General features: G+C 36.9%; 109 protein-coding genes, 2 tRNA genes and 1 pseudogene (2 of these 112 running past the window's edge). 49 read left to right on the forward strand and 63 right to left on the reverse strand.

Features of this window, described 5'->3' with window-relative positions; translation table 11 throughout:
- From obgE to hpt, 3 genes are all read right to left on the reverse strand, one after another.
- Positions 1–801, reverse strand: partial view of a GTPase ObgE gene (gene obgE / locus IO90_RS12375; protein ID WP_034966961.1) — the 5' portion only. 183 nt of this gene lie to the left of the window's left edge; the window shows 801 of its 984 coding nt (coding positions 1–801); its start codon is at positions 799–801; the stop codon falls past the left edge of the window.
- A 74-nt stretch (positions 802–875) separates the two neighbouring features.
- Positions 876–1454, reverse strand: a complete 579-nt coding sequence (locus IO90_RS12380) for an adenylate kinase (RefSeq protein ID WP_034966964.1) — start codon at positions 1452–1454, stop codon at positions 876–878.
- A 127-nt stretch (positions 1455–1581) separates the two neighbouring features.
- Positions 1582–2136 carry a hypoxanthine phosphoribosyltransferase gene (gene hpt, locus IO90_RS12385; protein ID WP_034966967.1) on the reverse strand — a complete coding sequence of 185 codons (555 nt, stop codon included), beginning with the start codon at positions 2134–2136 and terminating at the stop codon, positions 1582–1584.
- Positions 2137–2274: 138 nt separating this feature from the next.
- On the opposite strand from hpt, the gene IO90_RS12390 reads away from it, so the two are divergent.
- The 5 genes from IO90_RS12390 (at position 2275) to murI (ending at position 7665) form a co-directional block, all read left to right on the forward strand.
- Positions 2275–3324, forward strand: coding sequence for a PASTA domain-containing protein (locus IO90_RS12390; RefSeq protein WP_034966969.1), 1050 nt, complete (start codon positions 2275–2277; stop codon positions 3322–3324).
- A gap of 46 nt (positions 3325–3370) precedes the next feature.
- A complete protein-coding gene (locus IO90_RS12395) occupies positions 3371–4438 on the forward strand; it encodes an RluA family pseudouridine synthase (protein ID WP_034966972.1) in 1068 nt (355 codons plus the stop codon).
- 56 nt (positions 4439–4494) lie between these two features.
- Positions 4495–5427 carry a PorP/SprF family type IX secretion system membrane protein gene (locus IO90_RS12400; RefSeq protein ID WP_228374682.1) on the forward strand — a complete coding sequence of 311 codons (933 nt, stop codon included), beginning with the start codon at positions 4495–4497 and terminating at the stop codon, positions 5425–5427.
- A gap of 86 nt (positions 5428–5513) precedes the next feature.
- A complete protein-coding gene (hemW, locus tag IO90_RS12405; protein WP_228374706.1) occupies positions 5514–6623 on the forward strand; it encodes a radical SAM family heme chaperone HemW in 1110 nt (369 codons plus the stop codon).
- A gap of 211 nt (positions 6624–6834) precedes the next feature.
- Entirely contained in the window at positions 6835–7665 is an 831-nt protein-coding gene (gene murI, locus IO90_RS12410; RefSeq protein ID WP_034969076.1) for a glutamate racemase, read from the forward strand.
- A gap of 106 nt (positions 7666–7771) precedes the next feature.
- Here the strand turns inward: murI and IO90_RS12415 are convergent, their stop codons facing one another.
- Entirely contained in the window at positions 7772–8668 is an 897-nt protein-coding gene (locus IO90_RS12415) for a LysR family transcriptional regulator (protein ID WP_034966977.1), read from the reverse strand.
- Between the two features lie 182 nt (positions 8669–8850).
- On the opposite strand from IO90_RS12415, the gene IO90_RS12420 reads away from it, so the two are divergent.
- Together IO90_RS12420 and IO90_RS12425 are read left to right on the forward strand one after the other, a co-directional pair.
- Positions 8851–9471, forward strand: coding sequence for an NAD(P)H-dependent oxidoreductase (locus tag IO90_RS12420; RefSeq protein WP_034966980.1), 621 nt, complete (start codon positions 8851–8853; stop codon positions 9469–9471).
- A gap of 17 nt (positions 9472–9488) precedes the next feature.
- A complete protein-coding gene (locus IO90_RS12425; protein ID WP_034966983.1) occupies positions 9489–9779 on the forward strand; it encodes a putative quinol monooxygenase in 291 nt (96 codons plus the stop codon).
- A 30-nt stretch (positions 9780–9809) separates the two neighbouring features.
- Here IO90_RS12425 and IO90_RS12430 read toward each other — a convergent pair whose 3' ends face one another.
- From IO90_RS12430 to IO90_RS12445, 4 genes are all read right to left on the reverse strand, one after another.
- On the reverse strand, positions 9810–11396 hold the full coding sequence (locus IO90_RS12430; RefSeq protein WP_034969080.1) for an ABC-F family ATP-binding cassette domain-containing protein: 1587 nt from the start codon (positions 11394–11396) through the stop codon (positions 9810–9812).
- Positions 11397–11518: 122 nt separating this feature from the next.
- Positions 11519–11932, reverse strand: coding sequence for a glucosaminidase domain-containing protein (locus IO90_RS12435; RefSeq protein ID WP_228374683.1), 414 nt, complete (start codon positions 11930–11932; stop codon positions 11519–11521).
- A 47-nt stretch (positions 11933–11979) separates the two neighbouring features.
- Positions 11980–12546: an RsmD family RNA methyltransferase gene (locus IO90_RS12440; RefSeq protein ID WP_034966988.1), complete on the reverse strand. Its 567-nt coding sequence runs from the start codon at positions 12544–12546 to the stop codon at positions 11980–11982.
- Positions 12547–12686: 140 nt separating this feature from the next.
- Positions 12687–13403 (reverse strand): DUF3822 family protein, encoded by a 717-nt coding sequence (locus IO90_RS12445; protein ID WP_034966991.1) that lies wholly within the window; start codon positions 13401–13403, stop codon positions 12687–12689.
- A gap of 442 nt (positions 13404–13845) precedes the next feature.
- Here IO90_RS12445 and IO90_RS12450 point away from each other — a divergent pair, with 442 nt between their 5' ends.
- The 7 genes from IO90_RS12450 (at position 13846) to IO90_RS12480 (ending at position 18842) form a co-directional block, all read left to right on the forward strand.
- The gene (locus IO90_RS12450; protein ID WP_034966993.1) at positions 13846–15015 is read left to right on the forward strand and encodes a thioredoxin family protein; all 1170 of its coding nucleotides are present in this window, start codon (positions 13846–13848) and stop codon (positions 15013–15015) included.
- A 2-nt stretch (positions 15016–15017) separates the two neighbouring features.
- Positions 15018–15638 carry a DUF3575 domain-containing protein gene (locus IO90_RS12455; protein ID WP_034966996.1) on the forward strand — a complete coding sequence of 207 codons (621 nt, stop codon included), beginning with the start codon at positions 15018–15020 and terminating at the stop codon, positions 15636–15638.
- A gap of 2 nt (positions 15639–15640) precedes the next feature.
- Complete coding sequence (locus tag IO90_RS12460) at positions 15641–15844, forward strand: hypothetical protein (protein WP_034966998.1); 204 nt, start codon at positions 15641–15643, stop codon at positions 15842–15844.
- Positions 15845–15857: 13 nt separating this feature from the next.
- Positions 15858–16622: a UDP-2,3-diacylglucosamine diphosphatase gene (locus IO90_RS12465; RefSeq protein ID WP_034967001.1), complete on the forward strand. Its 765-nt coding sequence runs from the start codon at positions 15858–15860 to the stop codon at positions 16620–16622.
- Between the two features lie 20 nt (positions 16623–16642).
- Positions 16643–17626 carry an acyltransferase gene (locus IO90_RS12470; protein ID WP_034967004.1) on the forward strand — a complete coding sequence of 328 codons (984 nt, stop codon included), beginning with the start codon at positions 16643–16645 and terminating at the stop codon, positions 17624–17626.
- A gap of 132 nt (positions 17627–17758) precedes the next feature.
- Positions 17759–18286: a DUF5715 family protein gene (locus IO90_RS12475; RefSeq protein WP_228374684.1), complete on the forward strand. Its 528-nt coding sequence runs from the start codon at positions 17759–17761 to the stop codon at positions 18284–18286.
- Between the two features lie 7 nt (positions 18287–18293).
- The gene (locus IO90_RS12480) at positions 18294–18842 is read left to right on the forward strand and encodes a hypothetical protein (RefSeq protein ID WP_228374685.1); all 549 of its coding nucleotides are present in this window, start codon (positions 18294–18296) and stop codon (positions 18840–18842) included.
- 52 nt (positions 18843–18894) lie between these two features.
- On the opposite strand, the gene aqpZ is transcribed toward IO90_RS12480, so the two are convergent.
- The gene (gene aqpZ / locus IO90_RS12485) at positions 18895–19608 is read right to left on the reverse strand and encodes an aquaporin Z (protein WP_034967011.1); all 714 of its coding nucleotides are present in this window, start codon (positions 19606–19608) and stop codon (positions 18895–18897) included.
- Positions 19609–19760: 152 nt separating this feature from the next.
- Here aqpZ and IO90_RS12490 point away from each other — a divergent pair, with 152 nt between their 5' ends.
- Complete coding sequence (locus IO90_RS12490; protein WP_034967015.1) at positions 19761–20753, forward strand: LLM class flavin-dependent oxidoreductase; 993 nt, start codon at positions 19761–19763, stop codon at positions 20751–20753.
- Between the two features lie 35 nt (positions 20754–20788).
- Here IO90_RS12490 and IO90_RS12495 read toward each other — a convergent pair whose 3' ends face one another.
- Positions 20789–22642 carry a CocE/NonD family hydrolase gene (locus IO90_RS12495; protein ID WP_034967017.1) on the reverse strand — a complete coding sequence of 618 codons (1854 nt, stop codon included), beginning with the start codon at positions 22640–22642 and terminating at the stop codon, positions 20789–20791.
- 98 nt (positions 22643–22740) lie between these two features.
- Between IO90_RS12495 and IO90_RS12500 the strand changes: the two genes are divergently transcribed.
- Together IO90_RS12500 and IO90_RS12505 are read left to right on the forward strand one after the other, a co-directional pair.
- A complete protein-coding gene (locus IO90_RS12500) occupies positions 22741–23097 on the forward strand; it encodes a type II toxin-antitoxin system RelE/ParE family toxin (protein WP_228374686.1) in 357 nt (118 codons plus the stop codon).
- Positions 23098–23101: 4 nt separating this feature from the next.
- Positions 23102–23386 carry an addiction module antidote protein gene (locus tag IO90_RS12505; RefSeq protein WP_034967020.1) on the forward strand — a complete coding sequence of 95 codons (285 nt, stop codon included), beginning with the start codon at positions 23102–23104 and terminating at the stop codon, positions 23384–23386.
- A gap of 123 nt (positions 23387–23509) precedes the next feature.
- Here IO90_RS12505 and IO90_RS12510 read toward each other — a convergent pair whose 3' ends face one another.
- The 17 genes from IO90_RS12510 to IO90_RS12590 all read right to left on the reverse strand — a co-directional run bounded on the left by IO90_RS12510 (position 23510) and on the right by IO90_RS12590 (position 39503).
- On the reverse strand, positions 23510–24892 hold the full coding sequence (locus tag IO90_RS12510; RefSeq protein ID WP_034967023.1) for an NADH-quinone oxidoreductase subunit N: 1383 nt from the start codon (positions 24890–24892) through the stop codon (positions 23510–23512).
- Positions 24893–24973: 81 nt separating this feature from the next.
- The gene (locus IO90_RS12515; protein ID WP_034967025.1) at positions 24974–26467 is read right to left on the reverse strand and encodes a NuoM family protein; all 1494 of its coding nucleotides are present in this window, start codon (positions 26465–26467) and stop codon (positions 24974–24976) included.
- Between the two features lie 7 nt (positions 26468–26474).
- The gene (nuoL, locus tag IO90_RS12520) at positions 26475–28388 is read right to left on the reverse strand and encodes an NADH-quinone oxidoreductase subunit L (RefSeq protein ID WP_034967028.1); all 1914 of its coding nucleotides are present in this window, start codon (positions 28386–28388) and stop codon (positions 26475–26477) included.
- Between the two features lie 8 nt (positions 28389–28396).
- Entirely contained in the window at positions 28397–28729 is a 333-nt protein-coding gene (gene nuoK, locus IO90_RS12525; protein ID WP_034969087.1) for an NADH-quinone oxidoreductase subunit NuoK, read from the reverse strand.
- A gap of 4 nt (positions 28730–28733) precedes the next feature.
- Entirely contained in the window at positions 28734–29231 is a 498-nt protein-coding gene (locus IO90_RS12530) for an NADH-quinone oxidoreductase subunit J (protein ID WP_034967029.1), read from the reverse strand.
- A complete protein-coding gene (locus tag IO90_RS12535; protein ID WP_034967031.1) occupies positions 29231–29788 on the reverse strand; it encodes a NuoI/complex I 23 kDa subunit family protein in 558 nt (185 codons plus the stop codon). Before IO90_RS12535 ends, IO90_RS12530 begins: the two co-directional genes overlap by 1 nt.
- A gap of 134 nt (positions 29789–29922) precedes the next feature.
- A complete protein-coding gene (gene nuoH, locus IO90_RS12540; RefSeq protein ID WP_034967034.1) occupies positions 29923–30987 on the reverse strand; it encodes an NADH-quinone oxidoreductase subunit NuoH in 1065 nt (354 codons plus the stop codon).
- Between the two features lie 41 nt (positions 30988–31028).
- Positions 31029–32057 carry a 2Fe-2S iron-sulfur cluster-binding protein gene (locus IO90_RS12545; protein ID WP_034967037.1) on the reverse strand — a complete coding sequence of 343 codons (1029 nt, stop codon included), beginning with the start codon at positions 32055–32057 and terminating at the stop codon, positions 31029–31031.
- Positions 32058–32153: 96 nt separating this feature from the next.
- Complete coding sequence (locus IO90_RS12550; RefSeq protein WP_051878636.1) at positions 32154–33026, reverse strand: hypothetical protein; 873 nt, start codon at positions 33024–33026, stop codon at positions 32154–32156.
- A gap of 99 nt (positions 33027–33125) precedes the next feature.
- Positions 33126–34478, reverse strand: a complete 1353-nt coding sequence (nuoF, locus tag IO90_RS12555) for an NADH-quinone oxidoreductase subunit NuoF (RefSeq protein WP_034967039.1) — start codon at positions 34476–34478, stop codon at positions 33126–33128.
- Between the two features lie 79 nt (positions 34479–34557).
- Positions 34558–35067: a complex I 24 kDa subunit family protein gene (gene nuoE / locus IO90_RS12560; RefSeq protein WP_034967041.1), complete on the reverse strand. Its 510-nt coding sequence runs from the start codon at positions 35065–35067 to the stop codon at positions 34558–34560.
- Between the two features lie 120 nt (positions 35068–35187).
- A complete protein-coding gene (locus IO90_RS12565) occupies positions 35188–36411 on the reverse strand; it encodes an NADH-quinone oxidoreductase subunit D (RefSeq protein WP_034967044.1) in 1224 nt (407 codons plus the stop codon).
- Between the two features lie 62 nt (positions 36412–36473).
- Positions 36474–36968, reverse strand: coding sequence for an NADH-quinone oxidoreductase subunit C (locus IO90_RS12570; protein ID WP_034967046.1), 495 nt, complete (start codon positions 36966–36968; stop codon positions 36474–36476).
- 5 nt (positions 36969–36973) lie between these two features.
- A complete protein-coding gene (locus IO90_RS12575) occupies positions 36974–37534 on the reverse strand; it encodes an NADH-quinone oxidoreductase subunit B (protein WP_034967049.1) in 561 nt (186 codons plus the stop codon).
- 68 nt (positions 37535–37602) lie between these two features.
- On the reverse strand, positions 37603–37974 hold the full coding sequence (locus tag IO90_RS12580; RefSeq protein WP_034967052.1) for an NADH-quinone oxidoreductase subunit A: 372 nt from the start codon (positions 37972–37974) through the stop codon (positions 37603–37605).
- A 120-nt stretch (positions 37975–38094) separates the two neighbouring features.
- Positions 38095–38280 (reverse strand): hypothetical protein, encoded by a 186-nt coding sequence (locus tag IO90_RS12585; RefSeq protein WP_034967054.1) that lies wholly within the window; start codon positions 38278–38280, stop codon positions 38095–38097.
- A gap of 92 nt (positions 38281–38372) precedes the next feature.
- Positions 38373–39503 (reverse strand): GNAT family N-acetyltransferase, encoded by a 1131-nt coding sequence (locus IO90_RS12590; RefSeq protein ID WP_034967057.1) that lies wholly within the window; start codon positions 39501–39503, stop codon positions 38373–38375.
- Between the two features lie 124 nt (positions 39504–39627).
- Here IO90_RS12590 and IO90_RS12595 point away from each other — a divergent pair, with 124 nt between their 5' ends.
- The 3 genes from IO90_RS12595 to IO90_RS12605 all read left to right on the forward strand — a co-directional run bounded on the left by IO90_RS12595 (position 39628) and on the right by IO90_RS12605 (position 41123).
- Positions 39628–40314, forward strand: a complete 687-nt coding sequence (locus tag IO90_RS12595; protein ID WP_034967059.1) for a zinc metallopeptidase — start codon at positions 39628–39630, stop codon at positions 40312–40314.
- Positions 40315–40447: 133 nt separating this feature from the next.
- Complete coding sequence (locus IO90_RS12600; protein ID WP_034967061.1) at positions 40448–40702, forward strand: DUF6364 family protein; 255 nt, start codon at positions 40448–40450, stop codon at positions 40700–40702.
- Positions 40692–41123: a type II toxin-antitoxin system VapC family toxin gene (locus IO90_RS12605; protein ID WP_034967065.1), complete on the forward strand. Its 432-nt coding sequence runs from the start codon at positions 40692–40694 to the stop codon at positions 41121–41123. The genes IO90_RS12600 and IO90_RS12605 overlap by 11 nt, the downstream gene beginning before the upstream one ends.
- Before the next feature lies 1 nt (position 41124).
- Here the strand turns inward: IO90_RS12605 and IO90_RS12610 are convergent, their stop codons facing one another.
- Positions 41125–41721 (reverse strand): IMPACT family protein, encoded by a 597-nt coding sequence (locus tag IO90_RS12610; protein ID WP_051878641.1) that lies wholly within the window; start codon positions 41719–41721, stop codon positions 41125–41127.
- A gap of 178 nt (positions 41722–41899) precedes the next feature.
- Between IO90_RS12610 and IO90_RS12615 the strand changes: the two genes are divergently transcribed.
- Both IO90_RS12615 and IO90_RS12620 read left to right on the forward strand, forming a co-directional pair.
- Positions 41900–42979 (forward strand): 3-oxoacyl-ACP synthase III family protein, encoded by a 1080-nt coding sequence (locus tag IO90_RS12615; RefSeq protein WP_034967071.1) that lies wholly within the window; start codon positions 41900–41902, stop codon positions 42977–42979.
- A 76-nt stretch (positions 42980–43055) separates the two neighbouring features.
- A complete protein-coding gene (locus IO90_RS12620) occupies positions 43056–44261 on the forward strand; it encodes a metallophosphoesterase (protein WP_034967074.1) in 1206 nt (401 codons plus the stop codon).
- Positions 44262–44339: 78 nt separating this feature from the next.
- Here IO90_RS12620 and IO90_RS12625 read toward each other — a convergent pair whose 3' ends face one another.
- Both IO90_RS12625 and IO90_RS12630 read right to left on the reverse strand, forming a co-directional pair.
- A complete protein-coding gene (locus tag IO90_RS12625) occupies positions 44340–45092 on the reverse strand; it encodes a polysaccharide deacetylase (RefSeq protein ID WP_034967078.1) in 753 nt (250 codons plus the stop codon).
- Positions 45093–45175: 83 nt separating this feature from the next.
- On the reverse strand, positions 45176–46141 hold the full coding sequence (locus IO90_RS12630; RefSeq protein WP_034967081.1) for an NAD-dependent epimerase/dehydratase family protein: 966 nt from the start codon (positions 46139–46141) through the stop codon (positions 45176–45178).
- 276 nt (positions 46142–46417) lie between these two features.
- On the opposite strand from IO90_RS12630, the gene IO90_RS12635 reads away from it, so the two are divergent.
- Positions 46418–47239 (forward strand): sulfurtransferase, encoded by an 822-nt coding sequence (locus IO90_RS12635; RefSeq protein ID WP_034967084.1) that lies wholly within the window; start codon positions 46418–46420, stop codon positions 47237–47239.
- Between the two features lie 284 nt (positions 47240–47523).
- Here the strand turns inward: IO90_RS12635 and IO90_RS12640 are convergent, their stop codons facing one another.
- A complete protein-coding gene (locus tag IO90_RS12640; RefSeq protein WP_410492589.1) occupies positions 47524–50766 on the reverse strand; it encodes a hypothetical protein in 3243 nt (1080 codons plus the stop codon).
- A gap of 165 nt (positions 50767–50931) precedes the next feature.
- On the opposite strand from IO90_RS12640, the gene IO90_RS18455 reads away from it, so the two are divergent.
- Positions 50932–51714 carry a T9SS type A sorting domain-containing protein gene (locus IO90_RS18455; RefSeq protein ID WP_051878646.1) on the forward strand — a complete coding sequence of 261 codons (783 nt, stop codon included), beginning with the start codon at positions 50932–50934 and terminating at the stop codon, positions 51712–51714.
- A gap of 262 nt (positions 51715–51976) precedes the next feature.
- Positions 51977–52750, forward strand: coding sequence for a T9SS type A sorting domain-containing protein (locus IO90_RS12650; protein WP_034967088.1), 774 nt, complete (start codon positions 51977–51979; stop codon positions 52748–52750).
- Between the two features lie 62 nt (positions 52751–52812).
- On the opposite strand, the gene IO90_RS18910 is transcribed toward IO90_RS12650, so the two are convergent.
- On the reverse strand, positions 52813–53511 hold the full coding sequence (locus IO90_RS18910) for a hypothetical protein (RefSeq protein WP_131450879.1): 699 nt from the start codon (positions 53509–53511) through the stop codon (positions 52813–52815).
- 744 nt (positions 53512–54255) lie between these two features.
- Complete coding sequence (locus tag IO90_RS12660; RefSeq protein WP_034967096.1) at positions 54256–57072, reverse strand: aminopeptidase N; 2817 nt, start codon at positions 57070–57072, stop codon at positions 54256–54258.
- Positions 57073–57381: 309 nt separating this feature from the next.
- On the opposite strand from IO90_RS12660, the gene IO90_RS12665 reads away from it, so the two are divergent.
- Positions 57382–57678, forward strand: coding sequence for a GIY-YIG nuclease family protein (locus tag IO90_RS12665; protein WP_034969105.1), 297 nt, complete (start codon positions 57382–57384; stop codon positions 57676–57678).
- 283 nt (positions 57679–57961) lie between these two features.
- Here IO90_RS12665 and pyrF read toward each other — a convergent pair whose 3' ends face one another.
- On the reverse strand, positions 57962–59320 hold the full coding sequence (pyrF, locus tag IO90_RS12670) for an orotidine-5'-phosphate decarboxylase (RefSeq protein WP_034967100.1): 1359 nt from the start codon (positions 59318–59320) through the stop codon (positions 57962–57964).
- Between the two features lie 191 nt (positions 59321–59511).
- Entirely contained in the window at positions 59512–60063 is a 552-nt protein-coding gene (locus IO90_RS12675) for a DNA-3-methyladenine glycosylase I (RefSeq protein WP_034967104.1), read from the reverse strand.
- Positions 60064–60172: 109 nt separating this feature from the next.
- Here IO90_RS12675 and IO90_RS12680 point away from each other — a divergent pair, with 109 nt between their 5' ends.
- Positions 60173–61708, forward strand: coding sequence for a serine hydrolase (locus tag IO90_RS12680; RefSeq protein ID WP_034967107.1), 1536 nt, complete (start codon positions 60173–60175; stop codon positions 61706–61708).
- A gap of 86 nt (positions 61709–61794) precedes the next feature.
- Positions 61795–62508 carry a phytanoyl-CoA dioxygenase family protein gene (locus IO90_RS12685; RefSeq protein ID WP_034967111.1) on the forward strand — a complete coding sequence of 238 codons (714 nt, stop codon included), beginning with the start codon at positions 61795–61797 and terminating at the stop codon, positions 62506–62508.
- A 55-nt stretch (positions 62509–62563) separates the two neighbouring features.
- Here the strand turns inward: IO90_RS12685 and IO90_RS12690 are convergent, their stop codons facing one another.
- Together IO90_RS12690 and IO90_RS12695 are read right to left on the reverse strand one after the other, a co-directional pair.
- Complete coding sequence (locus IO90_RS12690) at positions 62564–63835, reverse strand: aminotransferase class I/II-fold pyridoxal phosphate-dependent enzyme (RefSeq protein ID WP_034967114.1); 1272 nt, start codon at positions 63833–63835, stop codon at positions 62564–62566.
- 75 nt (positions 63836–63910) lie between these two features.
- The gene (locus tag IO90_RS12695) at positions 63911–64948 is read right to left on the reverse strand and encodes a PLP-dependent cysteine synthase family protein (protein WP_034967117.1); all 1038 of its coding nucleotides are present in this window, start codon (positions 64946–64948) and stop codon (positions 63911–63913) included.
- A gap of 217 nt (positions 64949–65165) precedes the next feature.
- On the opposite strand from IO90_RS12695, the gene IO90_RS12700 reads away from it, so the two are divergent.
- Positions 65166–68651, forward strand: a complete 3486-nt coding sequence (locus tag IO90_RS12700; protein WP_034969108.1) for a DUF2723 domain-containing protein — start codon at positions 65166–65168, stop codon at positions 68649–68651.
- Positions 68652–69307: 656 nt separating this feature from the next.
- The gene (locus IO90_RS12705) at positions 69308–69676 is read left to right on the forward strand and encodes a septal ring lytic transglycosylase RlpA family protein (protein WP_034967120.1); all 369 of its coding nucleotides are present in this window, start codon (positions 69308–69310) and stop codon (positions 69674–69676) included.
- A gap of 72 nt (positions 69677–69748) precedes the next feature.
- Here the strand turns inward: IO90_RS12705 and IO90_RS12710 are convergent, their stop codons facing one another.
- The 15 genes from IO90_RS12710 to fbp form a co-directional block, all read right to left on the reverse strand.
- Positions 69749–71869 (reverse strand): cation:proton antiporter, encoded by a 2121-nt coding sequence (locus IO90_RS12710; protein WP_034967123.1) that lies wholly within the window; start codon positions 71867–71869, stop codon positions 69749–69751.
- Positions 71870–71881: 12 nt separating this feature from the next.
- A complete protein-coding gene (locus IO90_RS12715) occupies positions 71882–72454 on the reverse strand; it encodes a hypothetical protein (protein ID WP_034967125.1) in 573 nt (190 codons plus the stop codon).
- Between the two features lie 276 nt (positions 72455–72730).
- Positions 72731–72967, reverse strand: coding sequence for a hypothetical protein (locus IO90_RS12720; RefSeq protein ID WP_034967128.1), 237 nt, complete (start codon positions 72965–72967; stop codon positions 72731–72733).
- Between the two features lie 20 nt (positions 72968–72987).
- The gene (locus IO90_RS12725; protein WP_051878653.1) at positions 72988–73593 is read right to left on the reverse strand and encodes a Pr6Pr family membrane protein; all 606 of its coding nucleotides are present in this window, start codon (positions 73591–73593) and stop codon (positions 72988–72990) included.
- A gap of 169 nt (positions 73594–73762) precedes the next feature.
- Entirely contained in the window at positions 73763–75826 is a 2064-nt protein-coding gene (locus IO90_RS12730) for a M48 family metallopeptidase (protein WP_034967131.1), read from the reverse strand.
- Positions 75827–76043: 217 nt separating this feature from the next.
- Entirely contained in the window at positions 76044–76580 is a 537-nt protein-coding gene (locus IO90_RS12735) for a hypothetical protein (protein WP_034967134.1), read from the reverse strand.
- A 71-nt stretch (positions 76581–76651) separates the two neighbouring features.
- A complete protein-coding gene (groL, locus tag IO90_RS12740) occupies positions 76652–78274 on the reverse strand; it encodes a chaperonin GroEL (RefSeq protein WP_034967137.1) in 1623 nt (540 codons plus the stop codon).
- 66 nt (positions 78275–78340) lie between these two features.
- On the reverse strand, positions 78341–78697 hold the full coding sequence (locus tag IO90_RS12745) for a four helix bundle protein (protein ID WP_034967140.1): 357 nt from the start codon (positions 78695–78697) through the stop codon (positions 78341–78343).
- Between the two features lie 45 nt (positions 78698–78742).
- Positions 78743–79024: a co-chaperone GroES gene (groES, locus tag IO90_RS12750; protein ID WP_034967144.1), complete on the reverse strand. Its 282-nt coding sequence runs from the start codon at positions 79022–79024 to the stop codon at positions 78743–78745.
- 163 nt (positions 79025–79187) lie between these two features.
- Positions 79188–79490 carry a hypothetical protein gene (locus tag IO90_RS19025; protein ID WP_034967147.1) on the reverse strand — a complete coding sequence of 101 codons (303 nt, stop codon included), beginning with the start codon at positions 79488–79490 and terminating at the stop codon, positions 79188–79190.
- Positions 79466–79696, reverse strand: coding sequence for a hypothetical protein (locus IO90_RS12760; RefSeq protein ID WP_034967150.1), 231 nt, complete (start codon positions 79694–79696; stop codon positions 79466–79468). Before IO90_RS12760 ends, IO90_RS19025 begins: the two co-directional genes overlap by 25 nt.
- Positions 79697–79780: 84 nt before the next feature.
- Entirely contained in the window at positions 79781–80494 is a 714-nt protein-coding gene (locus tag IO90_RS12765; protein WP_034967154.1) for a hypothetical protein, read from the reverse strand.
- Between the two features lie 54 nt (positions 80495–80548).
- Positions 80549–82927: a M1 family metallopeptidase gene (locus IO90_RS12770; protein ID WP_034967157.1), complete on the reverse strand. Its 2379-nt coding sequence runs from the start codon at positions 82925–82927 to the stop codon at positions 80549–80551.
- 89 nt (positions 82928–83016) lie between these two features.
- A complete protein-coding gene (locus IO90_RS12775) occupies positions 83017–84024 on the reverse strand; it encodes an o-succinylbenzoate synthase (protein WP_034967160.1) in 1008 nt (335 codons plus the stop codon).
- 62 nt (positions 84025–84086) lie between these two features.
- Positions 84087–85106 carry a class 1 fructose-bisphosphatase gene (gene fbp, locus IO90_RS12780; protein ID WP_034967163.1) on the reverse strand — a complete coding sequence of 340 codons (1020 nt, stop codon included), beginning with the start codon at positions 85104–85106 and terminating at the stop codon, positions 84087–84089.
- A gap of 240 nt (positions 85107–85346) precedes the next feature.
- Between fbp and IO90_RS12785 the strand changes: the two genes are divergently transcribed.
- The 6 genes from IO90_RS12785 to IO90_RS18785 all read left to right on the forward strand — a co-directional run bounded on the left by IO90_RS12785 (position 85347) and on the right by IO90_RS18785 (position 91101).
- A complete protein-coding gene (locus IO90_RS12785) occupies positions 85347–86585 on the forward strand; it encodes an aspartate kinase (protein ID WP_034967168.1) in 1239 nt (412 codons plus the stop codon).
- Positions 86586–86592: 7 nt separating this feature from the next.
- Positions 86593–88437 (forward strand): lysophospholipid acyltransferase family protein, encoded by a 1845-nt coding sequence (locus IO90_RS12790; RefSeq protein ID WP_034967172.1) that lies wholly within the window; start codon positions 86593–86595, stop codon positions 88435–88437.
- A gap of 94 nt (positions 88438–88531) precedes the next feature.
- A tRNA-Phe gene (locus IO90_RS12795) sits at positions 88532–88604 on the forward strand.
- A gap of 68 nt (positions 88605–88672) precedes the next feature.
- A tRNA-Phe gene (locus tag IO90_RS12800) sits at positions 88673–88745 on the forward strand.
- An 82-nt stretch (positions 88746–88827) separates the two neighbouring features.
- The gene (locus tag IO90_RS12805) at positions 88828–89634 is read left to right on the forward strand and encodes a helix-turn-helix domain-containing protein (RefSeq protein ID WP_034967176.1); all 807 of its coding nucleotides are present in this window, start codon (positions 88828–88830) and stop codon (positions 89632–89634) included.
- A 66-nt stretch (positions 89635–89700) separates the two neighbouring features.
- A complete protein-coding gene (locus tag IO90_RS18785) occupies positions 89701–91101 on the forward strand; it encodes a S41 family peptidase (RefSeq protein ID WP_051878656.1) in 1401 nt (466 codons plus the stop codon).
- A gap of 50 nt (positions 91102–91151) precedes the next feature.
- Here the strand turns inward: IO90_RS18785 and coaD (IO90_RS12815) are convergent.
- Positions 91152–91537 (reverse strand): annotated as a pseudogene (gene coaD / locus IO90_RS12815) (pantetheine-phosphate adenylyltransferase); the annotation flags it as partial.
- A gap of 258 nt (positions 91538–91795) precedes the next feature.
- Here coaD (IO90_RS12815) and IO90_RS12820 point away from each other — a divergent pair.
- Both IO90_RS12820 and IO90_RS12825 read left to right on the forward strand, forming a co-directional pair.
- Complete coding sequence (locus IO90_RS12820) at positions 91796–94003, forward strand: DUF11 domain-containing protein (protein ID WP_034967180.1); 2208 nt, start codon at positions 91796–91798, stop codon at positions 94001–94003.
- 97 nt (positions 94004–94100) lie between these two features.
- The gene (locus tag IO90_RS12825) at positions 94101–94565 is read left to right on the forward strand and encodes a hypothetical protein (protein WP_228374687.1); all 465 of its coding nucleotides are present in this window, start codon (positions 94101–94103) and stop codon (positions 94563–94565) included.
- A 93-nt stretch (positions 94566–94658) separates the two neighbouring features.
- Here the strand turns inward: IO90_RS12825 and coaD (IO90_RS12830) are convergent, their stop codons facing one another.
- From coaD (IO90_RS12830) to IO90_RS12840, 3 genes are all read right to left on the reverse strand, one after another.
- Entirely contained in the window at positions 94659–95132 is a 474-nt protein-coding gene (gene coaD, locus IO90_RS12830; RefSeq protein WP_034967188.1) for a pantetheine-phosphate adenylyltransferase, read from the reverse strand.
- Between the two features lie 55 nt (positions 95133–95187).
- Positions 95188–96171, reverse strand: coding sequence for a D-alanine--D-alanine ligase (locus IO90_RS12835; RefSeq protein ID WP_034967192.1), 984 nt, complete (start codon positions 96169–96171; stop codon positions 95188–95190).
- Between the two features lie 248 nt (positions 96172–96419).
- Positions 96420–96785 (reverse strand): diacylglycerol kinase, encoded by a 366-nt coding sequence (locus tag IO90_RS12840; protein WP_034967196.1) that lies wholly within the window; start codon positions 96783–96785, stop codon positions 96420–96422.
- A 115-nt stretch (positions 96786–96900) separates the two neighbouring features.
- Here IO90_RS12840 and dnaN point away from each other — a divergent pair, with 115 nt between their 5' ends.
- From dnaN to IO90_RS12870, 6 genes are all read left to right on the forward strand, one after another.
- Positions 96901–98031 (forward strand): DNA polymerase III subunit beta, encoded by a 1131-nt coding sequence (dnaN, locus tag IO90_RS12845; RefSeq protein WP_034967199.1) that lies wholly within the window; start codon positions 96901–96903, stop codon positions 98029–98031.
- A gap of 124 nt (positions 98032–98155) precedes the next feature.
- Positions 98156–98389: a hypothetical protein gene (locus IO90_RS12850; RefSeq protein WP_034967203.1), complete on the forward strand. Its 234-nt coding sequence runs from the start codon at positions 98156–98158 to the stop codon at positions 98387–98389.
- Positions 98386–98658 carry a Txe/YoeB family addiction module toxin gene (locus IO90_RS12855; RefSeq protein WP_034967207.1) on the forward strand — a complete coding sequence of 91 codons (273 nt, stop codon included), beginning with the start codon at positions 98386–98388 and terminating at the stop codon, positions 98656–98658. The genes IO90_RS12850 and IO90_RS12855 overlap by 4 nt, the downstream gene beginning before the upstream one ends.
- A gap of 110 nt (positions 98659–98768) precedes the next feature.
- Complete coding sequence (pheT, locus tag IO90_RS12860) at positions 98769–101165, forward strand: phenylalanine--tRNA ligase subunit beta (RefSeq protein ID WP_034967210.1); 2397 nt, start codon at positions 98769–98771, stop codon at positions 101163–101165.
- A 296-nt stretch (positions 101166–101461) separates the two neighbouring features.
- A complete protein-coding gene (gene hemN, locus IO90_RS12865; protein WP_034967213.1) occupies positions 101462–102820 on the forward strand; it encodes an oxygen-independent coproporphyrinogen III oxidase in 1359 nt (452 codons plus the stop codon).
- Positions 102821–102905: 85 nt separating this feature from the next.
- Positions 102906–103751: an alpha/beta hydrolase family protein gene (locus tag IO90_RS12870; RefSeq protein WP_034967218.1), complete on the forward strand. Its 846-nt coding sequence runs from the start codon at positions 102906–102908 to the stop codon at positions 103749–103751.
- A gap of 25 nt (positions 103752–103776) precedes the next feature.
- Here IO90_RS12870 and IO90_RS12875 read toward each other — a convergent pair whose 3' ends face one another.
- Entirely contained in the window at positions 103777–104241 is a 465-nt protein-coding gene (locus tag IO90_RS12875) for a hypothetical protein (protein WP_034967220.1), read from the reverse strand.
- Positions 104242–104330: 89 nt separating this feature from the next.
- Here IO90_RS12875 and IO90_RS12880 point away from each other — a divergent pair, with 89 nt between their 5' ends.
- Together IO90_RS12880 and IO90_RS12885 are read left to right on the forward strand one after the other, a co-directional pair.
- Positions 104331–104774, forward strand: coding sequence for a 6-pyruvoyl trahydropterin synthase family protein (locus IO90_RS12880; RefSeq protein WP_034967223.1), 444 nt, complete (start codon positions 104331–104333; stop codon positions 104772–104774).
- A gap of 92 nt (positions 104775–104866) precedes the next feature.
- On the forward strand, positions 104867–105505 hold the full coding sequence (locus IO90_RS12885) for an outer membrane beta-barrel protein (protein WP_034967225.1): 639 nt from the start codon (positions 104867–104869) through the stop codon (positions 105503–105505).
- Between the two features lie 50 nt (positions 105506–105555).
- Here the strand turns inward: IO90_RS12885 and IO90_RS12890 are convergent, their stop codons facing one another.
- Positions 105556–106752, reverse strand: a complete 1197-nt coding sequence (locus IO90_RS12890) for an exo-beta-N-acetylmuramidase NamZ domain-containing protein (protein WP_034967228.1) — start codon at positions 106750–106752, stop codon at positions 105556–105558.
- Between the two features lie 4 nt (positions 106753–106756).
- On the opposite strand from IO90_RS12890, the gene IO90_RS12895 reads away from it, so the two are divergent.
- The gene (locus tag IO90_RS12895) at positions 106757–107986 is read left to right on the forward strand and encodes an ABC transporter permease (protein ID WP_034969116.1); all 1230 of its coding nucleotides are present in this window, start codon (positions 106757–106759) and stop codon (positions 107984–107986) included.
- A gap of 147 nt (positions 107987–108133) precedes the next feature.
- Positions 108134–109117, forward strand: coding sequence for a PLP-dependent cysteine synthase family protein (locus IO90_RS12900; RefSeq protein ID WP_034967231.1), 984 nt, complete (start codon positions 108134–108136; stop codon positions 109115–109117).
- 506 nt (positions 109118–109623) lie between these two features.
- On the opposite strand, the gene IO90_RS12905 is transcribed toward IO90_RS12900, so the two are convergent.
- The 5 genes from IO90_RS12905 to IO90_RS12925 form a co-directional block, all read right to left on the reverse strand.
- The gene (locus IO90_RS12905; protein ID WP_034967234.1) at positions 109624–109872 is read right to left on the reverse strand and encodes a hypothetical protein; all 249 of its coding nucleotides are present in this window, start codon (positions 109870–109872) and stop codon (positions 109624–109626) included.
- Complete coding sequence (locus IO90_RS19255) at positions 109869–110192, reverse strand: DUF2752 domain-containing protein (protein ID WP_034967237.1); 324 nt, start codon at positions 110190–110192, stop codon at positions 109869–109871. The genes IO90_RS12905 and IO90_RS19255 overlap by 4 nt, the downstream gene beginning before the upstream one ends.
- A 50-nt stretch (positions 110193–110242) precedes the next feature.
- Positions 110243–110908 carry a hypothetical protein gene (locus IO90_RS12915; RefSeq protein ID WP_131450881.1) on the reverse strand — a complete coding sequence of 222 codons (666 nt, stop codon included), beginning with the start codon at positions 110906–110908 and terminating at the stop codon, positions 110243–110245.
- 28 nt (positions 110909–110936) lie between these two features.
- Positions 110937–111779, reverse strand: coding sequence for an isoaspartyl peptidase/L-asparaginase (locus IO90_RS12920; protein WP_034967244.1), 843 nt, complete (start codon positions 111777–111779; stop codon positions 110937–110939).
- A 164-nt stretch (positions 111780–111943) separates the two neighbouring features.
- Positions 111944–112852 carry a cyanophycinase gene (locus tag IO90_RS12925; protein ID WP_034967248.1) on the reverse strand — a complete coding sequence of 303 codons (909 nt, stop codon included), beginning with the start codon at positions 112850–112852 and terminating at the stop codon, positions 111944–111946.
- A 353-nt stretch (positions 112853–113205) separates the two neighbouring features.
- On the opposite strand from IO90_RS12925, the gene cphA reads away from it, so the two are divergent.
- Positions 113206–115343, forward strand: partial view of a cyanophycin synthetase gene (gene cphA, locus IO90_RS12930; protein WP_034967252.1) — the 5' portion only. It continues 490 nt past the right edge of the window; 2138 of the gene's 2628 nt are visible here — the first part of the coding sequence; its start codon is at positions 113206–113208; its stop codon lies beyond the right edge, outside the window.

Here is a 115343-nt window from a genome sequence, read left to right on the forward strand (position 1 = left end):
ATTGTATTCCTTCAGCTCATTTTCCAAAATTTTAAATTCCTGGAAATGATCTTCAGAATCAGCCGGAATTAAGAATAATAGAATCGAGTTTCTTTCGATGTGTCTCAAGAATCTATGTCCAAGACCTTTTCCTTCCGCCGCACCTTCTATAATTCCTGGAATATCGGCCATTACGAACGATTTGTAATTTCTCCATTCCACAATTCCAAGATTTGGTTTCAAAGTGGTGAAGGCATAATCCGCAATCTTCGGTCTGGCTGCAGAAACGGATGAAAGAAGCGTGGATTTTCCAGCATTTGGGAATCCAACTAATCCAACGTCAGCAAGCAATTTCAATTCGAAAGTCACAAAACCTTCCTGTCCATCCATTCCTGGTTGTGCAAATCTTGGTGTTTGGTTGGTCGAGGATTTGAAATGCTCATTTCCTTTTCCACCTTTTCCACCCTCCATCAAGATGATTTCTTGTCCGTCTTCTAGGATTTCGCCTACTATTTCACCTTCTTCATTTCTAGCAATCGTTCCCATTGGCACATCGATGTAAACATCTTCACCGTAAGCACCTGTTAATTGGTTTTTCTGACCGTTGTGACCGCGTTCTGCTTTGATGTGACGTGTGTATCTCAATGGCAAAAGCGTCCATTCGTGAGCGTTTCCTCTCATGATCACGTGACCACCACGTCCGCCGTCGCCACCATCCGGGCCACCTTTAGGAATATATTTTTCTCTACGAAGGTGAGCCGATCCAGCACCGCCGTGACCGCTTTTACAGTGGATTTTTACGTAATCTACGAAATTTGACATAATATTTTTATTAATGGAAGATGGAAGTCCGAAGATGGGAAAACTTTCCCGCTTCCGACTTCCATCTTCCGGCTTTATTTAATTTTTTCTACTTCAGCAAAAAGTTTTTCAGAGATTTCGGAGATATCGCCAACACCGATCACTTCTGCATATTTGCCTTGTTTTTTGTATAATTCTGCAACTTCTGCAGTTTTTGTATAATATTCTGTGATCCTATCTCGGATGATGTCCTCATTGGAATCGTCTGTTCTACCGCTGGTTTCTCCTCTTTTCAGAAGTCTTTCTACCAAAACCGCATCATCTACAATTAGTGAAAGACAAATGCTGATCTCGGAATTCAATTCCTCTTTCACAATAGTTTCCAAAGCTTCTGTCTGAACTGCAGTTCTAGGGAATCCGTCAAAAATAAATCCATTGGTTTCTGTCGGTTTTCTCAACTCATCAATTAACATATCAATTGTGACTTGATCGGGAACCAATTGTCCTTTATCGATGTATGATTTTGCTAATTTTCCGAGCTCTGTATCATTTTTCATGTTAAATCGAAAAAGATCTCCTGTAGAAATTTGTTTCAGATTGAATTTCTCGATTAGGTGCTGAGCCTGGGTTCCTTTTCCACTTCCTGGAGGGCCAAAGAGAACAATGTTTATCATAATGTTGATGGGCTTTTAGCAAATTGCTTTTGGCTTTTTGCTTTTGAGCAATTTTAGTTAATATTTACTTTTTATTTAGATATAATTTCAAAAGCCAATAGCCAGAAGCTAAAAGCTAGTAGCATTTTTAATGATTGATTCTACCTTCTTCCAATTGATACAGGTCTGGTAGGTTTCTTCCTAATTCATCATAATCCAATCCGTAGCCTAATACAAATTTGTTTGGAATTTCTTTGGCCACATAGTCTACGATGAAATCTTTTTTAAAGACATCAGGTTTTAAAAGAAGAGAAGCCACTTTCAAAGACTTAGGACGTTGTGTGTTTTTGAAATATTCGAAGAGATTTTCCAACGTGTTTCCTGTATCCACAATGTCTTCCATTAGAATGATGTGACGATCCATAACATCTTTTGTCAATTCCATTTTTTTGTAAACAATTCCTGTAGATTGCGTCCCAGAGTAAGAACTTACTTGTAAAAAAGCAATTTCACATTTACCAGGATAATATTTTAAAAAATCAGAGAAAAACATGATGACACCATTCAGAACACCAATGAAAATTGGGGTTTCATCTTTGTAATCTTCGTAAACTTTCTCTGCTAGATCTTTAATAATTGCCTGAATTTCATCGTGTTTCAGGTATGGTACGAAACTTTTGTCGTGAACTTGTATAGACTCCATATGTATTTCAAAGTGCAAAAATAAGATTTTTAAACCAAACAGCCCATTTTCTTTTTTTAGTAGTTTTTGAAGATGATAGAAAAGAGTAATACAATTTAATTATCTATATTTGCGTTACGTTTCTGAAAAAGAATAATTATGTTCAAATCGCTTTTCCACTGGAAAGTATTACTTAATATCGTATTGGCAATGGCGTTTTTCGCCGGTTTGGTTTGGCTTACATTCCGTTGGCTGGAGTTTCATACCAACCATGGAGAGGAAGTTCCTGTTCCCAATGTTGTCAATATGACCATTCATCAAGCTATCAAAGTTTTAGACGATTCTGGTTTGGAATATGAAGTTGACAGTTTCAAATATGACCCGAAATTCCGTCCATTTCAAGTTTTGGCCGTTTTTCCAGCGCCAGGCGCTAATGTGAAAAATGGTAGAGTAATTAACGTTAAAGTGAATCCAAGAACTTGGGCAAAAGTTGGAATCCCGGATATTATTGATCGATACAAAGGATTGGCTTTTAATCAGTTAAATCTTGTAGGTCTTAAAGTTGGTGATACGCTTTATGAGCCTAGTATTCAGAGAGATGCAGTTCTTAGGATTTTATATAATGGAACAAGTGTAAAACCTGGAACACAGATTCCTAGGTTTTCTTCTGTAGATCTGGTAATTGGATCTGGACCTATGAGAAATGTTACTATTCCTAATTTAGTTGGAAGAACAGTCCAAGAAGCTCGAAAAATTATCGCTCAAGCTCTGTTTGAAGTTGGAATCGTGGATCACGAAGACGGTGGAAAAGATGAGTCTGATATTATTTATTATCAAGATCCAGAATTTGGTTCATTGAGGGATCAAGGAATGCAAATCGATCTCTGGGCAAGTAAGAAAACGCCAGCCGAATTACAAAACAAAATTAGACAGCTGGATGATATGTACCGTCCGAAAATTGATACGACATTAGCACCAATTCAGTACAATGAAGTTCCAACACCAACGATTGAACAGAGACCAGTGGTTCCAAAACCACCAGTTTCTGCAAGTACATCAACATCAGGAACTACAGCAACCACACCTAAGCCAAAACCAACAAGCACTCAGCCATCGAATACTTCGACGCCTGTGAAACAAAGTACAACTACGCCACCATCTACGAAACCTGTAGAAAAGCCCAAGCCGAAAAAAGTGGTAATTGAATAAAACAAAAGGCTTCGACATCTGTTGAAGCCTTTTTTAGAATTAAAATATGCTGGACGAGACCGAAGATTTCCTAGAAGACGAATTAATAAATCAAGATATTTCTGCTGATGACGAAAACAGCGGATTGTTTGAGCACGTCAATATTACCGTTGATAAAAAGCAGGAACCACTTAGAATTGATAAATTTTTATTGATCTTCCGCCAGAATTCTTCCCGAAACAAAATTTCTCAAACTTGTAAAGCGGGAAATGTCATCGTCAACGGAAAACCTGTAAAACAGAATTATAGAGTGAAACCTGGCGATGAGGTAAGTGTTCTTCTTGCACATCCGCCGAGAGAAAATACCATCATTCCACAAGATATTCCTATTAATATCGTGTATGAAGACAGCGATTTGATTATCGTTGACAAAGATCCGGGAATGGTAGTGCATCCGGGATTTGGGAATTGGGACGGAACCTTGGTAAATGCTTTGGCTTTTCATTTTGCTAAAGACCCAAATTACAATTCCGATCTGGATAGAGTAGGATTGGTTCATCGGATTGATAAAGATACGTCGGGACTTTTGGTCATCGCCAAAACCGAATATGCATTAAGCTTTTTGGCAAAGCAATTCTTTGATCGTACAACAAAACGTCTTTATTGGGCATTTGTTTGGGGAAATGTAAAAGATGATACAGGTACTGTAACTGGCCACATCGGTAGACATCCAAAAAACCGAATGCAAATGTACACTTACGAGGATGGAAGCCACGGAAAACATGCGGTGACACATTACAAAGTGTTGGAACGTTTCCGATATATGACTTGGATCGAATGTAAATTGGAAACAGGTAGAACGCATCAGATTCGTGCGCATTTGAAACATATCGGACATACTTTGTTCAATGATGCGAGATATGAGGGAAATATTATAATGAGAGGCGTCAACTTGCCGAAGTACAAGCAATTCGTTCAGAATGTTTTTGAAGTGTTGCCAAGACACGCATTGCACGCGCACACCTTAGGATTTATCCACCCGACAACGAAAGAAGAAATGTATTTTGAAAGTCCAATGCCAAAAGATATGCAGGAAGCATCAGAGCGTTGGAGAAAATATCTTGATAATAACTAAGAGTTTTATACATTTGCATTGTGAAGAGAAACTATATTTTCTATAAAACATTATTAGTGCTGATTGCAGTTTTTTCGATGGAGCTAAAAGCTCAGGAAACTTTGCCTTTTTATCAGCAATATCTTGTTGACGGCGATTTTTTATTCAATCCTGCATTGTTGGGAAAGACAGATGATGTCGTTTTGAACCTCAATTATCAAAAGCAATTCTCACAACTCAGCGAATCTCCAAACGTTCAATCCATCGGTTTGCACGCCAACGTTTTTGATAGAGTTGGAGCCGGAGTTTCATTTTTCAGAGATCAGAACGGGCCTATTTCCTCAAATGGAGTGATGTTGGGCGCTTCATATTTCATCCCTTTGAGTGATGAAGAAGATCGTCAGGATCAATTCTCTTTCGGGGTTGGGACCAATCTTTATAATATGAATATCGACTATACCAAGATCAACGCACAACAGCAAGGTGATCAGGTTTTAGGCGAGAATACAAACGATATTTTCATCGCTTACGCCAATTTGGGAACTGCGGTGAAGTTCAAACATTTCTTTGCTGGTTTATCTGTAATGGATATTCCGATCAGCAACGATCTTCCAATTGTCAATGGAATAGAGCCTTCTCCGACAAAATTTTATCTGAACGCAGGCTACGATTGGCATTTTACAGATGGGATTTTTCTGACGCCATCATTGATGATGAATCTTAATACCAATTCTTCAAGAATATTTGATTATAATTTAATGGCAACAGCTTTCGGCGAGAAAAGTAATATCTCAGCTGGAATCAGTTTCCGAAGTGCTAAAAGCGCTGTCGGAAGCCAGAATCTTGGGATGTCGCCAATCATCAAAGGTCGAGTAGGAAACTTCACATTTGGTGGAGTTTACAACTTTGGCGTTTCAGAGTTGACGGAAAATTTTGGTAATAGTTTTATGTTGACCATCGGTTTCAACATCGAGAATTTCATCAATGCGCGAGGTTACCGATACAGATAATTTATGGCTGATAATTGATAATTTATAAATGATTATCATTCATCAATTTTCTTTTATCATTTATAATTATTTTGATTTACCTTCATATTCCTTTCTGCAAGCAAAAATGCAGTTACTGTAATTTTCATTTTTCGACTTCGTTTAGTTTGAAAGATGAAATGCTTTTGGCCATCAAAAAAGAAATTGGACTAAGACATCAAGAGCTCGAAAATAAAACCATCAAATCACTTTATTTCGGTGGAGGAACGCCTTCAGTTCTGAATGTTGACGAAATCAAATCTCTGATTGACGAATTTCAAAAATATTTCAGTTTTGATGAGAATATTGAAATCACTTTGGAATCCAATCCAGACGACCTCAATAAGAATTTCCTGAAAGAATTATCCCAAACAGAAATTAATCGATTATCGATTGGAACTCAAAGTTTTTTCGATGAAGATTTGAAGTTGATGAATCGTGCTCACAACGCTTCCGAAGCAGAAAGTTCCATCAAGCGCGCTCAAGATTGTGGATTAGAAAACATCAGCATCGACTTGATTTATGGTTCGCCAACTTCAAACCTCGAAATCTGGAAAGACAATCTCAACAAAACCATCGAGTTACAAGTTCCACACGTTTCTTCTTACGCATTAACTGTCGAACCAAAAACAGCTTTGGAAAAATGGATTGAAAATGGAAAAGTCAGTTCGCCTGAGGAATCCGAACAAAATCAGGAATTCTATTATATGTCTGATTTTCTGAAAGATAGTGGCTTTGATCATTACGAAATTTCGAATTTCGGAAAGCCTGGATTTCATTCCAAACATAATTCTGCTTATTGGAAATCTGAGCCTTATTTAGGAATTGGTCCATCAGCACATTCTTACAACGGAAATCTCGAAAGAAGCTGGAATATAGCCAACAATCTACTTTATATCAAGAATATCAATCAAAATATCATCCCAAAAGAAACCGAAATTCTATCCGAGAAAGACCGTTTCAACGAGATGATGATGATTGGTTTAAGGACAATTTGGGGCGTAGATTTAAATAAAATCAATCAAAATTTTTCCTCAGAAATAATCGATTATCTTCACAAAGAAATCAATCCAAAATTAGAATCAGGAATTCTGAAAATTGAAGATAATCATCTTTTAATTCCCGAAAAACACTGGTTTTTGGCAGATGGAATTGCGAGCGATTTGTTTATGGTTTAAATTTATTTTCAAGTCAAAACATCATTTTGTCATTCCGTAGGAATCTAAACTTTGAGATTCTTTTAAAATGACAAAAATTTCTAATAAAATTCCTATTTTTGTCAAGCTAAATCTTTGCTAAGTTTTACGCCTTTGTGAACTTAAAATATTTTCAATAAAGGTCAATAAAAACTTTGTGAACGTTGTGTTCAAATTTCATACATTAAAACTCTTGAAAAAGAAAAAAGCCGACTACACCCATCTTTCAGCCAATCAGCCCATCGGAATTTTTGATTCCGGCGTTGGTGGTTTGACGGTTGCAAAGGAAATCAAGCGACTGTTGCCAAACGAAGATTTAATTTATTTTGGCGACACAAAACATCTTCCTTACGGCGAGAAATCCCGTGAGGCGATTGTCGGATATTCAACCAAAATCACGCAGTTTCTATTGGAGAAGAACTGCAAAGCCATCGTCATTGCGTGTAATTCTGCGACAGCAAATGCTTTGAAAGAAGTTCAGGATTTGGTGGAGGAGAAAGTTCCGGTGATTGATGTGATTAATCCTGTGGCAGAAAAAGTGTCGTACGAGATTCACAACAACGTTGGCGTCATTGCAACCAAAGCAACGGTGAATTCAGGACTTTACAAAAAATCAATCCGCAAACATAACAAGTTCATCAAAGTTGATGAGTTGGCAACGCCACTTCTCGTTCCTGCGATTGAAGAAGGTTTTAAAAATCATCCAATTACACATTCGATTATTTATAATTATTTGAGTAATAGTAAATTAAAAAATATTGAAACTTTGATTCTCGGCTGTACTCATTATCCACTTTTGATAGACGAAATCAAACAATACTACGGAAACCGCGTTCGCGTCATCGATTCGCCAAATATCGTCGCAAACCAATTGAAGATGATTTTGGACAAGCATAATCTTCTCAACGAAGAAAATCACAAGCCAACGTATCAATTTTTCTTATCCGATATTACCAAAAATTTCGAAAAAATATCAAAAAAATTCTTCGGAAAATCGATTGATTTGGAACATATTGTTCTGTAATAGTATATATAAATAATCCTTCGACTCCGCTCAGGATGACACCGCAAATCATAATTGTTTGACATTGTCAGGCTGAGCGGAGTCGAAGCCTTTTGTGGTTTGAAAATTAAAAATTCTCATTTCGGAATATCTCTTTGATTCTATCAATCTCATTTTGAACGTTGTTTTTCACGCGCTCGCCAAAATAGAGTGTGTTTTCAATTTTATTATTTCCTTCCCACGCAATTTCGATTCCGCCACTGGCAATCTCTTTTTTACAGAGAAAATCGGGAACGATTGAGAATCCAGAATTCCCACTTAAACAGCGGACAATCGAACATATATTCGGAACGATGTAATTTGGTTTGAAGTCGGGATGACGATTAAAATTGGCTTTCCAAAAGTTGTTCAAATGTTCCATATCCGCCGCGGTGCTGTACCAGATTTGATGTTTCAACCAAGCTTCTGCTTCTTCGATTTTATTTTTCTCAATCAGATTTTTGAATTCTGAATTATCGGTTCCGGTTCCATTAATCAAAACAATTTTTTCTTTCGAGAATGAATCGAAATTCAAGTTTTTCAAATTAGCTTTTCGTGGCGTAATTATCAAATCCAACAAGCCATTGTCCAAATCCGAAAACATCTGTTCATATAAACCAAAACGAATAATCACGTTAAAATCAAAGTTAGGAATATGCTTTTCCAAAGTGAATTGAAAGGTCTCAAAACACATTCCGATGCTTACGGTTGAACGTTCCGTTTTTGTCGTTTTATGGAAAGTTTGTTCAGCAGTTTCCAGTTTCAAAAGTGGTTCCAGCGTGAAGTTGTAAAGGATTTTCGCTTTCTCTGTCGGAATCAATTTTTTTGAAATTCTTTCGAACAACGTATAACCAACGTAAGCTTCCAGTGAACCGATGTGCAGACTTACGCCTGGCTGTGAAATGTACAATTCCTTCGCCGCTTTCGTGAAAGATTGGGTTTCGTAAACACTTTTAAAAGTTCTGAGCCATTCTAGATTTATCATTGTGAATACTTTATGTTATTTTAATTAAGAGCTTGACACGTGATTTTAAGCCAACTGCCAACAGCTAATCGCTAAAAGCAATTTATCATCATAATTATAATGCAAATGTATGATTTAAATTATTTTTATAATTCATTTTTCTATCGGAAATTTGCACTATCAATAATTTAAATAATCAATTAATGAAAAATATATTTGTAATCAACGGCGGACAAACCTTTGCGCATTCTGGCGGAAGCTTCAACAAAACCATTACCAACTGGACAAAAGAAGTTCTTGAAAACAAGAATTTTGAAATCAGAATTACAAACGTCAATGATGATTTCGACGCAACTCAAGAAGCCGAGAATTTCAAATGGGCTGATATTGTTGTTTATCATTTTCCGGTTTGGTGGTTTCAGGTTCCGAATCGTTTGAAATTTTATATCGACGAAGTTTTTACGGCTGGTCACAACAACGGCATTTACAAAAGCGACGGCCGTTCCAGAGTGAATCCCGCCATCAATTACGGAACTGGCGGATTGATGCACGGCAAACATTATTTCGTCACCACAAGCTGGAATGCACCAGAAACGGCTTTCACTTTGGAAGGCGAATTTTTCAACCAACATTCGGTGGATGAAGGCATTTTATTCGGTTTTCACAAAATGAATGCGTTCACCGGAATGAAGCATTTGGGAAGTTTCCATTTCCACGATATGGAAAAATCGGCGACTCAGGAACGAATTGATAATTACGAAGTTGAGTACAAGAATTATCTCAAAAATACTTTGGAAACTGAGAATCTAAAAGTGTTGAATTAAATTAAATATAATCAAAAATGTCAATCTACTTAACAGCGATTTTAAAATCGAAAACAGATAAAATTCAGGAATTAAAATCGATTTTGGATAATATGGTTTTGAATACCAGACAAGAAGAAGCGTGCGAAAAGTACGAATTACAGCAAGGTTTGGAAGACGAAGCGGTTTTCATATTTCACGAGATTTGGAAAAGCAAAGAAGGTTTGGATGCGCACAACCAACAATCTTACATCAAAGAATTTGTAGAAAAAGCGCCTGAATTATTAGAAGAACCTGCGGAGATTTATCTTGCAAAATTAGTTTATTGAAAAACGCCTCGAGTAATTTCGAGGCGTTTTTTATAGATTGATAATTTTATCAATATTAACATCTTCCAAAAACTGATTATCGTGAGAAACTACAATCAAAGTTCCTTGGTAATCGTTGATTGCTGATGTCAGAATCTCGATATTCTGAATATCCAGATTGTTCGTCGGCTCATCCAAAATTATCATATCTGGAGAAAGATTTTGAATGGAAAGACAGCAGAGTAGAAGCTTCAGTTTTTCGCCACCGCTGAGGAATTCACACTTTTTGTCCCAATCATTTTTGAAAAAAAGAAAACGAGCTAAAATTGTTTTGACCTCGTGTTCTTCAAGGTTTCTTAAGTTAAATTTCTGCGCTTGCTCCTCCGCCGAAAGTTCATTTTCAATCAAAGAATATTCCTGGTCGATGTAAACAGTTTTCTTTTCGGCTAAATAAAGATTTCCAAAAGTTGGCTTTATTTCGCCCAAAATCATCTTTATCAAAGTCGTTTTTCCGGAACCATTGTCGCCTTTTATCGCAATTCTTTCTCCGCTAATGATTTGAAAATCAAGATTGTTTTTCCAAAGATTTTCTTTCTGATAAGTGAAATTAATTTCCTCTGCTTCCGCCATAATTTTTCCGTTGTGAAGCTGAGAATTATCAAAGTTAATTTTCATTTTATCAATGCCAGAAAGGTTTCCCTTAAGGTCGTGAAGGTTTCCCCTAATGTTTTCGATTTTATCTTGATGAATCGATTTCAACTTTGAAGTGCTGTTTTCAGCTTTGTTGCGAAGCGTGTTCATCATAATTCTGGAAACGCCGGATTTTTCCTGTTTTCCTTTTCCGCGAGCGTCCAGTTTGTTTTGTCTTTCAATTGTTTCGCGCTCTTTTTCTTTGGCTTTTTTCAGTTCTTTTTCTCGATTTTGAATGTTTTGCTCGAGTGCGTTTATTTCGATTTTTTTCTGTTCAGAATAGAAATCATAATTGCCACCATAAACCGAAATTCCATTTTTCGTAAGTTCACAAGTTTTGTCCAAAAGATTGAGCAAAACTCTGTCGTGGCTCACAATCAGCAGACTTTTTGAAGTTAATTGGATGACACCGTAAAGTAGTTTTCTGTTCATAAAATCCAGATGATTCGTGGGTTCATCCATCAAAATCAAATCTGGCTGATGAATCATCATTCCGGCGAGAAACAATTTGGTTTTTTGTCCGCCACTTAGGCTTTCCAATTTCAGATTTAAATCAAAATCGGGAAGATTCCAATATTCAAAAGCTTCTTTGATTCTTTCCTCAATGGTCCAATCGTCGCCCAGAATTTCCATATTTTCTTCGGTGACAGAACCTTCCAAAATTTCCTTTAAAGCCTTTAGTTTTTTATCGATTCCCAAAGTTTCCGAAATACTCAAATGATTGAACTGACCGGAGATTTGAGGAACGTAATAAACATTGGAATCCGATTTTACGAATCCAGTTTTCTGTTGTAATTGTCCGGCAATTATTTTAAGCAAAGTCGATTTTCCGGAACCGTTATTTCCGATTAAAGCTAATTTTTCCTGTGAATGAAGTGTGAGATTGATGTTCGAAAAAAGAACATCTTTGTTGGGATGTTGATAGGATAAATCCTGTAAGATAAACATAATTTCTTTTTTAGAATTGAACAATAGCAGACAAGGTTGCCTGCGGAAGATTGTCTGAAAAGAAATTAAATTTTACATTTTAATCTTGAGAATAATTATTTGTGCAAAGTTAGAAATTATTTTTAAAGTCCGAATTTCTTAATCACCGTGTTGATTTTCTGCTTCCATTCCGCTGGTTTTCCTGCGTATCCGGCAGAAGCAATCGCATTCAGCCATTCAGAATAATCCAGATTTCCTTTCATTTTTTGATAGTACTTTTTTCGGGAAATCATCTCGCAAAACGCACGGAAAGATTCCTTGGAACTTTCAAAACTTTTGAATTTGGAACCGTTGACCGTATTTTTCCCGACCATCCCAAAATGATTGTTCAAAGTCTGAGCGTGTCTGCTGTTTCCACCACCAGTTTCGACGTAAGCGATAGAAAGAATAATGGCCGACGGAATCCCAAATTCCTTGGAAAGCTCCGTCGCAAGCGGTTTGTGTTGGTTGATGTAAGAATTCTGTGCAGAGATTTTTAAGCTGAAAAATAAAATCATTAAGCTCAAAAATTTGATATTGAAATTCCTCATATTCACTTCAAATTTTATTCAGAAACTGGTTGAGCCTCGAAGAAAGAGAAGTTGATATTCCCATATTTTCTGCTGTCTTTCAAGTTCGGATGCGGATATTTTTGTCTGCTTTGATGTTCCAAAATGAAAAGTCCGTTTGGTTTCAACAACTCATTAGACAAGATCAAATCAATCAGTTCATTATATTTTTTTTCGTCTGTTTCGAAAGGCGCATCAGCGAAGATGATATCGTATTTTTTCTCGTGATTTTTCTTTCTTTTCAACCAATCGAAAACGTCAAAACGTTGCGTATTCACTTGCAATCCCATTCCCAATTCCTGCGCGGTAGAATTGATGAAACCGGCGTGTTTAGGATTCAATTCGATGGAAGTGATATCTTGGCAATCTCTGGAAGCAAATTCCAAAGTGATGGAACCAATTCCCGCAAAAAGGTCCAAAACGGAGCAGAATTCCAAGTCAAAACGATGCTCCAAAATGCTGAACAGCGCTTCCTTTGCAAAGTCTGTGGTTGGTCTTACTTCAAAGTTTTTTGGAGCCGAGATTTTCTTCGCTTTCCATTTTCCGGATATGATTCGATACATAATTGATAGTTGATAAATGATATTCTCTAATTTCTTAGAGTTGAAATTATTTTCTCGCTGATTTCACAGATTCAACAGATTTTTTCATTAAATCTGCAAAATTTGCATTGTCTGCGAGAGATTTAAACAATAAAAAGTCTTTAACTCAAAACGAAATTTTTCTTGTGTAGGTTATCGAAAACTATTTTCAGATTCGGAACAAATTTCTGCATTTCAGAGATAAAGGTTTCATTTTCCGTGGTTTCTCCGTAGATGTAGAAGTAAGTTTCCGTAATTCCAAAATCAATTTTACTCAAAGTAAACATTATAAAATATAGAAAATCAACCTCCGAAGTTGCATCCAGATTATTATAAAGCACCACTTTTTTATTCTCGATGGCAAAAAATTCCGCCTGCTGATGATACAGATTCACGTGAATTTCCTTTCGATTTTTCACGTTCAAAGAATTCAGAAATTTCTCACCAGAAAAATTAAAATGAACCGGAACTTCCAACGCCTTGATTTTCTGATAATAATCCTTCGGAAAACTATAATAAAACTGAACGCCAAATTTCTTGTTAACAGACAACATCAGTTCCTCAGAATCCTTTTTCACGTCCGCATTGTAAGCAATCAGGTCATAGCCCAAATCGTGCTGGTCAAAACCTTCTTCCACCACAGAAAAATGGTTGATGGCCGAGACCACAGAGATTTCAGAAAACTTTTCCGAAGCCAAAACTTCATCCAGTTTTTCCGTCACCAGATTGGCCGGCGTTTCCTCATCCTTCAGCCAGATTTTCTCTTCCAAAACCTTTTTGGATTTAGAAATCTGCCATTGCAAGCCATCTTTCGTAAAAAGCAAGGATAATTTCCTCATATTTTAAAGTCAATAAAATTAATTTTTTGGGCAGCTATTTGACTTGATGTCGAAAGCTATTTACCAATAATTTTTGTGGCAGCTTTTCCGCCTTCCACTCCCAATCTGTCACTCTGAGATTCTCGAAGAGTCCGTTCAAGTCGGGCTGCGCTTCGCAAAGTTGAAGCTTTTCACATAACTTCCACTTTTGTCATTCCGTAGGAAACCTAACGACGTGGTTCGACGTAGTCAATCTAAATTGTTGAGATTCCTACGGAATGACAAACTAAGTGTTTTAAAACAAATATTTGTAAGTCTATTATCTATACGTCTATCATCTTAATCTTTCTCAAAGTCTCCCTTGTGATTTGCAAAGTTAAAAAATTAAAATTTTAGGATTTCAAACTCTGTCCATTCTTACAGAATTGGTTATCTTCGCAAGATAATTCGATTTATTCTCAGAATGCAAAAAATATCATTTTTCTTTTTAATATTTGCTTTTCAGCTTGGATTCTCGCAACAAAATATCAAGTTCGAAGATTCCGATTTCGCAACTCTTCTTGCAAAAGCCAAAACCGAAAAAAAACTAATCTTTCTTGATGCTTATGCGGCTTGGTGCGGGCCGTGTAAACTGATGGAGCGCAACGTTTTCACAGATGCAAAGGTAGCAGATTATTACAACAAAAATTTCATCAACGCCCATTTTGACATGGAGAAAGGAGAGGGTAAAGAGCTTGCGGCAAAATATGGTATTAGGAGTTATCCAACTTTATTATTCCTGAACGGAGAAGGCGAAGTTGTGGGCAAAGAATTGGGTTATTTGAATACGGCTGATTTCTATGCCTTAGGCACAAAAAATAACAAACCAGAATTGGTAAACAGCAATTTGAAAGATGAATTTTTGAAAGGAAAATTGGACCAGCCAGCTTTGTTAAATTTCGTAAGCCTGTATTCAGGGAAAGATCCAATATTGGCAAAACAAGCTTCTGAAAAATATTTTGCAAACAAAAAAGACAAAGCTTTCACAGGCGAAGAAATCAATGCACTTTTGAACTTTACACAATCTGTAGATGATGCCAACTACAAAATATTCCAACAAAATAAGTCAGCAATAGTGGAATTATTAACTGAGAAGAATTATACTCAGTTTGATAATTATTTAAGATTGATGAAAATTGTGACATCCGCAACCAACGATAAAACCAAAACAATCGACGATGCGAAAGTACTGAAAGAAGGAGAGGGACTGCTATCAAAGGATGAACTTGAGAAAAGTCTGAATATTTATAAGCTCAACTACTACATCGCTCACGAGAATTATCCTGCTTACGAGAAAACTGCTTTGGAATATTACAAAAATCCAGACGAGTTCAATGGTTCAGAATTATTGGCTTCAGCAAGTGTTTTTGTAGAGAATGTGGCAAATCCTACATCTCTTCAAACCGCTGCAAGATGGGCAGAAAAAGTAGTGATGTCTCAGGAAAATTATGATTCGACCAGTATTTTGGCTAAGTTGTATGACAAATTGGGGAAGAGAGATGAAGCAAAAATGTTCGCAGGAATGGCCGCAAACTTTGCAAAAGAAGAAAACAAAGATGCCACTAAGATGAACGAAATCCTGAACAAAAAGTAAGTATGAGAAATTTAATATCATTAAGTTTCCTCTGCTTATCCATCTTTTGTTTTTCACAAAAAAATGAAACTTACATCAAAGCCAACGCTTTATTCCTTCCAGTGGGAATGTTGAATGTTGGTGTGGAGCAGGGTTTTACAGATCACATCACTGGTCAGGCGGATGTTTTTATTTCACCTTGGAAATCTTTTGCAGGAAAACATGCACAGGTTTATATGCTAGGATTTAACGCTAGATATTATTTTAGTGAAGCGTTCAGAAAATTTTATGTTGGTGTAGATGTTTCTGGTGCTGGTTTCAATATCCAAAAATATGGTTACTGGAATGATAATTATTACGTTCACAAAAACGGGGAAGCCACACCATATATCAATTCAAACCTATATCAAAAGGGATATTCTTTGATTTTGGGCGCAATGGCTGGATATCAATTCAAATGTACTGACAGATTGAATTTGGATTTTTACATTGGATTTGGAACAATGCAGAGTTTTTACAAAGGCTATGATAAGCTAAGTGGCGATCGTTACGATGCAGGAAGCGATTCGATGGGTAGAGAATTGAATAGAAGTGGAGAGTGGTTACCTTACAAAGGTGGGCTCATGTTATCATATAAACTTTAATTATGAATTTGAAGAATCCAAAATATATTCTGATTGGAATTATCACATTCGCTATCATTTTTCTGATGAATTATGTCGGAAATGATGCTCCGGACAAACTATCTCGAGCTTTGCTAACCGCTTCTGCTGCGGTGATAGGTCTTGGCGTTGGCATGTGGATTTATCACAAAAGAGGTCGAAACAACGAACGCGACAATTTTGATTAATTGAAAATCTATTATGAAGATTAATCTCGATCCAAATAAAAAAATATACTTCGCTTCCGATCAGCACTTTGGAGCTCCAAATTTGAAAGAAAGCAGAATCCGTGAAGAGAAATTTATCCGTTGGCTGGATTCCATCAAGTCAGACGCACAAGTTCTCTTTTTGATGGGTGATCTTTTCGATTTTTGGCACGAATGGAAATACGTAGTTCCGAAAGGTTACATCCGAGTTTTGGGGAAAATTGCAGAACTGAAAGATTCCGGAATTGATATCTATTTTTTTGTGGGCAATCACGATCTTTGGATGAAAGATTACTTCCAAGAAGAACTCGGAATTCCCGTCTATTTTGAGAAAAGATATTATGAAATTTCGCATAAAAAATTTCTTTTAGCTCACGGAGATGGTCTCGGACCAGGTGATAAAGGTTTCAAAAGGATGAAGAAAGTTTTTACAAATCCGCTTGCACAATGGGCTTTCAGATGGTTGCATCCTGACATTGCAATGAGAATTGCGAACTACATGTCTCAAAAAAATAAAATGATTTCGGGAGATGAAGACAAAGAATTTCTAGGTGAAGACAGAGAATTCCTAATTCTCTATTCCAAAGAAAAACTCAAGACAGAAAAGATAGATTATTTCGTTTTTGGACACCGTCATTTGCCTCTTATTTTTGACTTGGGAAATATGTCAAATTACATCAATCTTGGTGACTGGATTGTTTATTTCACCTACGGTGTTTTTGATGGAGAAAAGTTTGAGGTAAAGACTTTCGAAGGTTAGTTTCAAAATTGATTTGAATAATGAAGCAGAATATTTTTACCATAAAAACAGAATCCGATTTCCAGACCGCGTGTTTGGAAACTTTTCGTTATCAATATGAAAATGTAGAAATCTACAGAAAGTTTGTCGATTATTTGAATATTGATTTATCATTAATAAAACAAATTAATGACATTCCTTTTCTACCAATCGAGATGTTCAAAAATCATTTGGTTTTGGACAAAAATGCTGGAGCTGAACATTATTTTCAAAGTTCTGGAACTACGCAAATGAATCGTTCCAAACATTATATCGCCGATTTTTCCTTGTACGAGAAAAGTATCTATGAAAGTTTTGAAGAATTCATTGGAAAGCCAGATGATTATATTTTCCTTGGTTTACTTCCCAATTATTCCGAAAATCCACATTCGTCTTTGATTTATATGATTGATTTTCTGATGAAAAAATCAGGTAAACCAGAAAATGGCTATTTCCTTTACAACCATCAGGAACTGTTTGATCTACTTCAAAATTTGACGGATAAAAAAGTCATTCTCTTCGGCGTGTCTTTTGCCCTCCTAGATTTTCTTGACTTCTGCGAGTCCAACTCTCAAACTCTCCAATTCTCAGACTCTCTAACTATTATAGAAACTGGCGGAATGAAAGGCAGAAAAGAAGAAATGACCAAAGATGAATTGTTGAAAATCTTCAAAGAGGGTTTTAAAACAGATAAAATCTACTCGGAATATTCGATGACAGAATTGCTTTCCCAAGCTTATTCTTTGGGCGAAAATATTTATAAAAGTCCCAATTGGATGCGAATTCTTATCAGAAATACAGAAGATCCTTTTTCTTACGTTGAAGATGGAAAAACAGGCGCCATCAATATCATTGATTTAGCAAATAGACATTCTTGTGCTTTCATTGCAACGCAGGATTTGGGACGAAGCGAAAATAATTCTTTTCAAGTTTTAGGAAGGATTGATCACTCTGATATTCGTGGTTGTAGTCTATTGGTTTCTTAAATCTTATTAAATAATAATTAATTATATTTGAAAAAACACAAATTTATTCTTTCAATATTTTAATTCATGAAATTTTTAGTTTTAAGTTTTCTGCTGTGTTTTTCGTTCTTCAAATCTCAGAAATGTTATGATTTGAAAACAGTTTTAAAAGTAGAACCAACCGCTCTTTACAGACCTCATTTGTTAGCATCTCAGAATTTTGGGGTTGATATTTTGGAAAATGAAAAAACAGTTGATAAATATATCGCGAGAGGAAAATTTCAGAAAGTCAAAAAAAAATCACGAGGTTACAGATTGCAGACCTTGCAACACAGCCGACCATACTTAGTGAAAAAGGCCAGAACATTATTAGAAAAGATGGCGGCCAAATTTGCAACAGACACCAAAAGTTTCTTCGTTGTTTCGTCCGTGACCAGAACTTTGGAAGACCAATGCAGATTGAGAAAAGTCAATTCCAATGCATCACTAGGGATTAGTTCTCACAATTACGGTGCGGCTTTCGATATTTCGTATGTTCGTTTTGACCACGTGTTGAAAGTCAATACAAAACTTGAAAAAGCATTGGAAAAAGTTTTGGACTATTATAAAAATCAAGGAAAAATATTCTATATCAAAGAAAAGCAACAAAGCTGTTATCACGTAACGGTTCGTAATTTTTAAGTTGGAAATGATGTTGAAAATCGAAGAACTTGTTCACACATTTATTTATAAGAATTGTGATTTTGATAAAGAAATTATCCTCACCAATTTTTTCCATTCCGACTGGGAAGCCGATATTTTATCAATTAATAATGAAGGTATCAGCCACGAGATCGAAATTAAATTATCAAAGTCAGATTTCAAAAATGATTTCAAGAAAAAATATACCAATCAAAAAACAGGAGAGAAATTTCTGAAACACGATAAGATCAGTTGTGGCGATTACATCTGCAATTCGTTCAGTTTTCTTTTGCCGATGGGAATGATAGATCATGGTGAAATCCCAGCTCACTGTGGCATCATCGAGTTTTATCACGATGAGGATAATTGGGAAACCACTTTCTATATAATCCGTGAACCTAAAATTATTCACCAAGATTCTTACTGGAAACTTTGCGACAAAGATCAATTTATGAGAAATATGGCTCGAAGTCTTCTCTTCAAAAAATTTGAACTAAAAGGAAAACGAGAAGAACTCATCTTCAAAAATCCCTTTGATATCAAAGCCAAAAAATAAATCCTGCCAATGATCTTGACAGGATTTTTGATTTTTATTAATGAAATTTAATTTAAGCGATTTCTTTTTTCTCGATCAACAAGTTATAAACGAATGATGCAAATACGCCACCTAAAACTGGAGCAACAATGAAAAGCCAAATTTGAGAAAGTGCTGCGCCTTGTGCAAAAATTGCAGGACCGATACTTCTCGCAGGATTCACAGAAACACCTGTGATTTTGATCCCTACAATATGAATCAGAACCAACGAAAGTCCAATTGCCAAACCAGCAAATCCACCGTGAATGTTCTTCGTAGAAGTTGATCCAAGAATTACCAGCAAAAAGATGAATGTAAAAACAAACTCAGCTACAAAAGCCGCCAAAGTGTTGTATTCAGCAAGATAACCAGTTCCCCAGCCATTGGATCCCAAGGCCCAAGGTCCCAATTCGCCACCAGGATGATTCGTGAAAATAATGTACAGAATTCCAGCGCCGATGATTGCACCAACAATCTGAGCAACGATATAGTAAGCTGCTTCTGTCATTTTCATTCTACCAGCTGCAACCATTGCGATGGAAATTGCAGGATTGATGTGACAGCCGGAAATATGCCCGATTGCATAAGCCATTGCGACCACACTAAGACCGAAAGCAAAAGAAATTCCTAAAAGTCCAACGCCGGTTGTGCCATCTGCACCAGCAATTACGGCGCTTCCGCAGCCCATTAATACGAGAACCATTGTGCCAATCATTTCAGCAACAAATTTTGAAGTTGTAGATACCATTTGTATGTTTTTTGTTTATTTATTGTCACAAATGTAATAATTTTTTCATTCAATTGTTAAATATTTCTTAAATACGGACAAAATTTCTCATTAGTAATATGAATTTAGGATGGTTTATTTTTTGAATTAAACAGTTGTATAACTTTCATATTATGGCAATCAAATATTCAATTCTAGACCTTGCGACTATTGTCAAAGGCGACGATATAAATAAAACATTTCAAAAATCTGTTCTATCTGCGCAACACGCTGAGAAACTTGGTTTCACGAGATATTGGTTTTCCGAGCATCATAATTTTCCCAATGTGGCCAGCGCGGCAACTTCAGTTTTAATCGGTCATGTTGCAGGACAAACAAAAACCTTGCGAATTGGTTCTGGCGGAATTATGTTGCCGAATCATTCCACTTTGTCAGTCGCCGAACAGTTTGGGACTTTGGACGGACTGTATCCAGGTAGAATAGATCTTGGCTTGGGAAGAGCACCGGGAACCGATGGATTGACGGCAAGTGCTTTGCGAGGGAATAATTTCAATCCCAATTATAATTTTGAATTCCACATCAAAGAACTTCAAAAATATATGTCTAAGGAAAATGCAGATGCGAAGGTTAGAGCGATTCCTGGTGAAGGTGCGGATGTTCCGTTTTACATCTTGGGAAGTTCAACCGATTCTGCTTTTTTGGCGGCAAAATTGGGATTACCTTATGCTTTTGCAGCGCATTTTGCGCCATCTCAGTTGGAAGTCGCTTTGGAAATTTACAGAGAACATTTCCAGCCGTCCGAGTTTTTGGATGAGCCTTATGTGATGATTTGTATCAATATTATTGCAGCAGATTCTGTGGATGAGGCACATTATTTATCGACTTCCCATTTTCAGGTTTTTGTTAATATCTTGACAGATCAGAGACAACCACTTTTACCACCAGACGAAACCGATCTTGCCAATATGGGAGATGACGTCGCCCTGCATCTCAACAGAATGGCAGCGAAAACTTTTGTTGGTGATAAAGAAACATTGAAAGAAAAACTGTCGAAGTTTGTGAAAGATTATAAACCAAATGAAATCATAGCTTCAGGAAATATTTATGATTTCGAAAAGAAACAAAGATCGTACGAGATTGCATCAGAGGTCATCAAATCATTATAATTGAAAAAGCACAAACCTAAGTTTGTGCTTTTTTTCTATTTTAAAATATCAAACTCTATCGTGCTACCACTAGATATTTTGATTTCAGCCTTTTGATAATCATCTTTTGTAGCCAAACGTGGATTGTCCAAAAACTTTTGCGGATTGATCGCCATCAGCGGAAACCAAGTACTCTGAACTTGAATCTGAATCTTATGCCCTTTCTTGAACGTATGGAAAACGTCTTGCAATTTCACATTGACAGCTGTTTCCTTATTCGGTTGCAACGCTTCAGGTTTTTCAAAACTATTGCGGAATCTTGCAGGCATTATTTCGCTTCTTACCATTTGGTGGTAGTTGGCGAAGATGACGCCCGGTTTGTCTGGATTTGCTTTTTCGTCTGAAGGATAAACATCGATTAATTTAACGATGAAATCTGCATCTGTTGATGATGTGATCACTTTCAACTTAGTCAAAATTTCTCCGGCCAAAGTCAAATCGTTTTCCAGAATATCGGTGGTGAAAGTCACAACATCCGGTCGGTAACTTGCAAAACGTTGATCTTCGCTCATATAATTTTTCGGTGTGAAACCATTCATATCTTTCAGATTCTCACTGCTCAAAACAGGTTTGTTCGGATCTGATAAGTAGGTCGACATCAGATTTGGATTGGAGCCCTTTTCTGATAAATTCCCAGAAGCATTTAAATAGAAAGATTTCTTCTCAGCTTGCTTTGGTGGCCAGTTTTCGAATTGTTTCCATTCTTTTTTGCCAGTGTCGAACATATAAGCTTCCGGAAGTTTTGCGGAAGTTTTAGAATTTTCTTTTAAATAATGATGGAAGAAAGGTTGTTCTATATTTTTTTGATAAAATGTTGCGATGCTGTCACCAAAATAAATATCGTTGTGAAAATGTTTTCCTGTGTCGTAATTCCAAGCGCCGTGGGAAAAAGGTCCCATCACGATTGTGTTTTTCGCTTTTGGATTGTTTTTCTCAATTGTTTTATAAATATTTAGTGGACCTGCCAAATCTTCGGAGTCAAACCAACCGCCGACCGTCATTACAGCGTGATTGATATTTTTGAGATGAGGTAACAGATTTCGTTTTTTCCAATAGTCATCGTAGTTTGGATGCGCCATTACTTCCTGCATGAAGAAGTTATCTTTGTAATATTTGTCCACGCCTTCTTTCAAAGTTCCCATATTTTGATAAAATAAATAACCATCTTCGGAAGTTGGCTTTATCATTTTGTCAGCGAACCAAGATTCGTTTTCAGCTTTGGTTTTTTGAACGCCGAAGACTGGAAAAGTTTTGAAGTAGCCCATCAAAAAAGCACCGTTGTGAAGAAAATCATCAAACCAAAAATCTGAGATTGGTGCTTGTGGAGAAGAGGCTACCAAAGCTGGATGATTTGCTAAAGTTCCAACTGCGGTGTAAAATCCAGGATATGAAGTTCCGTATTGACCTACTTTTCCGTTGTTGTTTTGGATATTTTTCACCAACCAATCCACGGTGTCGTAAGTGTCTGTACTTTCGTCCACATCTTTTTTGGTTTTGTGGTCCACTTGTGGCGTCATATTCGTGAAAGTGCCTTCGCTCATATATCTTCCGCGAACGTCTTGGAAAACGAAGATGTATTTTTCATTCTCAATGAACTTGTTTGGACTGAGTTTTTTTCTGAAATTGGTTTCGCCGTAAGGTGCGATGCTGTAACACGTTCTGTTCATAATGAACGGATATTTGTTGCTTTTGGAAATGTCTTTTGGCGTGTAGATGATGGTAAATAGTTTTGTGCCGTCACGCATCGGGATGTAAACTTCTTTTTTGGTGAAGTTCTCTTGGACAGAAGTTGCTTGCGAAAATCCGAATGTGGATGTGATAACAACGAGCAGAAAAAGTAATTTGTTCATTGACATAAAAATTTGAATAAAGTTAAGTTTTTTGGTGGATTTAAGAATTACTAATTAGACAATTGTTTATAGTCATAATTCCGAATCTAAAAACAAATTTGAATTATTGGAATGTTTTTGTAATTTTGTATCCGAATGAATACAAATATGAAGAAATGTTCTTTATTGAAAAAACAATAGAATTTGATAAGTGGTTTCGGAAACTAAAGGATTTGAAAGCTAAAGCTAAAATTTTAGTACGGCTTCAAAGATTAGAGAATGAAGAACACTTTGGTGATTGTAAACCTATTGGAAATGGAATTAGTGAATTAAAAATAAACTACGCAAAAGGATACAGAATTTATTTCAAGGAAATTGATGGGAAGATTATTATCCTTCTCATTGGAGGAGATAAGTCTACACAAAAAGAAGATATTTTGAAAGCCAAAGACATTTGGGACAAATTAAAAAAATAAAAAAATGGAAACATCAAAATTTGATATAGCAGATTATTTGGACAGCAACGAAATGATTGCCGAATATTTGAATGCAATTTTAGAAGAAGGAAATGATACCGAAATTGTGACCGCAATTGGACACATTGCTAAAGCTATCGGTATGACAAAGATAGCTGAGGAAACCGGAATGAGCAGACCCAGTTTGTACAAAGCATTATCCGATGGAGCCAAACCTCAATTTTCTACAATAATGAAAGTTTTAAAGGCTGTTGGTGGACAAATTAGAATAGATCCGATAAATGCTTAGAATAGGAATGTGATCTGCAAATGTTAACAATTTTTAGTTGGTGTATTTAAATTAATTTTTTTTGAGAATAAAAAAACCTGACTCTATGTGAATCAGGTTTATAATTTATATTATTTGAATTTTTTACAATCCGAATATTTTTGCGAACAAATCTGGTACAATTCCCATCGAGACCAACGCCAAAATAATGACTACAGAAACGATGTTGTAAGTGATGCTCGCTTTTTCTGTCGTGTTGAAGTTGTCTTCTTTGTAGAAGAACATTGCGATAATCAATCTTAAATAATAAGCGATACTCAACGCAGAACCTAAAACGGCAATCAAAACCAAGAACTCATAATGTCCGCCAATCGCTTGGTTGAAAATCCCTAATTTTCCGATGAAACCTGCTGTCAGTGGAATCCCTGCCATTGATAACATAGAAACTGTAGAAACGACTGCTAAAACTGGCTCTTTTTTCCCCAATCCGTTGAAGGCTGTGAATGAAGTTTCTTTTTTGATTTTCTCCACCCAGATCAAACTGATGAAAACACCTACTGTTGCTAATGAATAAGCAAATAGATAGTATCCTAAAATATATGTTGAGAAATTGTTGATCCCGAAGAATATTAGAGCGATGTAACCTGCGTGCGAAACGGAAGAGTAGGCGAGCATTCTCTTTGCGTTGGTCTGTACCAATCCCATTACGTTTGCCAAAAGCAAAGTAAGGATGATGAAAACGCCAAGAATGTTGATCCAATCTCCAGCAATTCCGTTGAATGCTATGGTCATTAATTTGAATAGTGCAAAGAATCCAGCAATTTTCACCACTGATGCCATAAAAGCGGTAATCAGTGAAGGTGAACCTTGGTAAACATCGGGGCTCCACATATGGAACGGTGCCAATGAAACTTTGAATGCCAATGCACACAACATCAAGATTGCTCCCATTATCAACATCAGATTCTTTGGATTGTTGATGGCGAAATCGTGGATTGTGTAAAGATCAAAACTTCCTGCGCTTCCATAAACCAAAGCAACTCCGAACAACAAGAAACCTGTTGCAAATGCGCCCATCAGGAAATATTTCATCGAAGCTTCTGTAGAACGTAGATCAGTTTTGTTAGCGCCAGCCATTACGTACAATGGAATGGATAGAATCTCTATTCCTAAGAATAATGTAACCAAGTTTTGGAATCCGAATAATACAACGCCTCCGCAAAGTGCGAACAACATCAAAGCGTACAACTCTGACTGATGGCTTCTGTGATTGCTGAATGCAAATCCTCCTAAAAAAAACAAAAGTGAAGTTGCTACAATAGAAATTTTTGTGAACAATTGAGCATTGTCTCCGTATTCATACATCGATCTGTACTGCGCAAAAAATTCACATTCTGGAAGGAAACTGACATATAAACCAACGATCAATCCTGCGATCCCGATGTATCTTGCGTATTTTCCTTTCTCGAAAACACCCGAGAATAATACAAGAATTGCCGTAAGGAATAAAACTATTAAAACACCCATAATATAGATTTGAGAAGCGAGATATGAGAGATGAGATTTTTAATTTCTCAATTCTTTGTCTGCTAATTTTTAATTTTTAAATTAATTGATCATTGATGAATAAATGAAACTCACAGAGCTCGTTACCATTTCTATCACTGGTTGAGGATAAACCCCCAAAACAATTACAAAAACTGATAAACTTGCCAAAACTGTGAACTCTACATTGCTTACATCTTTCGTAGTAGCCAAAACTGAATCGTCACCTTTTCCGAACATTGCTTTTCCGTAGAATCTCAACATATATGCGGCGCAAAGAATGATCGTCAATCCAGCTAAAACTGCCATCAAATGATTGTAGGTATATACTGATTTCAACAAGATAAATTCTCCGATGAAACCATTTGTCAATGGAACTCCGGTTGCACCAAGTAAGATGATCATAAACAAGATGGCAAACTTAGGAGCGACTTTTGCCAAACCTCCCATTTTTCTGATGTCTCTCGTTTTGAATCTTTTATAAAGAATATCTGCACAGTAGAACAATCCTACAACGTTGATCCCGTGAGCAAAACTCTGGATCATCGCGCCTTGTCCACCTTCGAAAGTCAATCCTGTTCTCATTGTTACGACTGCTGAGGCAAAAATACCTGCGACAATCAATCCAACGTGAGAAAGAGAAGAGAAAGCGATCAATCGTTTGCTGTCTGTAGAGATCATTGCGATTAAAGCACCGTAGATAATTCCGATTACTGAAAGTATGATCACGATCTCGCCGGAAATTCCGCCGATTGCTAATGGTGTGATGGGTAATAGATATCTTAAGACACCATAAACCGCCATCTTCAGCATAATTCCTGATAGCAACATCGATCCTTGAGTAGGAGAGTAGGTGTACGTGTCAGGTTGCCAAGTGTGGAAAGGAAAGACTGGCAACTTCACTGCAAAAGCAAAGAAGATGAACCAGAAAATTACTGTTTGTTCGTTGATATTAAGAGAAGCATTGTAAAGATCTGTCAAAGCAAAAGATGCCGCATTGTTGTAAACGTAGATCAATCCGATCAACATAAACAAAGATCCTACGAAGGTGTACACAAAGAATTTTGTCGTGAATTTGATTCTCTTGTCCTCTTGTCCCCAGATTCCGGCAATCAACCAAATTGGGATCAAAGTTACTTCCCAGAAGATGTAGAATAACAATCCGTCCAAAGAAGTGAAAACACCCAACAATCCGAATTGCATCAATAATATCAATGCATAGAAAGAATTTGGATAGCCTTTCGATTCATTGTAAGAAGACAAAACGATCAATGGAACCAAGATGTTCGTCAATAAAACCATCAGCATACTCATTCCATCGATCCCGAAATTCAAACTACTTTTGATGTAGCTTGACCAAGGATAAGTGATCTCGTATTGTAATGGTGCATCAACAGTTGGATTGAAATCGAAACTTCCCAACATATAAAATGCTAAAAACATCTGTGCAAGGGCAAAGGCCAATGCGATATATTTACTGGAAGCATTTTTCCAGAAAAAGAGTAAACCCGAACCTACAAGAGGTAACAGTAATAATGTTAATAGTAAATAAGACATTATCTATTTATTTCAATAAAAAGTTAACAATTAATACGATACCTACAGCCAACGACATAATCAGCACATAGTTTTCTACATTTCCGTTCTGAAGGCGTTTTGCCGCTCTTCCAGAATCTGCCGCGCCAAGTCCTATGAAATTCACGATAGGATCCAGAACTGCTTTGTCAAACATCGCTGCTGCTTTACCAGCTTCCTCGAAAGGTCTTACGATGCAGGCGTTGTAGATCTCATCCACGAATAATTTTCTCGCCGATAATTTTTCCCAACCTGTGTATTGATTTTCTGGAAGCGCTCTTTTTTGTTTTTTCACGTAAGTGTTTTTAACAAAGAACCAAACGGTGAAGAACATGATGATCGTTGCTCCCAAAAGAATCATCTCTGTATTGAAATCAACTCCGGAAAGTGTATTTTCCATTTGGTTGAAGCTTTCCTGTGTCAAGACAGGCTTCAGCCATTCCATTAATTTAGCATAATTTCCGTGACCGATGAAGTGAGGAAGATTAATAAAACCTCCAACTACTGAAAGGACAGCCAAAACAATCAATGGTAAAGTCATATTTGCAGGACTCTCGTGCAAATGGTGTTTCTGATCTTCTGTACCTCTGAACTCGCCGTGGAAAGTCAAGTAATACAATCTGAACATATAAGTTGCAGTGACGGCCGCCAAGATGAATAACATCACCCAATAAATTGGATTTTTAGCGTAAGCTGCCACCAAGATTTCGTCTTTTGAAATCATCCCTGACAATAATGGGAATCCTGAGATGGCCAAAGTTCCTATCAAGAAAGTGATGTGCGTAATCGGAACGTACTTTTTTAATCCGCCCATAAAACGCATGTCCTGCTCGTTGCTCATTGCGTGGATTACGGAACCAGCTCCTAAGAACATCAAAGCTTTGAAGAAAGCATGTGTCATCACGTGGAACATTGCTGTCGTATATGCGCCTAATCCTAAAGCGATGAACATAAATCCAAGTTGTGAAACTGTAGAATATGCCAATACTTTTTTGATGTCGTTTTGACGAAGTGCATAGAAACCGGCTAAAGCGGCAGTCAAGAATCCGATGAATAAAATCCCGTCTTGAACAGTTGGAGCTAAAGTGAAGAGGAAATTACTTCTTACTACCAAATAAATACCAGCCGTTACCATTGTTGCGGCGTGGATCAGTGCAGAAACTGGCGTTGGTCCTGCCATTGCGTCTGGCAACCAAGTGTACAAAGGAACCTGAGCGGATTTTCCTGTCGCCCCGATAAATAAACTCGCCGTGATAAAGATGATTACTGTTCCGTCCAATTCAAAACTTGAAGCATTTTGAGCTACCGAAACATAATCGATTGCGTTCACATTTGCTGCAATGGCAAAGATTCCGATCAACAATCCAAGGTCACCGATACGGTTCATAATGAAAGCTTTTCTTGCTGCTTTTCCATATTCCTCGTTTGTGTACCAGAATCCGATCAATAAGTAAGAACAAAGTCCAACACCTTCCCAACCGATAAATAAGATCAGATAATTGCTACCTAAAACCAAAAGCAACATCGAGAAAATGAAGAGATTCAGATAAGTGAAAAACTTATAAAATCCTTTGTCGTGGCTCATGTAGCCAATAGAGTAGAGGTGAATCAATGAACCGATTCCTGTGATGATCATTACCATCATTAATGACAATTGATCGACTTGGAATCCGAAATTAACCTGGATCCCACCAATTGTGAACCATTCGAATGCTTTCACAATAACAGGCGCGCTGTCACTCTTGAATCCGAAAAATATACTTGCTGTGATAACAAACGAAGCGAAAACTACCAATGTTGCCAATCCTCCAACAATCATCTTCGGAAGGTTTTTCCCGAAAAGTCCGTTGATGAGAAATCCAATTAAAGGTAAAAGTACGATCGCGTAAACTAAATTTTCCATTCCTTTTATTATCCTCTTAATTTATTAAAAATACTTACGTCCACAGATTTGGTATTTCTGTACATCATTGCGATAATGGCTAATCCTACAGCTACTTCTGCTGCGGCAACTACCATTATGAAAAATACCAAAAGCTGACCGTTGCCATCACCATTGTAAGCAGAAAATGCTGCCAATAAAAGATTCACGGAATTAAGCATCAATTCTACACATCCTAATATCACGATGGCATTTTTACGAATCAAAACTCCTAAAACTCCAAGACAAAACAGAAGCGTACACAGAATAATGAAATATTCCAAAGGTACTTGCTGTATAAATGTATTTACGTCTCCTCCCATAATCTTATAAATCTTTTTTACCAATTAGAACAGCACCTACAATCCCTGCTAAAATCAGGATAGAAGCCAATTCGAATGGCAATACATATTCGTTAAACAATAATCTTCCAAGATTTTTTGTCAATCCTACAGAATAATCGATGTTGCCTTCTGCTACTGTTCTTCCGCTAAGGCCTTTGTAAGCTCCCAACATCCCAACAAACAAAATACAAACTGAGAAAATCCCGATGAACTTCGGAAGGTTCTGCTTTTTGCTTTCGTCTTCTGCATTCAGATTTAACATCATTAATATATAAAGGAACAAAACCATAATTGCTCCTGTGTAAACAATGATTTGAACTATACCTAAGAATTGCGCGTTAAGAAGAATGTACATTCCCGCAATGGAGAACATCGTCACGATCAAAGAAAGGATCGCATACATCGGATTTTTTGCAAAAACGAAGTAAACTGCGCTTGCAATCGCTAAAAATGCTACGAAAAAAAATAAAAACTGATCCATTATTTTACTGCATTTTTTTGTTTCTCAGATTGTCTCGGCGTGATGTCAATCCTTGCATTAATTTTCTCTACCAATTTATCTTTTCCGTAGATGAAAGAATTTCTGTTCATTTCAACATCAACCAACCTGTCTGTTAAGTAGATCGCAGATTTAGGACAAGCCTCTTCACACATACCGCAGAAGATGCATCTCAACATATTGATTTCGTAGATCTCTGCATATTTTTCCTCGCGGTACAGATCTTTCTCTTCTTTTTTTCTTTCGCCGGCTGTCATTGTAATGGCTTCTGCAGGGCAAGCCACGGCACAAAGTCCACAAGCTGTACATCTTTCTCTACCTTCCTCATCACGTTTCAAAACGTGTAGCCCACGCCAAACTTGAGCGCGCGGTTTTTGAACCTCAGGATAAGAATAAACATTTGGAGCACCTTTTACAACGGTTCTCACAGCGTGTTTAAAAGTAATCCCCATCCCTTTGATAATCGCAGGCAAGTAGATCTTTTCGGCCAAGGTCATTTCTTTGTTCGAAACAACTTTTGATCTGTTAGTAAGTTTCATTATTTTTTATATTAAATGTTAGAAGATGGAAGCTTATTGAATGGAAGTTAATTCCTTCGTCGCTTTTCACATCAGCTCATTTTCAAATTTTCTATATTTTAACATCAGTCTCCCGACTTCTGACTTCCCACCTATTAATTTCCAAATGCTAAAATCACAGCACCTGTTACAATTAGATTTACCAAAGCCAATGGAATCAAAGTTTTCCATCCAAGGTGCATCAATTGGTCATATCTAAATCTCGGAAGTGTCCATCTGATCCACATAAAGATCAAGATTCCAACTACTGTCTTTGTTAAGAATGCTACGATGCTTAAGATTCCAGCCGCATTTTCTCCCCAATTCTGAGTTACCCAATCGATTCCAGGATAGTTGTAGCCTCCGAAGAAAAGAACTACGATGAATGCATTAGAAATGAACATATTCACATATTCCCCAAACATATACAATCCTAATTTCATTGATGAATATTCGGTAGAATATCCTGTAACCAATTCGGATTCACATTCTGGTAGATCGAACGGGTGACGGTTGGTCTCTGCCAAAGCTGCAACAAAGAATATTAAGAAAGCCAAAGGTTGATAAAGAATATTCCAGTTGATCCCAGAAATAGCAGGAATGAATCCCCAGATTTTCCCAGTTGCCTGTACTTCAGAGATCATTTTAAGGTCAAGACTTCCTGTCATCATAATGATTGACAACAAAGACAATCCCATTGCCAACTCGTAAGAGATCATTTGAGAAGAAGCTCTGATGGCGCCAAGCAATGAATATTTATTATTCGAAGCCCAACCTCCGATCATGATTCCGTAAACACCGATGGAAGCCATTCCGATGATGAACAACACGCCAACGTCGATATTTGCAACTTGCAGATCAAAAGAATTTCCGCCAATGTTTAATGTTTTTCCCCAAGGAATCACTGCGCCAGTGATCAATGAAATGAACATGACCAAAGAAGGTCCTAATATAAAAAGGAATTTCTCCGCGTGTTGTGGCGTAAAATCCTCTTTGAAGAAAAATTTACCACCATCTGCCAACGGTTGCAACAATCCGAAAGGTCCCGATCTGTTTGGTCCGATCCTGTCCTGCATAATAGCGGCCACTTTTCTTTCTGCCCAAGTAGAGTAGGCTGCGATTGTAAGCGCAAGAAGGAATAGAGCAAGTACCAATATGATTTTAAAAGTCAGTAATTCCATATCAATTTATTTGAGTTTTGATTTTTGAGATGTTCTCAAAATCAAATCGTCTCATTATCTAATTTTTCAATTTCTTTTTCGTCTGAAACACCAATTTCTTTGGCTTCAAAATTTTCTAAAACATTGTAGCTGTCTGTTTTTTTCTCATAATGATTTAGAGAGATCACAGAATGTCTGTCGATGTGTCTTGGTCCTTCGATGTTCCAAAGTGCAGTGTCTTTTTTGTGGAAACGACACTCGTCACAGATCCATTCTTCAACTTCGCCGTATTGGTCTTTTCTAGCCGTTACTCTCACCACTTCATCACCCTTCATCCAAACGACCGCTTTTCCGCTACATTTTGTACAAGAACAAGTTGCGTTGTAAGGTTTTGTGAACCAAACTCTGCTGGTGAATCTTGCCGTTCTGTCTGTCAATGCCCCAACTGGACAAACATCGATCACGTTTCCGATGAAATCGTTATCCAAAGCTTTGTTCAACATTGTAGAGATCTCTGCGTGGTCTCCTCTGTAAAGGATTCCGTGCTCTCTTTTCTCCGTCAACTGATTCGCTGCCAATACGCATCTTGCGCAAAGGATGCAACGGTTCATATTCAATTTGATGTTTGGACCGATGTCGTCTGCATCATAGGTATTTCTTTCGAACTCAGTTCTGGTTTCGAGATTTCCGTGCTCGTAGCCAAGATCCTGAAGATGACATTCTCCCGCCTGATCACAAACCGGGCAATCCAAAGGGTGATTGACCAAAAGGAATTCGGTCACCGCCTTTCTACCTTCCTGTGCTTTTTCAGAACTGAGGTTTTTCACTTCCATTCCGTCCATCACGCCAGTCCTACAGCTTGCAACCAATTTAGGCATTGGTCTCGGGTCTGCTTCGGAACCTTTGGAAACTTCTACCAAACACGTTCTGCATCGGCCTCCGCTGGTTTCCAGTTTGCTATAATAACACATAGCTGGCGGCACAGATTTTCCTCCGATTTGTCTTGCAGCTTCCAAAATAGAAGTGCCAGGCAAAACTTCAGTCGTTTGTCCGTCTATGGTAACTTTAAATTTTTTGACTTCTTCGCTCATATTTCAAGGTTTTAGATTTTCGGATTTTAGATTAAATCTTTGTCCTAGATCTTTTGTCAATTCTATTTATATTTAAAATATAACTTGATGTATATTTTAGTTCTTTAATTTTCTATTAAAAACGTATCCGATTCCAAAATTAACTTGGTAGAATACGAAGTCCTGACTCGCTTTATCAGGTTTATTGTTAAGCGTAGTTTTGATATCCGGCATATTGATGTAACCAAATTTTCCTTCTACTCTTGCCATCCAATGATTCCAGAAAACAAGATTGATGTTGGCTCTTGCGTCCAATCCAAATCCAGCCACGTGAAATCTGTCACTTCTTTCATTTCCAAAAAGTTTCACATTGCTTTTTGGAAAAAGAACACCTGCGCCAGCTCCGTAAGCCCAATGGATATCAAAGTTCTTTCTTGATAATATATTTTTATATTTCTCAATTCCTGCGTTCACGTAGTTTAGTCCGTCCGTGTGCTCAAAGGTAAGAAACTCAGCGCTACTTAAATCTACTTGGCCATTCTGAACCATTGCTGCATAAGTCGGGTCTGAGATGTTTCCATTGAACTTTGCCGTTTGATCTTGATCCATCACATATTTCATATGATCTGTTCCAACGACCAAAGCCAAATCATCTTTGAAAAAATATCCAAATCTGAAATTGAACTGAGGCTTGGAAATCTGTCCTGGATTGATGTAATCCCAAGTCAATTCCGAAGGTCTGTCGTGTGCTTTTACATTTTGAAGCGTAAAATCATAGCCATTCCCCTTGAATCGAATATCAGAATCACTGAATCCCGCTCTGTTCCATCCCCAAAAGCCGAACATTGTTCCTTTAGTGAATGTTGATTTATTAATTGGAAGCAAGTCAACAGAACCACTTTCAATCAAAGAATCTTTTTTTATTTTCTGTCCTACTACAAGATTTAATCCTATGATAGTTACAAAAAATGCATTTAATATCTTCTTCATTATTCTATTTGGATACCGATATCCATTTTTTATGAACGCTTCTCTCGTGCTTTGCACTATAAAAAATCTATTTTTTGAAAGTTTGTTCTTTGTGTTTTTTTATTTGGATACTGCTGGAATCGGGTCTGCATAATTTGCAATTCCATAATTTTGGGTTTGGCTCAACTCTGGGTTGTTCACGTGCCATTCAAACTCATCTCTGAAGTGTCTGATAGCAGCAGCAACCGGCCAGGCAGCAGCATCTCCCAAAGGACAAATGGTATTACCTTCAATTTTTCTCTGGATATCCCAAAGCAAATCGATGTCTTCCATTTTGCCTTCCCCTTTTTCTATTTTTTTCAAGATTTTGTACATCCAGCCCGTTCCTTCACGACAAGGTGTACATTGTCCACAACTCTCGTGGTTGTAGAATCTTGCTAATGTCATTGTATGATTTACCACACATTGGTCTTCATCCAAAACTATAAATCCACCTGAACCCATCATTGTTCCGGTAGCAAAACCACCATCAGCAAGGGATTCATAATTCATATATCTTGGTTCACCATTGATGGTTTTCAGTAATAAGTTTGCAGGAACGATTGGAACAGAACTTCCACCAGGAATACAAGCTTTCAGCTTTTTACCGTTCGGGATGCCACCACAATATTCATCAGAATAAATAAATTCCTCAACCGTAATGGTCATATCAATTTCGTAAACGCCTGGTTTGTTGATGTTTCCACAAGCTGAAATCAATTTGGTTCCAGTTGATTTTCCAACACCGATTTTAGCATATTCAGCGCCAGAAATTTCGATAATAGGAACAACAGCGGCGATAGATTCTACGTTATTTACAACCGTTGGTCTTTCCCAAAGTCCTTTTACCGCTGGGAAAGGTGGTTTTAGTCTTGGGTTTCCTCTTTTGCCTTCAAGAGATTCTAGCAAAGCAGTTTCTTCGCCACAGATGTAGGCACCGCCACCTCTCTGAACATAAATTTCGCAATCGAAACCACTTCCCAAGATATTCTTCCCAAGAAAACCTGCTGCTTTCGCTTCTTCGATTGCCTCTTCCAAAATATCCGGAATCCAAGAATATTCTCCTCTGATGTAGATGTATGAAACATTGGAACCTAAAACAAAAGATGAAATCAACATTCCTTCAATTAGTAAATGAGGAAGAAACTCCATCAAATATCGGTCTTTGAAAGTTCCCGGTTCAGACTCATCGGCATTTACGACCAAGTGTCTTGGAACGCCTTCTGGTTTTGCAAGGAAACTCCATTTAAGTCCTGTTGGGAAACCAGCGCCACCACGACCACGAAGTCCGGAGATTTTCACTTCCTCCAGGATTTCCTCAGGTTTCATTTTAAAGGCTTTTTCTGCCGACTCGTAACCACCGTGTTTGCGGTAAGTTTCGTAGTAGCGAATGCCTTCTATATGTGCGTTTTTAAGTAAAAGTTTTTTACTCATTGTTATATGCTTTTAGCGAATGGCTTTTAGCTTTTGGCTATTTGCTGTACGCCTTTTTTAATTAATTTAAAATTTATTCTTAACCTAAATCGATTGCGCCTTGTCTGCAAAGGTCAATGATTTCGTCAACTTTTTCGATGGTCAAATGCTCGTGGTAGAATTTTCCCAACTGCATCATCGGTGCATATCCGCAAGCGCCAAGACATTCTCCAGGTTTCAAAGTGAAAAGTCCGTCTGCTGTGGTTTCGCCGTCTTTGATATTCAATTTTGTTCTGATGTGGTCGAGAATGTTATCACTTCCATTCAGCATGCAAGGTCCGGTTCTGCAGACTTCCAAAACATATTTCCCCACCGGCTTCATATTGAACATAGTATAGAAAGTAGCAACTTCATATACTTCAATCGGCGTGATGCTCAATAATTCTGCAACATAATCCATCACTGGAACAGCCAGCCAACCATCAAATTCTTTCTGTGCAATGTGCAAGACAGGAATCAACGCAGATTTTTGTCTGCCTTCCGGATATCTCGCTATAATTTTATGAACCTGCGCTAAGCTTTCAGGTTTAAAAGCAATTGTTTCGCTCATCTTATTTAAGATTAAAGAATCAAGAACAAAGAGTCAAGACTCGTAATTCTATATTCTAAATTCAATTTTTATTTTGATATGAAAGTCTTTACTCTTTCATCTTTTTTCTTGTTGTCTTTGTTATGCGTCTAATTCTCCCGCAATGATATTCATACTACACATCGTTACAATCGCATCAGATATTACTGCGCCCGTAATCATTTCCGGATAGGCTTGATAATAAATGAAACAAGGTCTTCTGAAGTGAAGTCTGTAAGGCGTTCTTCCGCCATCGCTCACAAGATAGAATCCTAATTCTCCGTTTCCACCTTCTACAGCGTGGTAAACTTCGCCTTTAGGAACATCTGTTTCTCCCATTACGATTTTGAAATGGTAAATCAAGGCTTCCATTTTGTTGTAAACATCTGCCTTTTCGGGAAGATAGAAATCCGGAACATCCGCGTGGAATGGTCCTTCTGGAAGGTTGTCGTAAGCTTGGTTGATGATTTTCAAAGATTCCCAAATCTCCTGCTGACGAACCATAAAACGGTCGTAAGTATCGCCCGCAGTTCCAACCGGAATGATGAAATCGAAGTCCTCGTAAGAAGAATAAGGCTGAGCAACTCTCACGTCATAATCAACGCCGGTCGCACGTAGGTTCGGACCTGTGAAACCGTAGCTCAAAGCTCTCTCTGCTGAGATTGCGCCTGCGCCGATGGTTCTGTCCATAAAGATTCGGTTTCTTTCTAACAATTGTCCAAATTCTGCGAATCTTGCTGGGAAAGTTTTCAGGAAGTCTTTCAACAACTCGTGGAACTTTGGTGTGAAGTCTCTTTCGAAACCGCCAATTCTTCCCATATTGGTCGTCATCCTTGCACCGCAAATCTGCTCGTACATATCATAAATACGTTCTCTTTCGATGAACATATAAGTCAATCCTGTGATTGCGCCGGCATCCATTCCTGTTACACCGTTGCATATCAAATGGTCACCAATTCTCGCCAACTCCATCAAAATCACACGCATATAATCGACACGTTTTGGAACTTTGATTCCAAGTAATTTCTCAACTGTCATATGCCAACCCAAATTGTTGATGGGTGCAGAACAGTAGTTCATTCTATCAGTAAGCGTCGTGATTTGTGCAAAGTTTCTTCTCTCAGAGATTTTTTCAAATGCTCTGTGGATATAACCTACAGTTTGCTCAGCGTGAAGAATCCTTTCTCCGTCCATCGTAAGAACGTTCTGGAAAATTCCGTGAGTTGCAGGGTGCGTAGGTCCAAGATTCAGGGTGTATAGTTGCCCGTCGATTTGTTCCTTGCTGTCGTATTGGTTAAGTATATTAGATAATGAGTTATCTTTCATAATATTTGCTTTTAGCTATTTGCTTCTGGCTATTGGCTAAGTGCCATTAGCCATATGCTATACTATCTTCCGAACATACTATCGTTCTTGTCTGTTCTGGTTCCATCTTCCAAGCGATATTCTTTCAGCATTGGATGATAACCAAGGTCTTCCATATTAAGGATTGGTCTCAAATCTGGGTGACCTTTGAATTTGATTCCGTAGAAATCAAAAGTTTCTCTTTCCATCCAGTTGGCGCCGGCATATAATTCTGTCAAAGAATCAACTTCAACGTTTTCTCTCGTCATAAAAACTTTCATACGAATTCTGAAATTGGTCATCATATTATGCAAATGATAAATAACGCCGATTTCCTTTTCAGGTGTTTCAGGATAATGAATCCCACAAACGTCCGTCAAAAAATTAATTTCTAAAGTTGAATCTTTCAAATAATGAATCACCTTTTTGATATCGTCTTTCTTGATTTCAACCGTCAGCATTCCGTAAGGTTCTGAACTTGAAATCACAGACTCAGGAAATTCTCTCGTGATAGCTTCTAATACAAATTCGTTCGTCATCTTCCTTAGTTACTAATATTGTAAGAATCCAATAAATGCTGATATTCCGGCATATCTCTTCTTCTGATGCTTTCGCTTTCTGCCAAAGCCTGCACCTGCATTACACCTTCGATGATTTGTTCCGGTCTTGGCGGACATCCTGGGACATAAACGTCAACAGGAATGATTTTGTCAATCCCTTGAAGAACCGAATAAGTATCAAAAATACCACCGCTGGAAGCACAAGCACCAACAGCAACCACCCATTTTGGCTCAGCCATTTGGGTGTAAACTTCTTTCAAAACGGGACCTAATTTCTTAGCAATCGTTCCGCAAACCATCAACATATCTGCCTGTCTTGGAGAGAAAGAGTTTCTTTCCATCCCAAATCTTGACGCATCAAATGTTGGATTCAATGTCGCCATAAATTCGATTCCACAACAAGACGTCGCGAAAGGTAGAGGCCAAAGTGAAAACTTTCTTGCCATCCCAATCACACTGCTCAAGTTGGTTGCGAAAAATCCTTCTCCTTCAAATCCTGGAGGAGCGGGCGCATCTGTTTTTATTACTGGTTTATTATCTGACATTTTTTCTAGATTTTAAATTTTAGATTTTAATTGATTCAATTTTAAATCCAAAACGTAATTAATTTAATTTATTTGTCCCAATCTAATGCGCCTCTTTTCCAAACGTAGAAAAAAGCAACAAAGAAAATAGCAACAAACGTAAGTACGGCAACAAAGCCTTCCATTCCAAACTCTCTAAAGTTGACTGCGTACGGGTAGAAGAATACAATCTCGATATCGAACAATACGAACAAAACTGCAGTCAGGAAATATTTGATGGAGAATGGTGTTCTAGCGTTACCTTCACTAGGAATACCACATTCCCAAGCTTGGTTTTTTACAGAATTCCCTTTCTTCTGTTTAGGACCCAAATAATGAGCTCCCAACAAAGAAATAAGTACGAATCCAAGACCGACTCCAGCCTGGATAAGTATCGGAATATAATTTTCGGGTAAATTCATAAGATATAAATTAAACAGTGCAAAAATACTAAATAAAGATTTAATATATTAAATTATCGGCCTTAGCTGGACAAGAGAAAAGTCTGTTTTAGTAAATTTAGAACAGTTATAAATAAGGGCTTATTTGTCTTTCTTTCCAATCCGCTTCAGTACAAGATAAGCAATATAAGCGATGTAAAGAAACAACACGCTGGCAAACAATATGTTGATGATGGCGTCCATTCTTTCATCTTTCACAGGTTTGTAGAAGTTGTAAGCGACAAACAAAATGATGAGACCAGCGTAAACGTATAATTGCTTTTTCAATTCAGTTTTGATTTTAAAGATTTAAAAATATGATTCAGGATTTGTATTTTGTTAAACGATTGTTTGATAAATCATTTATCAACTATCACTTATCATTTATTTAGTTGTAGTGAATAAGTTCGTCTGCTTTTGTGATGCACCGGATGATAATCTTGCCAAAGAACCTGTACGCTCTTGTTTTCCTCCAATTCTGGATTGGTCTCGAGATATTTGATGCCTTTGTTTTTGAGGTTCATTTGAATCGCTTTAAAAATCATTGACGTCACGCCTCTTCTTTGATATTCTGGATGGATTCCAATCAAATAGAAATTCGCGCGCTCATTCTTCTTTCCAGCCTGTAAAAAGTGCCACCAGCCGAATGGGAAAAGTTTTCCGTTTGATTTCTGCAAAGCCTTGGAATAAGAAGGCATCGTAATCGCAAACGCCACCAACTGATTGTTCTCGTCAGCCACGCAGGTGATATAATCTTTGTCTATAAAGCCGAAATATTTCTCTTTGTAAGTCTTGATTTGCTCGTCAGAAATGGGAGTGTAAGTGGAAAGGTGCTTGTAAGTCTCATCCAACAATTTGAACATCGACTCTACGTAAGGCAAAATCTCTTTTTTATGTTTGAATTTTAAAGTCCTCAGCTTATATTTCTGAGCAATCAATGAACTGAATTTCTCCACCTTTTCAGGCAAAATTTCCGGGAATTGCAATTCAAATTCTACCCATTCTTTTTCTTTTACCAAACCAAGATTCTCCAGATGTTTTGGGTAATAATCGTTGTTGTAAAGTCCAATCATCGTTGCCAATTTATCAAACCCGAAAGTCAACATTCCAGCCTTGTCCAAGTTCGTAAATCCCATCGGACCTTCGATTTTATCGATTTGATTTTCCTTAGCATAATTGATGGCGATATCAATCAAAGCTTTGGAAACTTCTGCATCATCAACAAAATCCAACCAGCCAAATCTCACCTTTTTGATGCCAAGTTCTTTCTCTTCTTTTCTATTAATCAAAACAGCAATTCTACCAACGATCTTATCATTTTCTAAAGCTAAAAATTGTTTCGCTTCCGAATAGTTGAGTGCTGGATTTTCTTTCGGATTCCAGATGTTTTTTTCTTCATTAATGAGAGGCGGAACGTAATTTGGGTTGTCTTGGTACAGATTCATCGGGAATTTGATAAAGTCCATCAATTCTTTTTCCGTCGTAACTTGTTTTATATCGATATTTCCCATATTCTTGTTTTATAGATAAGACAAAGATAGTTTTTAAGGCAAAAAAAGCAAATCTTTGGCATCATTTTTACAGCAAAAGATGTGATTTATTCAATTTAAAATTCAAATATATTTTCATAATAAAATGAGTGGTTACTATTTAATTATTGGGATTTCGATGTTGTTCAGCTGGATTGTCTCTTCCAGATTGAAATCCAAATTCGAACATTACTCCAAAGTTCATCTTAGAAATGGGCTTTCTGGGAAAGAGATTGCAGAAAAAATGTTGAGAGATAATGGGATTAATGACGTTCAGGTTGTATCTGTTCCAGGACAATTGACCGATCATTACAATCCTGAGACTAAGACTGTCAATCTGTCAGAAGCGGTTTACATGCAAAGAAATGCGGCGGCGGCGGCGGTTGCAGCTCACGAGTGTGGACACGCGGTTCAACATGCGGTTGGCTATTCAATGTTGCAATTGAGATCCAAAATGGTCCCTATTGTCAACATCAGTTCCAACCTTCTTCAATTTGTATTGATGGGTGGGATTGTTGTAATGGCGATGAGTGGAAGCAAAACGATTCTTGCGGTTGGCGTTGTGTTATTTGCAATTACAACATTATTCGCATTTATCACATTGCCAGTTGAATATGACGCGAGCAATCGCGCTTTGAAATGGTTAGAGAGCACAGGAACTGTTTCTCGCGAAGAATATACGGGCGCAGAAGATTCCTTGAAATGGGCAGCAAGAACTTATGTCGTTGCGGCTTTAGGTTCTCTCGCTCAGCTGATGTATTTTGCGTCGCTACTAATGGGCAGTCGAAGGTAAAAGTTATATAAAATTAAATTCCAAAAGCATCTCTGACAATTCTTCTGAGATGCTTTTTTATTTTAAATTAGAAAAAAAACACACGTGTTGCATAGTCTAAACAAAACACGTATTTTTGTTAAAATGAATTGAAATGAATACCAAACTAACCTTGACAATTGAAAAAGAAGTAATAGAAATTGCAAAGGAATATGCAAAGGAAAAAGGACAAAGCTTATCTGAGATGGTTGAGAATTATTTTAAATTCGTAACTGTCAACCGAAAAAAGATGAAAGAAAAACAACTTTCGCCAAAGGTTAGAAAACTAAGAGGAATTATCAAAACGGACGATGCTTTTGACTACAAACAAATTTTAACCGAAGAACTTTCAAAGAAGTATGGCGTATAAGCTTTTTATAGATTCTGATGTGGTGATAGACTTTTTCACGGATAGAGAACCTCATGCAAATCCTGCCAGTGAAATTTTTGAACTCAGCGAACAAGGAAGTGTGGAACTTTATCTTTCTGCTTTGAGTATCAATAATATTTACTACATAGTAAGAAAATTTTTAGGACACAAGAAAACATTGGAAATTGTTGAAACCTTGGTAGAAATGACCGAGGTAATAGGAACTTCTAAAGCAGAAATATTACAAGCTTTGAAAAATGATTTTTCTGATTTTGAAGATTCTGTACAATATTCTTCCGCATTGACCATTACAGGTTTAGACGCAATTATAACAAGGAACGTCAAAGATTATAGGAATTCTTCTATTGCTGTCATGACTCCTTTGAATTTTCTGAAAATGATAGAAAAGAATGGCAATTAAATCATATAAAATTAAATTCCAAAAGCATCTCGGACAATTCTTCGGAGATGCTTTCTTTTTTTGAGGTTTTGATGTTTGCGATGATGGTGCAAATATCTTCTGCCTCGAAGGAAAGAATCTTTCCATCATATTTATTTAGTAAAGTGAAAATCAGATTTTGTTGGGAGAATTTAAACTTTAGTTCGATTTTAGATTCAAGTTCTTTGGTGATGATTTCTGCTTGCTCCAAAGTATATTTTGCAGATTCCTTGTAAGCTTTAACCAATCCGCCAACGCCCAATTTGGTTCCGCCATAATATCTGATGACAACCACTAGGACATTTGTGATTTGATGGGCTAGAAGCTGATTGTAAATCGGTAAACCTGCACTTCCGGAAGGTTCTCCGTCATCATTCGCGCGATAATTTTCTCCATTGATTCCTAATCGATAAGCATAGCAATGATGCGTGGCTTTTGGATGGATTGATTTTAACTCGTTTAAAGAATCCTTGATTTCAGATTCAGAATTGACGGGATATGCGAAACCGATGAACTTGCTTCCTTTTTCTTTTAGAAGAATTTCTTCAATTTTCTTGTTGATGGTTTGGAATTCAAACATTCTCCAAAAATAGAAATTTCCGTTAAAAAAATTAAAATTTGTCAGTCAGAAAGCAAGTATATTTGCTTATAATTCAGATTAACAATCGATTAATTATAAGAGTCTTAAAAAATCACAAAATAAAAATTCCAACTATTAAATTTTATGTAATTTTGCATACTAAATTTTATTCAAATCAATGCCTAATACATTAATCATTGGATCCGGATGTTACATTCCGGAAAACGTAATAGAGGGTTCCCATTTCAAGGATTCTGTTTTCTATGATGATAATAATCAACTGATTGAGAAGCCGACAGACGAGATTATTCAGAAGTTTGTGGATATTACAGAGATAGAAAGAAGAAGATATTTGAGTCCGGAAGATTTCAACTCAGATCTTGGGCTTAGAGCGTCTTTGGAGGCTATTGAGGATGCTGGCATTGACAAAGAAGAGATAGATTACATTATCTATGCGACCAATTTTGGTGAAGTGGATGTGGATGGGATTCCTAATTTTATGCCTTCTCTATCAGCGAGATTGAAAAATAAATTGGATATCAAAAACAGATCTTGCGTCAATTATGATATGATCTTCGGCTGTCCAGGTTGGGTAGAATCATTGATTCTTGCAGACACATTGATCAAATCCAAAAAAGCGACGACCATTTTGGTTGTTGGTGGCGAAACGCTAAGCCGTGTAACCGATGAATTTGACAGAAATAAAATGATTTTTGCAGATGGCGCAGGAGCTGTCGTAGTAAAAGCAACAGAAGATTCAACAGTTGGGGTTTTGGCTGACAGCACGCTTTGCGATAATGGCGAAGAATTGAATTATCTTGCTAATGGACCAAGTTTGAACCTTGAATCCAAAGAAGCAAGACAATACATCCAAATGAAAGGCCGTAAGATTTACGAATATGCCTTGAAAAATGTTCCGGATGCCATCAAAGCAACGATTGAAAAGGCTGGGCTAGATATTTCCGACATCAGCAAGATATTGATCCACCAAGCCAATGCAAAAATGGATTATGCGATGATCGACAGACTTTTCAAATTGTATGGTCAAAAAGATTACGACCACGCGATTTCTCCGATGACGATTCAGGAATTTGGAAATTCTTCTGTTGCAACGGTTCCGACTTTGTTTGATTTGATCAGAAAAGGGAAAATGGAAGGTCAGGAGTTTACGCCAGGTTCCCACATTCTTTTCACGTCTGTTGGCGCAGGAATGAATATCAACTGTGTGATCTACAAATTCCCAGAAGGGAAAATTTAAAGTAAAACAAGATTTTAAACGTCAATAACACAAAAGGAATGAATGATTTGTTCCTTTTGTTTTTTTTTATGAAAGTATGCAGAAAAATATTTTAATTCTCTTAGTGGTGTTTTTGGTTTTGGAAGTTTATGTCTATCAGGCTTTTAAAACTTTGTACTCCAATCAAAATGCGAAATTTGTCTATTGGATTCCAACGGTTCTGATCTACGGATTTCTAATCTATTCCGTAGTGACTTTTAACCGAGCTTCCCACGAATATCTCAGATTTCAAATCGTGTTTTCAACTGTTTTGATTTTTGTGTTGCCAAAGATCTTGGTTGCCATTTTCCTTTTGGTTGAAGATGTTTTTAGATTGCTTAATTTCGGTTATAATTACGTAGCTACAGAAAACCACAACTATCCATCAAGACGCAAATTTGTGAGCTTGGTTGGGTTGGGTTCGGCGGCATTGTTATCTGGGATCGTGGTAGATGGGATTATCTTTGGGAAATACCGTCACAGAGCGAGAATTGTCAGATTAAAATTAAAAAATCTACCAGCAAGTTTCAAAGGTTACAAGATTGTTCAGATTTCCGACGTTCACAGCGGGAGTTTCCAAAATCCAAAGAAATTACAACACGCTATTGATTTGATTAATGAGCAAAATGCTGATTTGGTGCTTTTTACAGGCGATATGGTAAATAATTATGCCGACGAGTTTGTCCCATTTATCGATTTGTTTTCACAAATAAAAAGCCGTGATGGGAAATTTTCTGTCTTAGGAAATCACGATTACGGTGATTACGGCGATTGGAAAACCAAAGAAGAAAAAGCGCTAAACATTCCACAATTAATTGAATATCAAAAGAAAGCAGGCTTCGAAATGCTAAGGAATGAAAATCGGATCATTGAGAAAAATGGAGAAAAGCTTTATATCCTTGGCGTAGAAAACTGGGGAATTGCACCGTTTCCACAATTCGGCGACTTGGACAAAGCTAGTCGAGATGTGCCTGCAGATGCCGTTAAAATCCTGATGTCACACGATCCTTCACACTTTGATGCCGTAGTTCAAAAACATCCAAAAAACATCCAACTTACGCTTTCTGGCCACACGCACGGAATGCAGTTTGGTATCGACCTTAAGAATTACCGTTGGTCACCTGTAAAATTCAAGTATAAAAAATGGGCAGATTTGTATCAGGTAGAAGACAAATATCTCTATGTCAATCGTGGTTTCGGAGTGATTGGCTATCCTGGAAGAGTAGGCGTTTTTCCTGAGATTACCGTTTTCGAATTGAGTTAAGAGTAAGATATCTAAAAATGAAAACCAATAGTGCAAACTATTGGTTTTTTTGTTGTTAAATCGAGTTGTTAGTACTTTTTAAAACAGGTAATCTTTCATTCTCGAAACCGCGATTTCCTGCTCATCAATAAACTGAAATAGGTTTTCTAATCGATCTTCAAAACGTCTACCAAGATTCATCTTTTTATAAAAAGGCAAATAGAATGGGAGGTTTTCTTTCTCATAAATCTGCCAGGCGTTGGCGTAGATCATCACGTATTCTTCTCGTTTCAGACTTTCCAAAAGCATATTCTCATAGTACTTCATCGGCGTCATTTGAAGAACGTAATCATTGAACGGAAGTTGTGAATAGGGCGACTGACTTTCGGGTACAATCGTCAACTCGTTTTCAGTATAGATTTCTGTCTTTTCAGTCAGTTTTCGCCACAGGAAATTGATGGTGGATTCTTCGATATTGGAGACGTAGATGAACTCCATTTTCTTGATGTCGGAGTAGGGGAGACGATGCGATTTTTGTCTCATTCCACGGATTGGTTTCTCTAAAGTTTCTTCAAGATTTTGCTTTGTTTTTACAATCGTTTCCATGTCAGAATTGACATTGTAAAGCGCAATTTCGTGACCAGAAAGTGAGATGGTTTTTAGCAATTTATGTACGCGATTTGCAATGGAAACTTCCACGAAAAACGTTGCTAAAAATCCGTGCAATTCCAAAAGTAGCAAGATGATTTTAGTATTTTTTTCAATAGACAATATCAATTCATTATCAGAATAATTATTTTTGATTTTGTCATTATTTTCTGGAATCGATATGTTGAATGTTAATAAAATCACTTAAAGTTAATTTTAGATTTTTATTTTAAATATGTAAAAATCAGATGTTAAAAACTATTTGATTTAAATTTTTACTTTTAGATTTAATTTTTTCCTAGTTTCTTCTTAAGATTATTTATCATATCTATCGACATTGATGAAATATCAAATTTATAATCCAATCCCCAATCGCTTTTTGCATACGAATCATCAATGCTGGCTGGCCAAGAATCTGCAATCTCCTGACGGAAATCTGGCTCGTATTTTATCTCGAAATTTGGAATCGTTTTTTTGATTTCATCTGCCAATTCTTTCGGCGTAAATCTCATCCCGCCTAGGTTGTAAGAATAGCGAATTTTCACCTGCTCTTTGGGCGCTGTCATCAGCTTGATTGTCGCATCAATTGCATCATCCATATACAGCATTGGCATCGCCGTATCTTCCTTGATGAAACTGGTATATTTTCCATTTTCCACAGCCTCGTAAAAAATCTCAACGGCGTAATCTGTGGTGCCTCCACCTGCCGGCGCTTTCCAAGAAATCAGACCAGGATAGCGGATACTTCTAATGTCAACACCATACTTTTCGAAGTAATATTCGCACCATTTTTCGCCAGCCATTTTGGAAATTCCGTAAACAGTAGTCGGATTGAGAACCACTTCTTGTCCCACATTTTCTTTCGGAATTCCTTTTCCAAACACAGCGATAGAACTTGGCCAGAATATCTTTTTAAGCGTTCCTGCCTTTGCCAATTCGCAAAGATGGATCAATGGGTCAAGATTCAGTTTCCAAGCGAAGAGAGGCTGTTTTTCCGACGTTCCAGAAAGTAATGACGCTAGATGATAAACTGTAGTGATGTTGTGTTCCTTAATCACGTCTGTAACTGCTTGAAAATTAGTCACATCAAGTCTTTCATAATAGCCAGCTTCCGTGATGCCTTCTTTCCATTTGTCGAGTCCGGAGGCGATGACGTTTTCTTTGCCGTAGATTTCCGACAATCTTACCGTCAGTTCCGTTCCGATTTGTCCGAGTGCGCCCGTGATTAGGATTTTTTCTTTAGGTGTTTCCATTTTTATTTTTATTGATTCGCAAATCTAATTAATTTAAATATTTGGTTAAAATTTTTTCAACAGCAAAAGATTTTTAATAATGATAGAATAGAATTTGAACCACATAGACACATAGGTTTTTATTAAAATCAGGTCGAATAGATTTCAATTCTTTCTATTTTACTTTTTAACCAAAATAAAAAGAATGTTTCTCTGTGTCTATTTGGTTTTTTTAATATTTTTAGATTGTTTTAATGCTTTACAATTTCAGTTCCAAATATCATTAATGAAATCTTTATGAAAACAAATCCAATTATCAATATCGATGAGCTTCTTCAAATTTCAAACCACCCACAACTCCGAATTTTCGATGTGAGAACTGGTCCAAATGCAAAAGAGGATTATCAGAAAAAACATTTGAAGCACGCCATTTTTGTGGATTTGAATACTGATTTAGCAGAAATTGAAGACCCGAAAATCGGCGGACGACATCCACTTCCCGCGTTTTCAAATTTCATTAAAACCTTAGGAAAGTTTGGGATTGATAAAGATTCAGAAGTTGTGATTTACGATGATAAGAACGGAGCAAATGCCGGCGCGAGATTTTGGTGGATGCTGAAAGCAGTTGGTCATAAGAATGTGCGGGTCTTGAATGGAGGCTTACAATTTGCTGAAAATCAGAATTATCCATTGAGTTCGGGAAATGAAAATTATCCCGGAACAGACTATGTTTCTGATTTTAATGATTGGCAATTACCGCAAGTTTGGATTGATGATGTAAAAACCGCAACCGAAAATTCAGATAATTTGATTGTCGATGTTCGTGAAGCTCAACGTTATCAAGGGATTACAGAACCAATTGATTTGGTAGCTGGACATATTCCAAACGCTGAGAATTTTCCTTTTTCAGAAAACTTGGATGAAAACGGATTGTTCAAATCGCCTGAAATTCTGAAAGAAAAATATACCGAGTTTTTCAAAAACAAAGATTCAAAGGAAATCATTTTCCATTGTGGAAGTGGCGTGACGGCTTGTCATTCTTTGTTAGCTTTGGATTATGCTGGCTTCGAAATTCCCAATTTGTATGTTGGAAGTTGGAGCGAGTGGAGCAGGAATTGAGTGGGAGAGTTTGAGAAAGTAATGTTTTTTTGATTTCAGATTGGAGAGTTTTGAAGTTTTAAATTGACGTAGTTTTGATATTCTAGCTCCATAGAAGCAAAATGTTTGTTGGTGCTTGTCAGAATGATAATTTATAGTGTCGCTCCTACGGAGCTTTAAAAGAATGGAGCTTTTTTTTCTACAAACATCTCGCTCTTACAGAGCTATAACGCTTCCCATCCACCAACATATTCACTCTCCAATCCTCCCACTCCCAAACCCTCAAAATCTCCAATCCTCCCACTCTAAAAACTCGCCCGAATCTGCATACTTCCAATATGAATCGTTCTTTCACCGGAATTTCTGCCTTCGTAATTCACATTGAGTTGAATGAAAGAGTTGATGGATTGCTGGATGAACAAGGACCAGACTTGGTTTTTCCCAACCTTCAAACCTTCCAGCATTTGATTTCCGACGATGCTGAAGTTATTTCCGGTAAAGTCATTATTAATGAAAGAGAAATTCGCTCGCACAGACGTTTTTACTTTTTCCCATTGAAGCGTTCCGGAGATTTCGTAAGTTTTCAAAAGTTCCTCGCCATCCGTTCTTTTCTTTTGACGAAGTGCGCTGAAAAGTTCTGTTTGCAAAGTTTCAGTAAGTTTGTAAGTCGCTTTTGGTTTCGTTTCCCAGTTTTGAAGGAGGTAATTTCTAGAGTCGTAAACCTGCGAACTGTTCGAAATGTTATGGTAAGAGTTTTCCCAATCGGTACGGAACGTTTTCGTGAAAGAATAACCGATATTCAAATAATGCGAGTTCTGGCTGTGCGCTTCATTGCTGAAATTGGCGTTGATGAGATTGTCATTGTCTGTGTATCGATAACTTCCGTTCCAACCGGATTTTGCGCTGGAATTGAACAAAGCCGAAGCTAAAATATTCTGCGTTCTCAGTAATTGGTCCGCTTGTTTTTCGAATGGATTCCAAACGAGAACCTGGTCATTTTTAAGATAAGAATTCTGCGAAAGCAATGATAGATTGAAATTCCAACGTTTCAAAAACTCATTTTGAGAACTGATGATGACGGACGGATTCACGAACAAAGCCAATTGCAATTTGTTTTTGTTGGAAGCGAGATAATTCACGCTATTCGTGTAAACCCTGATGTATTGGGCTAAATCTGCATATTCTGCAATTTCAAACTCATCAATTTGCTGAACGCCGTCGTTGTTGTAATCCGTCCATTTGTAAACGCCTTGTCCATCAGTAACTTTGATGTATTGAAATTCCCGTTGTGCTTCCTGTCCATTTCCAAGTTCGTAGAAAAACTGCAACCTCATTCCGTTTTTGAAAAGCTGTTGATTGTACAGAATATTTCCTACCACAAAGTCCTGATTCTGGTCATTTGCCAAACTTTGATTCTCATAAAAGAACTTTCTATAATGAACTAATGTCGATAATTGCGTGGTTTCGGTTTTGATGATTTGGCTTTCCGCCATTATCCCGAGAATGTTGTTCATCTTCTGCAAACGGTTGTCCTGCACGGAATCGTTGCTTCTGTAGTAGAGTTTTGTCAATAGTTTCGTTCTCGTAGAATCGGCGATTTTTTTCTGAACGAATAATTCCTTCCAACTGAAACTCGTCACATCCAGATTTTGTGTCAAGTTGTACTTTTTCTCGTTGTGTTCCATCGAGCCACCCAACATCCAACTTCCTTTTTTGCCAGCCAATTCCGTAGAAACTGCACCACGGATGAAGGTTGTGTTGAGGTCAGTCGATTTGGTGTCAAGGTAGGAAACCGACGCTAGGTTTTCGAACTTTCCGATTTTCAAAAGTGCATCGAGGTCGTTTTTGATTCCTTTGTAAGTATCGCTTTCTTCGAGGTAATTCAGTTTGTAATTGATTTTCGACGTTTTATTGAAATCATTAAGGAAAGAGAATATGAAACGGTTTTGTGTGATTTGGTTAAACTCATTGGTCAAATTGAAATCCCGCCAAAAATCGACATTGTTTATACGGTCCAGAATATGAAAGTTCTTTTGGATGACTTGATATTCTAGCATCGGTGTTCCAGTCCAAGTGTTTTTTCGGAAGGTCTTGTTGGCATAAATCCTTGTCGCATAACCAATATTTTGCTCGTTATCTCTTGACGAAAACATATTGAGGTCATAATTGCTCAGAGAAACATCAGTTCCAATCACGCCTTCATTCAAGGCATATTCCACATTGGCAGAATAAACTTGGGATTTTTCCGGCGCCGGCAATTTCCGAACGGCCAAATAATCGCCCAATCCAGTTCCGACGTATTGAAAAACCCGACCGTTGTTGGTGCTTTGTTGCAATTGATAATCGCCTTTTCCACTTCCAAAATAGGTGAAAGCGACTTGGTAAAGCGTTTGCGTTTGGTCTGTAGAAAATTCGTAATAGAAAGAACTGCCTGAGAAAATTCTTTTATACAGGATTTTATTGACATCATATTCCGTTTCCACGCCGGATTGAGAGTACATCAAATTCGGGTCGTTTCCTGCATTCACCAATTGTTGCTGGTCTTCTTCGCTTAGGTTGAGGGAAAGTGGCGCATTCTTATTGTCATTTTCCATAAACCAACTGAAACTTGCTCTTAGTTTTTCACGTTGATGCTTGATGTTTCCGGTGACGAGAAATCTGGTGTAATTTCGATTGGTGTAATTGTAGGAAACGTTGATGAAATTCTGTTTGTAAATCGGACGGAAACTCGTGAATGTGATTTCGCCGGTGTTATAATTAATAATGTAATCCTGATTTTCGCCACGCTTCATCAATATCCCATCAATGAAAACCTGTTCCGAACCTGAGATAATTGTAATGAAAAGTTCGCCGTTTTTCCCCGTCAATCGATAAGGACCTTGATTTCCCTCAATCCCTTGAAAACGCATTCGGAAGAATTCGCTTCTGGCAACACCACCGGAAACATCTACCGAAGTTTTGTTTCCATTTTTCTCCCAATTCGTGAGAAATTGCAAACCCATGCTTCTTCTTTGATAACGTCCGAAATAGGTGGTTTCATCGTTCAAATCCAAATGTCCGGCTCTTATGATGCTGTGATTTTTGATATTAAGCTGAAGGTAGATTTTGTCAAATTCCTGCAAAGTCTGCGTGTAACCATCCGCCTGAACGGGAAGATTGTGATCAGAAATCGAAGCCAAAATAGAAACATCAGGACTCAGCTTTCCTGAGATTTGCATATCCATCGAACTCTGAACCGACGATCCTTGGTTGTTCCCAAAAGTAATTCCTCGGATGATGGAGCCTTTTGAATTGAGTTCTCCGAGGATTCTTTTTTTGTCATTTTTTACGAGCACTTCTTCGTCATAAATGATTTTATTTTGTTTTTTGATGAAGTCGAGCGTGTCTTTGGTGAAAAAATCGCGATTGATTTTTGAGATGAGAATGCTGTCTTTTTTAAGGGAATCTTGCGGAATATTTGGGTTTTTCCAACTGAATATCTGTGCATTAACCGAGATTAAGGCACAAAAAGTCAGTATTAACGATAAAATTTTGTTTATCTTTGGCACCCTTTGTTATGATGTTGTAAAAGTACTAATAATAGGCTTTGGAACGAATTAACAATTATTTAAAACGGGAAAGGGCCTCTGAAAATTGTAGCCCAAGATAAAATTTTATATTTGCGACAGACAAAACGAAAACAAAAAACAATAACAATTTTAAATTTTTATATTATGAAAAAATTCTATTCTTTATTAGCAGTTGTAGCTTTGACTGCAACCTTAAATGCACAAGCTTATAGCACGGGATTCGAATCAACCGACGGATTTGTTGCAGGTAATGTTTATAACAATACAGATGTTGCTTTTTCTGGTGCAACTGGAAAACAGTGGGGTACTTTTTTTGGAACGCCTTCTACGACATCAGCTTTGACAGGAAATCAGTCTATGCAAATGAGATGGTATACATCTTCTGCTACAAGTAGAGCATATACTTATACTAACTTCAATTCAACTGGTATTTCTACTGTAACATTTAATGCAGCTAATACTAATGGGATCAATGTAATTGTATCTTATTCTACAGATGGTGGGACAACTTGGGTTAATCCACAGACATTTGTTTTAACAACTTCAAGCACTGGATATACTTATAGCATACCGACTTCAGAAACTGGTACTTCTTTCAGATTCAAATTTGAATTAACTTATGCAACTGCTCCTACAGCAACTTCAAGATTATATCTTGACGACGTTAAATTTAATGTTCCTACAATGGCAGTTGTAGATGCTACAAAAGGAAAAGCTAACTTGGTGAAAAATACAATCGTTTCAAACGAATTGATCTTTGGTGCTTCTGCAAAAGTATCTGTTGTAAATATGAATGGTCAAGTAGTAAAAACTGCTGAGGTTTCTGAAAACTCAAGATTGGATGTTTCTAATTTGGTGAAAGGAACTTACGTAGTAACAGCTGTTGTAAACGGACAAACTGTTTCTCAGAAAATTATCAAAAAATAATTATTTGGTAACTAAAATATTTAATAGCGCATTCTTTAAAAGGAGTGCGTTATTTTTTTTTATAATTAAAACAGGCTTAACATATAAGAGTATAAATATCTATACTTTTGTGCGGAGAAAAAAGAGATGAATGTTCTGGATAAATACAGTAAATAATCTACAGAATGTTAAAAAATAAATAATATTTTGGCGTATGCATTTTTTGATTAACTTAGCATCCCTTTATAAAATATAAAAAAGAAACAATTTAAACTTTAATAAAATGAAAAAAATCTTTACAATTTTAAGCATTACAGCTATCGGACTAATGTCTGCACAAAACACAATTCCAAACAGTAGTTTCGAAACTTGGACAGACGGAAAACCAGATGGTTGGTTTATCCCAACTGGAGCAAATATGGTACAATCATCAACTGCTAAAAGTGGTTCTTTCTCTGCAGGTTTTCCTTCTCCAGCAACAGGAAACAGAACAATGAGCCCAACTGCTGATACACCAGTGGTAGCAGGGACAACTTATGTTTTTTCAGGATGGTATTTGGATAACACTCCTACAGCTAGATTTAGATATTGGAACCAATTTAGAACAGCTTCAGGTGATACAGGAGCAAATAATATGCAAGGAGCTGACTATTCTACAGATTCTCCAGAATGGAAATTCTTCTCAGCAGAAGCTCAGCCAACTGCAGGTGCTACTTTAGCTAGACCAGGCGTGAGAGTATACCCAGAAAATAATACAGGAGATGGTGTGATCTTATTTGATGATATCGCTTTCTACGTGAAAGGATCTATGGCGGTTTCTGATGTTGCAGGTTTTGACAAAGCAGTTCAGTTCAATACAATCGTGAAAGATCAAATTACTTTCAAACTTCCTGCTAAATCTACAGTAAACATCTATTCAGTAGAAGGAAAATTAGTATCTTCAAACAGAGTTGATAACGGTGGATCTGTAAACACTCAATCTTTGGTTAAAGGTGCTTACATCGTAACTGTTGATAACGGTGCTGACAAAATCTCTAGAAAAGTGATCAAAAACTAATATAAGTTTTTCTTAAAAATAAAAGGCTCCCTAATTTTAGGGAGCCTTTTTTGTTTGGCAATTTAGTGGGTTTCCAACTTATAAACAAATAAATAATATCCAGAATATAGTGGATAGATTTTAGTTGGGCTTTTCAGATCCATACATTCGTGCACAAGTTTCTCTGTGCCAACTCTTGGTCTGAATTCTTTACGAGAGGAGGATCCTAATGTTATGTAGTTGATTCTTTTTCTTACCAAGTAATCTTTGTATTTTTCACAATCTCTATTTTTTGCCGCCAAAAGAAGGGTGGCATCATTCAAACCTAATCCATCATAGCAAACAGCATTTGTAAAATAAGCGGTGTAACCTGCGTCAAAAACCAAAATACGATCCTTGGCTGTCGTGTATTCTGCTATCTTTCCGTAACTGTTTTTAAAACCCTGATTGTCATCAATTATACCTAATGTATGTTCATGAAAATTAAAACTCAAATCACACATTCTCAACATAGATAGTACCATCAGAATCCTCATTATCAATGCTTTTTCTATTACAATGAAGAAAAAATAAATAGTCAATGGGAATAGATATCTGATGTAAATTCCGGAAGAATAACTGTTGATGTTGAAGGTGTAGTAGAATATTAAGAAAACCAGTGGCGATAATTGTAAGTATTTTTTATTTCTAAAAAATTGATAGATGATGGGTGAAAAAACAACAATATAGCCTACGAAAACCTTGACTCCAGCCAATGTATAACTGCTTAAGCTAGACTTCAACAATAAAGGTAATGGAAGATAAAAGTCAAAAAACACCAAATAATACACCGCAAATATTAAAAATCCGGATAGAGAAATCCCCGCTTTCAGAAAAAAATCTCTAGAAAAAAACTTTGAACTTAATATCCAAAATATATTAAAAATAGCAAATTCTGGTCTTACCAAAACAAGCAATATGGCATAATAGTTTTTAGGGTTTTTCCAATTGGAGAAAAAAAGATATAATAAGACAGTTGCCAAAATAGTTTCTAACCCGTGACTTGCGTTCAAAGCAAGCCAATACGTGAAAAAACAAATCATTGAGAGGTAGAAAATACTCCCAATTATATCTTTCTTATTTACAAAAAATGTCGATTTGATGAAACGATATAAAAGCAAGCAACCAAGAATTGCATTTATAAAATAAAAGGAGATTTCTGGCTTGATACCTATGAATTGAAATAATGCTAAAATCCACATCCAGAGTAAGCTGGTTTGACCATTGCCTTGAAATTCTGAGTCTAAATTGTACCAAGGTTTGAAATATGTTGCGAAGTTTTTTGCATAGTTAAAAGTGATATAAGAATCGTCTAGAATTAAGCCTTGAGACGTATAAAGTAAACATATAAAAAAACAGCAAAATAGTACTGTGAAAAAATAGTTGTTAAATTTCATAGGCACAAATTAATTATTAAAATGTTTAGATAAAAGTTAATTGAGATTTTTTAAAGAATAAATGAAATTCTCGGAATAAATAATAGATTCCTAAAAAACACCACGTCTCAGATTATTGATCAATGCCCCAAGATTAAGAACTAAGGTGTAACGGATTCTATAACCGTAATCCTTGAATCCAGGTTCGAAGCCTAAACTGGATGCAATAGGGAAGTACACCTCCAAGAAATCCGGAATCACTTTCACCTTCACACCAGAATCCCAAATGAATTTTGCAGAATGGTTTTTGTTTTTGTAAACGCCGGCATCAGCATAAAGATTGAACCACTTCCAAAGATGAGAATCCACATTGAAACTGGTGATAAACTGATTGACAGATGTGTTGAAATAAGATTTGAAACCACCTTCAGCCAATATAAACTGTTGAGAAAGAATCCCCGAAGTTGCACTTTGCCCCAACAATCCGTAAGAAAATGAATAGTTGGAAACTCTGGAAATTCCGTAATTGAACAATGCATTTTTAGTTTCATTTTTTACAAAATATCCAGCAAACCAACGAAAACTAATCTTCTTGTCTTTCGCAAACTCCCAACGGTAGAATGCTTCCGCAGAAATCTTCTGAAAATCCTCCATCCATTGTACGTTTCCACTGATATATTGCTCGTGGATCATACGATTGTCGGAGTAGGCGTAACCAAGATTCCAAAGATTATATTTTGAATAGTCGTTATTCGCGATCATCAACGGTGAGAGGTCTCTCTCGTAATAATTGTAGCCCAGATACAATGTTCTTCCAATCGCACTTCTCGGGTTTTTATTAAAGTTTAATGATGTTGATGCTCCAAATTTCTTGTATGCCAAATCATTATCATAATGAAAGTACGATCCCGAAACACCAAAATTCCAACTTCTAAAGAAACTGTCGGGAGGCAAAATAGAGTAGCCTAATCCAGCCGAACCTGTCAGTTTTCCTGTTCCAGAACTGTAATATGGTGTTGCAGAATAATTAAATTTCTGATCAAAAATTCCCTGATTTTTGAAATTCATCCCGAATAGAACCTTGTCATAAGCGTTAAAAGTCAATCTCGGCGTGATGAAAATCTCATTGTATTCCGGATTCTGAATGTCTTTGATCAACTTGAATCTGATCTTTTTCATATTAGAAAAAATCCCCTTTGTATAAAGATAATTGTCTCTAAAATTGGCTTCAGGAAATATGTAATCGTCATTCAGGACAATTTTGTTAGTTTGATTTTCCGGAACAGAAATCGTGTCATTTTTCTGCAAATTTCCATCTTTCCAAAAGGTGGTTTTTTCCCCCGATTTCTTTTCAGTTTCGATTTTTAAAGGAATGATCTCCGAATTGTTTTTATGGATTTTAACAAAATAATCATTGTCTGCTTCATCAAAACTTTTCAGATTAAAGTTGAGACGGTGCTTTTCTGCCATCATTTTTTTCAGGAAAGCAGATTTTCCATTAGAATGATTTTCAAGATTACTTAAGAAATCATCGCCTACAACTTCACTTTGGTAATGCTCAGAAAAGTATTGTTTTAAAAAATAATCAAAAGATTCATTGCCTTGATATTCAGAGAGGTAATTTAGTAAACTTCCTGTTTCGAACTGGCTGATCGCAGTCGTATTGAAATTGCTTAATTCGTAAAAAGGCGTATCTATTTTCTGATCCAGATTCTGAGTGTAAATATAATGATACGCCAATCCGTAGCGTTCATTCAATTTCAACTTCGAAGCGTGGAATATTTTCAACGGTTTGATTCCAAAAATATTGGCATTGTCCGCCAGATTTCCAATCAATTTATGATTTGGATAATTTTGCTTCAAATATTGAATTTCGAGATAAGACTTCAAACCGTTTTTGAGCCAGTGGTCTTTGGTTTTATTACTGATGAAATATTCGTCCATCACTTTTTTGGAAATGGTGCTGAAGTAATCAAGATCTGTCTTCTCATAATCCGTGAACATCTGGAATTTGAATTTCCAAAACTTGATGTCATCAATCCCAATAAACTCTTCCTTCTTCATAAATTTATCAGTAATGAAAAGCTTTTCAGGAAGATTTCCAGTTCTTGATTTTATGAATTTTAGATGATTCGTCAGAACTGAACTTAATATTTGTCGTTGATATTCATTAGTTTGATAACCCAGATCCACTTTTACATTTTGCCCATCAACAGTGAGAGAAAACTCAGGATAGATTTCTTTCGAGATTTGAAACTCAGGATCATTGATCGATTTTCCTTCAAACTCAAAATCATTATTTTGAATCAGATTAGAATAGATTTTCCAGTTTTTGGGAATTTCAAAATTCACTCTCCAAAATGAGCCAGCATTTGCGGTTTCTTCCGTATCGCGATAGAAAGAATTGCTCTGGCTTTCATCTTCGAAAGTCTCTGGAACGAGGAAAAAATATTTAAGCAAAATATGATTCACATTGATTCCATAACCGGTAAAACGTGCATCTGGAAGTTTGATCTTATACTTTAAATTAATGGTAACACTTTCGCCCGGCTTCAAAGCTTCAGAAAGTGGAACGAAAATCTTTTCCTGTTTCGTGTTAAGGATTTCGGATGTTGTATTGTTATAAGAATACTGAAGACTTTCCAATTTTCCCAGTTGCTCGTCTTTAGCAAAATACAAATCATTCTTCCGGTCTTCAATTTTCCTTTTGAGAAGTGGCGTTTTCCTTTTCTGATAAGCCGAAACCCAATTCAAAAGTTTGATCTGATTAAGGGATTTCCGATGCGGATTGTGATACACCAAAGTCTGCTCCACAGAAATGGATTTTTGGTCATCATTTAGTTTCACATTCAACCGAATACTGTCTTGCTGAGCAACCGCCCAGAAATTAAAGGAAAACGAAACCAAGACACAAAAAAGACGCTTCATCAGGAACAATCAGTACTTATCAAAACTACTAATTTTTTCTGATGAAGTGTGGGTTATGTTTGTTAAAGTTTTTGCTGAAGCCCAACGTTGCCAGTCTGAGGCTCTAGAAGGCATGTAAAAACTTAAAGCAAAGCTTTTCCTTATAAATTTTGAAGTAAGAATGTTTTTGCAAATATCCAATCCTACAATTGTCAGTCTGAAGCTCTCGAAAACCGTCACGGATTGTCAGTCTGAGGCTCTCGAAGACCAATAAAAAATTCAAAAGCTCCGCTTTTTCCAATTTTAATTAACTTTGATTAAAACACAATGATGATAAGATACTACGTTTACATCTTGCTTTGCACAGATAATACCTATTACACAGGAGTGACAAATGATTTAGAAACACGTTTTCTTTATCACCAAAATGGACAAAACCCGAATTCTTACACTTATACAAGACGACCTGTCGAAATAGTTTATTATACAGAATTCAATGATGTGAATCAGGCGATAGCTTTTGAGAAACAAGTGAAAGGCTGGAGCAGAGCGAAAAAGGAAGCAATCATAAATGATGAATGGGAGAAATTACCTAATCTCGCAAAGAGAAAATTTCCGAATCGGTAACTTTATATGGAAAAGATCTGAAGATTTTTGAAGTATTATTGGTCTTCGAGAGCCTCAGACTGACAATGCTTATAGTTCGGCGACAGGCTGACATTAAAATTAGTTTCGAAATAAAATATCCGTTTTGTTAGATTTAAATGGAAAAAATCTGAAGATTTTTGAGTTTTTTTATTGGTTTTCCCTTCGACAAGCTCAGGGATAAACTACACCTCAGACTGACAGAAATTAAAAACCCTTTCAGAGTTTTGAACTCTGAAAAGGTTATAATAATATTTATATTTTTTTACAGCGTTTCCAAATACGCCTTCCAACCTTCAGTTTTATAACGCAAAGCTTCCTGTTCTGGTTCTTCGGATCTGTAAATGCCACGTCCAACGATGATGAAATCGGTTCCGTAATTTTTGATCACGTGTTCAGGCGAATTATACTGTTGACCTTTGTCGTCGCCAGTTTCACCAAGATTGACGCCAGGTGTAAACAATAAAAGTTGGTCAGATATTTCGTTTTGAGCGACGCAACCGATAATGCTTGGATGAGTTTCAATTACTTTAAGCGCTTCTTCGCGGTAATGAGAATCGGTCAAAGTTCCTTTGGAAGACATTCCTAAGATTGCTACGACGCCAACATTAATAAAGCAGTCCAAACTCTTGCTTCCGCCGATAACATGAGAAGTTACGAGGTCTGCCCAATTGGAGATCTTGTAGGTTCCGTAAGAAAATTGAAGTTCCTGCGTGTTGCCGATGTCAGCAAACTTGCGGTCTTCCATCAAGAGGAAGTTGTGTTTAGTTGCCAGATCTTTCAATGGAAGAATCGTTTCGTCGGCATCAAAATCATTCAGAATATCGATGTGCGTTTTCAAGGCCACAATGTGAGGGCCAACAAAATCAGCAAATTCCAGCAATTCCTTGGTCGTGATAAAATCTGCAGACGCAATGAGATTTGACCTTTTTTCAATGGCAATTTCGAGGATTTTCTTGGCGAAAGAATGTTCTGCGGATTCCAATTTTTGCTCGTAAGACAGACGTTTTTTCTCTTCGAAAACAACCTGATTTCCACTCACAAAATCCTGGATTCTAGCCACTTCATGTTCATCAATGTAATTCACTTCTCTCAAGATTTCCACAACTTCAGAAATGTTGAACAACGAATGAACTTTGTAACCTTTGGCTTCCAATTTTTCTTTTCCGCCTTGTTGTCTGTCCAAAACCACAACGATGTCGGAAACTTTGATGCCTTCATTTTCTACTTCATCAATCGTTTCAACCAAAGATTTTCCGGAAGTAATTACATCTTCTACCAATAAGCAGTTTTGTCCTTTCTCATAAATGCCTTCAATCAGTTTTTTGGTGCCATAGGCTTTAGCTTCTTTTCTTTTGATAATCAATGGAAGATAGCTTTCCAAAGACATCGCGGTTGCCATCGGAAGTGCCGCATATGGAACACCACAAATGATATCGAAATTATCCAAAGGAAGCATTTCCAAAAGATAATTGGCCAATTTTTTCAAGATCTTTGGGTCAGAAGCGAGCGGACGAAGATCCACGTAAAACGGACTTTCAATCCCGCTTTTCAGGGTGAAACGCCCAAATTTGATGATCCCAAGTTTGTAACACTCGAGGAAGAATTCTTTTTTACTTTCCATTTACTTTTCTTAGATTTCTACAAATTTAAGGCGAATTTTTCAGACTGAAAAAATGAGAAATAAGAAAGTCTTCGAGAGCCTCAGACTGACAATGCTGAAAAAGTCCTCGACTCCGCTCAGACTGACAATCCATTCCTATGCGATTATCATTAGGGATGTCACACTGAGCGGAGTCGAAGTGTCTTTAATTGTTAAATTTCCTTCCACTTCGGATTCGCAGCAAAAATCTTTTCATTGATTTTACAACTTTCAGAATGTGCACCTTTTAGAAACCCAATGCTCATCAGGAATTCTCCAACAATTTCTCCACCTGTAAACTTGAAAGTTTTCTTGAACAATTTCACCCATTCTTCCTTGGTTTTCGGATGGTGATGTTCCAGCCATTTTTCGAAAGATCCAAATTCCTTTTTCAGGTCCAAAATGGTTTTCGCATTTTCAATCGCAGCGTTTACTTTTAATTTATTTCGGATGATTCCAGGGTCGGACAACAATCTTTCGCGGTCTTTTTCCGTGTAAGCCGCAATTTTTTCGATACTGAAATTGCTGTAAGCTTTTCGGAAAGAATCTTCCTTTTTCAAAATCGTTTCCCAGCTCAAACCCGCTTGGTTGATTTCCATGATCAATCTTCCGAAAAGCTCATTATCATTATGAATCGGAAAACCGTAGTGGTTGTCGTGGTAATTTTTGTGCAATGCTTTTCTTTCTTCAGCTTGCATTGTTTCTATGGCGGCGCAGTATGACATAAATTTCTTGTATTAGTTTTATTTAATTTTATAATGTAAAGATAATTAACCATAGACAATTAATGATTAGAATCTACAATTTCTTATCTTCGTCCAAAGCTTTTTTAAAATGTACAAATCACTATTTTCTTCCCTTTTCCTTTTCTCTTTCGTCTTGTTCAATGCACAGATCGAGGAGAAAAAACTCGACGAACTGATTCAAAACTCTCTTAAAACATTTGATGTTCCTGGAATGTCGGTTGGGATTGTGAAAGATGGAAAAGTGATTTATGCCAAAGGTTTCGGTGTTCGTTCGCTTAAAAATAATCAGCCAATGGATGAGAATACTTTGGTTGGAATTGCTTCTAATAGCAAAGGTTTCACTTGCACCGCTTTGGCGATTCTGGCTGATGAAGGCAAGATCAACTGGGACGATAAAGTCAGCAAATATATTCCGGAGTTTCAAATGGCGGATCCTTACGTTTCTCAAAATGTGACCATCAAAGATCTGGTGACGCACAGAGCTGGATTAGGTTTAGGGCAAGGCGATCTGATGTTTTTTCCGGAAGGCGGCAATTTGACCGTGAATGACATCGTCCATAATGTTCGATATTTGAAACCTGAAAATCCGTTCAGAACGACTTTGGATTATAACAATATTATGTTCATCGTTGCGGGCGAAGTGATTCACAGAGTTTCTGGTTTGCAATGGGCAGATTTCATCGAGCAAAAAATTATGAAACCTGTCGGAATGACGGCAAGTTTCGGCTCTTACAACCGAGCAAAAAATTCCCAAAACATCATCGATGCGCACGCGCCAGTGGATGGAAAAGCGATTGCGGTTCCACACGATTGGAACGAAACTGCAAACGCGGCAGGTGGCATTATGAGTAACATCAAAGACATGACTACCTGGGCAGATTTCCTTCTGAATGGATTCGTGACCAAAGATGGAAAACACTTGGTTTCTGAAAAAAATGCGCACGAACTTTGGAGCCTACAGATTGCTGACAAAGTTGGAGCGACTTCGCCTTACGATACGAGGTTTTACGGATATGGATTGGGTTGGTTTCTGAGCGATGTGAAAGGCCATTTGCAAGTTCAGCACAGCGGTGGTTTGATTGGAACGGTAACACATTTTACCTTGATTCCCGATATGAAACTTGGAATTGTAGTTTTGACCAATCAACAATCTGGCGCTGCTTTTTCCACAATTACAAACTCGGTGAAAGACGCATATTTGAAAGTTGAAAACCGTGATTGGCTGAAGCTTTATGGCGAGAGAAGCAAGAAAAATGATGAGCGTTTTGCAAAGCAGAAGAAAGAGATTTACGATAAAGCTTCAAAATTCAAATCTGAGTTGAAAGATGACCAGTTCATCGGTTGGTACAAAGACGAATGGTTTGGGATTGTGGAGATTTCCAAAGTTGGAAAAGGCTACAGAATTATTTCTAAATCTTCTCCAAGACTGAAAGGCGATTTGATTCCATATTCTGCCAATTCTTTTGTGGTGAAGTGGGATGACAGAAGTTATGACGCCGATTCTTTTTTCATTTTAAATTTTGATGAAAATGGAAAAGCCGTTTCTGCGAAGATGAAACCAATCTCTGATGTGACGGATTTTAGTTTTGATTTTGAGGATTTGGATTTGAAGAAGATTAATTAGGAATTATTGCCACAAAAACCCCTTCAGAGTTTAAAACTCTGAAGGGGTTTCCATCTCTAGTTTAGGTATTTTATTAATATTAATTTATGTTTACAGCAAACCATAAAACCGAAATCTCAGACAAAGGATTCACAATCATCAACGACGTTTTTTCTGAGCAAGAAATCAATCAAATCATTAATGTCATTGATTCCATCGATACTTCAAAGGAAACTTTCAGGAAATCAGAAGACCTTTTTGCGATTAGACAATTTTTGAAAGAAGTTCCGGAAAGTCATCGATTTATCTTTAATGATAACATTAGGAAAATCATTAATGAAATTTTTGGGACTGATTATTTCGTGGTCAAAAGTATCTATTTTGATAAACCTGAAAAATCAAACTGGTACGTTTCCTATCATCAGGATTTGACGATTTCGGTCGATAAGAAATTAGAATTAAATGGTTTTGGACCTTGGACAACGAAGCAGAATCAATTTGCTGTTCAGCCTCCGATTGATTATTTGAAAAATATCTTCACGATTAGAATTCATCTGGATGATACTGATGAGAATAACGGCGCGTTGAAAGTCGTTCCAAATTCCCACAGCAAAGAAATCTACCGACCGGAAACCATCGATTGGAATGTGGAAACCGAGGAAATCTGCTCCGTAAACAAAGGCGGAATTATGATTATGAAACCACTAATTCTTCACGGCTCAAACAGAACCACCAACAATCAAAAACGCAGAGTCATCCACATTGAGTTTTCTAATATGGAATTGCCTGAGGAAATCAATTGGTCGGAAAGATTGAACTAAAAAACGCCTAAACTTTAATTGTTTAGGCGTTTGTATATTTATTTAAAATCGAATTTTAAATCTCTTTAAACTGCAAGTTCTGCTCTTTAATTTGTTGCGCTTCCAACTCTTTATAATAACCAGTTTCTAGCTTTTTATAAATTGATTCGAAAGCTTCAAGCGTTTCGTTGATCTCTGCATCTGTGTGAGAAGCTGTTGGAATCAATCTTAATAAGATCATTCCTTTTGGAATTACCGGATAAGAAACAACAGATGTAAAAATGCCGTAGTTTTCTCTAAGGTCTCTCGCCAAAAGCATTGCCTCAACAGGATTTCCCTGGATGAAAACTGGTGTTACACAAGTGTTTGTGTCACCAAGATTGTATCCGATCTTCTTAAGTCCACCTTGAAGTTTTTCAACATTTTCCCAAAGTTTAGCTTTGATCTCTGGTCTCGATCTTAGAAGTTCCAATCTCTTCAAACCTCCGATTACCATTGGCATTGTCAAAGATTTTGCGAAGATCTGAGATCTAAGGTTGAATTTCAGATAACGGATGATCTCTTTGTTTCCTGCTAAAAACGCTCCGAAACCAGCCATAGATTTTGCGAAAGTAGAGAAATAAACATCGATTTCATCTTGGCAACCTTGCTCTTCTCCAGCACCAGCGCCAGTTGCGCCAAGTGTCCCGAATCCGTGCGCATCATCCACCAAAATTCTGAAACCATATTTTTCTTTAAGTGCAATGATCTCTTTCAATTTCCCTTGCTGTCCTCTCATTCCGAAAACACCTTCTGTGATTACTAGAATTCCACCTCCAGTTTCTTCGGTCACTTTTTGAGCTCTTTGAAGGTTTTTTTCAAGACTAGCGATGTCGTTGTGTCTGTAAGTGAATCGTTTTCCAGAGTGCAATCTTACACCATCTACGATACAAGCGTGAGAATCTACATCGTAAACAATCACGTCATTTCTGGAAACCAACGCATCGATGCAAGACACCATTCCCTGGTAACCGAAATTCAAAAGATAAGCTGATTCTTTTTGAACAAATTCTGCCAATTCTCTTTCCAGTTGAAGGTGTTGCTCAGTTTCTCCGGACATTGCTCTTGCGCCCATTGGATAAAACATGCCGTACTCTGCAGCGGCTTTCGCATCGGCTTCAAGAACTTCTGGATGGTTGCAAAGTCCTAAATAATCATTCGCGCTCCAAAAGATCACTTCTTTTCCCTGGAACTTCATTCTCGGCCCAATTGGCCCTTCCAATCGTGGGAAAATATAATAGCCTTCTGCATAATCTGCAAATTGTCCTAGTGGACCTGGGTTTTGTTTTATTCTTTCAAAAATGTCCATTTTTCTAACTGATATTTTTTATTGATTGAAAAAACCTTTTGCTTGACAAAAGGTTATGAATTTTGTGATTAAATTTTACTTGATGATTTCTGTTTTGAAGATTTCATCATAGTTGTGAAAACAATTGTTGATGAATCCTTGCTCTTCCATCCATTTGTCGCTGTAAACTTTGGTGATGTAGCGAGAGCCGTGGTCTGGGAAAATCAAGACAACCAGATCGTCTTCTTTGAATTCGTGAGAATTCGCATATTGAATCAAAGCTTGAGTAACGGCTCCAGTAGTGTAACCGCCCATTATTGCTTCTTTCAATGCAATTTCGCGGGTTCTGTAAGCGGACATTTCGTCATTTACTCTGATGTATTCATCAATTTTATCGAACAAAAGCGCACCTGGAATCAAGTTTTTTCCAAGACCTTCGATTTGATAAGGATGAATTTCAGTTTTATTGATTTTTCCGGTCTCGTGGTAAGTTTTCAAGATGGATCCGTCTGCATCTACACCAATTACTTTGATATCAGGATTTTGTTCTTTCAAGAATTTTGCAGTTCCGGAAAGTGTGCCTCCGGTTCCTGTGCAAGCGAAAACGTGCGTTATTTTTCCTTCGGTTTGTTTCCAGATTTCGGGACCAGTTGTTTGATAATGTGCATCAATATTCAGTTCGTTGAAATATTGATTGATATAAACGGAATTCGGCGTTTCTTTCGCCACTCTTTTTGCAACTTCGTAGTACGATCTTGGATCATCTGCCGGAACAGAAGCTGGACAAACATAAACTGTTGCGCCTAAGGCTTTTAAATAAGCTATTTTCTCCGCTTTCGTTTTGTCACTAACGGCCAGAATGCATTTGTAACCTTTTACGATGCAAACCATTGCGATGGAAAATCCTGTGTTTCCGGAAGTGGTTTCTACAATGACTGAATCTGGTTTCAGAATTCCTTTTTTCTCCGCATTTTCTATGATGTGTAGAGCGATTCTGTCTTTCGTAGAATGACCTGGATTGTAAGATTCCAACTTAGCATAAATAGTTGCAGGAATATCCTTGGTAACGTGATTTAATTTGACCAACGGTGTGTTGCCAATCAAACCAAGAATATTATCGAATACATTCGTCATTTTTATATCATTTTTCTCTCCAAAACTGTCTGCAAAAATAAATAAAAAATTGCAATGTTTTTCAGTTTTGACATATTAATATAGTACAAGGCTGATATATTGCAACTTAATTAATGAAAATTCTTTATTTTTTATCAGTTTCTAAATTTTAAATTTTGTTAAAAACACCGATAACTAAATGAAAAATGCTAATTTCGCCGATATTCTTATTTATAATATGAAGAACTGGACTTTTAAACAATGGAACACCATTCTCGGATGGGTTGTTTTTGCAATTGCATTCCTTACTTATTTATCAACCATAGAACCTAATTTCAGTTTTTGGGATTGTGGAGAATATATTTCTTCAGCTGTAAAACTGGAGGTAACTCACGCGCCAGGAGCCGCACTTTTCCAATTGATTGGGGCTGTTGTAGCTTTGTTTGCCTTTGGTGATGGACAAAATTATTCATTGGTCATCAATGCAATGTCAGCGTTGTGTAGCGCATTCACCATTCTGTTTTTGTTCTGGACGATCACCCATTTAGTAAGAAGATTATTAAATAAAGAATTCGAAAATATTACGGTAGCAGAAGAGATAGCTACTTTGTTTGCAGGTGGAGTTGGTGCTTTGTGTTTTACTTTTTCCGACTCATTCTGGTTTTCCGCTGTTGAAGGTGAGGTTTATGCGATGGCGAGTATGTTTATCGCATTGATTGTTTGGCTCATCACAAAATGGGAAAACGAATATCTTGAAAAAGACAACGAACGCTGGATCATCCTTTTGTTTTTCATCGTTGGGCTTTCTGTCGGTGTGCATATGATGTGTATGTTGGCTTTGCCAGCGGTTTGTTTGATTTATTACACCAGAAATTACAAGTTCACTTGGAAATCATTTTTGATCGCCAATGCTGTTACTTTATTAATATTAGTTATCGTCTTCAAAATTATTTTCCCGGTCATTATGACTTTGTTCGGGAAATCGGAGGTGTTCTTTGTCAATGGTTTAGGGTTACCTTTCCATTCTGGGACAGTTTTCGCCTTTGTGATTTTGATCGTACTTTGTTATTTATTTATTACTTATACGAGAAAAACAGGAAAATCACTTTATCAAACCATAGCACTTTCGGTGGTTTATATGATGATCGGATTCTCTTGCTGGTTGGTGATTCCAATCCGTGCGATTGCAAATCCACCAATGAACTTGAATGATCCAGACAATGCTTTGGGAATGTTGGATTACTACAACCGTGAGCAATACGGCGATTGGCCAACTTTGTACGGTCAAAACTACACCGCTTATCTGGATCCAAACGGAATACAAAAAAATGAGGACGGAAGTTACAAGACTGTAAAAACGGGCGATACCTACGAGAAAGATCCTGCGACAGGAAGATATCGTTTGGTAGGAGAGAAATTCAACTATGTTTACAATCCGGAACACGTAAGTTTGTTTCCAAGAATGTTTAGTGAAGATAAATCCGTGATGCCCAATTACATTTCGATGTACGGCGCGCCAGATTTTACTTTCAATTACGGAAATGAGCAAGTTTCAGAAAGTCCAGAAGCAAAACAGTTTTTCGATGAACTTCGTCAAAAATATGAGAACGGAACCATCAAAATGGATGATTATCTGAAGGCGAAACAATTCGGTTTGATCAATGTTCAGCGTCCGACTTTGGCTCAAAATCTTGATTATTTCATCACATTTCAGAATTATTTCTACTTTGTGAGATATTTGCTTTGGAACTATTCCGGAAGGCAGAATGATGTCGAAGGTCATATGGAAAATACCAATGGAAACTTCATTACCGGAATTCCTTTCATCGATAATAATCTTTGGGGCGATCAATCTGAAATGCCTGCAAAATTCCAAAATGCAAGTACCGTCAAGTTCTTTATGCTTCCATTGATTTTAGGATTAATCGGGTTTTTCTTCCAGCTAAATAGAGATTTCGGACGATTCTATTCTATATTATCATTGTTCATATTAACAAGTGTAATGATTGTCTTCTACACCGGAATGAAACCTTTCGAACCGCGTGAAAGAGATTACGCGATGGTCGGTTCTTTCTACGCTTTTGCGATTTGGATTGGATTGGGCGTTGCGGCAATCTATTGGTTTCTTCAGAAAAAAGTACAAAGTAAAGGTGCCCAGGTTTTGGTTGGTGCTGCATTGATGGGCATTCCATTGATGATGGCATTCCAAAACTACAATGTTCACGATAGAAGCAATAGATATGCGGCCTACGATTACGCTTATTCATCATTAAAGTCATTACCGAAAGATGGGATCATGTTTGTTTATGGTGACAATGATACCTATCCGGTTTGGGCGATCCAGGAAACTGAGGAGTTCCGTTCGGATGTGAAAGTGGTGAACTTTACCTTATTATCAACGCCTTGGAATATCGATCAAGTTAAAAGAAGAACCTACAATGCGATGGGCGTTCCATCTACTTTGGTGCACGAAGATTATCGTGAAGGCTCCAATGATCAAATCTATATGATGTCAAAAGATGATTGGTCCAATATCTTTGCAAATCTTAAAGATCAGGGCGTTCCAGATACAGAATTTGCACAGTTCAGAAAGTTTGCGACGCAGGATTCTATCACTTTGAAAGAAGCGATCAGTTTCCTAAAAATGAAATCGCCTGAAAAGGATGAAATCGTAAAAATGATTTTTGGAGAAGAGCGTTATCAAAAATTTAATTTCCTTCCTGTTACCAAGTTTGTACTTCCTGTAAACGTTAATAATGCCGTTAAAGCAGGAATCATCACACCAGCAGAAGCTCAGAAAGCGGAGAAACAAATCGTGATCAATTATAAAGGAACAAGTATGTTCAAAAATAATTTGTTGATGATGGACATTCTCGCCAATTTCGATTGGAAACGTTCGATCAACTTCTCGAGCGGTGGAATCTACGATCCAAGCAATCTGTTTTTCCTTTCCAATTATTTGAAATATGATGGCCACAGCTATAGACTAGTTCCAATCAAAACGGAAGAATCTGTGGATGGTGAATTGGGAATGGTAAATGCAGACGAACTTTACAACACTGTTAAAAATTACAAATGGGGTAATTTCAAAGATTTAAATACCCATTTCGATGAGACCTGTACACAAAACATTGTGAGCTACAGATCGTCTGCAAGTCGCGTGGCAGAAGCATTGGTTTTGAAAGGTGAAAAGAATAAAGCCATCGAAATTCTGGATCTTGCCAACCGCGAAATTCCAGTTTCAAAATACAACGACCCAAGATCTCTAAGTTCCATTGTTTACGCATACATCGTTGCAGGACAAGAGCAAAAGGGTCTTGAGCTGGCAGAAGATCTCAAAAAAGGCATCTTTGCAGAATATGATTATTATACAAGACTATCGCCGAAATTCCAAGTGTATGCAGGCAGACAAATGAAAACCAAGCCTATGGAATATTCACTGGTGGTTGGCGCCGTTGCAGATGCTTACAACAAGATTGGACAGAAAGACAAAGGTTATCAGTATCTTGTCAATTCGTTGAATGTGATTGATAAAAGATTCGATGTGTTCATCAAAGATCTTCAGGAGATGGGTAAGGAAAAAGCTTTTAAAAAGGCAGATGACGTGCAGAAGGTGACTTCTTTCTATTCTTATCTATTCGATATCATGAAAGATTACGATACAACTTACGAAGCAGAAAAGATGGATCAAATCACCAAAAAATTGATGAAGGTGACTCAATAATTGATTGCTCAATAGAACGATTATCAAATGATATTAAAAACGGACAAATTTATTTTGTCCGTTTTTTTTTATTTAAATCTTTGAGAAGTTTTCATTTAATGATATTTTATGAAGTTTTGCTGAGCCTATTCGAAGATGAATCTGATGGTTTACTAAAAAGTACTAACCTAAATCTATCGGTCAAAAATTATTTTCTGTTAAAATTTTGACGGTTTTAATTTAATATGTTGATATTCAATTATTTAATAAAATATTTAGATTCTGTAATCGCGTATTAATTAAATTATTATTAATTCGATATTAAATAATTTATTTGACAACCTTAATTAACAATATTATGATTTATTGTTAGTTTATTTTAGCTAAAAAACTCTTGAAATTATTGAATGTGTAATTTAATAAAAAGATTAGTTATATTTAATGTGTTGGTTATCAGTTGTATTGTATTTTAGCTAAATTGATTGTAATGTTATTTAATTAACAAAAATCAAATTAAATTAACGTTTTTTAACAAATTCTGTGGTTTCCTATGGTTAGGTAATCGAGAAGGGTTGGAATTTTGATTTAGTCCCAATTAGAGCGCGGTAAGGCTCAAAGTTTAGTTCGGGAGGTGTTTCGAAGTATCTTTGCGGAGTCAAAACCAATAAATATTCAACATGATAAAAAGAATTTTTCTTGTAGTCATAATGATGATTTCCACACTTGGTATTTATTCTTTCAAGAGTTATGCCACAGATGCTAAAACAAGTTTTGCATCGTTCTACCACGATAAGTTTAACGGTAGAAAAACAGCAAGCGGAGAAATTTTCAGTAACAAAGAACTTACCGCTGCAAATAAAACACTTCCTTTTGGGACAGAAGTAAAAATAACAAATTTGATCTCTGGGAAAAGTGTTGTAGTTAGAGTTAACGACAGAGGACCATACCATTCATCTAGAGCCTTTGATCTCTCTAAAGCTGCATTTGATTCGATAGGCGACCTAAGAAAAGGTACTATCGCAATCGAATATGAAATTATCGACTAAGATTCAACTTATTTTAAAGTTTAAAAGCCATCCGATCTGGATGGCTTTTTTTGTTTTAGTTTATCTCAAAGCTTATCGGAAAATTTTCTTGATGATATTTCCAATCTCGACAAAATCATCGTGGTTGCGAACAGATCGGATTTCTGTATTGTCTTTGTCCGTTTTTGAGTAAGGATAAATCAAAAGATAATTCTTATTTGGAAGTTTCGTATTCAGAAAATCTGGAATGTAGCGCATCTTTGGGAAGTAGGATGTCATGCCGCGTTTGGCCAAAATCAAGATCAAGCCTTCATTATCCTTTATCTTTTCTGCTTTCTGCTCAGCATCTAACCAAGAATTGATCACAATGAAGTCAGCTTCAATATTGACTTTCTTGATGATTTTCTTTAATACCTTAATGATATTTTCAGGTGCATAAAAACTGATCACAGCGCCAGAATTTTTTCCAATGTTCCAAACTCTTGCCAAAGAATGGAAAAATCCAGATTCCAAATGCGCATTTTCCGGAATCATCACCAAATAACGTTTAACCGTCGAAAGTGGCTGTGCCGCATGGTAAACGAAGATATTGATGTCATCATTCTGCAAATAACCATTATACAAATTATCAGCGAATGACGCGGAAAAACCTTTCTCATCTTCCAATCCGATGATCAGGTCGGTGATTTTCTGTTCTTTCACCACATTGTTGATTCCGTTGATCACGTCGTTGTCATAGCGTGTCAGTGGTTTTAATTTGACATCTGCTGCAGAAGCGGTGTTGACGGCATAGCTTAGGATCTTTTCTGCATTCTTGATAGACGATTCATTTTTATCTTCATTAATGACATTCAGGCCGAACATATTTTCTGTGTTTGCATGGTTTTTCACCAATAATCCAAGATTTACGGTCTTATCAACCATTCCCTCATAATTTAGCGCCAAAAGGATATTTTCCTGCTCGTGATTGTTTCCGGTGAGTGTATCCTCATTTTCTGCTTCTGCGATCTTTTCCGCGCTTGCCATCGAGATGAAGGATGAAATGGTACAAGAAATCAATATTAATAAAATACTTCCGTTCAGAACGTGTTCGTTCAATAATCGGACAGGTTCGCCAGCTTCATTCTCAGAGAGGATAATGTTGTAACCAACCATTACTGCGGCCAGAGTTGCTGCCGCGGAGGCAGAACTTAATCCAAAAATCAATTTTCCTTCATGTTTTGTCAATCGAAAAGTTTTCTGGGTCAGAACGGCCGCAACGTATTTTCCTAAAATGGAAGCCACCAACATTACAGATGCGACTTGCAAAGTTTCCCAACTTTTGAAAAAGACTTTGAAATCGATCAACATTCCAACGCTGATCAAAAAGAAAGGAATGAAAATCGCGTTCCCGACAAACTCGACCCGATTCATCAATGAAGAAGTATGCGGAATCAATCGGTTCAAAGCCAATCCTGCCAAGAATGCGCCGATAATGGCTTCAACGCCGGCTAATTCTGCCAAAAGTGCGGCCAAGTAGATCATTACCAATACAAAAATATACTGCGAGATCTTATCATCCACTTTCTTGAAAAACCATCTGCCGATGATTGGAAATATTAATAAAACCACCAATCCAAAAGCTAAAACCGAAGCGGAAAGCTTGATCCAAAATTCGCTCCCAACTTCACCCTGCGACATTCCGACCACGACCGCCAAAACCAATAGGGCAAGCACATCGGTGATCATCGTTCCGCCAACAGTGATGTTTACAGAGAGATTCTTCGCAACACCCAACTTGCTGACAAGTGGGTAAGCAATCAAAGTGTGTGATGAGAAAAGACTGGCAAAAAGGACTGAAGTTAAAAGTGAAAATCCTAAAATATAATAGCCACCTAAAAAGCCAAGGGCAAAGGGAACAACGAAGGTGTAAAGTCCAAAGGTCAAACTTTTCCATTTGTTCCTTTTGAAATCGCCCATATCGATTTCCAGACCGGCGAGAAACATAATATATAGCAAGCCTGTTGTTCCCGTAACTACAATGCTGCTATCTCTCGAGAGAACATTGAAACCATTTGGTCCAATGATAGCACCAGCGATAATCAATCCGAGAAGATGTGGAACTTTGATTTTATTGAGCAGTAATGGCGCACCAAGAATGATGATTAGAACCACTAAAAACTTCAGTACAGGATCCTCCAACGGAAGGCTGAGGTTGTGAATACTTAATAGCATTTTTGTGTTTTTTTATTTTGATGAACGTAACAATTCTACAGAAAATACAGCAGAACAGTTGTTGTTGACAGTGATCGTTCTCTTTCCGCGAATCTTTTCGGCCGAGATCTCATTGAGCAGAATGTTCATATCAACCAGTTTGGAAGAAGTAGAATCGGTTTTGAAATTGAGTTTGATCTCGTTGTTTTCCAGCTTTCCGGCGTAGGTTCGCACGAGATTGTTTTTGCTGTACACATTGACCGAAGTTTGCAAAGAATCATTCACGAATTCCCAGATGTCCGTTCTCTGGTCACCGATCACGTAGTCGGAGCAGTTGGACTCTGTGCAGATCACCTTTCCGGTCCATTTCCCGAGAATGTCTTCCGGCCAAGTCGGAATAACTACAGAATCTGTTTTTTTTGCGTAGAGGCTGTCTCTCATTTTCAAAAGCGCATCAAATTCTGCTTCCTTTTGAGAGAAGATATTTTCTTTTTCAGACAAGAGTTTTTCCCTTGCGTCTAGCTGTTTTTCGCGTTCGTTCTCCTTGCAGGAAAATAGAAATAGGGATACACAGCATAACAATAGGATTTTCGTACTTCTCGGCATAATTTGATTTATTTTTGAATCTCAATATAACAAAAAATATGCAAACCCACAACTGTAGAAAACGCTGGATTGGTATTTTTGATTAAATATTTTCTTTCAAAACACTAGAATATTGGAAGTTGTGATGGTTTTTTAAAATTAAAAATTGTATTTTTTAATTTGTGATTATTTGTTTTTTAAGACGTTTTTCAGATTTTCAAAATCACTTTTTCAGTATGATTAATTTTAAATATCAAGAAAGTTTCACCAATCTCACGATCTGATAAACCGCGTGATTTAAACCGCGTGATTTTTCAGAGACAATGATCTTGTAATTTCCGGAATCGCCTGCAGGTTGGCCTCGCACAAATATCCAAATTCCAGCTCTTTGATGACTTTGCAATGTTCAGAAATTATTTTCTTCAGCTTTTTGTCCGCTTTGTAAAGCTCGACGTAAACGAGATATTTGCTGTCAGAATATTCGTTTGGATTACCAATATTCTTAATGTATTTTTCCAGATCTTTCTTTTTCATTTTGATCAAATTTAAATTAATTAATGCTTTTCAAATCTATTATTAATAGCAATGAGTGCTGATCCGCTGGCTAAAAATACGAAAAGCATCAACACGATATTTATCCTGACCTGCTCATATCCAAGTTTCTGAGCATCCAAAAAAGGGTAGGGGTACCAATGCACGATGGCGCCACGGATCAGAGAATAGACCAAATAAATTAGTGGAAAGATCAACCAGAAAAATCCGTTCTTCCAACTCAATTTTTCTTTTTTGACAAAGAATATCCAATACAAAATATAAGAAACCGGAATGACGACGTGCAACATATTATCCAAGAACAATTGCCAGCCGGTGGGTTTCCAAATGCCACGCAAAACGATATTATAAACTACAAAAACTACAAAAATGTAGAGCGCGATCGCTGTTTTGACGGAAAGGCTGGCGAAAAAATTTCCCAGTTTCGTTCCGTTGAGAAATGTTGAAAAAGTCAAACTAAGCGCAACTAAGAGATTGCTTAGAATTGTAAAATAACTTAGCACATTCGAAAAAGTTCCTTCTGTGATGTAGAACTGAAGGATCACGCAAAACCAAGCTAGCAAAGCGATTGTGGAAGCGAATATGGTTTTGGTTTTTAGGCTTTTCATTAATGTCAGTATTTAGATCAATGAATTTTTGGCTACCGAACAAAATAAACTTTTCGTTTGCTCATCTTTATTTTTAATTTAATCAATAATAATTCTAAAATTATCATTTTTATTTCAGAGAGAAAAATCTATTAAAAAACCGCTCACGAAAATTGAACGGTTTTTAAAATTATGAAACTTGAGATTGAACTTTGTTTTTTTCCAAACTGGACATTTGATCCAAAAGTCTTTTCTTCAGAAGGAAATAATTTCTTGCAATGTAGTATTGATAACTGTTGATGGCGAAAAACAATTGTTGCAGATTTTTGTCAAAATACTCGTTGTGGCTAAAATATATCATCGTATAATTCGCATAATAATCCAAATCCTTTCTGTTTTGCTCGTCGATTTCGTTTTCAAGAAGTGGATTTTTAAGAATGCTTTTCAATGCTTCTTTCAGTTTGGCTTCTATAGGAATGTTGTTTTTGAAATTTTTCGCAATCTGTTCAAAAGGCGTCGTCACACTCACGAAGGCAAACGCGTTGCTAAGATCAATATAAAATTGGAATTGATTTTCGTAAGTCACATCGCACTCTGCAAAATCGGAATAGGTTTTTCTAAAGTCGGTTTCCAGATTTTGGGTTTTGGCAAGATTCAGGAAATAATGGTAGATGTTGATGTCGTTTTCTGTCACTTCTTTTTCCAAACTTTTGATTTCATTTTCCAAGGTTGGAATCAGTTTTTTCGCGTCGGAAGCTTTGTATTTGGTTCCGTCGTAATCAAAAGTTTTGATGTCCAATTCCTTTTTGGAAATCGCTTCGATGGTACTTTTATCATTTTGAAGCGCGATCAGATTGTAGGTGGTCTCGATTTTTTCCTTACCAAATAGTTCGTCAAAACTCAGGTTTTCATTGGTTGGCGAAGCATTTTCAATATCGAATTTATCCGGATTTTTGTTGTCGTAATAATTGTTGAATATTTTGTCAAAAGTATCTTTGTTGTAATTGGCTTCGAATTCTTCTTTGAAATGATCAAATTCCAAATTGGATTTTTCACTTTCGTATTGAACATTCGAAAACAATTTGGTGGTCAGCTTTTCTTCTGTTTCTTCAAAATTTTTGAAAAGGAATTTTGCAGGCTGATTGTCCGCATTTTTTTGAATATTCAATTGTCTCAGGCGATTGACTCTCTCCTCGGTTGACGGATGCGACGCCCATTGATTTTCGATGACCAATTTTGATTTGTTGAAAAGTCCAGCTTCTTCCAATTTTACAACTGGCAAATCATTTTTGTTTTCCAAATCGCTTTCCTTCGCCAAAAATCCCATCACGTAGGATTGTTCTCTATAGATATTTTTGCTGGCTTTGTTTTCCTTGATTTTATTTTCATAGAAACTGAGGACATTGTTATACGAATTATCTGCCAAGTCCAGCCTCAAAAGTGATTCTTCCAAAGCCAGCGATCCAGCGATATTAGCAGAAACTTCATCTGCGTGAAACTCCATTTCCCTGGAAAGTGCAAGATGCCGAATGTTCACAAACGAATACATTTTCCCAAGAATCCACTGGATTCCCGATGTAAATTTGAGCGCCAATTCCGCAAAGAATGCAAAATAACCACTTGCGTTGGACCAGCTTTGAATCGTGTTTCTGTAGGATTCGTCGTCATTCACCAAATTGAAAATAATCTGATTCACGTTGTAAACATAACTTCCCACTTTCATCGATCTTTGGGAAAAATGTCCGAACTCGTGTGCGAGAATCGCCTTCAGCTCCTGTTTTGTACAAACGTTTACGAGTCCAACTCCGATCGTCAGATTCTTTTTGATTGGCAAAAACATACTCCAAAACGTGGAATCGTAGAAAACACTCGCGTTGACATCGTAGCTCAGATAAACTTTTTTAGGAAAATCCGTTCCGGTTTCTTTTACCAGTTCATTTATCATTGCGAAAAGTTCGGGTTCGTCTTTTTGTTGGATTTCCGTGAGGTAACTTCTGTCGTTGATATGTTTTTTGAAAATAAATTTAATCAAAAAGTAAAAGATCAAAATCCCAAAAATTGCCAGCCCAAGACCGATCATCACTGTAAAAAACATCGGCTTTGCGGCAATTAGGAAAATTCCTCCTGCGATGCAAGCAACCGTCAATGCAATGGCGGCAATGAAAAGTAAAATATAAACGATGATAAATGAGATGATGGAAAAAATAGCGGCTTTGCTTTTCTTCCTGAAGTCTGCCGAGGTTTGGATTAGCATAAATCTAGTTGGTTGTTAATTTTGAATTAAAAATATAAAATCATTTTAAAATTTCCGAATCATTTGATATTAATTTTAATAAAAAGTAGAATTCATAAAAAAACCGCTCAGAAAAAATCTGAACGGATAATGTAGATTATGCTTTCTAATTAGTTATAGCAGATTTTTCATACTTAGAAAATCGTTGTTTATTTAATCTATGTTTATCATTAAATATTTAATCTAATGAATAATCTAAAAAATTAAGTTCATTTATTCTATTAACAATACCTTGTCGGATTAATTCTCTTAGACTAAGATTTTTTTCCAAATTTATATTTTCAAACATATATCTAACTTTTACAAAAACATCAGATAATTCAAAAAGCGTTTCTTCAAATGAGATTATTTCGATTTGATTATCAATGAAAATATTTTCATGCTGTTTTATATATTTCTCCTTATTATTTTCGAAATAATCCTTAACAGATATCTTAGACTCATAATCCAAAGAATCAAACAATTCTTTTAAATGATGACCATGTAAAGGTTTTTTATATATAAAATAAAATATTCCCTTTATATATAATTCTAGTGAAAATCCAAACAGCGAGAATGCAGGTTCAAGGTTATGATTAAGACTTTGCTTATCAAAATATAAAGTTCTATTATTAACATTATTTTGATTTTCCTCGATAGTTTTCTGTTCTAGAATCACACTTGCATTTTCAAATTTTTTTCCTTGATAAACAATATCTTTTGCTGAATACTTCATATTATAAAAATACAAAAAAAACCGCTCAGAAAAAATCTGAACGGTTTAATATATTTAGTTGTCGTTGACTTCTACATCATTCCTGGCATCCCGCCGCCCATTGGCATTGCAGGTTCAGCGCTTTTCACTTCAGTGATCACACATTCAGTTGTCAATAGCATTCCAGAAACCGAAGCTGCGTTCTCTAGAGCAACTCTTGTTACTTTAGTTGGATCGATGATTCCAGCCTCAAGCATATTCACATATTCGTCGGTTTTTGCGTTGTAACCGAAATCTCCAGTTCCTTCCGCTACTTTTGCAACGATCACAGAACCTTCGCCTCCAGCATTGGTCACGATTTGTCTCAATGGCTCTTCGATTGCTCTTTTGATAATTTTTATACCAGTCGTTTCGTCAGCATTTGAACCTTCGAAGTTTAGGGCAGCAACCGCTCTTACCAAAGCAACACCACCACCGGCAACGATTCCTTCCTCAACGGCAGCTCTGGTTGCGTGCAATGCATCGTCAACTCTGTCTTTTTTCTCTTTCATTTCCACTTCAGAAGCAGCACCTACATAAAGTACAGCAACACCACCAGCCAATTTAGCCAATCTCTCCTGAAGTTTTTCTCTGTCATAGTCAGAAGTAGTAGTTTCCATCTGAGCTTTGATCTGAGAAACTCTTCCTTTGATCTGAGCTTCTTCGCCACCACCGTTTACAAGGGTTGTATTGTCTTTGTCGATCACTACTTTCTCAGCAGTTCCCAACATATCGATGGTAATGTTTTCCATATTGAAACCTCTTTCTTCAGAGATCACAGTTCCGCCTGTCAAAATTGCGATATCTTCCAACATTGCTTTTCTTCTGTCACCAAATCCTGGCGCTTTCACAGCCGCAATTTTAAGAGAACCTCTCAATTTGTTCACTACCAAAGTTGCCAAAGCTTCACCTTCAACTTCTTCAGAGATGATCAAAAGCGATTTTCCACCTTGTGCAACTGGCTCAAGAACTGGCAATAATTCTTTCATCGAAGAGATTTTTTTCTCAACCAACAAGATATAAGGGTTTTCCAATTCAACTACCATTTTCTCTGGGTTAGTTACAAAATATGGAGATTGGAAACCTCTGTCAAACTGCATTCCTTCTACAACATCTACTGTTGTGTCCGTTCCTTTTGCTTCCTCAACAGTGATCACGCCTTCTTTTCCAACTTTACCAAAAGCTTCAGCGATCAATGATCCGATCGTATCATCATTGTTTGCAGAGATAGAAGCCACCTGTTTGATTTTTTCTGAGTTGTTCCCCACTTCCTGAGACTGAGATTTAAGGTTTTCAACCACTGCCAAAACAGCTTTGTCGATTCCCCTTTTCAAGTCCATTGGATTTGCACCCGCAGCAACGTTTTTAAGGCCCTCTCTTACGATAGCCTGAGCAAGAACTGTAGCGGTAGTTGTACCATCTCCAGCGATGTCATTGGTTTTAGAAGCAACTTCTTTCACCATTTGAGCACCCATATTTTCTACTCTGTCTTCCAGTTCGATCTCTTTTGCAACGGTCACACCATCTTTGGTAACGTGTGGTGCACCGAAAGATTTTTCGATGACAACATTTCTACCTTTTGGTCCTAAAGTTACTTTAACTGCATTTGCCAATGCGTCAACACCTCTTTTCAAAGCGTCTCTTGATTCAATATCGAATTTAATTTCTTTTGCCATATTTTTTTGCTTTTGGCGAATTGCTTTTGGCTTTTAGCTTTAGCGATTCGCTGTTTTAATTTTATTTTAATTTCCGTTTAACCTGTTCCAAAGCGTCACAAGTTTCTTTTTTAGTATAATTAACTCTTCTAAAATATTTTGATAATCACTTTCATTAATGTAATCTAAATCTTTAGCAAGAATTAGTTGGTTTTCAGCTTCGTTTGACGAGCCTAATGCGATGTTAATAAAATTAGCAAATTCTTTATCAGAATTTCTTCCATTTCCCTCATAAATGTTATAACCAATGGAAGCAAATGATCTTCTAATTTGAGATGTCAATCCAAATAGTTCTTCTTTGGGAAAACTTTTGGTTGAAGTGTAAATTTTTAAAGTCAATTGATGACTCAATTGCCAAACTTCAAATTTTTTAAAATCTCTCATTGCTAATTTTCAATACAGAAGCTAGTAGCCAGAAGCTAAAAGCTATTAGCCAGTTATTATTCCTAAAAGATCGCCTTCTTTTACGATAAGATAATCTTTCCCTTCAAACTTAAGTTCTGTTCCTGAATATTTTCCATAAAGCACTTTGTCTCCAACTTTTACAGTGGTTGGCTCATCTACTTTTCCTGGACCAACTGCTACAACGGTTCCTTCCTGAGGTTTTTCTTTTGCAGTGTCTGGGATGATGATTCCTGATGCTGTTTTAGTTTCTGCAGGTGTTGGTTCTACCAAAACTCTGTCCGCTAATGGTTTGAAATTTACTGACATAATTATATTTGATTTTTTAATATTTATTCTCATTCCTACATCTCCAAGAATGTGCCAAGGTTGTCGATGGTTGATAGTTGATGATTGATTGTTCGATTTGGCAGATTTTTATTTTGGAACTGAAATTTTGGCAGAAAAAAAAGTCATTCGATTTGAATGACTTTTAGAGTTTATTTAACTTGTTTGGATCTTTTCTTACAATGAAAAAATCGAAAACGAATATCAAATTTTCTTCGGGATATATTTTGAAGTACATCTTGACGTTCTTTTTACCCATTAATGCAAACTGAATTTTATGCTTTTTAGAATAATACGGATATGAAACCAATTTTATTTTTACATTCTCAATAACATTCTCATATTCAGTAATGAAAACTTTGATTTCTTTTTCAGTCCATTTTTCCGAAAGCTTGACTAATATTTCGTTATAGTGAAAGTCTGCTACTTTTGAGAATACAACTCGCATACTTTATTCTCAATGTTTTTTTTAAAATCCTCTTCAGAAATGGTTTCTAATTTTCCATTAAGAAATCTGTTTTCCATTTCTAAAAAATTTTCCAGCAACTCATCTGTTTCCTCAACATTCACAATTCCTTTTATGTTTTCAAGAAATTTTTTGACCAATGGAAAACTTGCCTTTTCTATTTCTATATTTAATTTTATAGTTTCCATTTTTTTAAATTTTAGTAAAATTAAGCAAAAAAAATATTAGATATTAATTAATAAATCATAGAAAAGTTACATTTGAAACATATTTTATTCCATTATCATCTTTCTTCCACCAGCATTAATTTCTTGTTTAATGACTTTCCTTGAAACCGAATCAATGTAATAAAGGCTTTCCGTTTTTCTATCCTGAATATCATCCGTAGTTTTCACGATCCAAATATCCTTTCCATTATAGTCACTTTTTTCAACCTTTTCAATATAAGCTTTGATAACACCTTTTTTTGCTGTTGGATTGTAATCGAAAATTGAAATTTCAGCTGTATAATTTTCCTGTAAAGGCAAAAACCGAATTAATGCCGGATAACTATTACTGTCAAAGTAAGCTGAACTTGTAACTTCATCAATCAAATCTTTTTTCTGAGTTTTCTTATCAAGATAATATCCGGTCGCTTTATTTTTATCAAACTTAAGCGACATATTTCTCATCGAATTGAATGAAGAATGATAAACTGGCTGGAAATTCGAAATCTTAATAATTGTAGAATCAACCCAAGCTTCAGGAGCTTGCTTCATTTTAACAGTCGTTTTTATCAGAAGTTCTTTCTTGCTTAATTTTTTCTGTTCCGTTGTTACTTTGCCGATTTCTATTTTCTGACCTGCATTTTCTATCGTCCAACTTACTTCTGAAGATTCTTCCTGAATGTATTTTGAATTAAGTTTGACATTCGAAGGCGAAAGTAGAGTTTGAGAAGAAACAAAATTGGCACTACCAATTATTAAAAGGATAAGAAATGTTCTCATATTTTTTTAATAATAAGTAATGCCGGATATTATAAAGTTACAGCAGAATCAAATTTATTTTTTCCCGGAAGCCTGCATCGGATTCACCTTCCCGCTCGCGCCACCACGCACGGCATCTTGTTGTGATTGTTTGAAAATCTGAAACTTCGAAGGCGCTTCTGTCGCAGAATTGGCTGTCCAAAGATTATTGGAAGTGTCAATGTCTGCTGTTTCTTTCATCGGATCGAGTTGGACAGATTTTAATTTTTTGTCGAAATAATAAGTTTTGGAAACCTTTTGCTCGTTCTGTCTCCAGATTTGAACATTGATCTTGTCTTTCAATTTACTTCCATCCTCAAAAGTGAATTCCAAGATAATTGGCATCACCAATCCACCTTTGTTCGTAAAATCGATTTGATAGGCGGTGATGTTTTTATTGATACCTTGGGTTTTGTCTTGAGCCGATAATTTTTCAGTAGATCCGGATTTTAAAACATATTCTTTATTAGTGTCAATTTTTTCTTGTCCACGGTCGTACTTATAATAGAAATCCTGAACATCTTTGTCTCCATCCACATAGAATTTAATGTTCTCATCTCTGTTTCTGATTTTCGAAATATCTTCGAATTCATTCAGAAGTGGAGCGTCAGCTTTGTATTTTGTTTCTTTTGCTTCTCTTGGGAGGGCATCGAAATCTGGAATCGCGACAGTCACTTTATCAATCGCAATATCTACAGGATCTGTCTGGTAAAACCAACCTCTCCAAAACCAATCCAGATCTTCGCCACTCGCATCTTCCATTGTTCTGAAAAAATCCGCCGGTTCTGGATGACGAAATGCCCAACGTTGAGAATAAGTTTTAAAAGCTTTGTCAAAAAGTTCTCTTCCCATGATGGTTTCACGCAAAATATTCAATCCAGTTGCTGGTTTCGAATAAGCATTAGGTCCAAATTTGGCAATATTCTCAGAATTGGTCATGATCGGTTCCAGATCGTCTTTCGGAAGTTTCATATAATCGACGATTGTCCAGGCAGGTCCACGTTTCGAAGGGAATTTATTATCCCATTTCTCTTCGGTCAGATATTCTACAAAGGTGTTCAAACCTTCATCCATCCAAGACCATTGTCTCTCGTCTGAGTTGATGATCATGGGGAAAAAGTTGTGTCCAACTTCGTGGATGATCACGCCCAACATTCCATTTTTAATGGCTTCAGAATAAGTACCGTCTTTTTCAGTTCGTCCGTAATTGAAACAGATCATCGGATATTCCATTCCGTTGGAAGCTTCTACGGATTGTGCCACGGGATATGGATATGGAATCGTAAATTCTGAATAAGTTTTGATGGTGTGAGCTACCGCTTTTGTAGAGAATTTTCTGTAAAGTCCGTAAGCTTCTTTTCCGTAGAAACTCATCGCCATCACTTTATTGTTGTTTTCAGGAATCAAAACTTTCATTCCGTCCCAAACAAATTTTCTTGATGATCCCCAAGCAAAATCACGTACATTTTCTGCCTCGAATTTCCAGATTTTTCTTTCCTTAGATTTAGATTTTTCTGCTTTTTTAGCTTCGTCGAGCGTTACAATTTCTATCGGTTCGTTCGAGTTTTCAGCTTGTCTGTATCTTGCGAATTGAGCCGGAGTCAAAACTTGGTCATAATTTTTGCAAACACCAGTTCCGCCAATGATGTGATCAGCAGGAACATTGAGAGAAACTTTGTAATTTCCGAAGACCAAAGCAAATTCGCCACGACCTGTGAACTGGTGGTTTTGCCAGCCTTGAAAATCACTGTAAACGCACATTCTCGGGAACCATTGTGCTATCGTATATATGTCGTTTCCATCTTCTGCAAAGTTTTCGTAACCGCCACGTCCGCCTTTTTCGATTCGGTTTGGGATGTTGTAATTCCAATCGATTTTGAACGTGAATTTCTCCCCAGCTTTCAGTGGTTTTGCCAAATCGATTCTCATCATCGTTTTATTCACGACATATTTCAGAGCTTTTCCGCTGGCATCAGTCACTTTTTCTAGATTGACACCATAACCGTTGTCTTTTACGGGAATTTCGGATGGACTTAATTTATCAATATTCGAACTTTTTGGAAGGATAGAGGATGATGGATAATCTGCATTTTTAACAGAAGATTGCTGGTTTTCATCCAATTGAAGCCAAAGATATTCCAACTCATCTGGCGAATTATTATAGTAAGTGATAGTTTCGGAACCTTTCAAATTTCTTTTTTCTTCGTCCAAATATGCGTAAATATCATAATCAGCTTTTTGTTGCCAATACTGAGTTCCTGGCGCACCAGAAGCGGTTCTGTAAGTGTTTGGAGTAGGGAGAATCGTCCCAAGTTGTTCAAATTTGTTACCGTGATTGCTCCCGGGATTGTTTTGAATATTTTGAGCACTTAGAAAAACACAAGCGAACAATAAGGCTAAAACTTTTAATTTCATTTCCGAAAAATTATTGACTGACAAAGTTATACGTCATCAAAGTTAGGAAATAGTTACTAAACAATTATAATTGTTTTTTGAGTAAAAAGTTAATTTTCATACCAAAGATTTTCTCCTTTTAAAGCTAAAGGACTTGGGAAATTATTGGTGAATAAACTTCCGGTGCCCAATCCTTGTGGCATCGGATTTTTTTTGTTGTACGTGTATTGTGCAAGGGCGTTCAAACCGATATTGCTTTCCAAAGCAGAAGTGATCCACCAGCCGATATTATTTTTTTCTGCCAAACTGATCCATTCATCAGAACCGGAAAATCCGCCAACTAAACTTGGTTTTAAAATAATATATTGAGGTTTGATTTGTCTCAGAAGTTCTTTTTTCGATTCAAAATTCAAAACACCGATTAATTCTTCGTCCAGTGCAATTGGCGTTGGCGTGTTTTTGCAAAGTTCTGCCATCGCTTCCCAATTTCCTGCTTCTATCGGCTGTTCGATGGAATGAATGTCTAATTCTTCCAGTTCCTGCAAAACAATTTTGGCTTGTTCAGGGGAAAATGCACCGTTCGCATCTACGCGAAGTTCTATTTTATCTTTCGGGAATTTTTGTCTCAAGGATTTGATAACTTGTTTTTCAGAATCCCAATCAACACCAATTTTCAGTTTGATGCAAGTGAAGTTATCCTTGATTTTTTCCTCGATTTGGGATTGCATAAATTCCGCATTTCCCATCCAGATCAAACCATTGATTTTAATCGAATCCTTTCCATCCGTAAAATCACTGGGGAAATAAAGATCGCCTTGATATTTCAAATTGGCAAGAGCTTGTTCGATTCCAAAAATAATCGATGGATGATTCACCAATTCTTCCTGCAAATCCTCAAAACTCAAATTGATATTACGACAAGCCCATTCGAGAGCGCTTTCATAATCGTCATCGTCATCAAAACTCAATCCTCGGAAAAGCGCGCATTCACCAATTCCTTTTTTTTCGTCTTCGTGGATTTCGATGAAATAAGTTTCTTTCGTATTCAAGACACCTCGTGAGGTTCCACTTGGTTGTTTGAAATTGAGAATGTATTGGTTGAATGTTGCCGTTTTCATTCTACAAAAATAAAAAAAGACCGAACAAATCGGCCTTTAATATCATTTTAAAATCGTAAAATTTAATTTTTACTCACAGCTTTCGCCATAAATTCTTCTGCTTTGGTCACCATCGCCGCGCTTCCGCAGAAAAAAGGAACACGCTGATGAAGTTCGGTCGGCTCGATTTCCATAATTCTTTTGAAACCATCACTACATTTTCCGCCAGCTTGCTCTGCTAAAAATGCCATAGGATTTGCCTCATAAAGCAATCTCAATTTTCCGTTTGGAGAATGTGAAGTCTGAGGATAGATGTAAACACCACCTTTCAACATGTTTCTGTGGAAATCTGAAACCAAAGATCCGATGTATCTGGATGTGTAAGGTCGTTCCTCCGCTTCTGCCTGACAGTATTTGATATAATCTTTTACGCCTTGAGGGAATTTGGCATAATTTCCTTCATTAATAGAATATATTTTTCCCAAAGTCGGGAATTTGATATTTTCGTGAGATAAGTAGTAGGTTCCGATCGATGGATCTAATGTAAATCCATTCACTCCATTTCCTGTCGTGTAAACAATCATTGTTGATGAACCGTAAACCACATATCCGGCTGCCACTTGATTCACTCCTTTTTGCAAGAAATCTCTCAATTCAACTGGACTTCCGGGATCCGAAACTCTTCTGTATATAGAGAAGATAGTTCCCACAGAGACATTAACATCAATGTTAGAAGAGCCATCCAAAGGATCAATCAACACAACATATTTGCTAAGGTGTGCATTTTCCGTGCATTTAACTTCTATGAAATCATCGCTTTCCTCCGATGCAATTCCACAAACAACTTCTCTTTGAGAAAGTGCGGCGATGAAAATATCATTGGCCAAAACATCCAGTTTTTGCTGATCTTCACCTTGGATATTCATATTTCCAACGTTTCCGATGATGTCTGCGATTCCGGCTTTGTTTACTTCTCTGTTTACGATTTTTGTAGCGATTCTTATCGAGCTGATGAGGCGGGAAAGTTCTCCAGTAGAATATTTGAAATCATCCTGTTTATCGATGATGAATTCTCCTAAAGTCTGTAAAGCTTGTTTTGACATGGGTGTAATTTTCAGATTTACAAAACTATCATATTTTTTAATTAAATGAAACAAAATTTATCACTATTTGATGATACTTATCATATTCCTATTAATATGGTTTAATGTTTCATTTTGAGTCATTAAAAAAAGCCATGTCCAATTTTCATATTTCGTTCATTATTAATATTTTTGGGGGTTAATAATAAATTAACGATGTTGTCATATTAAAATCAACTGTTTTAAGTCTTAAAAAATCTAATGAAAATCTACAAATTTGGTGGTGCATCTGTAAAGGATGCGGAAGGTGTGAAAAATGTGGCCTTGGTTCTGGAAACGCAAGGGTTTGAAAAATGTCTGCTGGTGGTTTCCGCAATGGGGAAAACCACGAATGCTTTGGAAAAGGTGGTGGAATATTATTTCAAGAAACAGGATTATCAGCAAGAAATTGAATTGATAAAGAAAAATCACATCGATATTGCCAAGGGTTTGTTTTCAGAGAATCATCCGGTTTTCGGAGAGATTTCTTTGTTTTTTGATGACATCGATTCTTTTTTAAGAAGAAACAAGTCTCCAAATTACAACTTTGTTTACGATCAAGTTGTAAGTTGTGGCGAGATGATTTCTTCCAAAATTCTTAGCGAATATCTTAATGAAATTCAGTTTTTCAACCATTGGTTGGATGCTAGAGATTACATCAAAACTGATAGCAATTACAGAGAAGGGATCGTAAACTGGCAAGAAACGGAACAGAATATTTCCAAATTGGATAAAATCAATTGTTACGTTACTCAAGGATTTATCGGTTCTGAAACCAATAATTTCACGGTAACTTTAGGAAGAGAAGGTTCAGATTACACCGCGGCGATTTTCGCTTATTGCTTAAATGCGGACGAAATGACTATCTGGAAAGACGTTCCAGGCGTGATGACTGGCGATCCTAGGAAATTTGATAACGTGGAATTGTTGTCGTTCATTTCTTACGAAGAGGCAATTGAGATGGCTTATTACGGCGCGTCCGTCATTCACCCAAAAACTTTGCAGCCACTTAAACAAAAGAACATTCCGTTTTTTGTAAAATCTTTTGTAGAACCGAAAGAACCGGGAACCAAAGTCGGAAACTCCACAGAAAACGAATCTATTGAAAGTTACATCCTAAAAGAAAATCAAACTTTGTTGAATGTTGAAACCCGCGATTTCTCTTTCATAGCCGAGGATCATATCAGTCTGATCTTTACACTTTTGGCAAAATATAAAATTAAAGTTTCTTTGATGCAGAATTCGGCAATTTCATTAGCTTTATGTTTGGAAGACAAATTTGGAATGGCGAATGAATTCAATGAGGAACTGCAACAAAGTTTCATCACGCAAATGACGAAGAATGTATCTTTGTTTACCGTTAGAAATGCAGAACTGGACAAGCTGGAAAAATTCTACAAAGACAAAAAAGTACTTCTGGAGCAGATTTCAAAAAAAACCTTCCAAATGGTAACCATGTAAAAAAACTATGAGCTTAATTTCCAAAGAAGACTTGATAAAAGCAGCCGGACTCGACAAAATTGGTTTTCTAAAGAGACCAGTTGCCTCGGTAATCATGAATCTTACCAAGATAAATGAAGTCAATGCGCTTTATAATAAATTGATTCATACAAAAGGTGTGGAGTTTTTTGACGAGTTCGTGAGAGAACAAGAACTGAGCTATATCGTCTTTGAAGAAGATCTGGCGAAGATTCCTAAAACCGGGCCATTCATCATTGTTTCCAATCACCCACTTGGTGCATTGGATGGGATATTGATGTGTAAGATCATTTTGCGCGTTCGTCCGGATTTCAAGGTGATGGGAAATTTTCTCTTATCCAAGATAAAACCGATGGATCCTTTTGTGATTTCCGTCAATCCATTCGAAGAAAGGAAAGATGCTTTCAGCAGTTCATCTGGAATGAGAGAAACTTTCAGACATTTGTCGGAAGGTGGATGTCTGGGTATTTTCCCCGCTGGCGAAGTTTCCAATAAAAATAATGAATACGGCGAAGTTCTGGATAGACCTTGGGGCAAAACGGCTCTTAAAATCATTAAGAAAGCAAAGGTTCCCGTGGTTCCAATGTACTTCCACGCAACCAATAGTAAGATTTTTTATAACGTTGCCAAGTTGCATCCGGATTTGCAAACCCTGATGTTGCCAACTGAAATGATGCGCAAGAGAGATCATCCAATCCGTATCCGAATTGGGAAAGCTATCTCTGTAAAACAAATGCAGGAAGAGGAAAGTATCGAGGAATTGGGCGATTATCTTTATAATAAGGTTTATATGCTGAAGTCTTATTATGAAAGACGAAAAAGCATCACCGAAAAACTGAAGCTACCCAATATGTCACTCAAGAATCCTTTGGTAAAGCAGAACAATATTGTCCAAAATATTATTGATGCAACGCCAACAGAGGATATTGAAACCGAAATAAACACGCTAAAAAATACTGAAAACAAAAAGCTTTTCTCTCACGGCGATTACGATGTGTTTTTCACGACGTCAGCCGAGATTCCTTTTATAATGAGGGAAATCGGACGACAAAGAGAATTGACCTTCCGTGCGATAGGCGAGGGGACGAATCTGCCATTTGATCTTGATGAATATGACAACCATTATCACCACCTTTTCATGTGGGACAATGCTGGCAAAAAGCTCGTTGGTGCCTACAGAATGGCTTTGGGTTCAGAAGTGATGAAAAAATTCGGGATCGATGGATTCTATACCAGTTCGCTCTTCGAATACGATCCGGAATTGCAACCATTTTTCCGAAAGGTGATAGAAATGGGACGCGCGTACATCTCGATTGAATATCAACAGAAACCATTTCCTTTGTTTTTACTTTGGAGAGGAATTGTCCACGTTTGCCTTCGAAATCCGGAACACAAATTCCTGATGGGAGGCGTGAGTATTAGCAACAAGTTTTCAGAATTTTCAAAATCTTTGATGATCGAGTTTATGCGTTCTCATTATTATGATTCTGCTGTTGCTCAATACATTCATCCTAAAAATGAATTTAAGGTTGTGATGAAGGAACGTGATAAAGCGTTGTTTTTCGAAGATATTGATGCCGATCTTAATAAATTGGATAAAATTATTGATGATCTAGAGCCTGAACTTAGATTGCCGGTTTTGATCAAAAAATACATCAAACAGAATGCGAAAATGATCGCCTTCAACGTAGATCCAAACTTCAATGATGCGATTGATGGATTGATGTACATCCGAATCAGCGATTTGCCAGAAGATACGATTAAACCGGTTTTGGAGGAATTAAGTGATTTTTTCAAAGCACAAACTGAAAAAAAATCCTCTGAAAATCAGTAATTTTCACATAAATATTGACTAATTTTCAATATAATTTGCATTGTAAGGATAAAGACTATATTTTTGCACCACTCAAAATAACAATGCGAGTGATGGTTTCTTAGCTCAGTTGGTAGAGCAATGGATTGAAAATCCATGTGTCCCTGGTTCGATCCCTGGAGAAACCACAATTAAATATTGATTTACTATTAATATTTTAAAACTAATTAATGAATTCATTGCTCAAAAAAACAATGGTTTCTTAGCTCAGTTGGTAGAGCAATGGATTGAAAATCCATGTGTCCCTGGTTCGATCCCTGGAGAAACCACTTAAAACCGCCTAACTTTAGGCGGTTTTTTTATTTGTATTTTTGATCAATTAGTATTCTTTTCACAAATCAGTCTCGTCAAATGAAATTTGAATTTTACAAACCAAAAAATGAACTTTTGAGAAAGTACATTGAAGGATATTATTTCATTTCGCCAGATGAGAACGCAGAACCATTGCATTACTGGACGTTCCCAAACAATTTCTTCATCTTCTCCATAAATCAAAATGCAGATATTGAAATTAATAACCTTCAAATAATCGTCAAGCAATCCAAAAATCATAATATCATTTCAGATTTTGTGGCAAAATACACCAAGCCGATTGAGGTTATCTATGAAGGAGCAGTAGCAGAAGTCACAATTTATTTCAAACCTTTGGGTATTAATCAATTTGTGAAAAATCCGGAAGTTTTCTTTAAAAATATTCTTGGCTTGGATTTTAGTCCTTTTGAAGATTTGAATGATTCGATGGAAAGTATCTTCAAAATCAAGGATAGAGAAATTCAAAGAAAAAAATTAGAGGAATTTTGGCTTTCAAAGTTGGAAGAGAAGGATTTTTCAGATTTAGAAAATATAATTTCCGACATCGAATCAGATTTTAGAATTGATGATATTGCCATCAAAAATAATTTCTCAAGACAATATCTAAACAGACTTTTTTCTAAGACAATCGGAAAATCGCCGTCGGAATATCGCAAGATTCATCGTTTTAGAAATGCGATCATCAATCAAAAAAATCAGAGAAATTTAACTGATTTGTCACTTGAAAGTTCTTTTTACGACCAATCGCATTTAATTAAGGATTTCAAACAACTTACGAATGTAAGTCCGAATTCTTTCTTTAAAACCGTCAATACGGAAAAGGAAAATGTCTGGCTTTTTATTTAAGGTTTCCATTTTTACAATCTCAGGTAGTCTTCTCAATCTATCTTTGCATTATAACATTTAGATATAATGAAACGATTACTTTTTTTAACGGCAGTCTTGTTCGCAAATTTCACTTTTGCTCAAGAAACCACATGCAACTGCAGTCAGGCATTAAATCAATTGATTAACAAGATAGAGAACAATTATCCAGGTTTTGAAGATAAAACCAAGGACAAAGAATCTTACAATGATTTTGAAACCAACCTAATTAATCAATCCAAAAGTTCGGATGATCTGGCTTGTCAAAAAACAATGAAGAAGTACACCGATTTTTTCAAAGATCCGCATCTTTGGGTAGGAATGAACAATCGGCCTTTTGCAAATGCAAATAATAGTTCTGCTGAAAAACTAAATATTGACATTAAAGATTTTCAGAAAAAAATAGTTAAGTCTAACGATGACTTGGAAGGTGTTTGGTCAACAGACGGTTATAAAATCGGAATTAAGAAAACAAATGCGAATGAATATGTCGGTTTTATCATTGAATCTGCTTCTAATTCCTGGAAAGCTGGCGATGTTAAATTTAAAATATTCTCCGATCAAAAATTTGAATATTTGTTAGGAGATAAATCCAAAAAATATGGAAAATATAAGTTCTTCGATAAAAACATTTTGTTCTTCGATGAGATAGATGTCGTATTAGCAAAGGAGATTTCCAAACCAAGTGTCGCTTTTGAACAGCAGGAGAAAAGATTGAAAGACTTGATAGGTTTTAGTTTTAAAAAAGTGTCGGAGCAAACTTCAATTCTGAAATTACCAAGTTTTGAACACCATCTTGTAAAAGAAATCGACAAACTGATTGATGACAATAAAGCTTTGCTAGAAAACAGCGAAAATCTCATCATCGATATTAGAGGAAATGGCGGTGGAACAACGGATGCATATCAAAAACTATTGCCTTACATTTCTGGAAAATCAATCCAACATACTGGCGTTGAGTTCTTAGCGAGTCAGACTTTCCTCAATAGTTTGGAAAAATATAAAAAGAACCTTGGTAAAGATGAATCAACAGAAGTGGTTGATAATCAAATTGCTAAAGTGAAAGAAAACCTGGGACGTTATTTTAATTATGATGAAAAAGGCGGATTGAATCGAATCCAAAAAATAGATATCGCACCAAAAAGTCCAAAAAATATCGTCATTCTTGCCAACAAATGGACAGGAAGTTCCGCGGAATATTTGCTTTATATTGCCAAGCAAAGCAAGAAGGTAAAAATTATGGGAATCCCAAGTTACGGCGCTTTGGACTATGGAAATGCAATTTATACAGACTTTGGATGTCAGGATTATCAGCTTCTACTGCCAACTTACAAGGCGATGCGCTTGCCGGAATATCCAATTGATAACATCGGAATTCAACCCGATATTTATCTGGATCAATCGGTGGAAGATTGGACACAATTTGCAACCGATTATTTAGAAAATTAGTTTTATATAAAAACAAAAAATCCTGAATCGTAAATATTCAGGATTTTCTTTTATATTTTTTTCTCAACTCTCACTGCATCCGGAACCATAATCTCATAGTTTCCGCCATAAGAGATGATTTCCCGCACAATACTACTGCTGATGTACGATTTGCCAGAAGACGTCAAAAGGAAGATTGTTTCAATCGTGTTTTCTCTTGTCAAAGCTCGGTTGGTTTGGGCAATTGACTTTTCAAATTCAAAATCGGCTGGATTTCGTAAGCCTCTCAAAATGAAATTCACGTTTTTACTTTTACAGTAATCGATGGTCAATCCTTCAAAATCATCTACTTCCACATTAGGGAATTTTTCGAAGGTTTTTCTGATGAATTCTTTGCGTTGCTCGAGAGAGAACATATTTTTTTCTGCGAATCCTTTCCAATGGCGATGATGATTTTCCAATATTTGTTTTTTTATTTATTTTATTGTATAATTGCATACCAATTCTAGTCAATCTATGAAAGGTAAACAAACAAATGATTTCGAAATATTCTCAAATTCCTCGCATTTTTGCTTGGGATATCTTTTTTTTTATACTACTACACATATATCTAATTTTCTACCTCCTTGATAACATTATGTCTCAATGAGTAGAGTTGATCTCATTATCGTTTAGGCAATTTTTTTATAATTTAACTTAACACAAACAAACACAGATGATTAATTTTTATTTTAAACATTTTAAACATTTTAAACATTTTAAATGTTTAACACTAAAACTATGTAAGGTAATTCCTATGTTGCTATTAGGAATTAATTTTTATGCCCAAGTAGATATTGGGACTAATCTGATAGGACCACTAAGTATTGAACCAGGATCGCCCCTTAGCTATACATTGTTGGTCACAAATAATGGATCGACCACTGCATCTAATGTAAACATAAAGTTTCCTGTAGCATCTAACTTTACAGCCACGGGTATAACCTGTACAGCGGGCGCGGGAACTGGAGGATCAGCATCTTGTCCAAATAGCTTAACGTTAACTGGATTACAGGGGACAGGTCTTGTCATCCCAATACTTCCAGAAGGTAGCGGTATCACGTTTACAATTAGCGGAACATCAGGCAATACACCTGAAACGATTGTTACAAATACCGCAACAGTAGAGCATCCTGGAGATTCTAATACGACTAACAACAATTCTTCAATCAGTACGGGCATCTTTGTAACACCCTGTGCTACCACTACATATAAGCTAGATGTTAATGCTACATTGGCATTGCCAAGCAATGTGGTAGGAATCAATGGCGGTAACGTAAACCTAGTCTATGCACTTGCAAGTGGAGTGGCAATACCTGGTATAGGGAATTCTTTTACATTACCTCTAGCTTACTCTGACCTCAACAATCAATACGGAGTTGATAACCGCTGGCAGGCACTTACCCAAGGTAGTAGTTCGACCTTAGGCAGATCAGGTTTGATGCTGGTTCCAAGAACTGATGGTGTCGGTAGTCTTTACAACTCGCTCCCCGCAAATAATTCTACCAGCGAAACTGATTTAAGTTTTAATAATACCGATAATGTATTCACAACAAAAATAGAAGATGGTAGCCTAAATCAATTAGGGAGGTTCGCTATTGAAATAGGGAATTACCCCACTGCACCTGGAGTTTCAAAGATCGTGTCACACCAATATGTAAATTGGAACACCGGTAATCTAAGACCCGTTACTTCAGGTTGGTGGTTAAAACCACATGGCAATACGCAGATTTTCACCTCCAGTGCCGGATCTCCAACGGTACCAATTGGCATGCAACCAGGTCAGACCTACACGTTCCGTTATTCAGCTTTTGGAGATGGGTCCGCCACAAATTCATATCCTGATAGCCCACGTGGTCTGATATTAGGGGACAGCCAAAATGTAGTTACCTACGGATATGATGATTCCCCTGTTATCAGCTCTATCAGCCCAGTAACTCAAACGGTACCTACTGGTGTGTCACCAACTGCAATCACTGTAACAGCAAGTAAGTTTAATACAAACTCACCTCTACTATACCAATGGTATAGTAATACCATCAATTCAAATATCAACGGAACACTTATATCGGGAGCTAATTCCGCAAGTTATACGCCTCCTGCACCCACAGGATCAAATACAACTTACTACTATGTAGTTATAAAGGGAGATGGAATTTGTAGTACTATTTCTAGTGTAACGAGAGTTTCGGTAGGTTCATGTTATAAACCTGGCAGTACTACCGGTGAAGTACTTGAGACTAAGATTGGCATCAGTTCTTTAGGGAGAGCTGGGGATGATGCCAATAATTGGCCGATGGTTAGAAAAGGCGGCTGGCTGGCTTTAGAATCTAAAAGTAAAGGTTTTGTATTGAATCGAGTTCCTTTTTCAGATGTAGATAACAATCCAGCAACACCAGATGTTCCTGTGAATATCTCATCCGCCAACTTCATAGAGGGTATGATGGTTTATGACATCACTAATAAGTGTATGAAACTGTATACTTCTGCAGATAATGGTAATACTTTTGGATGGTATTGTATAACGACCCAGGCATGTCCGGATCTGCAACAGTTTTCACTTGATTGTAGTGATGTTATTATCAATGGAGATACTCATCTCGATCCTAATGTCAATTTCACAATATCAATTCCATATTACAATGGAGACGGATCGTCCTATTCGCAACAATCTTTTTCATCCACAGGAACAAACGGTCTAACAGCAGTGCTTGCAGCAGGTAGTTTATCTAATGGAAATGGCAATTTAATACTAACTGTATCGGGTAACTCTACTTATGGTGGTGGCGGTTACTATTTCCCTATATCTCTTAACGGTAAAGAATGTACCATACTGGTGAATGTTACTGCTGATCCTGGTGAAACAAAAAACATAAATTTTTAGAAAATCATAAAATAAAAACATAAATGAAATTATGAAAAAAACAATTGTAATAATAGCTACGCTTATTATCAATGACTCAATAAAAAGCCAAGTGGCTATGGGAAAAAATAATGTGTCCAATACTTCCGTTTCATTAGAATTCGGAAATACAGAAGACCGTGGACTGATTGTCCCATACGTTGAAAACAAAAGCGGAATTGAAGAAGAGGGAACTATCATTTATGACGTCTCTGATTATAAGGTGAAATATCTTAAGAACAATAACACCTGGGTAAGTCTTAGTGAGGATGATGGTACTTCCGCTACTATTGGAACAGTAGATCTTTCCATACAAGGAAGTGACAAAACTGAAAATACCACTTCTAAAGTCGCAATTGGTTCAGTGGACGGTGCAAACGGAATTCTTGTATTGACAGACAACAATAAGGCGATGGTTCTTCCGAAAGTTGCCAGTCCTCATTTGAGAATTAATAAACCTGCAGCGGGCATGATGGTCTATGATACTAATGCACGCCAACTAGCTGTTTATAATGGAACTTCATGGTCTTTTTGGAAGCCTTAGAATAAAAATAATTATTGAATATAATATATATTAAAAAATGAGTTAAAAAGTAATTTAACTCATTTTTGCTTTACTGTTCAAAAGAACTATATTTTATGGTTTTTTCTCAACTCTCACTGCATCTGGAACCATAATCTCATAGTTTCCACCATAAGAAATGATTTCGCGAACAATGCTACTACTGATGTAGGATTTGCCTGAAGATGTCAGGAGGAAGATTGTTTCAATGGTATTTTCCCTTGTCAAAGCTCTGTTAGTTTGGGCAATTGACTTTTCAAATTCAAAATCGGCGGGATTTCGTAAGCCTCTCAAAATGAAATTCACGTTTTTACTTTTACAATAATCGATGGTCAATCCTTCAAAATCATCGACTTCAACATTAGGGAATTTTTCGAAGGTTTTTCTAATGAATTCCTTGCGTTGCTCCAGAGAGAACATATATTTTTTCTGAGAATTCTTTCCGATGGCGATGATGATCTTGTCAAAAAGCGGAACGGCGCGCTCTACGATATCATAATGTCCAAGTGTGATGGGATCGAACGATCCGGGGAAAACAGCAATTTTCATTTATTTCAGATTTAAAAAAAATTAAGCCAAAGACTTTTCTCTGGCTAATTTATAATTATTTATTTAAAGCTTTCTCAACTTCGCTTCCACAAAGGTCTTTGATGGAGATTCCGTAGATCTTCGCTTGTTGCGGAAGGATACTTGCCGGCGAAAATCCAGGATTTGTATTCATTTCCAAAAGGTAAGGAATTCCGTCCACAATGATGAATTCTGACCTCGAAAATCCACTCATTCCAAGTGATTTATAAGCTTTGATGGATATCTCTTCCACCTTTTTCGTCGTCTCTTCGTCAATTCTTGCAGGCGTGATCTCCTGGGAAGCGCCTTCATATTTTGCTTCATAATCGAAGAATTCTTTGTCAGGAATGATCTCCGTAATTCCAAGCACGATGACTTCACCTTTGTAATCCAAAACGCCCACAGAAACCTCGGTTCCGTTTAAAGCGCTTTCAATTAGGATCTCGTCGTCTTCCTTGTAGGCGATTTCAAGTGCATTTTTCAATTCGCTTTTTTCTTTGACCTTCGAAATTCCGAGTGAAGAACCGCTTTGATTGGGCTTCACGAAAAGTGGCAGTCCCAGTTCTTCCACGATTTTGTCATCAGAAATATCTTCGCCTTTTCTTAGGTAAATACTTTTTGCTGATGGAATTCCGTATTTTGAAAGAACTGCCAAGGTATCTTTTTTGTTAAAGGTCAGGGCACTTTGATAGAAATCACAGCCTGTATATTTTTGTCCTACTGCGTCCCAATAAGCTTGTAGAATTCCGTTTTCGCCAGGCGTTCCGTGGATGATATTGAAACAAGCATCGAATTTCAGACTTTCTCCATTACCTAGATTGGCAGAAAAATCAGCTTTGTTGATTGGTTTTTTTTGATCGTTTTCATCGAGGAAATACCATTCATCTTTCAGGATGACCACTTTGTAAACATTATAGATTTCACGGTCCAAAGAATCAAAAATCAATTGGCCACTTTTTAGAGAAACTTTGTATTCATCAGAATATCCGCCCATTACGACGGCGATGTTTTTTTTGCTCATTCTAGAATTATATTGAAAACAAATGTAAAAATTTTATGTAAAAAATAGGATTAAATCTTTTCTAATTTTTAAAATATAAACTTAATATGAAATCAAAAAAACACAAAGGCACAAAATCATTTATAATTATTGATTTATTTAAGGCACAAAGTTTAATTTCATTAAATAAAAATCTCTGATTTTCCTCGTGCCTTAAAAGCAATCAAATGTTAAAAGAATATTGTGCCTTTGTGTTAAACAAATTTATATCAATAAAAATACAACTTCAAATAAGGCCAATAAACCAAAGCTCCAATACAGATTGCAGAAATAGTCGCCAGCAAAACCGCTCCGCCAGCCAAATCCTTAATAATTCCAATTCTCAGATCAAATTCCGGCTGGATATAGTCGCAGATCTTCTCAACACAAGTATTCAAGGCTTCCGTCACCAAGACGAAGAACGAAACCAGAATGATCAGTGCACTTTCAAAATTTGAAAGTCCCAAATAAACGATCAGAAAAAGATTAATGATCAATCCCAAAATATGGATTTGGAAATTGCGCTCGTTCTTCAAAATCCACAGAATCCCACGGATTGTGAACTGAACACTTTTATGAAATGGCGGTTTTTTCATCGGAATAATATCAACAAAGATAGATAAATCTAAAAATTGTTAATAACTAAATAAATACAGCTTTTAAAATCACATCAAATTCATTATCTTTGTAGAATTGAAATAAATACAGTTTATGAGATTTATTGTTGCCAGTGGCGATTTGCAAAAAGCTTTACAGACCGTTAGCGGTGTGATTTCCGGTTCACAGTCCAGACCGATTTTGGAGAATTTTCTTTTCGAGTTAGATCAGAACTTGTTGACTGTTACCGCATCAGACGGCGAAACAACGCTAATCACTTCTCTCGAGGTGAAGTCAGATGACAAAGGAAAAATAGCAGTTCCAGGTAAGATTTTTCAGGATTTCCTGAAGACTTACGGCGAGCAACCTTTGACTTTGGCCGTGAAAGATTCCGAAGACGGAAACGGGAGCGTGCTGGAGATCTTGGATGAGAAAGATAACTTTGCAGTAGCGCTAGACAATGCGGACGATTATCCGGAATTGCCGGAGTTCGATGCGTCTCAAAAAGTGTCCATCTCTGGTGGCGTTTTGGCAGAAGCTTTGGCGAACACTTTGTTTGCGACGAGTAATGATTCTCTTCGTCCGGTAATGACTGGTGTTTTGTTTCAATTCAAGGAAGATGAGACCAATTTTGTTTCCACAGATTCTCACAGATTGGTGGTTTACAAAAGAACAGATGTCACGCATCCTGAGACTTTGGAATTCATTATGCCGAAAAAACCATTGGCAATCTTCAAAAATATACTGAACAATTCAACGGAAGATGTGTTGATCGAATTCAGCGACAATATGGCGAAATTCACTTTTGGAAACAACACTTGGATCTGTCGTTTGATAGATGGTAAATATCCAAACTACAACGCAGTGATCCCGAAAGAAAATCCAAATGTTTTGACCATCAACAGAGGTCTACTTTTGAGTTCTATCCGTAGAGCGTCTATTATGTCAAACAAATCTACCAATCAGGTAAGATTCAAATTGTCCGGAAATGTGCTTCACCTTCACGCAGAAGATACAGAGTACGCAAACAAGGCAGATATGCAGATTCCTTGTGATTACAATGGAGATGATATCAACATCGGTTTCAGTTCAAAATTCCTGACAGAGATGTTATCCGTTTTGGCTTCTGACGATGTGACGATGAAAATGTCTCAGCCAAACAGACCAGGAATCGTAGAACCAGTTGACGGATTGGAGGAAAACGAAAGTATCCTGATGCTGTCAATGCCAGTAATTGGATTATAAATAATAAATGATAATTGATGAATGATTATTTATCAATTTTATAAATAATAAGATTTGAGATTTGATGATTCAAATCTCAAATTTTGTTTAATAAATATTTTTTTAAACCTAAAAATAACGGAATATGACAACGTTTACATTTGAAGCGGATAAATCCGAAGTTGAAAAAATCCGCACAATTTTAAAAGCGCTTGGCGTTAAAAAGCTTAAGGTAAAAGAAAATGCTTCAGATTCAGCTGAGAAAATAAAATATTCTCGTAAGGAATTTGATGAAATGCTTGATGAATCAAAGAAAAGCAAGAGCAAAAAGGTGCTGAAATCAAAAGACGAGGTCAAGAATTTTTTTGATTCATTATGAGTTTTTCTGTAAACTATACCGAAAAATTTGTTGAAGACCTGAAAAAACATAAAAAATCAGGACAAAAACAGTTGCTTTCAAAAGTCGAACGTTTTGTAACGGAATGTCTAGAAAATCCTAGAATTGGAACGGGAAAACCAGAACAGCTTAAACATCGAAAAGTTGAGACTTGGTCTCGCGAAATCAACAAACAACATCGTTTGGTTTATGAGATAGAATCTGATGATATTCTTTTTCTTTCGGCTTGGGGACATTATGATGATAAGTAGAATACAGCTTTAAAATAAAAAAAGAGATTTGAAGATTCAAATCTGAAAAATATTAAATTAAAATAAAACCTCGGACATCAGACTTCTGACTTCCGACAATAATATAAATAATGAAAATTTCAAATAATTGGCTTAAGGATTATATCAAAACTGAACTTTCTACCGAGAAGATCAGTGCGTATCTTACAGACATCGGTCTGGAAGTGGAAGGCGTAGATAAATTCGAAAGCGTAAAGGGTAGCTTGGAAGGAATCGTTGTTGGCAAAGTTTTGACTTGCGAAAAACATCCAAATGCAGATAAACTCAACAAAACAACCGTCGATGTTGGCGGAAAAGTTCTAGAGATCGTTTGTGGTGCGCCAAATGTTGCTGAAGGACAAACCGTTCCTGTTGCAGTGGTTGGAACTAAGATCTATGCAAAGGACGGCACTTCTTTCGATATCAAAAAAGCAAAGATCCGTGGCGAAGTTTCCGAAGGGATGATCTGCGCAGAAGACGAATTGGGCTTAAGCGATGATCACGGCGGAATTATGGTTTTGGATTCAGAAAAATTCGAAGTTGGAAAGAATTTCGCAGACTATTTTGAATTGACAAACGATGAGGTCTACGAGATCGGACTGACGCCCAACAGAACCGACGCAATGTCGCATTACGGCGTTGCCAGAGACTTGCAGGCTTTCTTGGTTTCCAATAACCTGAAATCAGAATTCACAAAAATCGAATCCAAAGTTTTAAATATTGAAGGTTCTCACGATTTCAAATTACAAATAGAAAACTCTGAACTTACACCAAGATATTTGGGTGCAGTGATCGAAAATGTAGAAGTGAAAACTTCTCCAGATTGGTTGAAAGCAAGATTGAAAGCCATCGGACTTTCGCCGATCAATAACGTGGTAGATATTACCAATTACATTCTTCACGGCCTCGGACAACCGCTTCACGCTTTTGACGCAGACAAAATTGCAGACAAGGTCGTGAAAGTTGGAACAGTTCAGGAAGGAACAAAATTCAAAACTTTGGATGGTGTGGAAAGAACTTTGAGCGGTTCCGAGATCATCATCAAAGATGGAAAAGACAATCCGCTTTGCATCGCCGGCGTTTTTGGCGGAAGTGAAAGTGGTGTTTCTTCTGACACTAAAACGATATTTCTAGAAAGTGCTTACTTCAATCCGGTAGCGATCAGAAAAGCTTCAAAATTCCACGGACTCAATACCGATGCATCTTTCCGTTTCGAAAGAGGTGTGGATCCGAACAATGCAAGAACCGCTTTGACACACGCGATCCAGTTGATCGAGGAATTGGCTGGCGGAAAATTGGTTGGCGAGATCTTGGAAAGTTATCCAGAGAAGATCAAAGACCATTACGTCGTTTTCAGATATTCGAAAATCGATCAGATTCTTGGAACTAAAATTCACAGAGAGAAAATCAAAGAGATTTTAAAATCTTTGGAAATTACAATTCTCAACGAAATTCAAAACGGATTGGAATTATCGATTCCAGTTTACAGAGCCGATGTCACAAGAGAAATTGACGTCATCGAAGAAGTTCTAAGAATTTACGGTTACAACAAGATCGAAGCACCAAAGAAAATCTCATTCACGCCGGTGAAATTGGATTTTGAAGACCAGGATGCTTTGGAAAACGCTTGGGCAAGGACTTTGCAAGGCAATGGCTTTAACGAGGTGATGAACAATTCATTGACTTCTGTGAAAGACGAGACCGATGCGGTAAAGTTGTTGAATCCATTGAGCAACGATCTGGCATTTATGAGAAAGTCTTTGCTGGAAGGACTTTTGGGAAATGCGATCTACAATATCAACAGAAAATCAGCCGACATCAAGTTTTTCGAATTAGGGAAAATCTATCATAAAAAAGAGAAGTACGAAGAAAGAAAACAATTGGCGATCCTGACAACGGGGAGAGAAGTTGCAGAGAACTGGCTTCAGCCAAAAAGCGCGACAGATTTCTACCATTTGAAAGCTTACGTGAAAATTCTTCTGGAAAAATTAAACCTTGACCTTCACGAATCCGCTTTGGAAGACGTACGTTTCTCCGACGCTTTGGAAATCTCGGCAGAAGGGAAAACTTTGGCAAGATTAGGGAAGGTTTCCCCACAATTGTTAAAGGATTTCGACATCAGCCAAGACGTTTTCTACGCAGAGATCGAGCTGGAAAATTGCCAGTCTTTCAGAAGCAACGAAAACCTGAAATTTGTCGATATTCCAAAATTCAACAAAATCAGAAGAGACCTTGCGTTGCTGGTGGACAAGACGATTTCTTACTCAGAATTGTACGAGTTGGCGAAGAAGAACAAGTCGCCTTTCCTCAAGAAGATCAACCTTTTCGATGTTTACGAAGGCAAAAATCTTCCAGAAGGCAAAAAATCCTATGCGATGAGTTTTGAACTCCTCAACGAAGAAAAAACCTTGGAAGACAAAGACATCACAGAAGTAATGAACTCGCTTATCAAGTCCTTCACAAAGGAATTGAACGCAGAATTGAGATAAAATAAAAAAATATTAGATATACATAAAAACCCAGTCATAGTTTCCAATTATGGCTGGGTTTTTTCTTTAAAAACTTTTTAGGAGCTATTTCCCGCTATCCACTATATCTTTTTTGCTTTCAGAAGGTTTGTCATCAAAAGAAAGATTGTACCAGAAAGCAAAAAAGGATGCCGTTCCTATCGGGGCTATGGACTTTGTCGTTTTATAGAAATTTGGACATCCATTATAGAAACTACCAATCAAAAGTCATCCTAATTCAAATTCATTCCAAACTCAAATTTTGTAACTTTGCCCTAATGAATTCTTTAGTTGACAAATACAATATTCCTGGTCCGCGTTACACCTCTTATCCAACTGTTCCTTATTGGAATGAGGAGGGTTTTACCGCAGATCTTTGGAAAAAATCAGTGATAAGATCTTTCTCGGAAAGCAATTCTGAGGAAGGGATTTCCATTTATATTCACTTGCCTTTTTGTGAGGCGCTTTGTACTTTTTGTGCCTGTCACAAGAGAATTACGAAGCAACATTCTGTAGAAATTCCATATCTGGAAAGCGTTTTGAAGGAATGGAAATTGTACTTGGAATTATTCGATCACAAACCAAAACTGAAAGAACTTCACCTTGGAGGCGGAACTCCGACTTTCTTCTCACCAGAAAATTTGAGAACACTTTTACAAGGCATTTTTGATACGGTAGAAATTGCCGAAGATCAGGAATTCAGCTTTGAAGGTCATCCGAATAATACAACCCGTGAACATCTTCAAACCTTGTTTGATCTAGGATTTACGAGAGTTAGTTTTGGTGTTCAGGATTACGATCCAAAAGTTCAGAAGGCGATCAACAGAGTTCAGCCTTTTGAAAATGTCGAAAATGTGACCAATTGGGCAAGAGAAATTGGCTACAAAGGCGTGAGTCATGATCTGATCTTCGGGTTGCCACATCAGACTTGGGAAGCAATGGAATTCACCATTCGTAAAACGATGGAATTGAAACCAGACCGATTGGCTTTTTATTCTTATGCGCACGTGCCGTGGGTAAAAGGTGTTGGACAACGTGGTTTCGACGAAAATGACCTTCCAAGTGGCGACGAAAAGAGAAGACTTTACGAAGACGGAAAAAAACTGTTGGAAGATCTTGGATACATAGAAATTGGGATGGATCATTTCTCTTTGGAACACGATGATCTTTATCAATCTCAAATTCAGAAAAAACTTCATCGTAATTTTATGGGTTACACATCCAGCAAAACCCAGCTGATGGTTGGTTTGGGAATGTCCGCGATTTCAGATTCCTGGTATGCATTTGCTCAGAACGTTAAAACGGTGGAGGAATATCAGAAGTTGGTGGAAGAAGGACAAATTCCTGTTTTTCGAGGTCATATTTTGGACGCAGAGGATCTGAATATCAGAAAACATATTTTAAATCTGATGTGTCAGCTGGAAACCAGTTGGGATTTGCAGAATTCATTCCCAGAGATTGAGAATTCCATTGAAAAACTGAAAGAAATGGAATCTGATGGATTGGTAGAAATTTCAGAAAATCAAATCAAAATCACGGAAAAAGGAAGGGCTTTCACGAGAAACGTCGCGATGGTCTTTGATCTCAGAATGTTGAGGAACAAACCGGAAACACGGATTTTTTCGATGACGATTTAATACAGACTTTGAGATAATAGAGAAAAGATAAAAGACTTCTTGATTCTGTTTAAGAACAGATTTACAATTTTACGATTCTTCAATTATGAACTTAATCAAACAAAAAAATATTGTTCTAAAAGGTGAAAGAGAATTCTTGGCGGATGCCTTTTTTCCTGAATCCGAAGAAAAGCTCCCTCTAATAATATTTGTTCATGGTTACAAAGGCTACAAAGATTGGGGAACTTGGGAATTGATGGGAGAGAAGTTGGCGAATGCAGGATTTTATTTTGTCAAATTCAATATGTCGCATAATGGAACCACGATCGAAGATCCAAACAGCTTCGGCGATCTGGAAGCTTTTGGGCAAAATAATTATTCAAAAGAATTAGATGATCTGGAAATTGTTATCAATCATTTCAAAAATCAAAAAGAAGTCGATGCTGAAAATATAATGTTGTTGGGTCACAGCCGAGGCGGCGGAATTTCGATTGTTAAAGCTTCGGAAAATCAAAGCATTACCAAATTAATGACGCTTGCAAGTGTTTCAACGCTTGATAGATTTCCGAAAAATGAAGCCTTTGAAAATTGGAAAAAAGATGGCGTATATTTTATCGAAAACGCCAGAACCAAACAAAAAATGCCTCATTATTTTCAATTCTTCGAGGATTATCAAAATAATAAGGAGAGATTGGATGTGGAAAAAGCTTCTGAGAGTTTAAAAATTCCAACATTAATTATTCACGGTGCAAATGATGAATCTGTAAATATCGAACATTCTGAAAACCTTCATAGTTGGGTAAAGAATTCCCAATTCAAAACCATTGAAAATGCCAATCATACCTTTGGAGCAAAGGAACCTTGGGAAGAAAATATCCTTCCAAAAGAACTTAATGAAGCCTTAGAGATTTGTATTGATTTTCTTAAGGAAGATAAATTTCAAGGCAAATAGCAAAATGCCAATAGCCATTAGCAAATTACTTCTTTTTAACCAAATTATTGTTCTCAATCCAACGTTTGTTGTTGTTGATATCTTTCAAATACCAAATGTCGCTGGCATTCATTAGATAAAGATTGATGGAAATTGGCATTGCAATTTTCTTACCTTCCAAGAAGTTGGCTCTCACGGAAATTGCGTTTCTTTTTCGGATATAATCGCCAGTGAAAATATTGGAAAAGCTTTCTCCGCTGGATTTGTCATCGATCAATTCGATCATCGTTAAAGTCCCATCAGCATTGAATTCCAAAATGTGACGTTCTGCGTGATCTTCAAAATCCTCTACCATCACAAATTTTTTGCCTTTGAGTTCGTAGTTGCTGGCATCTTTCATTTTTTTTCCTTTTTGCTCGATCTTTTCAAGGATTTTGTTGATGCCTGAGAAGTCTTGAGAATAAAAATAAACAGATGAGATTAAGCTTAAGAATAGAAGTGATTTTTTCATTTTAATAATGTGTCTTTGCTTGCAAAAATACGAATTTGCAAAAGTTTTTCGGCAAAATATTAAAACAGATTTTTGATTATCTTTGCAGAATGATTAGGATTACCAAAATTTTCACTTTCGAAACAGCTCACGTACTTTATAATTATGATGGTAAATGCAAGAATATGCACGGCCATTCCTACAAATTATTCGTTACGGTAAAAGGAAATCCCATCAACAATCTGGACGATCACAAGAACGGAATGGTTGTAGATTTTGGCGATATCAAGAAAATCGTGAAAGAAGAAATTATCGATCTTTGGGATCACGCTGTTATGATAAACGGTGTTTCACCTCACAAATCTCTTGGCGAGACTTTAGAAAATCAAGGTCATAAAGTGATATTTTGTGACTACCAGCCAACTTGCGAGAATATGCTCTACGATATCGCTTCGAAAATTAAATCCAAACTTCCATCCGAAGTACAACTTGCCTATCTCAAACTTCACGAAACCGAAAATTCTTACGGCGAATGGCTGGCTGAAGAAAACTAATTTCCATATCAATAATTTTTTGATATATTTTTGTTGATTATTTGGTGTATTAATAAATTTTAATACTTTTGCACCCTAAAATTTAACAAACTATGAAAAAATTATTAGTTCTTGGTGCAGTAGCACTTTTCGGAGCAATGAACGCTCAAAAAAATACAGTTTTAGTTGGAGGTAACATTTCTTACACTACTGATAAAACTACAAATAATACTTCAACGTTCAATGCTGAACAAAAAAGTGATCAATTTTCTTTTACACCTCAAGTTGGATATCAATTTACAGATAATTTTACTGCGGGGGTTAGATTAGGAATTAATACTTTGAAAGCAACCTCAACAATAAATGCATCAGGTTTTAATTCAGACCTTGAAACTAAAGAAAACTTTTTCCAATATGGTGTTTTTGGAAGATATACAATCCCATTGAATGAAACTTTTGCTGTTTTTGGAGAATTAGATCTATTTGCATCTAATGGAAAAAGAACAACACCAATTAATAACCCAGGGCCAGTTGTAAATTATTCAGAATCTAAAACTACTGGTTATGGAGTTTTGTTTACTCCAAATCTATTCATCAACTTCAAAAATTCTTTTGGTCTTAACTTTAATATTGGTGGTTTAGGCTATACTAACGAAAAAGTAAAAGATACTGATATCAAATCCAATGCATTTGGTTTTGGATTCGGAAAAGGAGTTACTGTAGGTATTTCTAAAAACTTTGGTACAAAGTAATTTTTACAAATTCAGATAAAACAAGAAACCTCGCAAATCGCGAGGTTTTTTTAGTTAGGATATACGATATATTTCTGTCTTATTTTTTCAAAATTTTGAAGGTCATTTTTCCAACTTTCTCGGATTTCTTTTTCAGATTTTCCGGCAATCATTTGTTTTCGCAATTCATCGCTTCCTGCCAATTTATCAAAGAAGAGATTTTTTAAGAAATAATCCTGCTGTGTATTTTTATAATCTTTGTAGGATTTCAAAAGCCATTCGAGATTCAGTTGTCGCAAATCGTTAGAATATTGACTGAGGTTTTCGCCGTAACATAATTTCCCGTTCAGGAAAGGATCTTTTGCACCTTCAGTTGGTTTTGGCGTGAATTGATAAGGAAAACTTTTCGTCCACGGGCTTCCATAGATTTGAAAAGGCAAATCTGTTCCTCGTCCAACAGAAACTTGTGTCCCTTCAAAGAAACAAAGGCTTGGATAGAGATTGATGGATTTGTCATTCGGCAGATTTGGCGAAGGTTTATCAGAAACGCCATATCTTTTTTGCTTATGATAATTAAGCATCGGGATCAAAGTGTATTTTGCTGTGACATTATTTTTAAGCCACTTTTCTCCGTTTACCATTTTACCATACTCACCGATTGTGAGTCCATAAACCACGGGAACATTATGTAGTCCAATAAAACTTTTCCATTTGTCACGCATCATTGGTCCGTCTGTGTAGCCGTCGTGCGGATTTGGACGATCGAGGACGATGACTTCGATATTATTTTCCGCAGCCGCTTCCATTATATAGGACAAAGTCGAAATGTAAGTATAAAACCTAACGCCAACATCCTGAATATCAAACAAAATGACATCAGCGCCTTTAAGATATTCTGCTTTTGGTTTTTTGTTGTCACCATATAGTGATACAATTGGCAAACCTGTTTTTTTGTCAGCGCCACTTTTCACATGTTCGCCAGCGTCAGCAGTTCCCCGGAAACCGTGCTCGGGTGCAAAGATGGATTTGATTTTAACATTATTTTCAACCAAAAAATCCACAAGGTGTTTCTTATCTTTCAAAAGACTTGTTTGATTGGCGGCAACGATGACGTTTTTATTTTTAAGAAGTGGAAGATAGAGCTCGGGTCTGTCCGTCGCAGTGGCAAAGTAGTCTTTTACTTTGCTTTGCGCTTTGATAAATGGGATTGAACTAAAATAAATTAGCAGGATAAAAACTAAAGTTTTATTTTTGGGACTTAAAATCATAGATTTGAATTTTCCGTTATATTTCTCGAAAAAGATAGCGTTTTCCAAAGATAACAAAAATAATCTCTCGAAAGTCATCGTCTATATTGGCAGGCTTTCCGTGGCATTGGGCATCATTGTTTCTTTGATTACGATTTCTACAGGTCTGGGTTCCAAGAAGGCGATAGAAGACAGGATTTCCAATTTCAGTGGCGATATTTCTGTCAAATCCACGCGTTCCAACTCTTCCTACAATTCCTCGGTTTTGGAGACGAACGGATTGGATATCAAAGCTGTGAAAAACATCGAGGGCGTTGCAGGTTTGCAATCTTACGCTTCAGTCAGTGGTATTCTAAGAACGGAAACCAACTTTGCCGGCATCATTCTGAAAGGTGTTGGAAAGGATTTTGACAAAGCCAGATTTCAACCATTCATAACGTCGGGATCTATTCCGGATTTCAAAGAAGATGGCTATAACAACGAGATCATCTTATCAGAAAAAATAGCAAACGACCTTTCTCTGAAAGCCAATGACAGCATCGTCACCATTTTCTCAAAAGAAGACCAAAAACCAATTTACAGAAAATTCTTGGTCAAAGGAATTTATAAGACCGACATCAAACTCGTGGACGATCTCTATATGATCGGCGACATCAACCACGTCCGAAGAGTAATGAATATGGGCGAAAAAGAAGTTGGTGGATTGGATATTTTTCTCGGAGACACAGATAAAATGGCCCAAGTTTTCCCCGAGATAGAAAAATACATCGGCTATAAAAATTACGCCGAAAAAGTGACCGAAAAGTATCCGCAGATTTTGGATTGGATCAATATCTTCAATGTAAACATCTCGCTCATCATTGCCATAATGCTCATTGTGGTCGTGATCAATGTGATTATGATTCTCCTTATTTTGATCATCGAGAGAACCAACTCCATCGGGGTTTTGAAAACAATGGGAGCGTCCAATGCACAGATCAGATCCATCTTCATCAATTATACATTAATGATTATGATTCCTGGATTATTGGCAGGAAACATCATCGGAATTGGATTGTTGTTGGTTCAGAAATATACAGGATTCATAAAATTAGATCCCGAAAATTATTTCATCAGCACCGTTCCCGTGGATCTCAACCCACTTTACATCATTGCAGTTTCAGTCGGCATCTTTATTGTTTCAGGAATAGCGATGATCTTGCCAAGTTATCTCATCAGTAAAATCTCACCAGTTAGAGCCATCAAGTACAGCTAGAGAAATTAAATGATAAAAGTGAATGATAACCCATGAATGATGAGATGAATGATAAATGATTCTTCAATCAGTTTCAATCAGCTTCAATCATTTAACTATCGATCATCATTTATCAACTATCATTTATCAATCATCAATTATATAATTATGAAATATTACAACAATATCGTAGAAACAATCGGTAACACACCATTAGTCAAGATCAACAGAGTTTTGGGAGAAGATTTTCCAGCTTTGGTTTTGGCAAAAGTTGAAACGACGAATCCGGGAAATTCTGTAAAAGACAGAATGGCCCTCAAAATGATCGAAGATGCTGAGAAAGACGGTCGTCTAAAACCAGGCGGAACCATCATCGAAGGAACTTCCGGAAACACAGGAATGGGATTGGCTTTGGTCGCAATTCAAAAAGGTTACAAATGCATCTTCGTGACCAATTCCAAACAATCCAAAGAAAAATGTGATATTCTCCGTGCCGTTGGTGCAGAAGTAATCGTTTGTCCAACAGATGTAAAACCTACTGATCCACGTTCGTATTATTCAGTTTCAAAAAGACTAGCTAAGGAAACGGAAAATGGCTGGTACGTAAACCAATACGACAATCTTTCCAACAGACTAGCGCATTACGAAAGTACAGCGCCAGAAATCTGGGAACAAACAGACGGAAAATTAACGCATTTTGTAGCTGGAGCCGGAACAGGAGGAACGGTGACGGGTTGTGGAACATTCTTCAAAGAGAGAAATCCCGACATCAAAATCATTGGTGTTGATACTTACGGTTCTATTTTGAAAGAGATCCACGAAACCGGAGAGATCCATTTGAATCACGCGTACACTTACATTACAGAAGGTATTGGCGAAGATATTCTTCCAGAAAATTACGATATGAGCGTCATCGACCATTTCGAAAAAGTGACGGACAAAGACGGTGCGATCTACGCAAGAAGATTGGCAAAAGAAGAAGGGATCTTCTGCGGCTATTCTGCGGGAAGTGCAATGTCTGCTCTGGTTCAGATGAAAGACCAGTTCACAAAAGACGATGTGATAGTCGTTTTGTTACACGATCACGGAAGCCGTTACGTTGGGAAAATCTACAACGATGATTGGATGAAGGAAATGGGTTGGCTGGAGTAAAGATAAATGATAGATCATCAACGATAAATGATAAAACCGTTTAGTTTTTTGAAGCAAAGCGGTTTTTTTGTCAAAAGGAGTCTTGTCTAATCCGCTTTTTCGCTGTATAGTTTTTTTTTCAATCTAAATTCTCAATAATATGAATTCTACTATTAAATATGACAAAAAGATACCATTATACGGAGCGATTTAGCTTAGTTAATATTGTTTTTCTACAAACACATTGTTCTTACAGAGCATTTTAATAGTGAAATTTTAAGTAGAATATGGTTTAAATTAATTTTAAATTTATCCAATAGAGATGTGTTACAAAAGAGCAATTTTATTGAGAGATATTTTACAATCAATTTTTTTGTTAAAATTCACAAATGAAAAATGCTCCAGAGGAGCAATATGTTTGTAGAAAATGTTTGGTTATCAAACGGAGCTCTGTAGGAGTTCAATGTTTTACCAATATTAAGAATATTTTCAAAAAATTCACACGTCGTTAATTTTTGAAAAATAAGTTACAAAATTCCACCACCCAAAATCAATCTGATGAATCCGAAAAACGCCGCCACGCCACACATTGCGATGCCAGCTATGGCGTTTCCTTTTGGTAGATTATCTTCTTGCACGTAAGCTACAATGCTGATCACCAATCCGATCATTGAAAATGGAATGTTGATCCAGTTGAACGCTCCCAAACAAGGAATGAATCCGAAAAGCATTCCGAATATCGCTAAGATTCCCATTACCAGACTTGCTGTTTTCATAGTTTTGTTTTATAGTTTTTGAATAAATATTTTAAAAAGAAAAGCGAATTTAAGATTAATAAAACAAACATAAACGGACTTAACTTATTAAAGGCGAAAGCACTTCCGAAATTCAGTTTTTTAAGTTCGATAAAAGCGTGAGTTGATCCGCAAAGAAAACATTCTAATCCCTTTTTCCGAGCCTCACACACCGGAAGTTGTGACAGTATTTTTTGCTCATCTACAAAAAATAAAACCAATAAGATTAAAATTGATACAACTGCAGAGACTTGCCAGACAATCAAAATCGCATTTTTGAGTTCTTGGTTTTTGTAGATCATCTTTTCAATTAAATTGTTCTACGACTGATATTTTAACCTTAAGTAAATACTTAATCTTCAGTAAATAATTTAAACTTTAATAATTCGGATTGATTCGGAATTTCGACTAGTACCCAATAGTAATTATCTTCTTTGCTAATAACTTGATAATTGTATATATCACCTTTTTTACTAAAGTTTTTTCGTGTCTTGTTATTACTTTCAACAAAAATCAACTCAAATGAATTAGTAGTAATCCAATTATAATGGAGCTTTGAAAAAGTTCCGTCTGAGAAAGTTTCAGTCCAATACTTATTGTCTGTTTGAACTTTTGTTATTTCACCAGCATATTCATAGTAATGAAATTTATCTATGTTTTTAAATGTTTCAATTTGTTTATCAGTAATTTCAATGGAAGGCTTCGCATCAAGTCGCATCCAATTATCATCCTTTGGAGGATCTACTCGATATAAGTATTCTCTGAATTCTTGACAGTTTTTTTGTAATCTAAAATAAATTTGATTACCAATCTCAGACGCGTTGTCTTCAGACTGATTTTTCAAAGTAGGCCAAATGAATTTTTCATTCAAGATTTTTATTCGGGTAGAATCTGCGAGATTTTTATTCTCTTTAAAATTATTACACATTTCATTCACCAAAACATCAATGCTATTATTTTTGTTTTGTGCCGTTGACATCGATGAAATTAGAAATACTAAAAAGAAGATATTTTTCATAGAATATTTTTTGAGATTAATAATAAAATTACCCAAAAACCTCAAAATCCACCCCATCAAAACTCGCGAAAACCATCGTAGGATAAGAATCTTGATGGAAGATATTTCCCTCAGAGTCAATCCCAATCGCGCCTGCAAAACCATCGATTTCCTTCAACTCTTCAAAGGTTCTGTCGAAGGCATTTTCTATAGTAAGTCCGTCTGTAACTCGAGTTACTATTTTCGCTGAGGTGGCATTACTGACAATATCTTCACCAACGCCAGTACAGCTTACCGCACAAAATTGGTTGGCGTAATTTCCTGCCACAGTCGCAGAATCCGAGATTCTTCCTGGGATTTCAAAACCTTTTCCGCCGGTGGAAGTTGCAACTGCCAATTTTCCTTTTTTGTCAATCGCAACAGCGCCAACAGTTCCTTTGCCTCCGGTTTTCAGTTTTTCTTCGTATTCTTTTCTTCGCTGTGGGATTTCGGTGGAGAAGTCTTCGAAGCCATTTTCGGTTGCGTATTTTTTCGCACCGTTTCCGCCAAGAACACGGTCGTCTTCTTTCATTAATTCCTTAGCAACAAAGACTGGATTTTTCACATCCTGAATATTGATCACGCCACTCATCTTCTGCGTTTCACCATCCATAATCGCAGCGCTCATTCGGATCACGCCATCACTTTGGATCTGCGAACCAATCCCGGCATTATACAATTCGTCATCTTCCAAAAGAGAAACGGCATAAGCAACGGTGTCAAAAGCAGAATTGTTTTGAAGGAAATCATAAGACTTTTTCGCAACGGCTTTCAGTGAATTCTGTTTTGCCAATTTCACTTCGTTGCTTTGATTACTTTCGGAGAAGAAACCGCCGTGGATGATTATTTTCATAAATGGAATTTTAGTTTTTATTTGTCTTCGAGAACCTCAGACTGACAAAGAATTTTTTATAGGTCTTCCCTTCGTCAAGCTCAGGATAAACTTCACCTCAGACTGACAATCTTAAATTCTAAACTGTAATTACGATTTGTCACACTGAGCGGAGTCGAAGTGTTTTAATCGCTCGTATAATTACTCGGAATAACTTGTGGGATTGGGTTGTACTGAGAATTGACGATATTCATTTCTCTTGATTTAAGATCAAAAGTATCATTCATAGAAAGCACATCCACAACCAAGTTTTTAATGGAAATCGGTTGTCCGAGATCAACATTGGTCAAATTGGTATCTTTGATTTGAAGTCCGTCCACGATGATGACAAGTCCTGAACCAATTGCGGTCATTTTATCATCTTCAATAAATAATCCTGTGTCTTCACCCAAACCAATTCCCAAAGTTCTCGGATTGCTTACGACTGCTTGGAACAACCTTCCGATTCTCCCTCGCTGTACAAAATGCGTGTCGATAACTACGTTTTCTATAAATCCTAAACCTTGTGTTGTTTTGATTTCACCTTTCAATAGTGCTTCGGAACTTGAACCTTGATAGATCATATTTTCAGAAGCGGCCGCCGCTCCTGCAGAAGTTCCGGCGTAGATGAAGTCTTCGGTTTGATATTTGGTCAAGATGGCATCGTGGAATCTGGTTCCGCCAAGAATTGAGGTTAAGCGAAGTTGGTCACCACCTGTGAACATCACAACATCTGCCGCATTTGCTCTCGCTACGATGGCGTCGCTGTTTGCTTGTTCGCGGTTTTGAATGTCGAGGATATTGCAATTTTTAATACCGAGATATTCGAATGCTTTTTTATATTCTGGCCCAACGATGTCTGGGATTTGAGAGGCGGTCGTAATGACTTCGATGATAGAATCTTCTTTGTATCTAGATTCATCGATGATTTTTCTGAGGATACCTCGTTCAAAAAAGTTGAGATTTTTTTCGACGTTTTGGTCAAAACTGGTCTCTGTAAAACTACCTTTGTTTACAGCGCCTCCAATGATGACAAGTTTTCCTTTTGATTTCATAGTTAACAAAAATAATAAATCATATCAAGATAGACCTCATTTTTCAACGGTAAAAATCAATCAAAGTTATTTAAAGTTTTAATTATTAAAGGCTATTAGTAGAAAATGGTGGTTTTAAATTAACAAATCGTTAATTATTATGAATATTCGATAAAGATTCTGTTTTATAGTAAAATAATTATCTGTGATTTTTCTTTATTTCAGAGCTTTTCTATTATCTTTGATAAAATAGATTTTAGGAACGACTTTGGTTAGCATTTTTGAATCGCTTTAGGAAACTAAATTATAAATTTTCAAAGCATTGATTTTAAGTTCAATATCAAAAATCTATTCTCTAACAACTACCTTTAAATATGAAAATCGAAAAAATACAAGTTCTCAGAGGTCCGAATATCTGGAGCATTACAAGAAAAAAATTAATTCAAATGCGTTTGGATCTGGAAGAAACAGAACATTTTCCAACCAATAAAATAGACGGTTTCCGAGAAAGGATCGAAAAACTTTTGCCGTCGCTCATTTCCCACAGATGCTCGGAAGGTTGCGAAGGCGGATTCTTCAAAAGGGTAGAAATGGGAACCTGGATGGGACACGTGATAGAGCATATTGCGCTTGAAATTCAGACTTTGGCCGGGATGGATGTTGGATTTGGAAGAACCAGAGAAACCAAAACACCGGGCGTTTACAACGTTGTTTTCAATTACAAGGAAGAGCAGGCTGGTATTTTTGCAGCCGAAGAAGCCGTGCGGATTGCAGAATGTCTGATGTCTGCAGAAGAATATGATATCGAAAAATGCATTCACAACCTGAAAGAACTTCGCGAAAGTGAGAGATTGGGACCATCGACTGGAAGTATAGTAGAGGAAGCCGTTTCCAGAAGGATTCCTTGGATCAGATTGGGGAAAAACTCTTTGGTACAGCTTGGTTATGGAATCAATCAACAGAGATTTCAGGCAACAATTACAGGTAACACAAGTAGTATTGCCGTAGATATTGCTTGCAACAAAGAATTGACGAAAAAAATGCTGGAAGATGCGGCGATTCCTGTTCCCTCCGGAAGTTTGGTGGTGGACGAGGAAGGTTTGGATCTTGCAATCAGAAAAATAGGTTACCCGATCGTGATCAAACCATTGGATGGCAATCACGGGAAAGGGGCATCCATCAATGTGAATGATTATGAAACAGCTGTGGTTGGGTTGACACATGCGCAACAATATTCCAGAAAAGTGATTGTAGAAAAGTACATCACAGGTTTTGATTTCCGTGTTTTGGTCATCAATCATAAAATGGTGGCGGCTGCGAGAAGAGTGCCGGCTCACGTGGTAGGCGATGGTGAGTTGAGCATCCAAGAACTCATCGATAAAGAAAATACAGACCCAAGAAGAGGTTACGGACACGAAAACGTCTTGACCGAAATTGATGTTGATAAAGACACTAACGAGCTTCTTGAAAAATTAAATTATACTTTAGAAACTATTCCTCAAAAAGGAGAAATTGTTTACTTAAAATCTACTGCGAATTTATCCACCGGCGGAACATCCATCGATGTGACCGATATGATCCATCCTGAGAATGTTCAAATGGCGGAACGTGTTTCTAGGATCATAGGACTGGATGTTTGCGGGATCGATATTATGGCAGAAAACCTGACGCAACCCTTGAAAGAAAGTGGTGGGGCAATCTTGGAAGTGAATGCGGCACCAGGGTTCAGAATGCATCTTGCACCAAGTGAAGGTTTGCCAAGAAACGTTGCAGCGCCGGTTGTAGATATGCTTTATCCACCAGGAAAAGAATTCAGGATTCCAATCATTGCTTTGACGGGAACGAATGGAAAAACTACAACGACCAGGATTCTCGCACACATCGTAAAAAACAACGGAAAAAGAGTAGGTTTCACGACATCTGACGGAATCTACATCCAAAATACATTGCTTCAAAAAGGCGATACGACCGGACCACAATCTGCCGAATTTATTTTAAAGGATCCAACCGTAGAATTCGCTGTTCTGGAAACGGCGAGAGGAGGTATTTTGCGTTCTGGATTAGGTTTCGGAACTTGTGATATCGGGGTTTTGACAAATATCAAAGAAGACCATTTGGGTATCAGCGATATTCATAATCTTAAGGATTTAACTAGAGTAAAACGCGTGGTTTTGGATAGCGTGAAAAAAGATGGCTGGTGCGTTTTGAATGCCGACGACGAATATTCTATGAGATTGGTGGATGATTTGAAATCAAAAATTGCATTATTCAGTCTGGATGAGAACAATCCGCACATCAAACGATTTGCGAAAGAAGGTAAAATCACTTGCGTGTACGAAGAAGGTTTTGTAACGATCAAAAAAGGCGAATGGAAGATCCGCATAGAAAGGGTGAAAAATATCCCGATCACGATGGAAGGCAAAGCGAAGTTTATGATCGCGAACGTTTTGGCGGCATCATTGGCGGCTTACGTTTACGGCTTTGAAATTCCAAACATTGCTCTGGCTTTGAC

The sequence above is a fragment of the Chryseobacterium sp. FH1 genome (genome assembly GCF_000735135.1).
Taxonomy (GTDB): Bacteria; Bacteroidota; Bacteroidia; order Flavobacteriales; family Weeksellaceae; genus Epilithonimonas.

Bases quoted from the DNA above. Each gene is read 5' to 3' on its own strand.
- IO90_RS12505 (WP_034967020.1), top strand. From the start codon at position 23,102: ATGGAAACATCAAAATTTGATATAGCAGATTATTTGGACAGCAACGAA.
- IO90_RS12480 (WP_228374685.1), top strand. From the start codon at position 18,294: ATGATGTTGAAAATCGAAGAACTTGTTCACACATTTATTTATAAGAAT.
- IO90_RS12775 (WP_034967160.1), bottom strand. From the start codon at position 84,024: ATGAAAACGGCAACATTCAACCAATACATTCTCAATTTCAAACAACCA.
- IO90_RS12460 (WP_034966998.1), top strand. From the start codon at position 15,641: ATGAATTTGAAGAATCCAAAATATATTCTGATTGGAATTATCACATTC.
- aqpZ (WP_034967011.1), bottom strand. From the start codon at position 19,608: ATGGTATCTACAACTTCAAAATTTGTTGCTGAAATGATTGGCACAATG.
- IO90_RS12885 (WP_034967225.1), top strand. From the start codon at position 104,867: ATGAAAAAATTATTAGTTCTTGGTGCAGTAGCACTTTTCGGAGCAATG.
- IO90_RS12470 (WP_034967004.1), top strand. From the start codon at position 16,643: ATGAAGCAGAATATTTTTACCATAAAAACAGAATCCGATTTCCAGACC.
- IO90_RS12920 (WP_034967244.1), bottom strand. From the start codon at position 111,779: ATGAAAATAATCATCCACGGCGGTTTCTTCTCCGAAAGTAATCAAAGC.
- IO90_RS12550 (WP_051878636.1), bottom strand. From the start codon at position 33,026: ATGAAGAAGATATTAAATGCATTTTTTGTAACTATCATAGGATTAAAT.
- IO90_RS12615 (WP_034967071.1), top strand. From the start codon at position 41,900: ATGCCTAATACATTAATCATTGGATCCGGATGTTACATTCCGGAAAAC.
- pyrF (WP_034967100.1), bottom strand. From the start codon at position 59,320: ATGGAAAGTAAAAAAGAATTCTTCCTCGAGTGTTACAAACTTGGGATC.
- IO90_RS12490 (WP_034967015.1), top strand. From the start codon at position 19,761: ATGGCAATCAAATATTCAATTCTAGACCTTGCGACTATTGTCAAAGGC.
- IO90_RS12855 (WP_034967207.1), top strand. From the start codon at position 98,386: ATGAGTTTTTCTGTAAACTATACCGAAAAATTTGTTGAAGACCTGAAA.
- IO90_RS12875 (WP_034967220.1), bottom strand. From the start codon at position 104,241: ATGAAAAAATCACTTCTATTCTTAAGCTTAATCTCATCTGTTTATTTT.
- IO90_RS19025 (WP_034967147.1), bottom strand. From the start codon at position 79,490: ATGCGAGTTGTATTCTCAAAAGTAGCAGACTTTCACTATAACGAAATA.
- IO90_RS12765 (WP_034967154.1), bottom strand. From the start codon at position 80,494: ATGAGAACATTTCTTATCCTTTTAATAATTGGTAGTGCCAATTTTGTT.
- IO90_RS12565 (WP_034967044.1), bottom strand. From the start codon at position 36,411: ATGAAAGATAACTCATTATCTAATATACTTAACCAATACGACAGCAAG.
- IO90_RS12430 (WP_034969080.1), bottom strand. From the start codon at position 11,396: ATGTTTATCTTACAGGATTTATCCTATCAACATCCCAACAAAGATGTT.
- IO90_RS12425 (WP_034966983.1), top strand. From the start codon at position 9,489: ATGTCAATCTACTTAACAGCGATTTTAAAATCGAAAACAGATAAAATT.
- IO90_RS12770 (WP_034967157.1), bottom strand. From the start codon at position 82,927: ATGAAATTAAAAGTTTTAGCCTTATTGTTCGCTTGTGTTTTTCTAAGT.
- IO90_RS12700 (WP_034969108.1), top strand. From the start codon at position 65,166: ATGAAGAACTGGACTTTTAAACAATGGAACACCATTCTCGGATGGGTT.
- IO90_RS12690 (WP_034967114.1), bottom strand. From the start codon at position 63,835: ATGGACATTTTTGAAAGAATAAAACAAAACCCAGGTCCACTAGGACAA.
- IO90_RS12685 (WP_034967111.1), top strand. From the start codon at position 61,795: ATGTTTACAGCAAACCATAAAACCGAAATCTCAGACAAAGGATTCACA.
- IO90_RS12590 (WP_034967057.1), bottom strand. From the start codon at position 39,503: ATGGGAAATATCGATATAAAACAAGTTACGACGGAAAAAGAATTGATG.
- IO90_RS12605 (WP_034967065.1), top strand. From the start codon at position 40,692: ATGGCGTATAAGCTTTTTATAGATTCTGATGTGGTGATAGACTTTTTC.
- IO90_RS12745 (WP_034967140.1), bottom strand. From the start codon at position 78,697: ATGAGAGATTTTAAAAAATTTGAAGTTTGGCAATTGAGTCATCAATTG.
- nuoK (WP_034969087.1), bottom strand. From the start codon at position 28,729: ATGGGAGGAGACGTAAATACATTTATACAGCAAGTACCTTTGGAATAT.
- IO90_RS12515 (WP_034967025.1), bottom strand. From the start codon at position 26,467: ATGTCTTATTTACTATTAACATTATTACTGTTACCTCTTGTAGGTTCG.
- IO90_RS12600 (WP_034967061.1), top strand. From the start codon at position 40,448: ATGAATACCAAACTAACCTTGACAATTGAAAAAGAAGTAATAGAAATT.
- IO90_RS12660 (WP_034967096.1), bottom strand. From the start codon at position 57,072: ATGAAGCGTCTTTTTTGTGTCTTGGTTTCGTTTTCCTTTAATTTCTGG.
- IO90_RS12435 (WP_228374683.1), bottom strand. From the start codon at position 11,932: ATGATTTTATTTTTCAGCTTAAAAATCTCTGCACAGAATTCTTACATC.
- IO90_RS12710 (WP_034967123.1), bottom strand. From the start codon at position 71,869: ATGCTATTAAGTATTCACAACCTCAGCCTTCCGTTGGAGGATCCTGTA.
- IO90_RS12725 (WP_051878653.1), bottom strand. From the start codon at position 73,593: ATGAAAAGCCTAAAAACCAAAACCATATTCGCTTCCACAATCGCTTTG.
- groL (WP_034967137.1), bottom strand. From the start codon at position 78,274: ATGGCAAAAGAAATTAAATTCGATATTGAATCAAGAGACGCTTTGAAA.
- IO90_RS12570 (WP_034967046.1), bottom strand. From the start codon at position 36,968: ATGACGAACGAATTTGTATTAGAAGCTATCACGAGAGAATTTCCTGAG.
- IO90_RS12720 (WP_034967128.1), bottom strand. From the start codon at position 72,967: ATGAAAAAGAAAGATCTGGAAAAATACATTAAGAATATTGGTAATCCA.
- IO90_RS12840 (WP_034967196.1), bottom strand. From the start codon at position 96,785: ATGAAAAAACCGCCATTTCATAAAAGTGTTCAGTTCACAATCCGTGGG.
- nuoE (WP_034967041.1), bottom strand. From the start codon at position 35,067: ATGAGCGAAACAATTGCTTTTAAACCTGAAAGCTTAGCGCAGGTTCAT.
- IO90_RS12445 (WP_034966991.1), bottom strand. From the start codon at position 13,403: ATGAGGAAATTATCCTTGCTTTTTACGAAAGATGGCTTGCAATGGCAG.
- IO90_RS18455 (WP_051878646.1), top strand. From the start codon at position 50,932: ATGAAAAAATTCTATTCTTTATTAGCAGTTGTAGCTTTGACTGCAACC.
- IO90_RS12820 (WP_034967180.1), top strand. From the start codon at position 91,796: ATGATTAATTTTTATTTTAAACATTTTAAACATTTTAAACATTTTAAA.
- IO90_RS12760 (WP_034967150.1), bottom strand. From the start codon at position 79,696: ATGGAAACTATAAAATTAAATATAGAAATAGAAAAGGCAAGTTTTCCA.
- IO90_RS12390 (WP_034966969.1), top strand. From the start codon at position 2,275: ATGTTCAAATCGCTTTTCCACTGGAAAGTATTACTTAATATCGTATTG.
- IO90_RS12870 (WP_034967218.1), top strand. From the start codon at position 102,906: ATGAACTTAATCAAACAAAAAAATATTGTTCTAAAAGGTGAAAGAGAA.
- pheT (WP_034967210.1), top strand. From the start codon at position 98,769: ATGAAAATTTCAAATAATTGGCTTAAGGATTATATCAAAACTGAACTT.
- IO90_RS12395 (WP_034966972.1), top strand. From the start codon at position 3,371: ATGCTGGACGAGACCGAAGATTTCCTAGAAGACGAATTAATAAATCAA.
- IO90_RS12890 (WP_034967228.1), bottom strand. From the start codon at position 106,752: ATGATTTTAAGTCCCAAAAATAAAACTTTAGTTTTTATCCTGCTAATT.
- IO90_RS12715 (WP_034967125.1), bottom strand. From the start codon at position 72,454: ATGCCGAGAAGTACGAAAATCCTATTGTTATGCTGTGTATCCCTATTT.
- IO90_RS12465 (WP_034967001.1), top strand. From the start codon at position 15,858: ATGAAGATTAATCTCGATCCAAATAAAAAAATATACTTCGCTTCCGAT.
- IO90_RS12635 (WP_034967084.1), top strand. From the start codon at position 46,418: ATGAAAACAAATCCAATTATCAATATCGATGAGCTTCTTCAAATTTCA.
- IO90_RS12825 (WP_228374687.1), top strand. From the start codon at position 94,101: ATGGGAAAAAATAATGTGTCCAATACTTCCGTTTCATTAGAATTCGGA.
- hemN (WP_034967213.1), top strand. From the start codon at position 101,462: ATGAATTCTTTAGTTGACAAATACAATATTCCTGGTCCGCGTTACACC.
- IO90_RS12785 (WP_034967168.1), top strand. From the start codon at position 85,347: ATGAAAATCTACAAATTTGGTGGTGCATCTGTAAAGGATGCGGAAGGT.
- IO90_RS12530 (WP_034967029.1), bottom strand. From the start codon at position 29,231: ATGGATCAGTTTTTATTTTTTTTCGTAGCATTTTTAGCGATTGCAAGC.
- IO90_RS12380 (WP_034966964.1), bottom strand. From the start codon at position 1,454: ATGATAAACATTGTTCTCTTTGGCCCTCCAGGAAGTGGAAAAGGAACC.
- IO90_RS12695 (WP_034967117.1), bottom strand. From the start codon at position 64,948: ATGACGAATGTATTCGATAATATTCTTGGTTTGATTGGCAACACACCG.
- IO90_RS12680 (WP_034967107.1), top strand. From the start codon at position 60,173: ATGTACAAATCACTATTTTCTTCCCTTTTCCTTTTCTCTTTCGTCTTG.
- IO90_RS12535 (WP_034967031.1), bottom strand. From the start codon at position 29,788: ATGAAACTTACTAACAGATCAAAAGTTGTTTCGAACAAAGAAATGACC.
- IO90_RS12850 (WP_034967203.1), top strand. From the start codon at position 98,156: ATGACAACGTTTACATTTGAAGCGGATAAATCCGAAGTTGAAAAAATC.
- IO90_RS12440 (WP_034966988.1), bottom strand. From the start codon at position 12,546: ATGTATCGAATCATATCCGGAAAATGGAAAGCGAAGAAAATCTCGGCT.
- IO90_RS12905 (WP_034967234.1), bottom strand. From the start codon at position 109,872: ATGAAAACAGCAAGTCTGGTAATGGGAATCTTAGCGATATTCGGAATG.
- IO90_RS12735 (WP_034967134.1), bottom strand. From the start codon at position 76,580: ATGAAGTATTCAGCAAAAGATATTGTTTATCAAGGAAAAAAATTTGAA.
- hpt (WP_034966967.1), bottom strand. From the start codon at position 2,136: ATGGAGTCTATACAAGTTCACGACAAAAGTTTCGTACCATACCTGAAA.
- IO90_RS12675 (WP_034967104.1), bottom strand. From the start codon at position 60,063: ATGTCATACTGCGCCGCCATAGAAACAATGCAAGCTGAAGAAAGAAAA.
- IO90_RS12925 (WP_034967248.1), bottom strand. From the start codon at position 112,852: ATGAAATCAAAAGGAAAACTTGTCATCATTGGAGGCGCTGTAAACAAA.
- IO90_RS12455 (WP_034966996.1), top strand. From the start codon at position 15,018: ATGAGAAATTTAATATCATTAAGTTTCCTCTGCTTATCCATCTTTTGT.
- IO90_RS12650 (WP_034967088.1), top strand. From the start codon at position 51,977: ATGAAAAAAATCTTTACAATTTTAAGCATTACAGCTATCGGACTAATG.
- nuoH (WP_034967034.1), bottom strand. From the start codon at position 30,987: ATGGAATTACTGACTTTTAAAATCATATTGGTACTTGCTCTATTCCTT.
- IO90_RS12730 (WP_034967131.1), bottom strand. From the start codon at position 75,826: ATGCTAATCCAAACCTCGGCAGACTTCAGGAAGAAAAGCAAAGCCGCT.
- IO90_RS12610 (WP_051878641.1), bottom strand. From the start codon at position 41,721: ATGTTTGAATTCCAAACCATCAACAAGAAAATTGAAGAAATTCTTCTA.
- IO90_RS12880 (WP_034967223.1), top strand. From the start codon at position 104,331: ATGATTAGGATTACCAAAATTTTCACTTTCGAAACAGCTCACGTACTT.
- nuoL (WP_034967028.1), bottom strand. From the start codon at position 28,388: ATGGAAAATTTAGTTTACGCGATCGTACTTTTACCTTTAATTGGATTT.
- IO90_RS12900 (WP_034967231.1), top strand. From the start codon at position 108,134: ATGAAATATTACAACAATATCGTAGAAACAATCGGTAACACACCATTA.
- IO90_RS12595 (WP_034967059.1), top strand. From the start codon at position 39,628: ATGAGTGGTTACTATTTAATTATTGGGATTTCGATGTTGTTCAGCTGG.
- IO90_RS12420 (WP_034966980.1), top strand. From the start codon at position 8,851: ATGAAAAATATATTTGTAATCAACGGCGGACAAACCTTTGCGCATTCT.
- IO90_RS12415 (WP_034966977.1), bottom strand. From the start codon at position 8,668: ATGATAAATCTAGAATGGCTCAGAACTTTTAAAAGTGTTTACGAAACC.
- IO90_RS12915 (WP_131450881.1), bottom strand. From the start codon at position 110,908: ATGAAAAATATCTTCTTTTTAGTATTTCTAATTTCATCGATGTCAACG.
- IO90_RS12805 (WP_034967176.1), top strand. From the start codon at position 88,828: ATGAAATTTGAATTTTACAAACCAAAAAATGAACTTTTGAGAAAGTAC.
- IO90_RS18785 (WP_051878656.1), top strand. From the start codon at position 89,701: ATGAAACGATTACTTTTTTTAACGGCAGTCTTGTTCGCAAATTTCACT.
- dnaN (WP_034967199.1), top strand. From the start codon at position 96,901: ATGAGATTTATTGTTGCCAGTGGCGATTTGCAAAAAGCTTTACAGACC.
- IO90_RS12495 (WP_034967017.1), bottom strand. From the start codon at position 22,642: ATGAACAAATTACTTTTTCTGCTCGTTGTTATCACATCCACATTCGGA.
- fbp (WP_034967163.1), bottom strand. From the start codon at position 85,106: ATGTCAAAACAAGCTTTACAGACTTTAGGAGAATTCATCATCGATAAA.
- IO90_RS12510 (WP_034967023.1), bottom strand. From the start codon at position 24,892: ATGGGTGTTTTAATAGTTTTATTCCTTACGGCAATTCTTGTATTATTC.
- IO90_RS12630 (WP_034967081.1), bottom strand. From the start codon at position 46,141: ATGGAAACACCTAAAGAAAAAATCCTAATCACGGGCGCACTCGGACAA.
- IO90_RS12620 (WP_034967074.1), top strand. From the start codon at position 43,056: ATGCAGAAAAATATTTTAATTCTCTTAGTGGTGTTTTTGGTTTTGGAA.
- groES (WP_034967144.1), bottom strand. From the start codon at position 79,024: ATGTCAGTAAATTTCAAACCATTAGCGGACAGAGTTTTGGTAGAACCA.
- coaD (WP_034967188.1), bottom strand. From the start codon at position 95,132: ATGAAAATTGCTGTTTTCCCCGGATCGTTCGATCCCATCACACTTGGA.
- nuoF (WP_034967039.1), bottom strand. From the start codon at position 34,478: ATGAGTAAAAAACTTTTACTTAAAAACGCACATATAGAAGGCATTCGC.
- IO90_RS12835 (WP_034967192.1), bottom strand. From the start codon at position 96,171: ATGAGCAAAAAAAACATCGCCGTCGTAATGGGCGGATATTCTGATGAA.
- IO90_RS12705 (WP_034967120.1), top strand. From the start codon at position 69,308: ATGATAAAAAGAATTTTTCTTGTAGTCATAATGATGATTTCCACACTT.
- IO90_RS12790 (WP_034967172.1), top strand. From the start codon at position 86,593: ATGAGCTTAATTTCCAAAGAAGACTTGATAAAAGCAGCCGGACTCGAC.
- IO90_RS12580 (WP_034967052.1), bottom strand. From the start codon at position 37,974: ATGAATTTACCCGAAAATTATATTCCGATACTTATCCAGGCTGGAGTC.
- IO90_RS12665 (WP_034969105.1), top strand. From the start codon at position 57,382: ATGATAAGATACTACGTTTACATCTTGCTTTGCACAGATAATACCTAT.
- IO90_RS12450 (WP_034966993.1), top strand. From the start codon at position 13,846: ATGCAAAAAATATCATTTTTCTTTTTAATATTTGCTTTTCAGCTTGGA.
- IO90_RS19255 (WP_034967237.1), bottom strand. From the start codon at position 110,192: ATGATCTACAAAAACCAAGAACTCAAAAATGCGATTTTGATTGTCTGG.
- IO90_RS12575 (WP_034967049.1), bottom strand. From the start codon at position 37,534: ATGTCAGATAATAAACCAGTAATAAAAACAGATGCGCCCGCTCCTCCA.
- IO90_RS12545 (WP_034967037.1), bottom strand. From the start codon at position 32,057: ATGAGCGAAGAAGTCAAAAAATTTAAAGTTACCATAGACGGACAAACG.